General features: G+C 68.4%; 107 protein-coding genes, 1 tRNA gene and 1 pseudogene (1 of these 109 only partly in view). 60 read left to right on the top strand and 49 right to left on the bottom strand.

Translation table 11 applies throughout. The features are described from left to right. From ACH49X_RS30995 to ACH49X_RS30985, 3 genes are all read left to right on the top strand, one after another. A partial coding sequence (locus ACH49X_RS30995) for an amino acid adenylation domain-containing protein (RefSeq protein ID WP_357208125.1) occupies window positions 1–6837 on the top strand: 6837 nt, incomplete at its 5' end. A 180-nt stretch (window positions 6838–7017) separates the two neighbouring features. After that, window positions 7018–7587 (top strand): Uma2 family endonuclease, encoded by a 570-nt coding sequence (locus ACH49X_RS30990; RefSeq protein ID WP_195078324.1) that lies wholly within the window; start codon window positions 7018–7020, stop codon window positions 7585–7587. Between the two features lie 112 nt (window positions 7588–7699). After that, window positions 7700–8293: a Uma2 family endonuclease gene (locus ACH49X_RS30985; protein ID WP_195078325.1), complete on the top strand. Its 594-nt coding sequence runs from the start codon at window positions 7700–7702 to the stop codon at window positions 8291–8293. A gap of 76 nt (window positions 8294–8369) precedes the next feature. Here ACH49X_RS30985 and ACH49X_RS30980 read toward each other — a convergent pair whose 3' ends face one another. Both ACH49X_RS30980 and ACH49X_RS30975 read right to left on the bottom strand, forming a co-directional pair. Then, window positions 8370–8843 (bottom strand): DUF1772 domain-containing protein, encoded by a 474-nt coding sequence (locus ACH49X_RS30980; protein ID WP_357208123.1) that lies wholly within the window; start codon window positions 8841–8843, stop codon window positions 8370–8372. Beyond that, complete coding sequence (locus ACH49X_RS30975) at window positions 8840–9397, bottom strand: peroxiredoxin-like family protein (RefSeq protein WP_195078326.1); 558 nt, start codon at window positions 9395–9397, stop codon at window positions 8840–8842. The genes ACH49X_RS30980 and ACH49X_RS30975 overlap by 4 nt, the downstream gene beginning before the upstream one ends. A gap of 71 nt (window positions 9398–9468) precedes the next feature. Between ACH49X_RS30975 and ACH49X_RS30970 the strand changes: the two genes are divergently transcribed. Continuing rightward, window positions 9469–10080, top strand: a complete 612-nt coding sequence (locus tag ACH49X_RS30970) for a TetR/AcrR family transcriptional regulator C-terminal domain-containing protein (RefSeq protein ID WP_195078327.1) — start codon at window positions 9469–9471, stop codon at window positions 10078–10080. On the opposite strand, the gene ACH49X_RS30965 is transcribed toward ACH49X_RS30970, so the two are convergent. Continuing rightward, window positions 10077–11273: a GDSL-type esterase/lipase family protein gene (locus ACH49X_RS30965; protein WP_357208121.1), complete on the bottom strand. Its 1197-nt coding sequence runs from the start codon at window positions 11271–11273 to the stop codon at window positions 10077–10079. The two genes, ACH49X_RS30970 and ACH49X_RS30965, sit on opposite strands and share 4 nt — an antisense overlap. 65 nt (window positions 11274–11338) lie before the next feature. On the opposite strand from ACH49X_RS30965, the gene ACH49X_RS30960 reads away from it, so the two are divergent. Next, window positions 11339–11812, top strand: coding sequence for a MarR family winged helix-turn-helix transcriptional regulator (locus ACH49X_RS30960; RefSeq protein WP_195078329.1), 474 nt, complete (start codon window positions 11339–11341; stop codon window positions 11810–11812). 15 nt (window positions 11813–11827) lie between these two features. On the opposite strand, the gene ACH49X_RS30955 is transcribed toward ACH49X_RS30960, so the two are convergent. From ACH49X_RS30955 to ACH49X_RS30945, 3 genes are all read right to left on the bottom strand, one after another. Next, window positions 11828–12487, bottom strand: coding sequence for a GAP family protein (locus ACH49X_RS30955; protein WP_195078330.1), 660 nt, complete (start codon window positions 12485–12487; stop codon window positions 11828–11830). Window positions 12488–12695: 208 nt separating this feature from the next. Next, window positions 12696–13472 carry an NAD(P)H-binding protein gene (locus ACH49X_RS30950; RefSeq protein ID WP_357103963.1) on the bottom strand — a complete coding sequence of 259 codons (777 nt, stop codon included), beginning with the start codon at window positions 13470–13472 and terminating at the stop codon, window positions 12696–12698. A gap of 89 nt (window positions 13473–13561) precedes the next feature. Further along, window positions 13562–14125, bottom strand: a complete 564-nt coding sequence (locus ACH49X_RS30945) for an ABATE domain-containing protein (protein WP_357208120.1) — start codon at window positions 14123–14125, stop codon at window positions 13562–13564. Between the two features lie 30 nt (window positions 14126–14155). Here ACH49X_RS30945 and ACH49X_RS30940 point away from each other — a divergent pair, with 30 nt between their 5' ends. Beyond that, a complete protein-coding gene (locus ACH49X_RS30940) occupies window positions 14156–14557 on the top strand; it encodes a RidA family protein (protein ID WP_357208117.1) in 402 nt (133 codons plus the stop codon). Between the two features lie 6 nt (window positions 14558–14563). On the opposite strand, the gene ACH49X_RS30935 is transcribed toward ACH49X_RS30940, so the two are convergent. Next, a complete protein-coding gene (locus ACH49X_RS30935; protein ID WP_357208115.1) occupies window positions 14564–15514 on the bottom strand; it encodes a YafY family protein in 951 nt (316 codons plus the stop codon). A 62-nt stretch (window positions 15515–15576) separates the two neighbouring features. On the opposite strand from ACH49X_RS30935, the gene ACH49X_RS30930 reads away from it, so the two are divergent. Then, a complete protein-coding gene (locus ACH49X_RS30930; RefSeq protein ID WP_357208113.1) occupies window positions 15577–16728 on the top strand; it encodes an epoxide hydrolase family protein in 1152 nt (383 codons plus the stop codon). Window positions 16729–16840: 112 nt separating this feature from the next. Here the strand turns inward: ACH49X_RS30930 and ACH49X_RS30925 are convergent, their stop codons facing one another. The 4 genes from ACH49X_RS30925 to ACH49X_RS30910 form a co-directional block, all read right to left on the bottom strand. Further along, complete coding sequence (locus ACH49X_RS30925; RefSeq protein WP_357208111.1) at window positions 16841–18889, bottom strand: 5-oxoprolinase/urea amidolyase family protein; 2049 nt, start codon at window positions 18887–18889, stop codon at window positions 16841–16843. Then, a complete protein-coding gene (locus ACH49X_RS30920; RefSeq protein WP_195078337.1) occupies window positions 18886–19500 on the bottom strand; it encodes an urea amidolyase associated protein UAAP2 in 615 nt (204 codons plus the stop codon). Before ACH49X_RS30920 ends, ACH49X_RS30925 begins: the two co-directional genes overlap by 4 nt. After that, a complete protein-coding gene (locus ACH49X_RS30915; RefSeq protein WP_357103947.1) occupies window positions 19497–20249 on the bottom strand; it encodes a DUF1989 domain-containing protein in 753 nt (250 codons plus the stop codon). The genes ACH49X_RS30920 and ACH49X_RS30915 overlap by 4 nt, the downstream gene beginning before the upstream one ends. A 70-nt stretch (window positions 20250–20319) precedes the next feature. Further along, the gene (locus ACH49X_RS30910; RefSeq protein WP_357103944.1) at window positions 20320–21855 is read right to left on the bottom strand and encodes an amino acid permease; all 1536 of its coding nucleotides are present in this window, start codon (window positions 21853–21855) and stop codon (window positions 20320–20322) included. A 217-nt stretch (window positions 21856–22072) separates the two neighbouring features. On the opposite strand from ACH49X_RS30910, the gene ACH49X_RS30905 reads away from it, so the two are divergent. Continuing rightward, window positions 22073–22747 carry a TetR/AcrR family transcriptional regulator gene (locus ACH49X_RS30905; protein ID WP_323124145.1) on the top strand — a complete coding sequence of 225 codons (675 nt, stop codon included), beginning with the start codon at window positions 22073–22075 and terminating at the stop codon, window positions 22745–22747. 16 nt (window positions 22748–22763) lie between these two features. Here ACH49X_RS30905 and ACH49X_RS30900 read toward each other — a convergent pair whose 3' ends face one another. From ACH49X_RS30900 to ACH49X_RS30890, 3 genes are all read right to left on the bottom strand, one after another. Continuing rightward, on the bottom strand, window positions 22764–23846 hold the full coding sequence (locus ACH49X_RS30900) for a hypothetical protein (RefSeq protein ID WP_357208109.1): 1083 nt from the start codon (window positions 23844–23846) through the stop codon (window positions 22764–22766). A gap of 61 nt (window positions 23847–23907) precedes the next feature. Next, window positions 23908–24447: a hypothetical protein gene (locus tag ACH49X_RS30895; RefSeq protein WP_357208107.1), complete on the bottom strand. Its 540-nt coding sequence runs from the start codon at window positions 24445–24447 to the stop codon at window positions 23908–23910. 69 nt (window positions 24448–24516) lie between these two features. Then, complete coding sequence (locus ACH49X_RS30890; protein ID WP_357208105.1) at window positions 24517–24726, bottom strand: hypothetical protein; 210 nt, start codon at window positions 24724–24726, stop codon at window positions 24517–24519. A 735-nt stretch (window positions 24727–25461) separates the two neighbouring features. Between ACH49X_RS30890 and ACH49X_RS30885 the strand changes: the two genes are divergently transcribed. Both ACH49X_RS30885 and ACH49X_RS30880 read left to right on the top strand, forming a co-directional pair. After that, window positions 25462–26769, top strand: a complete 1308-nt coding sequence (locus ACH49X_RS30885) for a hypothetical protein (RefSeq protein WP_357208103.1) — start codon at window positions 25462–25464, stop codon at window positions 26767–26769. Then, the gene (locus ACH49X_RS30880) at window positions 26766–27338 is read left to right on the top strand and encodes a GNAT family N-acetyltransferase (RefSeq protein ID WP_357208100.1); all 573 of its coding nucleotides are present in this window, start codon (window positions 26766–26768) and stop codon (window positions 27336–27338) included. The genes ACH49X_RS30885 and ACH49X_RS30880 overlap by 4 nt, the downstream gene beginning before the upstream one ends. A 22-nt stretch (window positions 27339–27360) precedes the next feature. Here the strand turns inward: ACH49X_RS30880 and ACH49X_RS30875 are convergent, their stop codons facing one another. The 6 genes and pseudogenes from ACH49X_RS30875 to ACH49X_RS30850 form a co-directional block, all read right to left on the bottom strand. Next, window positions 27361–27891 (bottom strand): hypothetical protein, encoded by a 531-nt coding sequence (locus ACH49X_RS30875; RefSeq protein ID WP_357103925.1) that lies wholly within the window; start codon window positions 27889–27891, stop codon window positions 27361–27363. 93 nt (window positions 27892–27984) lie between these two features. Continuing rightward, window positions 27985–28784 (bottom strand): annotated as a pseudogene (locus ACH49X_RS30870) (family 1 encapsulin nanocompartment shell protein). Beyond that, window positions 28781–29839, bottom strand: coding sequence for a Dyp-type peroxidase (locus ACH49X_RS30865; RefSeq protein WP_357208098.1), 1059 nt, complete (start codon window positions 29837–29839; stop codon window positions 28781–28783). The pseudogene ACH49X_RS30870 and the gene ACH49X_RS30865 overlap by 4 nt, the downstream one beginning before the upstream one ends. Window positions 29840–29897: 58 nt before the next feature. Continuing rightward, a complete protein-coding gene (locus ACH49X_RS30860) occupies window positions 29898–30224 on the bottom strand; it encodes a cupin domain-containing protein (RefSeq protein ID WP_357103916.1) in 327 nt (108 codons plus the stop codon). 183 nt (window positions 30225–30407) lie between these two features. Then, a complete protein-coding gene (locus ACH49X_RS30855) occupies window positions 30408–30908 on the bottom strand; it encodes a dihydrofolate reductase (RefSeq protein ID WP_357208095.1) in 501 nt (166 codons plus the stop codon). Then, window positions 30905–31732 (bottom strand): thymidylate synthase, encoded by an 828-nt coding sequence (locus tag ACH49X_RS30850; RefSeq protein WP_357103910.1) that lies wholly within the window; start codon window positions 31730–31732, stop codon window positions 30905–30907. The genes ACH49X_RS30855 and ACH49X_RS30850 overlap by 4 nt, the downstream gene beginning before the upstream one ends. A gap of 98 nt (window positions 31733–31830) precedes the next feature. Here ACH49X_RS30850 and cobF point away from each other — a divergent pair, with 98 nt between their 5' ends. Together cobF and ACH49X_RS30840 are read left to right on the top strand one after the other, a co-directional pair. Beyond that, entirely contained in the window at window positions 31831–32574 is a 744-nt protein-coding gene (gene cobF / locus ACH49X_RS30845; protein WP_357208093.1) for a precorrin-6A synthase (deacetylating), read from the top strand. A gap of 61 nt (window positions 32575–32635) precedes the next feature. Further along, window positions 32636–33505 carry a DNA-formamidopyrimidine glycosylase family protein gene (locus tag ACH49X_RS30840; RefSeq protein ID WP_357208091.1) on the top strand — a complete coding sequence of 290 codons (870 nt, stop codon included), beginning with the start codon at window positions 32636–32638 and terminating at the stop codon, window positions 33503–33505. A 9-nt stretch (window positions 33506–33514) separates the two neighbouring features. Here ACH49X_RS30840 and ACH49X_RS30835 read toward each other — a convergent pair whose 3' ends face one another. The 4 genes from ACH49X_RS30835 to ACH49X_RS30820 all read right to left on the bottom strand — a co-directional run bounded on the left by ACH49X_RS30835 (window position 33515) and on the right by ACH49X_RS30820 (window position 38253). After that, complete coding sequence (locus tag ACH49X_RS30835; RefSeq protein WP_357103901.1) at window positions 33515–35023, bottom strand: carboxylesterase/lipase family protein; 1509 nt, start codon at window positions 35021–35023, stop codon at window positions 33515–33517. Window positions 35024–35036: 13 nt separating this feature from the next. Next, window positions 35037–36473 (bottom strand): NAD(P)/FAD-dependent oxidoreductase, encoded by a 1437-nt coding sequence (locus tag ACH49X_RS30830; RefSeq protein ID WP_357208089.1) that lies wholly within the window; start codon window positions 36471–36473, stop codon window positions 35037–35039. A gap of 8 nt (window positions 36474–36481) precedes the next feature. Continuing rightward, entirely contained in the window at window positions 36482–36727 is a 246-nt protein-coding gene (locus ACH49X_RS30825; protein WP_357103896.1) for a DUF2630 family protein, read from the bottom strand. 155 nt (window positions 36728–36882) lie between these two features. Further along, complete coding sequence (locus ACH49X_RS30820) at window positions 36883–38253, bottom strand: PLP-dependent aminotransferase family protein (protein ID WP_357208087.1); 1371 nt, start codon at window positions 38251–38253, stop codon at window positions 36883–36885. Between the two features lie 80 nt (window positions 38254–38333). On the opposite strand from ACH49X_RS30820, the gene ACH49X_RS30815 reads away from it, so the two are divergent. Continuing rightward, window positions 38334–39014 (top strand): pyridoxamine 5'-phosphate oxidase family protein, encoded by a 681-nt coding sequence (locus tag ACH49X_RS30815; RefSeq protein ID WP_357103890.1) that lies wholly within the window; start codon window positions 38334–38336, stop codon window positions 39012–39014. A 94-nt stretch (window positions 39015–39108) separates the two neighbouring features. On the opposite strand, the gene ACH49X_RS30810 is transcribed toward ACH49X_RS30815, so the two are convergent. The 3 genes from ACH49X_RS30810 to ACH49X_RS30800 all read right to left on the bottom strand — a co-directional run bounded on the left by ACH49X_RS30810 (window position 39109) and on the right by ACH49X_RS30800 (window position 42279). After that, window positions 39109–39873: an MspA family porin gene (locus ACH49X_RS30810; RefSeq protein ID WP_357103886.1), complete on the bottom strand. Its 765-nt coding sequence runs from the start codon at window positions 39871–39873 to the stop codon at window positions 39109–39111. A gap of 385 nt (window positions 39874–40258) precedes the next feature. Beyond that, on the bottom strand, window positions 40259–41500 hold the full coding sequence (locus ACH49X_RS30805; RefSeq protein ID WP_357208084.1) for a hypothetical protein: 1242 nt from the start codon (window positions 41498–41500) through the stop codon (window positions 40259–40261). Window positions 41501–41505: 5 nt separating this feature from the next. After that, window positions 41506–42279, bottom strand: a complete 774-nt coding sequence (locus ACH49X_RS30800) for a crotonase/enoyl-CoA hydratase family protein (protein ID WP_397071548.1) — start codon at window positions 42277–42279, stop codon at window positions 41506–41508. A 53-nt stretch (window positions 42280–42332) separates the two neighbouring features. On the opposite strand from ACH49X_RS30800, the gene ACH49X_RS30795 reads away from it, so the two are divergent. From ACH49X_RS30795 to ACH49X_RS30780, 4 genes are all read left to right on the top strand, one after another. Continuing rightward, window positions 42333–42977, top strand: a complete 645-nt coding sequence (locus ACH49X_RS30795) for a TetR/AcrR family transcriptional regulator (RefSeq protein ID WP_195078358.1) — start codon at window positions 42333–42335, stop codon at window positions 42975–42977. Next, entirely contained in the window at window positions 42964–44583 is a 1620-nt protein-coding gene (locus tag ACH49X_RS30790) for an acyl-CoA dehydrogenase family protein (protein WP_195078359.1), read from the top strand. The genes ACH49X_RS30795 and ACH49X_RS30790 overlap by 14 nt, the downstream gene beginning before the upstream one ends. A 260-nt stretch (window positions 44584–44843) precedes the next feature. Continuing rightward, a complete protein-coding gene (locus ACH49X_RS30785; RefSeq protein WP_323124148.1) occupies window positions 44844–45554 on the top strand; it encodes a nucleoside/nucleotide kinase family protein in 711 nt (236 codons plus the stop codon). 430 nt (window positions 45555–45984) lie between these two features. Next, on the top strand, window positions 45985–46524 hold the full coding sequence (locus ACH49X_RS30780) for a potassium channel family protein (RefSeq protein WP_195078360.1): 540 nt from the start codon (window positions 45985–45987) through the stop codon (window positions 46522–46524). 9 nt (window positions 46525–46533) lie between these two features. Here the strand turns inward: ACH49X_RS30780 and pgi are convergent, their stop codons facing one another. Beyond that, complete coding sequence (gene pgi / locus ACH49X_RS30775; RefSeq protein WP_357208081.1) at window positions 46534–48171, bottom strand: glucose-6-phosphate isomerase; 1638 nt, start codon at window positions 48169–48171, stop codon at window positions 46534–46536. A 103-nt stretch (window positions 48172–48274) separates the two neighbouring features. Here pgi and ACH49X_RS30770 point away from each other — a divergent pair, with 103 nt between their 5' ends. Continuing rightward, window positions 48275–49732, top strand: a complete 1458-nt coding sequence (locus ACH49X_RS30770) for an NAD-dependent succinate-semialdehyde dehydrogenase (RefSeq protein ID WP_195078362.1) — start codon at window positions 48275–48277, stop codon at window positions 49730–49732. A gap of 148 nt (window positions 49733–49880) precedes the next feature. On the opposite strand, the gene ACH49X_RS30765 is transcribed toward ACH49X_RS30770, so the two are convergent. Then, entirely contained in the window at window positions 49881–50510 is a 630-nt protein-coding gene (locus tag ACH49X_RS30765) for a hypothetical protein (RefSeq protein WP_357208078.1), read from the bottom strand. A gap of 60 nt (window positions 50511–50570) precedes the next feature. On the opposite strand from ACH49X_RS30765, the gene ACH49X_RS30760 reads away from it, so the two are divergent. Next, the gene (locus ACH49X_RS30760) at window positions 50571–51122 is read left to right on the top strand and encodes a hypothetical protein (RefSeq protein ID WP_195078364.1); all 552 of its coding nucleotides are present in this window, start codon (window positions 50571–50573) and stop codon (window positions 51120–51122) included. A gap of 108 nt (window positions 51123–51230) precedes the next feature. Here the strand turns inward: ACH49X_RS30760 and ACH49X_RS30755 are convergent, their stop codons facing one another. Continuing rightward, the gene (locus ACH49X_RS30755; RefSeq protein ID WP_062977356.1) at window positions 51231–51524 is read right to left on the bottom strand and encodes a chorismate mutase; all 294 of its coding nucleotides are present in this window, start codon (window positions 51522–51524) and stop codon (window positions 51231–51233) included. Window positions 51525–51909: 385 nt separating this feature from the next. Here ACH49X_RS30755 and pcrA point away from each other — a divergent pair, with 385 nt between their 5' ends. The 3 genes from pcrA to ACH49X_RS30740 all read left to right on the top strand — a co-directional run bounded on the left by pcrA (window position 51910) and on the right by ACH49X_RS30740 (window position 55640). After that, on the top strand, window positions 51910–54492 hold the full coding sequence (gene pcrA / locus ACH49X_RS30750; RefSeq protein ID WP_357208075.1) for a DNA helicase PcrA: 2583 nt from the start codon (window positions 51910–51912) through the stop codon (window positions 54490–54492). A 57-nt stretch (window positions 54493–54549) separates the two neighbouring features. Continuing rightward, on the top strand, window positions 54550–54975 hold the full coding sequence (locus tag ACH49X_RS30745; RefSeq protein WP_357208073.1) for a hypothetical protein: 426 nt from the start codon (window positions 54550–54552) through the stop codon (window positions 54973–54975). 356 nt (window positions 54976–55331) lie between these two features. Continuing rightward, on the top strand, window positions 55332–55640 hold the full coding sequence (locus ACH49X_RS30740) for a hypothetical protein (protein WP_357208071.1): 309 nt from the start codon (window positions 55332–55334) through the stop codon (window positions 55638–55640). 72 nt (window positions 55641–55712) lie between these two features. On the opposite strand, the gene ACH49X_RS30735 is transcribed toward ACH49X_RS30740, so the two are convergent. Beyond that, window positions 55713–56930 carry a M23 family metallopeptidase gene (locus tag ACH49X_RS30735; RefSeq protein ID WP_195078368.1) on the bottom strand — a complete coding sequence of 406 codons (1218 nt, stop codon included), beginning with the start codon at window positions 56928–56930 and terminating at the stop codon, window positions 55713–55715. Window positions 56931–56945: 15 nt separating this feature from the next. Between ACH49X_RS30735 and ACH49X_RS30730 the strand changes: the two genes are divergently transcribed. The 7 genes from ACH49X_RS30730 (at window position 56946) to purH (ending at window position 64933) form a co-directional block, all read left to right on the top strand. After that, on the top strand, window positions 56946–57074 hold the full coding sequence (locus ACH49X_RS30730) for a hypothetical protein (RefSeq protein ID WP_323124150.1): 129 nt from the start codon (window positions 56946–56948) through the stop codon (window positions 57072–57074). A gap of 392 nt (window positions 57075–57466) precedes the next feature. Beyond that, window positions 57467–58633 carry an ADP-forming succinate--CoA ligase subunit beta gene (sucC, locus tag ACH49X_RS30725; protein WP_195078369.1) on the top strand — a complete coding sequence of 389 codons (1167 nt, stop codon included), beginning with the start codon at window positions 57467–57469 and terminating at the stop codon, window positions 58631–58633. Between the two features lie 25 nt (window positions 58634–58658). Continuing rightward, window positions 58659–59573 carry a succinate--CoA ligase subunit alpha gene (sucD, locus tag ACH49X_RS30720; RefSeq protein WP_195078370.1) on the top strand — a complete coding sequence of 305 codons (915 nt, stop codon included), beginning with the start codon at window positions 58659–58661 and terminating at the stop codon, window positions 59571–59573. Between the two features lie 411 nt (window positions 59574–59984). Beyond that, on the top strand, window positions 59985–61067 hold the full coding sequence (locus tag ACH49X_RS30715) for a DUF5336 domain-containing protein (protein ID WP_357208070.1): 1083 nt from the start codon (window positions 59985–59987) through the stop codon (window positions 61065–61067). Window positions 61068–61159: 92 nt separating this feature from the next. After that, window positions 61160–62650: a DUF6350 family protein gene (locus ACH49X_RS30710; protein ID WP_357208067.1), complete on the top strand. Its 1491-nt coding sequence runs from the start codon at window positions 61160–61162 to the stop codon at window positions 62648–62650. 88 nt (window positions 62651–62738) lie between these two features. After that, window positions 62739–63365: a phosphoribosylglycinamide formyltransferase gene (purN, locus tag ACH49X_RS30705; RefSeq protein ID WP_397071538.1), complete on the top strand. Its 627-nt coding sequence runs from the start codon at window positions 62739–62741 to the stop codon at window positions 63363–63365. Next, entirely contained in the window at window positions 63362–64933 is a 1572-nt protein-coding gene (purH, locus tag ACH49X_RS30700; RefSeq protein WP_357208065.1) for a bifunctional phosphoribosylaminoimidazolecarboxamide formyltransferase/IMP cyclohydrolase, read from the top strand. The genes purN and purH overlap by 4 nt, the downstream gene beginning before the upstream one ends. A gap of 214 nt (window positions 64934–65147) precedes the next feature. On the opposite strand, the gene ACH49X_RS30695 is transcribed toward purH, so the two are convergent. After that, complete coding sequence (locus ACH49X_RS30695; protein WP_357208062.1) at window positions 65148–65609, bottom strand: hypothetical protein; 462 nt, start codon at window positions 65607–65609, stop codon at window positions 65148–65150. A gap of 213 nt (window positions 65610–65822) precedes the next feature. Between ACH49X_RS30695 and ACH49X_RS30690 the strand changes: the two genes are divergently transcribed. Next, window positions 65823–66404 (top strand): LysM peptidoglycan-binding domain-containing protein, encoded by a 582-nt coding sequence (locus ACH49X_RS30690; RefSeq protein WP_195078375.1) that lies wholly within the window; start codon window positions 65823–65825, stop codon window positions 66402–66404. Between the two features lie 87 nt (window positions 66405–66491). Here the strand turns inward: ACH49X_RS30690 and rpsR are convergent, their stop codons facing one another. Genes rpsR through rpmB form a run of 4 tightly spaced genes read right to left on the bottom strand, consistent with a single transcriptional unit; the run spans window position 66492 to window position 67505 of the window. Further along, the gene (rpsR, locus tag ACH49X_RS30685) at window positions 66492–66746 is read right to left on the bottom strand and encodes a 30S ribosomal protein S18 (protein WP_011211513.1); all 255 of its coding nucleotides are present in this window, start codon (window positions 66744–66746) and stop codon (window positions 66492–66494) included. A 34-nt stretch (window positions 66747–66780) separates the two neighbouring features. Further along, window positions 66781–67086, bottom strand: a complete 306-nt coding sequence (gene rpsN, locus ACH49X_RS30680) for a 30S ribosomal protein S14 (protein ID WP_195078376.1) — start codon at window positions 67084–67086, stop codon at window positions 66781–66783. Window position 67087: 1 nt separating this feature from the next. Then, window positions 67088–67258 carry a 50S ribosomal protein L33 gene (rpmG, locus tag ACH49X_RS30675; RefSeq protein WP_019049259.1) on the bottom strand — a complete coding sequence of 57 codons (171 nt, stop codon included), beginning with the start codon at window positions 67256–67258 and terminating at the stop codon, window positions 67088–67090. Window positions 67259–67268: 10 nt separating this feature from the next. Then, window positions 67269–67505, bottom strand: a complete 237-nt coding sequence (rpmB, locus tag ACH49X_RS30670) for a 50S ribosomal protein L28 (protein WP_063052922.1) — start codon at window positions 67503–67505, stop codon at window positions 67269–67271. A gap of 102 nt (window positions 67506–67607) precedes the next feature. Between rpmB and mrf the strand changes: the two genes are divergently transcribed. The 3 genes from mrf to rpmF are packed head-to-tail and all read left to right on the top strand — an operon-like array spanning window position 67608 to window position 69386. Further along, window positions 67608–68954: a ribosome hibernation factor-recruiting GTPase MRF gene (gene mrf, locus ACH49X_RS30665; protein WP_323124151.1), complete on the top strand. Its 1347-nt coding sequence runs from the start codon at window positions 67608–67610 to the stop codon at window positions 68952–68954. Next, complete coding sequence (locus ACH49X_RS30660; protein ID WP_195078377.1) at window positions 68951–69211, top strand: type B 50S ribosomal protein L31; 261 nt, start codon at window positions 68951–68953, stop codon at window positions 69209–69211. The genes mrf and ACH49X_RS30660 overlap by 4 nt, the downstream gene beginning before the upstream one ends. A 1-nt stretch (window position 69212) precedes the next feature. Next, entirely contained in the window at window positions 69213–69386 is a 174-nt protein-coding gene (gene rpmF / locus ACH49X_RS30655; RefSeq protein ID WP_067795428.1) for a 50S ribosomal protein L32, read from the top strand. Window positions 69387–69802: 416 nt separating this feature from the next. Here rpmF and ACH49X_RS30650 read toward each other — a convergent pair whose 3' ends face one another. From ACH49X_RS30650 to ACH49X_RS30625, 6 genes are all read right to left on the bottom strand, one after another. Next, window positions 69803–70900: a glycoside hydrolase domain-containing protein gene (locus ACH49X_RS30650; protein WP_357103851.1), complete on the bottom strand. Its 1098-nt coding sequence runs from the start codon at window positions 70898–70900 to the stop codon at window positions 69803–69805. Between the two features lie 101 nt (window positions 70901–71001). Then, the gene (locus tag ACH49X_RS30645) at window positions 71002–71811 is read right to left on the bottom strand and encodes an MHYT domain-containing protein (RefSeq protein WP_195078379.1); all 810 of its coding nucleotides are present in this window, start codon (window positions 71809–71811) and stop codon (window positions 71002–71004) included. Further along, window positions 71804–72361, bottom strand: a complete 558-nt coding sequence (locus tag ACH49X_RS30640; protein ID WP_039801302.1) for an ATP/GTP-binding protein — start codon at window positions 72359–72361, stop codon at window positions 71804–71806. Before ACH49X_RS30640 ends, ACH49X_RS30645 begins: the two co-directional genes overlap by 8 nt. A 100-nt stretch (window positions 72362–72461) precedes the next feature. After that, on the bottom strand, window positions 72462–72833 hold the full coding sequence (locus ACH49X_RS30635) for a DUF742 domain-containing protein (protein ID WP_040782732.1): 372 nt from the start codon (window positions 72831–72833) through the stop codon (window positions 72462–72464). Between the two features lie 7 nt (window positions 72834–72840). Further along, window positions 72841–73251 (bottom strand): roadblock/LC7 domain-containing protein, encoded by a 411-nt coding sequence (locus ACH49X_RS30630; protein ID WP_039801134.1) that lies wholly within the window; start codon window positions 73249–73251, stop codon window positions 72841–72843. Next, window positions 73248–76013: an ATP-binding protein gene (locus ACH49X_RS30625; protein ID WP_195078380.1), complete on the bottom strand. Its 2766-nt coding sequence runs from the start codon at window positions 76011–76013 to the stop codon at window positions 73248–73250. The genes ACH49X_RS30630 and ACH49X_RS30625 overlap by 4 nt, the downstream gene beginning before the upstream one ends. A gap of 356 nt (window positions 76014–76369) precedes the next feature. Between ACH49X_RS30625 and ACH49X_RS30620 the strand changes: the two genes are divergently transcribed. The 8 genes from ACH49X_RS30620 to ACH49X_RS30585 all read left to right on the top strand — a co-directional run bounded on the left by ACH49X_RS30620 (window position 76370) and on the right by ACH49X_RS30585 (window position 84570). Beyond that, complete coding sequence (locus tag ACH49X_RS30620) at window positions 76370–77056, top strand: response regulator transcription factor (protein ID WP_067795419.1); 687 nt, start codon at window positions 76370–76372, stop codon at window positions 77054–77056. A 10-nt stretch (window positions 77057–77066) separates the two neighbouring features. Beyond that, window positions 77067–78521 (top strand): HAMP domain-containing sensor histidine kinase, encoded by a 1455-nt coding sequence (locus ACH49X_RS30615; protein WP_195078381.1) that lies wholly within the window; start codon window positions 77067–77069, stop codon window positions 78519–78521. A gap of 247 nt (window positions 78522–78768) precedes the next feature. Then, window positions 78769–80136, top strand: coding sequence for a S1C family serine protease (locus tag ACH49X_RS30610; protein ID WP_195078382.1), 1368 nt, complete (start codon window positions 78769–78771; stop codon window positions 80134–80136). Between the two features lie 101 nt (window positions 80137–80237). Then, a complete protein-coding gene (locus tag ACH49X_RS30605; RefSeq protein WP_195044576.1) occupies window positions 80238–80732 on the top strand; it encodes a molybdenum cofactor biosynthesis protein B in 495 nt (164 codons plus the stop codon). A gap of 691 nt (window positions 80733–81423) precedes the next feature. Further along, the gene (locus tag ACH49X_RS30600) at window positions 81424–82098 is read left to right on the top strand and encodes an MspA family porin (RefSeq protein ID WP_195078383.1); all 675 of its coding nucleotides are present in this window, start codon (window positions 81424–81426) and stop codon (window positions 82096–82098) included. Window positions 82099–82164: 66 nt separating this feature from the next. Further along, window positions 82165–82836 (top strand): MspA family porin, encoded by a 672-nt coding sequence (locus ACH49X_RS30595; RefSeq protein ID WP_324722477.1) that lies wholly within the window; start codon window positions 82165–82167, stop codon window positions 82834–82836. A gap of 321 nt (window positions 82837–83157) precedes the next feature. Then, the gene (locus tag ACH49X_RS30590) at window positions 83158–83832 is read left to right on the top strand and encodes an MspA family porin (protein ID WP_357208059.1); all 675 of its coding nucleotides are present in this window, start codon (window positions 83158–83160) and stop codon (window positions 83830–83832) included. Between the two features lie 66 nt (window positions 83833–83898). Beyond that, on the top strand, window positions 83899–84570 hold the full coding sequence (locus ACH49X_RS30585) for an MspA family porin (RefSeq protein ID WP_324722477.1): 672 nt from the start codon (window positions 83899–83901) through the stop codon (window positions 84568–84570). Between the two features lie 75 nt (window positions 84571–84645). Here ACH49X_RS30585 and mscL read toward each other — a convergent pair whose 3' ends face one another. From mscL to ACH49X_RS30565, 4 genes are all read right to left on the bottom strand, one after another. Next, a complete protein-coding gene (mscL, locus tag ACH49X_RS30580; RefSeq protein WP_357103841.1) occupies window positions 84646–85050 on the bottom strand; it encodes a large conductance mechanosensitive channel protein MscL in 405 nt (134 codons plus the stop codon). A 117-nt stretch (window positions 85051–85167) separates the two neighbouring features. After that, window positions 85168–85833, bottom strand: coding sequence for an SAF domain-containing protein (locus ACH49X_RS30575; protein WP_357103838.1), 666 nt, complete (start codon window positions 85831–85833; stop codon window positions 85168–85170). An 87-nt stretch (window positions 85834–85920) separates the two neighbouring features. Then, window positions 85921–86223, bottom strand: coding sequence for an FmdB family zinc ribbon protein (locus ACH49X_RS30570; RefSeq protein ID WP_195082421.1), 303 nt, complete (start codon window positions 86221–86223; stop codon window positions 85921–85923). Between the two features lie 69 nt (window positions 86224–86292). Continuing rightward, complete coding sequence (locus tag ACH49X_RS30565) at window positions 86293–86901, bottom strand: 5-formyltetrahydrofolate cyclo-ligase (RefSeq protein WP_195082422.1); 609 nt, start codon at window positions 86899–86901, stop codon at window positions 86293–86295. Window positions 86902–86967: 66 nt separating this feature from the next. Here ACH49X_RS30565 and ACH49X_RS30560 point away from each other — a divergent pair, with 66 nt between their 5' ends. From ACH49X_RS30560 to ACH49X_RS30540, 5 genes are all read left to right on the top strand, one after another. After that, window positions 86968–87924, top strand: a complete 957-nt coding sequence (locus tag ACH49X_RS30560; RefSeq protein ID WP_195082423.1) for a UTP--glucose-1-phosphate uridylyltransferase — start codon at window positions 86968–86970, stop codon at window positions 87922–87924. A 150-nt stretch (window positions 87925–88074) separates the two neighbouring features. Continuing rightward, window positions 88075–89331, top strand: coding sequence for a gephyrin-like molybdotransferase Glp (gene glp / locus ACH49X_RS30555; protein WP_195082424.1), 1257 nt, complete (start codon window positions 88075–88077; stop codon window positions 89329–89331). A gap of 12 nt (window positions 89332–89343) precedes the next feature. Beyond that, window positions 89344–89994 (top strand): GNAT family N-acetyltransferase, encoded by a 651-nt coding sequence (locus tag ACH49X_RS30550; RefSeq protein WP_195082425.1) that lies wholly within the window; start codon window positions 89344–89346, stop codon window positions 89992–89994. A gap of 262 nt (window positions 89995–90256) precedes the next feature. Continuing rightward, window positions 90257–91399, top strand: a complete 1143-nt coding sequence (gene glpR, locus ACH49X_RS30545) for a gephyrin-like molybdotransferase receptor GlpR (protein WP_195082426.1) — start codon at window positions 90257–90259, stop codon at window positions 91397–91399. Between the two features lie 91 nt (window positions 91400–91490). Beyond that, a tRNA-Ala gene (locus ACH49X_RS30540) sits at window positions 91491–91563 on the top strand. 221 nt (window positions 91564–91784) lie between these two features. Here the strand turns inward: ACH49X_RS30540 and ACH49X_RS30535 are convergent. Further along, window positions 91785–92066, bottom strand: a complete 282-nt coding sequence (locus ACH49X_RS30535; protein ID WP_195082643.1) for an SRPBCC domain-containing protein — start codon at window positions 92064–92066, stop codon at window positions 91785–91787. 234 nt (window positions 92067–92300) lie between these two features. After that, a complete protein-coding gene (locus ACH49X_RS30530) occupies window positions 92301–92945 on the bottom strand; it encodes an HAD family phosphatase (RefSeq protein WP_323124152.1) in 645 nt (214 codons plus the stop codon). Between the two features lie 1179 nt (window positions 92946–94124). On the opposite strand from ACH49X_RS30530, the gene dcd reads away from it, so the two are divergent. The 11 genes from dcd (at window position 94125) to ACH49X_RS30475 (ending at window position 104099) form a co-directional block, all read left to right on the top strand. Next, the gene (gene dcd, locus ACH49X_RS30525) at window positions 94125–94673 is read left to right on the top strand and encodes a dCTP deaminase (RefSeq protein ID WP_357208052.1); all 549 of its coding nucleotides are present in this window, start codon (window positions 94125–94127) and stop codon (window positions 94671–94673) included. Between the two features lies 1 nt (window position 94674). Further along, the gene (locus ACH49X_RS30520) at window positions 94675–95304 is read left to right on the top strand and encodes a hypothetical protein (protein ID WP_357208049.1); all 630 of its coding nucleotides are present in this window, start codon (window positions 94675–94677) and stop codon (window positions 95302–95304) included. Between the two features lie 125 nt (window positions 95305–95429). Further along, window positions 95430–96404 (top strand): thymidylate synthase, encoded by a 975-nt coding sequence (locus ACH49X_RS30515; RefSeq protein WP_357208046.1) that lies wholly within the window; start codon window positions 95430–95432, stop codon window positions 96402–96404. Further along, window positions 96401–96907, top strand: a complete 507-nt coding sequence (locus ACH49X_RS30510; protein ID WP_357208043.1) for a cytidine deaminase — start codon at window positions 96401–96403, stop codon at window positions 96905–96907. Before ACH49X_RS30515 ends, ACH49X_RS30510 begins: the two co-directional genes overlap by 4 nt. Continuing rightward, window positions 96904–97833, top strand: a complete 930-nt coding sequence (locus ACH49X_RS30505) for a phosphotransferase (protein WP_357208040.1) — start codon at window positions 96904–96906, stop codon at window positions 97831–97833. Before ACH49X_RS30510 ends, ACH49X_RS30505 begins: the two co-directional genes overlap by 4 nt. A gap of 11 nt (window positions 97834–97844) precedes the next feature. Further along, a complete protein-coding gene (locus ACH49X_RS30500) occupies window positions 97845–98750 on the top strand; it encodes a class I SAM-dependent methyltransferase (protein WP_195082433.1) in 906 nt (301 codons plus the stop codon). A 1-nt stretch (window position 98751) separates the two neighbouring features. Continuing rightward, window positions 98752–99459 (top strand): HAD family hydrolase, encoded by a 708-nt coding sequence (locus ACH49X_RS30495; RefSeq protein WP_195082434.1) that lies wholly within the window; start codon window positions 98752–98754, stop codon window positions 99457–99459. A gap of 78 nt (window positions 99460–99537) precedes the next feature. Beyond that, window positions 99538–100125, top strand: coding sequence for a bifunctional 2-polyprenyl-6-hydroxyphenol methylase/3-demethylubiquinol 3-O-methyltransferase UbiG (locus tag ACH49X_RS30490; RefSeq protein WP_195082435.1), 588 nt, complete (start codon window positions 99538–99540; stop codon window positions 100123–100125). Further along, a complete protein-coding gene (locus tag ACH49X_RS30485) occupies window positions 100122–101570 on the top strand; it encodes a glycosyltransferase family 4 protein (RefSeq protein ID WP_195082436.1) in 1449 nt (482 codons plus the stop codon). The genes ACH49X_RS30490 and ACH49X_RS30485 overlap by 4 nt, the downstream gene beginning before the upstream one ends. Before the next feature lie 287 nt (window positions 101571–101857). Next, window positions 101858–102841 carry an acetyl-CoA carboxylase biotin carboxylase subunit family protein gene (locus ACH49X_RS30480; protein WP_195082437.1) on the top strand — a complete coding sequence of 328 codons (984 nt, stop codon included), beginning with the start codon at window positions 101858–101860 and terminating at the stop codon, window positions 102839–102841. Window positions 102842–103229: 388 nt separating this feature from the next. After that, window positions 103230–104099 (top strand): sugar phosphate nucleotidyltransferase, encoded by an 870-nt coding sequence (locus ACH49X_RS30475; protein ID WP_195082438.1) that lies wholly within the window; start codon window positions 103230–103232, stop codon window positions 104097–104099. A gap of 139 nt (window positions 104100–104238) precedes the next feature. Here the strand turns inward: ACH49X_RS30475 and ACH49X_RS30470 are convergent, their stop codons facing one another. Beyond that, window positions 104239–104757 carry a dCTP deaminase domain-containing protein gene (locus ACH49X_RS30470; RefSeq protein WP_195082439.1) on the bottom strand — a complete coding sequence of 173 codons (519 nt, stop codon included), beginning with the start codon at window positions 104755–104757 and terminating at the stop codon, window positions 104239–104241. Between the two features lie 439 nt (window positions 104758–105196). Between ACH49X_RS30470 and ACH49X_RS30465 the strand changes: the two genes are divergently transcribed. The 3 genes from ACH49X_RS30465 to ACH49X_RS30455 all read left to right on the top strand — a co-directional run. Further along, on the top strand, window positions 105197–105607 hold the full coding sequence (locus ACH49X_RS30465) for a hypothetical protein (RefSeq protein WP_195082440.1): 411 nt from the start codon (window positions 105197–105199) through the stop codon (window positions 105605–105607). Between the two features lie 81 nt (window positions 105608–105688). Next, the gene (locus tag ACH49X_RS30460) at window positions 105689–107701 is read left to right on the top strand and encodes a hypothetical protein (RefSeq protein ID WP_357208036.1); all 2013 of its coding nucleotides are present in this window, start codon (window positions 105689–105691) and stop codon (window positions 107699–107701) included. A 1117-nt stretch (window positions 107702–108818) separates the two neighbouring features. Further along, window positions 108819–109697, top strand: partial view of a phage tail tip lysozyme gene (locus ACH49X_RS30455; protein WP_195082442.1) — the 5' portion only. The gene runs 267 nt beyond the window's last position; the window shows 879 of its 1146 coding nt (coding positions 1–879); it begins with the start codon at window positions 108819–108821; the stop codon falls past the right edge of the window.

Raw genomic sequence — 109697 nt, 5'->3', positions numbered from 1 at the left:
GCCGGTGGCCGCCGCGAACTGGTCGCCGGTCCGCGTCCGGAGCACATCCCGCTGTCGCTGGCGCAGCAGCGCATGTGGTTCCTCAACCAGTTCGACACCGCATCGGCGGTGAACAACATCCCGGTGGCCGTGCGGCTCACGGGCGAGCTGGATGTCGCAGCGCTGCAAGCAGCGGTCGGCGACGTCATCGCCAGGCACGAGACCCTGCGCACCGTCTACCCCGAACAGGACGGCGCCGCGCACCAGGTCATCGTGCCCGTCGAGCGGGCCATGCCCGACCTGCGGCCGGAAGCGGTCGCGGCCGAGGACATCCGGCACCGGATCATCGAGGTGATCTCCGCCGGATTCGACGTGACCACCGAGGTCCCGTTGCGGGCCAAGCTGTTCCGCGTCGCCCCGACCGAATACGTGCTCGTGTTCGTCGCGCACCACATCAGCGCCGACGGCTGGTCGATGGGCCCGCTGACCCGCGACGTGATGCTGGCCTACGCGGCCCGTTCGGCCGGTGTGGAACCGGGCTGGGCGCCGCTGCCGGTGCAGTACGCCGACTTCAGCCTGTGGCAGCGCGACGTGCTCGGCTCCGAGGACGACCCGGAGAGCCTGATCTCCCAGCAGGCCGAGTACTGGCGCACCGCGCTGGCCGGGCTGCCCGACGAGCTGAACCTGCCCGCCGACCGGCCGCGTCCGACGACGCAGTCCTTCGCGGGCGGGCGCGTGGTGTTCCCGATCTCCGGCGAGCTGCACGGCAAGCTCACCGAGATCGCCAGACAGCAGAACGCGACGCTGTTCATGGTCGTGCACGCCGCGCTGGCGCTGTTCCTTGCGCGCATGTCCGGCACCGACGACATCGCCGTCGGCACCCCCATCGCGGGCCGCGGCGAGGCCGAACTCGACGACGTGATCGGCATGTTCGTCAACACCCTGGTGCTGCGCTCGCACGTCGAGGGCGACCTGACCTTCGACCAGTTCCTGGCCCGCACCAAGGACGCCGACCTGCAGGCGTTCGCGCACGCGGACCTGCCGTTCGAGCGGCTGGTGGAACTGCTCAACCCGGAGCGCTCCACCGCGCGGCACCCGCTGTTCCAGGTGGCGCTGTCGTTCGAGAACCTGCCCGAGAGCAGCTTCGAATTGCCGGGGCTGCACGTGGGCGCGGTCGACTTCGACGTGGACACCGCCAAGTTCGACCTGTCGCTGACCATCCGCGAAGCCGGGGAGAACCCCGACGACGCGGGCATGTACGCGGAGTTCTCCTTCGCGCGCGACCTGTTCGACGACGAGACGGTGCGGGTGTTCGCCGAGCGGTTCACCAGGCTGCTCACCGCGATCGCCACCGACCGCGAGACCCCGATCGGCGACCTGCCGTTGCTGGACGCGGCCGAATACCACCTGCTCACGCACGTGGCAGGCGAGGACGTCATGGCCACCGGCCTGCTGCCGGACCTGCTGCAGCACGGCGCGCGGCTGGACCCGGACCAGATCGCGGTGCGTTACCAGGGCCGGTCGATCACCTACCGCGAACTGGACGAGTACTCCTCGCGCCTGGCGCGGGTGCTCATCTCGCGCGGTGTCGGGCCGGAGCGCATCGTGGCGCTGTCGTTCCCGCGCTCCTACGAGATGGTCGCCGCGTTCTGGGCGGTGGCGAAGGCGGGCGGCGCGCACGTGCCGGTCGACCCGACCTACCCCGAAGACCGCATGCGGCACATGGTCAACGACTCCGGCGCGGTCATCGGCATCACCGCCAGCGAGTACGTCGACCGGTTGCCGCGCGACGTGGAGTGGCTGCGCATCGACGACCCGGCGCTCGGCGAGCTGATCGAGCGCGAGTCCGGCGAGCAGATCACCGATGCCGACCGCAACGCCGCGCTGGCGATGCGCCACCCGGCGTACGTCATCTACACCTCCGGCTCGACCGGTATGCCCAAGGGCGTCACCGTGACCCACGCGGGCATGGGCGGCCTGGTCGGCGTCGCGGCGGATCTGTACCAGCTGGAATCGCACCACCGGTTCCTGCACATCTGCTCGCCGAGCTTCGACCCGTCGGTGCTGGAATGGCTGTGCGCCGCCTACACCGGCGCGACGCTGGTGGTCGTGCCATCGACCATCATCGGCGGACCGGACCTGGCGGAGCTGCTGCGCACCGAGCGGGTCAGCCACACCATCATCACCCCCGCGGTGCTCGGCACGGTCGATCCGGAAGGCATGGAGGCGCTCGAAGTGGCCTCGGTCGGCGGTGACGTCACCACGCCGGAACTGCTGGCCAAGTGGTGGCCGGGCCGCAAGTACTTCAACGCCTACGGCCCGACCGAGACGACGATCATCTCGTCGTACGCCCAGCTCAGCCCGGGCAGGCACATCACCATCGGCCGTCCGGTGCGCGGCATGTCCGCGCTCGTGCTCGACAACCGGCTCAACCCGGTGCCGCCTGGCGTCGCGGGCGAGCTGTACCTGGCCGGTGGCGCGCTGGCGCGCGGCTACCACAACCGCCCCGACCTCACCGCGGAACGGTTCGTCGCCAACCCGTGGAGCGACGAGGGCGCGCGGATGTACCGCACCGGTGACGTGGTGCGCTGGTTCGCCGAACCGGGCGAGCGCGCGGGCAACGCCGCATTGCCTTCGGTGCCGTGGCAGCTCGACTACGTGGGCCGCTCGGACTTCCAGGTGAAGATCCGCGGCTTCCGTATCGAGCTCGGCGAGATCGACACCGTGCTGGCCGGCCACTCCGACGTCGAGTACGCGATCACCATCGGCCGCAAGACCGACGCGGGCGCGACGATCCTGGTGTCCTACGTGCTGGCCGCGCCGGGCCGGGAGATCGACACGGCGAGGCTGTCGGAGTACGCCTCGCGCACCCTGCCGCCGCACATGGTGCCGACGGCGATCGTGGTGATCGACGAGATCCCGCTGACCCCGGTCGGCAAGCTGGACCGCAAGGCGCTGCCCGAGCCCGAGCTGGCTCCGCGCGAGTTCCGCGCGCCGGCCAGCGAGGTCGAGGCCGTCATCGCCGAGGTGTTCGCCGAAGTGCTCGGCGTCGACCAGATCGGTCTGGACGACTCGTTCTTCGCGCTCGGCGGCGACTCCATCCTGTCGATCCAGCTGGTTTCGCGGGCCAAGGCGCGTGGCGTGCTGTTCACTCCGCGCGACGTGTTCGAGCGGCGCAGTGTGGCCGCGCTGGCCGAGGTCGCCGCGCTGGGCGCGGGCACGGAACAGACGCGGCTGGAGGAACTGCCCGGCGGCGGTGTCGGCGAGATCCCGCTGACCCCGATCATGCGCCAGATCCTCGCGAGCGGTTCGACCTACCAGCGGTTCTCGCAGACCATGGCGCTGCGGCTGCCCGAAGGCATCGACCGGGAGACCCTGGTCGCCACCATCGCGGCGGTGTTCGACCACCACGACGTGCTGCGGTCGCGCTTGCGCCGCACCGGCACGGACTGGACGTTCGAAGCGCTGCCGCACGGCGCGGTCGACGTCGACGCCCTGGTGCGGCGGGTCGACCTGGCCGCCGACACCGACGAAGCGGAGCTGGCACGGGTTGCCACCGAAGCGCTCGACGGTGCGCTGGGCAGGCTCGATCCGGCGGAAGCGTCGATGGCGCAGTTCGTTTGGTTCGCCTTCGAGGGCGAGCGGCGGGACGTGCTGCTGATCGTCGCGCACCACTTCGTGGTCGACGGCGTGTCCTGGCGCATCCTGATCCCGGATCTGGCGGTGGCCTGGTCGCAGCTGGTCGCCGGTCAGCCGGTGACGCTGCCCGCCAACGGCACCTCCATGCGGCGCTGGGCGCACAGCCTGGTCGAGGCGGCGAGCGCGCCGGACCGGGTCGCGGAACTGCCGTTCTGGCAGCAGGTCACGGCCACGCCGGATCCGCTGCTCGGCGCGCGTCCGTTCGATCCGGCGGTGGACACGTTCGCCACCGTCGAGCGGGTCGAGGTCACCGTGCCCGCCGAGGTCACCGACGCGGTGCTCACCGCGATCCCCGGCCTCTACCGCGGCGGTGTGAACGACGGCCTGCTCACGGCGCTGGCCATGACGGTCGCCCGCTGGCGCGGCGACGGCCCGGATGCCGCCTTGATCAAGCTCGAAGGCCACGGCCGGGAAGAGGACGTCGTGCCGGGCGCGGACCTCTCGCGCACGGTCGGCTGGTTCACCTCGGCCTACCCGGTCCGGCTCGATCTGGCCGGCGCCGACCTCGCCGACGCGTTCGCCGGTGGCGCCGCGCTGGGCGAGATCGTGAAGTCGATCAAGGAGCAGTTGCTCGCGGTGCCCGACAAGGGCCTGGGCTACGGCCTGCTGCGGCAGCTGAATCCGGAGACCGCGCCGACCCTCGGCTCGTCCGGGCAGATCAGCTTCAACTACCTGGGCCGGATGTCGGCCGGGGAGATCCCCGAACAGCTCGCCGAGATCGGCTGGGTGCCGGTGGCCGACCTCGGTCAGCTGGATGTCGACATGGACCTCGACATGCCCGCCAACGCGACGATCGACATCAACGCGATCGTCACCGACTCCGACGAGGGTCCGCGACTGGGCGCGTCGTTCGCCTTCCCGACCGGTCTGCTGACCCGGGAACGGGTCCAGGAGTTCGCCGACCTGTTCGTCGCCGCGCTCACCGCGCTGGCCACGCACGCGCGGCGGCCGGACGCGGGCGGTTTCACGCCGTCGGACATGCCGCTGGTGCGGGTGGGGCAGCAGGACATCGAGCAGTGGGAACAGGCCTACCCGGCGCTGTCGGAAGTGTGGCCGCTGTCGCCGCTGCAGTCGGGTCTGCTGTTCCACGCGATGATGACCCAGTCCACCGTGGACGTGTACACCATGCAGGCCGTGGTGGACCTGGGCGGCACGCTGGACGTGGCGCGGCTGCGGGCGGCGGCCCAGGGCATCGTCGACCGGTACCCGAACCTGCGCACCGCGTTCGTCACCGACGCCGACGGACAGGCCGTGCAGGTGGTGCTGGACCGGGTCGAGGCGCCGTGGCGCGAGGTGGATCTCACCGAGCTGCCCGCCGACGAGCGGACCGCCGAGCTGCGCAGGCAGGTCGCGGCCGATCAGGCGACGCACTTCGACATGGCCACCCCGCCGCTGATGCGGTTCACGCTGTTCCGCAGCGATGCCGCGCAATGGCACCTGGCCATCACCACCCACCACATCCTGCTGGACGGCTGGTCGATGCCGCTGCTCATGCGGGACCTGCTGGTGCTGTACGCGGTGCGCGGCGACCTGACCGCGCTGCCGCGGGTGACCCCCTACCGCAACTTCCTCGGCTGGCTGGCCGGGCGGGACCGGGACGCGTCGCTGCGCGCCTGGGCGGCGGCGCTGGAAGGGGTCAACGAACCCACCCAGCTCGCGCCGCAGCCGCGCGGAGCGGAGACCTACGAGATCGGCAAGGTCGTCACCGAACTCGACGCCGACCGCACGCGCCGGATCACCAAGCACGCCGCCGAACTCGGCGTCACGGTGAACACGCTGGTACAGGCCGCGTGGGGCATCCTGCTCGGACGGCTCACCGGCCGCGGCGACGTGGTGTTCGGCGCGACGGTGTCCGGCCGCCCGGCCGAGCTGCCCGGCGTCGAGTCGATGGTGGGTCTGTTCATCAACACGCTGCCGGTGCGGCTGCGCATCGATGACCGCCAGAGCATCGGCGAACTGCTGGCGCGGTTGCAGGGTGACCAGGCGGGCCTGCTCGAGCACCACTATGTGGGCCTCACCGACATCCAGCGGGTGGCGGGCACCGGGTCGCTGTTCGACACGCTGCTGGTGTTCGAGTCGTATCCGATGGACAAGGAGGCGATCTCGGCCGCCAGCTCGATCGACGGCATGTCGGTGACCGGTGTCGGCGTCAACGACGCCACGCACTACCCGATGACGCTGCTGGTGATGTCCGAGGCCACCATCGAGCTGACCCTGAAGTACCTGGGCAGCCGGTTCACCGCCGAAGAGGTCGAGACGCTCGCCGAGCGGCTGGTCCGGGTGCTCGACGCGCTGCTCGGCGATCCGGACGCCTTGGTCGGGGACATCGACATCCTCGACGAAGGCGAACGCGCCCGCCTGCTGGCCGAATCCGGCGTCACGGCGGCGGCTGCCACGCCGGAGCCGGTGGGCCGGGTCGGCGCGCGCACGGTGGCCAAGGTGCTCGGCGAGGTCGTCGAAGAGGACCCGGAAGCGCCCGCGCTGCTGGCCGGCGAGGACGAGGTCGCCTTCCACGCGCTGGACCGGCGTTCCTCGCAGCTGGCCCGGGTGCTCATCGACCGCGGCGCCGGACCGGGCGACGTGGTGGCCGTGACGCTGCCGCGTTCGGTGGACGCGGTGGTCGCGGCCTGGGCCGTGCAGAAGGCCGGTGCGGCATGCCTGTTCGCGGGCGATCTCACCGCCGAGGAGCTGACCGCGGCGGGCGCCGCGTTCGGCATCGGGTCGCCGGTGGCCGACAGCGACATTCGCTGGCTGGCGCTCGACGACGCCCAGGTGCGGGCCGACATCGACGCGGCGGCCGCGCACCCGGTGTCCTACGCCGACCGGGTCCGCCCGCTCGGCGAGGAACATCCCGCGTTCGTCGTCACCACGGCGAACGGGGTCGTCGCGATCACCCAGTCCGAGGCGCTGGACGAGGCCGAACGCGTGCGCGAGGAGCACGAGATCGACTACGAGTCGACCACGTACACCACGGCACTGTCCGGCCGCCCCGCGATCATGGAGTTCCTGACCTCCGCCACCGCCGGAGCCCTGTCCGTCCTGCCGACCGGCGACCTGGAAACCGACCTCACCGAGGGCGAGGTCACCCACTGGTTCGCGGGTCCGGGCGAAGCGACCGACGCGGCGGGCGAGGAGATCACGATCGTGACCGCGGAGTAGGTCCCGGTTGAAACCGACGAGCCCCACCCCACGCGGGAGGGGCTCGTCGGTTCACGTGGACAGATATGATCGACCGCCGACACTCGGCCTGATCAGCCTGGTCGATGTGGGTCAGGTCGGTCCGCCCGACCGGCGACTGCCGTGTCGCCGTCGTTCGACGAAGTCGGGAGGTTCGACACGATGCCGGTTCCACGTGGCGACAGGTGGACGGCCGCCGATCTCGATCACATGCCCGAGAACGGTCTTCGTTACGAGGTTCTGAACGGTCAGCTTGTCGTGAATGCCGTGCCTACGCCAAGGCATCAGTGGTTGATAAAATCGCTCGTCCGGGCTCTGGATGCGGTATCGCCGCCAAACCATATCGTGCTAACCGGCGTCGGGCTGCTGTCCGGCGACGACGAGCCGATACCGGACCTGGTGGTCGCGGTCGGCCCGATCGATCCGAACGGCAAGGGGATTCCCGCCGACCGGATAAAGCTCGCAGTCGAGGTGGTATCGAGATCTACGATGATGTCCGACAGGCTCGTCAAACCCATTCTTTATGCAGAGGCGGGCGTCAGAAACTATTGGCGCTTGGAGCCCGAACCGTTCCAAGGACAGCTACCGGGCGAGTCCTTCCCCGTTCTGTTCACGTACGAACTCGGTGCCGCCCGCAACTATGAGCTGACCCACAGGGTGTCCGCGGGCAACACGGTCACTCTGCGCAGTCCCTTCGACTTCACGTTCGACCCGGAGACGTTGCTGCCCTGACCTCGCTGTAGCGGAATCTCCGCAGTGTGGTGACGGGCGGTTCCTCTCGCCGCCGGGGGGCCATCAGCCGAGCCCGTGGTCCGGTCCGGCGCGAACTGCAATGATGTGCGCTATGAGCGGTCCCGACGACGCCCCGCGTGTGACGGCCGAGCAGTTCGCCGATGGGGCGACTGCCGGGCTCGGCGACATCGAGATCGTCGACGGGCGCGTAGTGCGACTGATGGCCCAAAGCCCCGTGCACAGCCGTGTGGTGCGGCGGCTGGCCGGAATGCTCGAGGCAGCTCGACGTGATGGCGGGCCGTGTATGGTCGTGGACTCCGATGTGGCCGCTCGATTCGCCGACGCGGAAGCCGCGGCGGCGGATCGGCGGTTGAACATCCGCTATCCCGATATCTGGATCCGGGACTGCGAGCCTTACGACGTCAACACCGTGCGTGACCATATCTTGCTGATAGTCGAGGTCACTTCCGTATCGACCATCGACGCCGATATCACCGACAAGCGAATCCAGTACGCTGCCGCCGGAATTCCTCGGTACCTGATCGTCCGGCTGGATCAGAAGGAAGAACGCATCGAGGAGATCGAGGAATACCGTCTGGACTGGTCCGGCCGCCGCTATCTCGCCCACACCGTCCACCGCCGCGTCCTGCTCCTCGACGACCCGGTCGAAGCGACCATCCCCTTCGACATCCTGGAACAGCCCTGACGCCCGGCCCGCGAGTGGCACATCATCGCGGCGAAGCGCGAGAAGCCCCTCCACCATGTGCCACTCGCGGAATGGTTCAGGGGTTGGTGGGGCGGAGGGTGGTGGTTACGAGGAGTGTGAAGGCCACCAGGGCGCAGGTGGTTCGGGCGATGTGGAAAGTTTCCCATCGGCCGAGGATTTCGGCGTAGTCGGCGGGCGGGCCGGTGACTGCCCAGACCTTGATCTTCTGGTTGATTGGGACGTTGCCGAGGCGGGTGATCAGGAAGGCCGCGACGGCGAGGGCGCTCGCGGTGCCTGCGAGCAGGCGTGCGCGGCCGGTGGAGCGGATGGCGAGTACCAGGGCGCTCAGGATGGTCAGGCCCATCAGTGACTGCATGACCACGCCGTTGACGCTCATCAGCGCGGTGTGGAAGGTGAAGCGCACATCCAAGGGGACTTTGCGGAACGCGTACAGGACATTGACCGCCCCGTAACCGAATGCCCCCGCGAGCAGCCCGGCCGGGATCACCGCGAATGCCCGCGCAGGCAAGGTTCTCTCGGCGATTCTCACGCGTGCCGCTCCGCCGGGACGAGCGCGAGCAGTTCGTCGACCGACCACTGGTCGTTGACGTGCGCGCCGTGCTTCGCCGCGAGCACCCGTCCGTCGGGGGAGATCAGGAAATCGGCGGGCAGCCCGAGACTGCCGCCCTCGGGTTTGGTGGGCGGGGCGGCTTGCTTGCGGCGCAGGGTCGCGTAGGCGTCGTGGGCGACACCGCGCAGGATGGCGGGCCAGCCGCGCGGGTCGAGCAGGGCGCGCGGCGAGGTCTCGACGCCGAACTCGCGGTAGAGCTTCCGGTCCGGATCGGCAATGAACTCCAGCGGCAGTTCAGCGGTGTACTTGCGCAGTTCCGCCGCGCTGGAATGGAAGACGATCACTTCGCGGACGCCCGCGGCGGCGATCTCCGCATGCCGCGTGACGATCGAACGCAGGTGCAGGTTGCACACCGGGCATCCGGCGAAACGACGGAATTGCAGGTGGATCAGGCGATCCGGGTCCGGCACCTGGACTTGTGCACCGGAGACGGTGACCAGTGTCCGGTCCGGAACAGCGGTCGGCAGCGACATCAGGGCTCCTTTCGTAGGTGTACTTTGTACGCCTACGACCAGTATGCGCGTAACGCGTACGCTGTCAATCCGTGCCCCGCCCGCGCTCGCTGACCACCGCCGATCTCGCCGCGGCGGCCCTCGCCGTGCTCGACCGCGAGGGGTCTTCGGCGCTGACCATGCGCGCGGTGGCCAAGGAGCTGGGTATGGCCACCATGGCCCTGTACCGCTACGTGCGCGATCGCGACGAACTCGAGGTGCTGGTGGCCGACCAAGTGTTCGCCGCGATCGACACCACGCTCCCGGACGGCCGCGACTGGCGAGAACGCGTGACGGTGCTGCTCGAGAACATCCGGGACGGGTTCTCGGCCCATCCGGCCGCCGTGCCTATCGTGTTGCGGCGCAGGCAGTCGGCGGTCGAGTCGTTGCGCGTGATGGAATCCATGCTCGCCGTGCTCACCGAGGGCGGCTTCACCGGGCCCGCCCGCGTCATCGCCCAGCGCACCCTGATCGCCTTCCTGATCGGCTACCTGCAGAACAAGCACTACGCGCCACTGCCGGGTCAGGGAACGATGGTGCTGGCCGAGCTGCCCCCGGAGAAATACCCGCATCTGGCCCAGACCGCGGGCCAGGCCAAGGGCATGTCGGCCGACGACGAATTCCGCGGGGGAGTCGAGATCGTGCTGCGCGGTCTGCAGCCTTAGCGTTCGGCCGCATCCCGGCCGAAAAGGGCTGTGAGGTCAACCGTCTCGGCCATGGCGCGAGCGCCCGCGTCGTTGAGGTGCATACCGTCGCCGCTGTCGAGATCGGGTCGGATGAAGTCCGGCCGCTGCGGGTCCTCGACCGCGCGGGCGACGTCGAACACCGAATCGAAAACGTCGGTGCCGCGCAGCCATTCGTTCACCCGGCGACGGGTCGGCAACGTCTCGGCAATCGGCAGGCCCTCGTAGACGCAGCCGCCGTAGGGACCGATGGTCGCGGCGTGGATGGGCAGCCCCGCCGCGTGCGCGCGCCGCGCGATGGCGGTGAAGCCCGCGATCAGTTCCTCGGCGGTCGCGGGCGGCTGTCCCGCCATCCCGCCCAGGATGAGGTCGTTGATGCCGAAGTTGATCAGCACGCTCGTCACGCCGGGCGCGGCGAGCACGTCATGCTCGAAACGCTCCAGTCCCGGCTCGCCGATCTCGTCGGTGAGCAGGCGATTTCCCGAGATGCCCTGGTTGACCACCCAGCCTCGGTCCAGTCGCGCGTTGAGGTAGTCCACCGACCTGTGGTTGGCGCCCACGGTGGTACCGAAACCTTCGAACCACGAATCGCCGAACGCGACGGCCACCGGCGTCCGCGCGGGCGCGAGCACGTCGACGCCCGTGACGTAGAACCGCGCGGGGATCTCGCCGGCGTCGCCGAAAGCGGTCGCGGTCGCGACGTTTCCGGCGGCGACGTAAGCGATTTCGCCGGGTTGGTGGGAGTAGGTCGCGAGCCCCGTCGGGCCGGGCAGGTAGAGGCTCAGCGTCAGATCCGCACCCGCGGGCGCGGCCAGATCCACCGGGTCGCTGAACACTTCGCCGCCGACCGGGATGATCACCTGCTCGGCCCCGTCGAACCGCAACGCGGTATCGGTCTCGGCGACGATCTCGCTGCCTGTTTTGCGGAGAGCGACCCTGGCAGCGCCGATCGTCAGCGGTGTCTTCCCGTAGCGATTGGTCAGCCCGACCCGCACTCGCGCGCCACCGCCCGCCAGATGCAGCACCTGGCGCACGGTCTGGTCGGTGAACGCGCGCGGCTCCGCGAGCTTGATCTGCTCGTCCGGGCGAATCACCGCGGAGCGGAATCCGGCGATCCAGGCGGTCGACGACATGGGAACCTCCAGTATTTGACGCGAGGAATATTGCTCACGCATATTTCTACGGTGACTTATTCCTCATGTCAACTATCCGCAGCGAAACTTTGCGCTAGGTTTGCCATATGGACGTGACGGAGCTGTTCGAAGATCCGCGCCTGACCACGATGGGTCTGCTGTTCGAGGCGCACGGCGGTGTGCTCGCCAAGCTGGAGCAGGTGTGGAAGGCGCACGGGCTGTCCGGACTGGATCTGAACGCCCTGATGCGGCTGAGTCGTTCGCCGGGGCGGCGGCTGCGCATGACGGAGCTCGCGGTGCAGACCGCGCTGTCCACCAGCGGGGTCACCCGGCTCGTCGATCGGCTGGCCCGCGCCGGCTTGGTGGAGCGGGAACTGGACCCGGGGGATCGGCGCAGCGCGTACGCGGTGCTCACCGAGGCAGGCGCGGCGCGGCTGGCGCAGGTGCTGCCGGACTACCTCGCCGCCGTCGACCGCTGGTTCGTCGGATTGCTCACGCCCGAACAGCTCGCGGCGTTGTCCGAGGCGCTGCGGATCGTGCGGGACACCGCGAACCCGGATGCCACGTTCCGGATGGATTGAGCTCGTCCACCTGCTTCACAGTCCGCTGATGCCTCTTCCGGTTACGACCGCGCCCATGATCGCGAGCACCAGGGCCATCACCACATGGTTGTTGGCTTGCAGCCAGCCTCGGGTCCACTCCAGGGGTTCGCGGAGCCGATCGGCGGCGAGGCTGTAACCGAGGACCACCGCTACCACGCTGGAGGCGGCGAGCACGGTGAACACGACGACCGCGACCGCCTGCTCGCCGACGCTGATTCCGGCCGAACCGATCACCACGCCCGCGGACAGGCACAGCAGCAGGTTCTTGGGATTCACCGCGGAAAGCGCCGCTCCCAGCACGGTGGCCTTCACGATGGTGAGCTGGTCGATGGCGCGCATCCAGCCCGGCACCGCGGTATCGGCCCGGGAACGCCACTGTGCGATGGCCAATCCGAGCAACAGCACCCCCAGCACGATCCGCACCCACGACCCCGCCGCCGAGGGCTGCCGGTCACCGGCCCCGCCCAACGGACCGGCCGGCAACACCACGATCGCGGTGGCCGCCGCGATCCCGGCCACCCAGCCGAGCGCGAACCCACGGGCGGCCGCGCCGGCGTGCGCCGCCAGGATCATCAGAATCGCGGCCAAGATCGGGATCGGGGAGATCGCCACCCCCACCGCCAAGGGAAGCAGATCACCGAGCGCAGCGCCCATCCCCCGGAGAGTAGAGCAGAAGCCCAGCTCAGCGCCGGTGTATCCGGTGGGGCCCCGTGTCGTTGTCGCATCGTGACCCTCCGTTCCCCTCGACCAGCGGGTTTCACCCGCGCGGGGTGATGCGCTGCGGGCGGCAGGCCGTGACCGGGTCAGGTCGCGGGCGAGCCCGTCCCGGAGGCAGTGATCGTCGTCTGAGCCGGACGCCGGGTCATCCGGCCGAGACCGCGCCCCGGCGCTCCGCCAGATAGTCGGCCCAGGTCAGCTTGCCGACATCAGCCCCGTCGGTCACCAGGTTCCCGCCCGCGCGGTAGACCCGGCCCGCCTTGCCGGGCACCCGGACGGTCAGCAGCGCGCGCCGCTTGCCCAGCAGCGACACGTAGTCGCGCACCAGCTCGCGCATGCCGATCACCTCGGGCCCGACCAGATCGGGGACCCGTCCGGCGGGCGCGCCTGCCGTCAGCTCCGCCAGCCGCGCCGCCACCTCGCGCACGTGCACCGGTTGCAGCCGCACTCCGCCGAGCACCGGGAGCACCGGCGATTTCAGCATCGAGTCCACCAGCTCGGGCACGAAATCGTGGAATTGCGCGGCGCGCAGCGTGGTGAAGGGAATGCCCGACTCGGCGACAGCCTGCTCGGCGGCGAACTTCGCGCGGAAGTAGGTCATCGGAAGCAGTTCGGCGGCGGTGACCGAGATGTACACGATGTGCCCGACGCCCGCGGCCGTGGCGGCGCGCAGCAGATTCGCGGTCGCCACGTCGTCGCCCTTCGCGTCGCCCGCCAGATGCAGGATGGTGCCGACGCCCGCCACCGCGGCGTCGATGCCGGTGCCGCCCAACAGGTCTCCCGTGACGAACTCGAGGCCATCCTTCGCCGGACGTTCGGTGCGGCTCAGCACGCGCACGTCGGCACCCGCGTCGCGCAGCAGCGGGAGCACCGCACGACCCAGGGTGCCCGTGCCGCCGGTGACCAGGATCTTCGCGGTCATGACTGTCTCCGATCTCGTCGGTGCCGATGGGGCGCTCTCATCGCTTCACCGAGACGACGACGCACGAGCGGGGAGTGTGACACCCGGGGTCACTCCCGCTCGCGGTAGCGGCGAACCTTGCTGAGGTTGCCGCAGCGGTCCATCGAGCACCAGCGGCGGCGGCCGGGACGCGAGGCGTCGACGAACAGCAGGCCGCAGTCGTCGGCGGCGCAGACGCGGATGCGGGCGGACAGCGGACCGGCGAACAGGTCGATGGCGTCCCTGGCCAGCGTGGACAAGGCGGCCGCCGTCGTCGGGCGCGCGTATCCCGCGGTGGCGTCGCCGCGCAGCTGCGGGATCAGCGGAGGCTGCGCGGCGACGGCGTTGATCGCCGCGATGTCATCCGGCCGCAGCGGTTCTCCGGCGGCGAGGCCGTACGCGGCGCTGGTGATCGCGGCCCTCAGGGCGCGCATCGTCGGCAGATCCGCTTCGTCGGCGTTCAGCTCGTCGAGTTCGAGGATGACCGCCAGGAAGCGGCGCAGGTCCTCGACGGTGTGCACGATCTCCCACACCGCGAGCTCGCCCTCGCCTCCGGTGTGCGCGAGGTCGAGGGCGGCGCGCCCGGTGCGGAAGCGGCGGCGCAGATCGGGTGGCAGGCTGGCGCGGGATTGCATGACACCAGTTTAACTGGTTACAGTGCTGGCATGACGATCACCACGCACATCAATCCCGCCTCCATGCACAGCAACCCGGCTTTCACCCAGGTAGTGCGGGTGTCGGCCGCGGCGGACACGATCTACGTCGGCGGGCAGAACGGGGTCGAGTCCTCCGGGCGTGTGGTCGGTCCCGGCGTCGCCGAGCAGGCGCGTCAAGCGCTCGCCAACTTGCAGACCTGCCTCGCCGCCGCGGGCGCTTCCCTCGAGCACGTGGTGAAGTGGACGATCCTGATCCGTGAGGGCGAGCCTTTGGGAGACGGATTCGCGGCGTTCGGCGAAGTGTGGGGCGGCCGCCCGAACCCGCCCGCCATCACGGTCGCGCAGGTGGCGGGCTTCGCCGTGCCCGGCGCTGTATGCGAGATCGAAGCCGTCGCCGCCGTACCGGTCTGAGCGAGGTCAGTCGAGGGCCGCGCCGAGGCGCGCGGCGAGTTCGCGCAGGTGCGTGCGAAGTTCTGGCGGTTCGTGCACCCGGAAGGGAAAACCGAAGCCCGCGACGTAGACGGCGAGTTCGTCCAGCGAATCGGAACCGGTGCGCAGCACACAGCTCTCGGCGTCCACCGCCTCGATCACCCCGACGGTCGGGGCGATGCGCTCGGCGGCAATCTCCGCGGCGACACCGAGGGTGATGCGGGCCGCGTAGCGGTACGGCGCGGTCGTGACGCCATGGGAGAGATACCCGGGCAGGTCCGCGTCGGGCGCTTCGCGCGGGGTGAAGCGGGGGCCGGTCGGTATGCGGGGCCGCAAGCGGTCGACGCGGTAGGTCCGCCAGTCCGCGCGGTCGACGTCCCAGCCGATCAGATACCACCGCCTGCCCGTGTGCGCGAGCCGATGCGGTTCGGTGACGCGCAGCGATATGACGCCGTCGTGCGCGCGGTAGTCGAAGCGCAGGCGGTGGTGGTCGCGGATGGCGGCCGCGACGGCGGTGAGGACGTCCGGGTCGACGGTCGGGCCGCCCGCTGGCACGGTGACCATGGCCGCCTGGAGCATGCCGACCCGGTGGCGCAGTCGCGCGGGCAGCACCTGCTCGAGCTTGCGCAGCGCGCGCAGCGAACTGTCCTCGATTCCCGCGATGGTGCCGCCCGCCGCGGTGCGCAGGCCGAGTGCCACCGCCACCGCCTCGTCGTCGTCCAACAGCAGCGGCGGCAGTTGTGCGCCCGCGCCGAGCCGGTAACCCGCAACGCCGGGCGTCGCGTCCACCGGATAACCCAGCGCGCGCAGCTTGTCGATATCCCGGCGGACGGTGCGCACATCCACGCCGAGCCGTTCGGCGAGCGCGGCGCCGGTCCAGTCACGCGGACTCTGAAGCAGCGACAGCAGGCGCAGCAGCCGCGCCGAGGTTTCCAGCATGGGAAAAGTGTGCCGGAAAGCTAGGGCCGAAACTGTCCTGACCGGGTCATACCGTCGAGGACATGACCAACGACATCACACCGTTCCGCATCGACATCCCGCAGCGGCAACTCGACGATCTGCGTTCCCGTCTGGACGCCACCCGCTGGCCCGCCCCGCTGCCCGGCGACGGCTGGGACACCGGCGTGCCGACCGCGTGGCTGCGCGAACTGGTCGACCACTGGCGCACCGGATACGACTGGCGCGCGGCCGAAGCGCAGCTGAACGCCTATACGCAGTACACCACCGAGATCGACGGGCAGAACATCCACTTCCTGCACGTGCGCTCACCCGAGAGCGGCGCGCTGCCGCTGCTGCTCACCCACGGTTGGCCCGGATCGGTGGCCGAATTCCTGGACGTCATCGGGCCTTTGAGCGACCCGATCGCACACGGTGGCGACCCGGCCGACGCGTTCCACCTGGTCATCCCGTCGCTGCCGGGTTTCGGGTTCTCCGGCCCGGTCGCCGAGGCGGGCTGGACCATCGAACGGATCGCGAAGGCATGGGCCGAACTCATGCGCAGGCTCGGTTATGAGCGATATGGGGTGCAGGGCGGCGACATCGGCGGGGCGGTGAGCCCTGAGGTCGGCCGGACGGCGCCGGACCAGGTCGTCGGCGTCCACGTCAACGGCGCGCCCGGTCTGCCGCCGTTGCCGCGCGCGGAGGCGGAGCTGGCGAGCCTGACCGAGTTGGAGCGCGATCGCGTGCGGCGGATGCAGGCGTTCATGCGGGAGGAATACGGCTACATCGCCGTGCAATCCACCCGTCCGCAGGCGCTGGCCTACGGACTGACCGACTCGCCGGTGGGACAACTGGCCTGGATCATGGACAAGTTCCGGGAGTGGACCCATCCCCGCACCGTCGAGCCGGACAAGATCCTCGGCCGGGACCGGCTGCTGACCAACGTGATGATCTACTGGCTCACCGGCACCGCGGGCTCGTCGGCTTATGTCGGCTACGCCCAGGACGCGCCGTGGGGCGAGCCGAAGCGCAACTCCGGCGTCCCGACCGCCGCCCTGGTCTTCGCCCACGACGTCGGCATCCGCCGCTACGCCGAGGAAGAGCACACCATCACGCGCTGGAACGACGTCGATCGCGGCGGCCACTTCGCCGCCATGGAGGAACCCGCGCTGCTCACCGCCGACATCCGCGAGTTCTTCCGCGACCTACGCTGAGCTCTTACGGTCTGCGCGCGCGCCGATCTCGCACGCGGTCGTGAGCTATGTGGATCTCACCCTGTGCGCTCGTGCGCAGAGGTCGGTTGCCGTCGTGACCTATGCGCACACCTCATCCCGCGAGTTCCCCAACCGAACGCCAGGAATTGCGTTCGGCGGTGAACGCTTCCGTCTGCTTCGCGCGGAACGCCTCTATGGATTCGGCGTTCTCGGCGAGGAACGCCCGATACTCCGCCAAGCGGAATTCGCCGTCCTCGGCACGCACCCGCGCGTTGCCCGCGGCGAAGTCGGCACGCAGGTCGAGCAGTTCCTCCGCTTCGACGGGATACCAGCGGATCCGGTCGAAATACCGCAACAGCCAGGGTGTTTCCGCTCCCGAGGCAGCCCGGTCCGCGCCAGGGGGAACCGGGGCCGCACCGGCTCGGTGGTTCCACACCTGCGTGGTGCGCCCGACGAACTGATAGCCGCCAGGCCCTTCCATGCCGTAGACGCACAGGTAGGCGCCGCCGATCCCGACCGCGTTCTCCGGCGTCCAGGTGCGGGCGGGGTTGTATTTCGTCGTGACCAGCCGGTGCCGCGGATCGGTGGGGGTGGCGACCGGCGCGCCGAGGTAGACGTCGCCGAGGCCGAGCACCAGATACTCGGCCCCGAACACGGTGTCGTAGACGTCCGCGACGGAATCCAGGCCGTTCATGCGCCGGATGAACTCGATGTTCCACGGGCACCATGGCGCGTCGGCGCGCACGCCGTGCATGTAGCGGGTGATCGCCTCGCGCGTGGACGGATCGTCCCAGGACAGCGGCAGATGGACGACCCGGCTCGGCACGGTCAGCTGGTCGGAGGCGGGCAACCGCGCCTCCGTCTCGGCGAGCAGATCGAGCAGCGCGGCCACGGACAGCACGTGCGGATCGACCCGGATCTGCAAGGAGCGGATGCCGGGGGTCAACTCGGTCACGCCGCGCACCCCGGCGGCGAGTAGGTGCTGATGCAGCGCGTGCACGCGGGCGCGCAGGCCGAGATCCAAGGTCATGGCGCCGTATTCGACGAGCACGCCGTCGTCGCCTGCGCGCCGATACGTCACGGCGGTCTCGTCATCGACGTCGCAACGCCGCAGCACCCCGTCGTCGCCGTCGCCGCCCGCCGAGAGCACCGTCGGCCACCCGGCCCGGCGCGCGGGCCCGAACTCCCGGATCGAGGCCGCGCGGTCGCCGCGGACCGGCACGAACCGCACCTTGTCGCCGGGCGAGAGCTGTCCGAGCTTCCAGCGGTCGGCCGCCACGACCGTGACCGGGCAGACGAAACCGCCGAGGCTCGGTCCGTCCGGGCCGAGCAGGATGGGCGTGTCGCCGGTGAAGTCCAGCGCGCCGACGGAATACGGGGTGTCGTGGATGTTGGACGGGTGCAATCCCGCTTCGCCGCCGTCGGTGCGTGCCCACTCCGGTTTCGGCCCGATCAGCCGGACGCCGGTGCGGTCGGAGTTGAAGTGCACTTCGTAGTCGGTGCCGACGACGGTCTCGAAGTCGGCGCGGGTGAAGAACTCGGGCGCGCCGTGCGGGCCTTCGGTGACCGCGAGTTCCCAGCGCCGGGTCAGCACGGGTTGCTCGTCCATCGGCACGGCGGTGGCGACCCGGCCGTGGTGCGCGCCCAACGCCAGGGATTCCCCCGCGCGCAACGCGCCGCCGGTGCCGCCGCCGAAGCGCCCGAGCGTGAATGTGGCGCTGCTGCCCAGGTATTCGGGGACGGCGATACCGCCCGCGATCAGCACGTAGCAGCGCATCCCCGGTCCGCGCACCGCGCCGACGTCCAGCACGCCGCCCGCGGGCACCGGCACCGTCCGCCACTGCGGCACGGCCGCACCGTCCACGGTCACCTGCGCCGGAGCGCCGGTGACGCAGACCCACCCCGGTGCGGTGAACCGCAGCGCGGGGCCGCCGAGGGTGCATTCCAGTCCGGCGGCGCCCTCGGCATTGCCGAGCGCGCGATTGCCGAGGCGGAAGGACAAATCGTCCATCGGACCCGACGGCGGGACGCCGATGTGCCAGTACCCGACCCTGCCGGGCCAGTCCTGCACGGTGGTGAGCATGCCGGGACGGACGACCTCGATCCGGCCGGGTCGCGTGGCCCGCTCCGTCCTGGCCGCCGGTAGCTCGACGACGGTCATCGCGACACCACCATGCGCACCGGGGTCGGGTCGAAGCCGTTGCACGGGTTGTTGATCTGTGGGCAGTTCGACACCAGCACCAGCGTGTCGATCTCGGCGCGCAGCGTGACCCGCTTGCCGGGCGCGGACAGTCCGTCCACGATGCCCAGCGTGCCGTCCGCCTCGACCGGAACGTTCATGAACCAGTTGATGTTCGACACCAGATCGCGTTTGCCCAGGCCCCAGCGCAAGGCCTCGGTGAGGAAGTTCTCCACGCAGGCGTGCTGGTGGCGGGTGTGGTGGCCGTAGCGCAGCGTGTTGGATTCCTGGGAGCAGGCGCCCGCGACGGTGTCGTGGTTGCCGACCTCGTCGGCCACCACCGTCATCAGGGCCGTGCCCGCGTCGGTCAGCAGCACGCTGCCGGTGGTGAGGAAGATGTTGCGCTGCGCGGTGATCGTGGCCTGCGCGCTGTAGCGGTCGGCGTGATCGGCCGCCGAGTACAGCAGGCAGTCCACCGCCTGATTGCCGTGCAGATCGATGATCTCCAGGTGTTCGCCCGCCCGGACCACCGCCGACCAAGGCGAGCGGGCCGGAACGGTCTCGTCGAGCACGACGGTGCGTGTCGTGGTCATGCGGTTGCCTCCAGGGTGAGCGCGGCGGTCCAGGCTTGTTCGGTGTTCTCCAGCGCCCGGAGGTATTCCGGGTCTTCGCTGCCGGGTACGGCGAGGTCTTCCGGCGCGGCCCACGCGACGAAGTCGAGGTCCGTCGCCGGCCGGTCGTCCAGCGGGTGCGCGGAGTTGGCGACCAGCACGGTGACCGGCAGGTGCACGAGCAGATCCACCGAAGAGCCGGGGGCGGCGCTGCCGGTGGCGACGAGCGCGCCGTCCCGCGCGACGCGCACGCCACGGAAGAACGAGACCGTCGGCCCGATGTCCCTGGGCTCCAAACCGTGTTTGGCGCCCGCGAGGCGCAGCGAGTGGCGGGCCTGGGCGGTCGGTCCGCAGAGCGTGTCGTGGTGGCCGGAGGTGTCGGCGAGCACGGTCGCCAGCACACGGCCCTGGTCCGACAGCAGCGGATGACCGCTGCCCAGGTACGCCTGCCACGGCACCTTGACCGTGTCGGCGACGTTGAGGCGCTCCCACGGCGCGTCGGTGCGCACCAGCAGCAGGTGCGCGCAGGCCCCGCCGTCCGGGTCGGACAGGCGGACGCGGGTGCCGCGTCCGAGCGCGATGTTCGCGTAACCGTCCGCCGGGATCCGCTGCGCGAAGGTGATCTTCGAGGCCGGTATCCCGGCGGGGAGCACGGGAGTCGCGATCGCCGCCGCCGCGGCCTGCGCCCGTGCGTGCGCTCGCGCGCCGGAGGTGTCCGCAGTGCTTGTCACGATGATTCCTTTCGGATGCTGCGTGTGTGGGTGTGCGGCGGCGCCGGGCGCGCCGCCGCATCGGAGGCGCTCAGGCCGGTTGCGGCGCGGGCTCGGCGGCGGCGACGCCGCGCGACCAGCCGACCACGAAGCGATGCACCAGAACACCGACGGCGAGCACCAGCAGCACGAACAGCGGTGCGGCCCAGAGCATCCACCAGCCGCCCCCGGCCGGGGTGTATACCTCGGCGCGCGGCCAGGCCAGGTTCACCACCATCGCGACGCCCCAGACCACGGCGAGCGCGTTGACCGGAATGCCGAACCGGCCCAGCCCGAACAGCCGCGCGTCGGTGCCCGCGTCCGGCAGGCCGGTGAACCGGCGGATCAGCAGCGGCACGGTCACCAACAGGTAGGCCAGATACAGGGTGACGATGCAGACGCTGGCCAGCGTCGCGAAGATCGCGGCGTTGCCGAGGTTCAGCACCAGCAGGCCGATGCCGAGCGCGCCGATCACGATCGCGGGCAGCGCCGGCGTGCCGTACCGCGGGTGCACTGCGGCGAGCCTGCGGGCGAACGGCAGTTTCCCGTCCCGCGCCATGGAGAACATCAGCCGCGAGCCCGCGGTCTGAATCGCCAGGGTGCACACGGTGATCGCCACCGCCACGCAGCCGAGCAGCACCTTGCCCGCCGGGCTGTCCAGCTTCGCGGTCAGGACGTAGGCCAGGCCGTCGGAGGCCAGCGCGCCGTCGGACAGGCTCGGCGCGGCCATCAGCGCGCCCAGCAGCATCAGCCCGCCGCCGAGCGCCGAGACCGACAGCGCGGTGAGAATGGTGCGCGGCGCGACCCGGCGCGGGTTCTTGGTCTCCTCGGAAAGCTCACCGGCGGAGTCGAATCCGACCATGACGTAAGCCGCCATCAATCCCGACACCAGGAACGCGGCCCAGTAGGGTCCCGGCGCGGCCTGGTCGGTCTCCAGTACCACGCCGGGCCCGCGCTCGGTGTGGGTGAAGAACAGCGCGATGATCGCCAGCACGCCGACGATCTCGACCGTGACGCCGATCGAGTTGATCCGCGCCATCAGGTCGATGCCGATGACATTGATCAGCGTGGTGACCACCAGCAGGATGCTGCCCAGCAGCACGGCGTTGGTCGCGCCGGACGACGAGGTCAGCGCGGTGTCGGTGCCGACGAGCTGGAAGCCGCTCCAGATCGACGGCAGCACCACTTGCAGGGCGATCGCCGCCGCTGCGGCCGTGACGATCTGCGCGATGATCATCATCCAGCCCGCGAACCAGCCGACGAGTTCGCCGCCGAGCCGCCGCGACCACTGGTAGATGCAGCCCGAGATCGGGTAGCGCGCGGCCAACTCGGCGAAGTTGAGCGCCACGAGGAACTGTCCGGCGAACACGATCGGCCAGGTCCAGAAGAAGGCGGCTCCGCCGAACGAATAACCGAAGCCGAAGAACTGGAAGATCGTGGTGAGGATGGAGACGAACGAGAAACCGGCCGCGAAGGAGGCGTAGCGGCCGAGCTTGCGGTGCAGGACGGGCTGGTAGCCGAACCGGGCGAGGTCGGCGCTGTCGCCGGTCAGGTCGGGCGGCGGGGTCGGGGCGAGCGTGGTGGCCATGGGCGGTCCTTCGGCGTGCCAATAACTATCAGGCGATAGTTTTGCCGCCGCGATCGCGCTTTCGGTGACCTGCGTGTATCGCTTTCGAGACCTTCGGTAACTTCTGTGTTGCGGGGATTTCTGTCAAATGACAGAAAACGCACCGCGCGCCGTCACGGAGCTGTGCGCACGACCACCGCGGCAGAGCTTCCCCGCGCCGACCTGCCAGAATGAACCCGTGGCAAACCTCGGGCCCGGACGGCCGCGTCTCGAACAGCGACGCAGGCGCGGATCGACGCCGCGCGCCGAGATCCTCGACGCCGCAGGTGAACTGTTCACCACCAACGGGTACGCCAACACCTCCACCCGTGCGATCGCCGACGCCGTCGGCATCCGCCAGGCCTCGCTGTACCACCACTTCGCGGCCAAGGACGACATCCTCGACGCGCTGCTCGCCGAAACCGTCGCCGCGCCGATCGAACTGGCGCACCGGCTGCGGGCGGCATCCGAGCCGCCGCCGGTCCGGCTGTACGCGCTGGCGCTGTTCGACGTGCGGCAACTGTGCGCGTCGCGCTGGAATCTCGGTGCGCTGTACCTGCTTCCAGAGCTGCGCACCGAGCGCTTCGCCGCCTTCCGCCTGCGCCGCGACGAGTTGCGCAGCCACTACGAGGCTTTGGCCGCCCAGGTGCTGGCCGAGGTAGGGGCGGTGAACGTGCCGGGCACCGAATCGCTGCCGTTCCGTCTGGTGGAGACGGTAATCAGCATTCGCTCCGACGAAGGGACCGCGCCCAGGTACGCGGAGCGGGCGATCCCTGGGGCGGTGCTGCGCACGCTCGGCTGGTCCGGTGATCTCGACCCGGTCCGGGCCGAAGCGGCCGTGCTGCTGGACCGCCTGGCATCGCCCACCCCATGACCAGGAACTCGTGCGACTACCGGTTGCGCTCGATTCCCCGGCTCCGATCCTGGCTGTGCCAATACCCCCGCACAGCTGACGGAGCATGACCCGGCGGCTCCCGCACCGCCGCCGACGGTGGTTCCGCTTGACCGAGCCCGAGAATCTTAACCACCTCCGGCGGCATTCCCTGCGCTTGCAGCCGCGCGAGATGTTCCGCGCGCTCCTGCTCCGCTGCCTCGCGCTCCTGCTCCGCTGCCGCGCGTTGCTTCTCCGCTGCCTCGCGTTCTGCCGCACAGGCCTCGGCCGCCTCTCTGGCCGCCCGTTCCTCGGTGTCGGCGGCCGATCGCTCCTGGTGCTGATCGGGCGCTGGGAATTCCCGCGCGACCCGCTCGGCGGCCTCAGGTGCAACCCGTGCGGGCTCGGTCTCCGGCGCTCGAGGTGCTTGCCTGGCTCGCTCGGCTTGCTCGTGGACTTGCCTGGCGTGTTCGGCTCGCTGCGGGGCTTCCACCCGCCCACGAGCGGCGCCTTCCCGGAACCGGAGCATATTCCGGAACTTCTCGGCCCGCTCGCGTGCCTTGTTCGCCAGCTCCGCTAATTTCGACCGGTGCTCGCGCTGTTGCGCCTTCTGCTGCCGCGCCTTCTCGCCGACACCGGGCAATTCGAGCTGCTGGCCTCGCTCCAACGCCAGACCGCGTGCCCAGATCTCGCGTGCATCGGCGCGCGAGATGACCTGGTGCGTGAACCGATCCCCGAAATCCCGGAGCAATCCTCTGATGAGTTCCTGGGCCTTACTCGAGATGAATTCGCCTTCGACGGATCGCAATGTGTGTTGATGCACCTCACGATTGGCGAGAAGGGCACGTATCACCTTGAGCTGAGTTTCGTCTTTGTCTCCCTCGATTCTGCCGGATTTCTCTTCGATGGAGCTGATTATTCCTCGATCGTCTTTGATCTTGTCGAATCGGGTTTTACCCACGCCTTCGACGCGGTATAACCGCGACTGCTGAACGTATCCGTTCTCGCGGTCGCTAAAGAAACGGCCGGTGCCGTTTTCGAATATTCTGCCGCGCTCATGATTCCTGACCTTGTCGCGGTCCCGGTCGTATCCGTCCGGCATAGCTGGACACACCCCCCGGTGTTCGTGGTGTCCTGGTGAGAAGGCGTGGAGAATCAAGCCTTCACGTGCGGTCGGTGGATTCCTCTTGCCGCTTCTCTTCGTGGTAGGAGGCGTATTCGCGCACTGCAGCGGCAATGTAGGAGAACATGCCGTCATGATCTTCGGGGTTGTAGCCGATCATGCTGTCTACCAGTCGCCACATCACGATTTCGTCTTCGTCGTAGGTGTCGCATTCCACTGCGGGATTCACGCGCGGGTAGAAGGAATAATCTCGGCCGAACCATTCGCAATCGAACCATCGTGCGCCCGCGAATCTGATGAAGCATTCACCGACGAAGCAGATGAAAGCGTCCACCATGTCGGCGTTCTCCGGAGCCATCGCGGTAGCCATGTCCGGGAACAACTCCGCGACGATGGGGTCCAGCCGCTTCACCTCCGCCGAGTCTTCCGGCCACGGTTCCGAAGGGATGCGGCTTATGCCTGCATGGTCCATGAACTTCTGCGCCTGCGCCTTCCGGCGGTCAGGGTCGACCCACTTGCCCCATTCGGTCTGTTCGACGGGTACGCCGAGATCGATGGTCAACTGCTCGTCATTCCCCACGCCCAGCTCCTTCTCGTCATGGCCCGAACAGGTCAGTGTCGCGCGTACACCGGTCGCCGGACAAGAACCTCATCGCTCCAAGTACAACTTCTCGTTCGGCAACCTGGGCCAGCCCTCGGCATTATCCGGGAGTATGTGCACCGCGTCGAGGTAGTGGCGTTTCCGGTGGTCTTCCATGAACGTCAACGCGGCGGTGAGGCAGGCCGTGAAGTCGAGCCGGACGCCGTGCAGGAAGACCGACAGATGTACATCCGGATCGTTCGGCAGCGGAGAAGTCATCGCGTTTTCTCCCGTCATCGCCTGCCTGGATCGGCACATGCCCGGATGGCCTGGACTACAACCATTCCGGACGGGCGGTATCTGTCCTGCGGTGTCTCTATCCAATGCCGGACAGCGCCGGACTCGGCTGTGGGCGACGGCAGTGCCACCGTGCCGCCCTCCCGGACAATCGACACGTCGAGCCGGAACATCTCCGCGAAAAGCTTTGTGTCGTCGGGAAGATCCGGCCGCACAATGTAGGTCCACCTGTTCGAGCGAGGATGCGCGACAATCGGGCCTATCGCATCCCTGCGGCGCTGCATGACTTGCCTGACGGCTCGCCCTAACGGAGCGGGCATGGTCAACGCTCCGACGTACGACGCGCGCATGATGATGCGCCCCAGCTCCGGCGGGTCGATGACAGCGGGCAAATCACACACGCGCCGGTAGAAGTGGCAGCGAGACCGGGGTGTGTCCCCGAAAGATATGTGTGCCATCGGTGTTAGACCTCTTGGTCAGCTTGCTCGGCCTTGGTGTGGGCCCGCCGCCGGGGAGCCGATCAAGGCATCGCATCGACCCGGCGACGGGGCTCTTCCAGCTTGTCCGTGCTGAGCATGTGATCCCAGGCACACAACTCGCCTCGAGGTCGTACGCTTCTCGTACGGACCGTTGGAGGGCACGGGCGAGGGGTGGGTATTGATCGTCAGCACATGGACACGAAAAGAAGTCCGAGCGCTGCGCGAGGTTGCTTTGCGCATGACACAAGAGGAGTTCGCCGAGAAGGTCGGATTTCAGACTGCGACTGTGCAGAAGTGGGAACAGAGGACCACAGCGGAGCGTCCGGTCAGAGGGCGGTCGGCCGAAGCGCTCGACACGATCTACAACGGCCTCGAACCGGCGCAGCGGGAGCGGTTCTGGCATCAGTTGGCAGGTGCACCACCGAAAACCGGAGGGCATCCTGTTCTTAGCGGGGCAGAAACCATCCATCCCGAACCGGCCAATGCTGGTGACGGTGCGGTCGGTATGCATGTGCGGGAAGTCGAGGACGATGTGAAGCGGCGTGAGTTCAACAAGCTAGCCGCGGTAGGCGCGGTCGCGGTGCTTGTCCCGGACAGCGCCGACCGAATCGGCATGAGTATCGGCATGAGTGATGCCGAACGGCTGTTGGTCGATGTCGATGCGCTCGGTCAGGAGGATCAGCGCACAGGCGGTGCACAACTGGTCGGTTTCGCCGTTGACAAGCTGGCGCACGCCCTGGACCGGCTTCAAACCGGTGTATTCGATTCCGCTACTGGCAGCGCCTTCACCAAGGCGACCGGAGAACTCGCCGTGCTCGCCGGGTGGTTGGCCTATGACGCGGACCGGCACCCTCTTGCGCGCCGGTGCTTTGCTGATGCCATGGCTCTCGGCACCGAGGCGAACGATGATGACCTCATTGCACACACTTGCCTGATTGCGGCGAATCAATCCAGCTCCCTTGCTCGCGCCAATCGAGGAGGAAGCCCCCACAAGGCACTGCAACTCGCTGATCGTGCCCGCACCTTGATGCGCGGTCGGCCACCAGGCCGGATACATGCTCTGATAGCTGTTCGTGAGGCGCAGGCGTGCGGAATACTCGGTGACAGAATTGCTTTCGGGCGGGCTATCGCGACCGCATGGCGAGAGTTGGATCAGGCCATGCAGTCCGAGCCGCTGGAAGAAGTTCCACAATGGCTGCGATTCGTGACCTACTCGGAGGTCGCCGACCACGAAGCACGCGGTTATGCAGACATCGGCGACCTGCGCCGATCTGTCGAAATGTACTCGGCTGCGGTCGAGCACCCCGCAGCCATGCGTAATGCCACAATCGTCCGCGCGTGGTCCGCCGCGACCAGGGCTCGTCTAGGAGATATCACTGGCGCGCTCGAGCACGGGTACCCGGCTTTGTCGGACTTGTCCGCCATTGCGTCGACACGCACACTACGCCGCCTCGCGCCGGTTCGGACAGCAGTCGATCGAGTGCCCGCCGGTGCGGAGTTCCGCGACTTGTACGACTCCCTGGCGCAGAAGGCGGTGACCGCATGATCGGCTTGCCGGATGGCCTGAAATTCGAGCACTACACCGCTGACGAAGCACGTGCGCGAAGAGAGATTGTCGAGGATGTCTACCGACGTTCATACGTCGATGCCATCGCCTCGGGAGACCCGTTCGACTCGCCCTCGGAATTCATGCGCCGATTCGATTCCTATACCGGTCGTCGTGACAGCGGATTCGAGTATGTGCTTGCCCGAGTCGACGGTGAACCTGCGGGGCAAATCTGGGGATGGCCGTTACCGCCGAACGCGCGATGGTGGACGGGGTTGCATCTCGACAGTGGTGACCTCGAGGAGTTCACTGCCGAAGACGGCACGCGCACATTCGGGCTCAGCGAGATCATGGTGTGTGCGGAATATGCCGGGCGGGGCATAGCGCGGGCAATGCATGACGAACTGCTTGGTGCCCGAACCGAACAGCGCGCGACACTGCTCGTCGAAGCGGACAACGAGCGCGCCTACCAGCGATATCGGCGTTGGGGCTGGGAAAGAGTCGGATGGCTACGCCCCTCTTGGCACGATGCCCCGCGTTTCGATGTGCTGATCCGCGAGTTGCGCTGAGCAGAAAGGCGAAGGATCCGGCTCAGTGCGTCGGCGGCGCGATCTGCCAGTGCTCCTGCAACGCGCCCGCGATCTGCGGCAGCACGGTCACCGGAATCCGCTTGTGCCGCAGGATCGCCCGGATTTCTGTGACCTGGTCGCGTTTACGCAGGTCGTAGGCGCCTGCGACCGGGCGGACCACCGGGGGGATGGACAGCAGCACCAGTTCGCCGTGTGGTTCGTCGCCGCCGGAGAGGTCCAGCGCCAGCGACCACCGGGCGCGCTCGTCCAGCGCGAAGCGCCCGGCTACCACCCGATCCCACGAGATCCGGGAGACCGTCCACGGCTTGCGCCGGTAGATGGCGTGATCGGTGAGCACGACGGCGTCGCGGGTGAACAGCGCGGCCAGCACAGCGATACCGACGACGGCTCCGGCCAGTAAACCGGTGAACACCCGGTTCACCCCGAACGCGGCGACGAACGAACCGCAGATCATGACCGTCGCCAGTATGCCGAGCACGCTGTAGAACACGGCACGCTGCGTCGGGACGACACCTGCCCGCACCGTCGTCATCTCACCTACCTGTTCATGGCGCATTTCCGGCCCACCGTACCGCCTGGAGCCCCGAGCGCACACACCCCGGCCGTTCCCAGTTCTGAACGGCGCTCACAGGGTGAGCGGGACCGCCGCCTCGGCGGTGTACACCAGGAACGTCAGGCTCTGCTGGAAGTACAGCTGCACCGAGTTGCTGTCATGTGACAGGTAACCGATGGACAGATCCTGGCCGATCCGCAGATCGAAGTCGCCGCCGCGGGTGGTGAGCACGATCGCGCCGTCGATGGCGGGCGCCCAAATGATCTCCCCTTCCGGGATCAGGCGCTCGATGTGCGTGCGGATCATGTGGCCGTGATCGGAGGTCTCGCTGACCGCCGTGTACAGATCGGCGCTGAGCAGCACCGAGTACGGTCCGTCCACACCGGCCAGCCGCAGGGCGCTCAACGCCTGCGCGATCGCCTCCGGCACCAGCCTGGTGTCACTCGGCAGGGTGATGGGGTCGTTGGACGAGCTGGCGCGGATGCCGGTGATGTGCGCGGCCGGATATCCCTCGAAGATCGCCCGGTCCTCGGCGAACGCGATTTCTTCGCGGCGTCCTTCACCGGGTCCAGGTCGGTGTCCTGTGCGCCGCGCTCCACGTCGTCGAGTTCCTCGCGGGAGAGCGTGAACGGCACGCGCAGCTCGACCAGCGGCGCGACCACCCGCTGCCGGGCGAACACCCCAGCGTCCGGCGAGTCGATCGCGGTGGTGTGTCCCGTGCCCACCGCGGAGTAGTCGACGCCGTGCGGGCCGGACAGGTCGACGACGCGCCTGCCCGCGATGTGCCGCTTGAACGTGCGCTTCGCCTCCTCCTCGATGGCGGCCCACGCCTCGGAGGTGATCGGCGCTAGTTCGCGATGGAGGTTGTTCATGACCTGATGCTCCTTTTCAACGAGCCGATACCGAGGGCGCCGACGCCCGCGGGCGCGGCGGTGCCGGGCAGATCTGCGCGACCGGCGCCGTCGGTGTCCATCGACACCGAGGATTCCGCCGCCTCCCACGGCGCCGGGGGCAGGTCGTCGAGGAAATCGACGGTGGGTGCGAAGAACGAGGTGCCGGTGTGGGCGACGGAGAAGTCCAGGATGCGGTCGTAAGCCGCCTCCTCGGTGCCGAGGAACATCCGGGTGAGCATGCGTTCGGTGACGCTGGGCGTGGCCGCGTAGGCGATGTAGTAGGTGCCGAACACGCCCTCGCGCACGCTGCCGAACGGCATGTTGCCGCGCAGGATCTGGCGTTCGGTGCCGTCCGGATCGATCAGCGTGTTGACCTCGACGTGTGAGTCGGCGGGCTTCACCTCGTCGGGGAGTTCGAAGTCGTCCAGTTTGGTGCGGCCGATAACGCGCTCCTGCTCTTCCACCGACAGCGCGCGCCAGTCCTCCAGCGGATGGGTGTACTTCTGCACGATCACATAGCTGCCGCCGGTGAATTCCGGGTCCTCGTCACCGACCAGCGCCGCCGCGAAAGCCGCGCGGCCCTCCGGGTTCTCCGTGCCGTCCACGAAACCGAGCAGGTCGCGCTGCTCGAAGTAGCGGAAGCCGACGGTCTCGTCCACGATCGTCCCCGCGCCAGCCAGCCGGTCGCCGATGGCCATCGCCAGCTCGAAGCAGGCGTCCTGCACCTCGGACTTGATGTGGAACAGCAGGTCGCCCGGCGTCGCGGGCGCGGTGTGGCGTGCGCCGACGTAACCGGGGAACGGATGCAGCTCAGCCGGTTTCGGCCCGGCGAACAGGCGATCCCATGCGTCGGAGCCGATCGACGTGACGCAGGTCAGGTTCGCGCCGGGCAGGCGGAAGCCCACCGAGCGGCGCAAGCCGGTGATATCGGCGAGCAAGTCGCGGACCGCCGCTTCGCCACCCTCGTCGATCGTGGCGACCAAGAAGATCGCGGACGGTGTGAGCGGTTCGAGGATCGGCTGCGGCTCACCCATGATCGACACCCTAATGCCCGGCCGCGGCGGCCGGGGTGCCGACCCGCATCGTGGCGGACTACATCGCCACCGTCAGCAGGAACGCCACGTCGTCGATCGCCTTGACGCTGTGGCGCGCCTTGGGCACCACGATCAGGTCGCCCTCGGAGCCTTTCCATTCGTTGGCGCCGCTGAGCAACACCAGGGTGCCGCTGAGCACCAGCAAGGTGGCCTCGCCCGTGTTGTCGTGTTCGGCCAGACTGTGCCCGGCCGTCAGGCCGACCACCGTTTGCCGCAGCGTGTGCGTGTGGCCGCCATAGATTGTCTGTGAACTGCGCCCGCTCGTGGCGAGGGTGGCCAGCTTCAGTTGCTGGCGCGCTACCGCAGTCAGCGATTTCTTTTCCATGGACCGCCTTTCGCAGAGCACCACAGCCGATGCCGGGCTGGTGGCAACGGCTCAGGCGTTCGACCGGACGCGGGTCCGGCCGCCCGCATATCGCGAGTATGCCCGAGTCCGCCGCGACGCGGGCCGGGTTTCACCGGCCCCGCCCGTGACGGCGGCGTTCGCGGGTCGGCACGGCGTGGCGCGCTAAGCGGGCCGCCGGGTGTAGTGCCGGATGCGGAAGCGCAGACCGGTGGTGGAGGTGCGCCACGGCTCCGGGTCGTCGGATCGCCACTCCGGTCCGATCGGCGGCGCGAAGGCGTCGCCCTCGACTTCGGTATCGATCTCGGTGACGCGCAACTCGGTCGCGAACTCGAGCGCGGCACGGTAGATCTCGCCGCCGCCGGCCACCCAGACCGCGTCCGGGGCGCATATGTCCAGCGCCTCCGGCACCGACGACGCCCGTTCGGCGCCTTCGGCCGACCAGTCCGGCTGCCTGGTCACCACGATGTTGCGCCGCCCGGCCAGCGGCCGGAATCGCGGCGGAAGCGAATCCCAGGTCCTGCGGCCCATCACGACGGGATGACCCCAGGTGACGTCCTTGAAGTGCGCCATGTCCTCCGGCAGCCGCCAAGGGATCTTGTTGCCGGATCCGATCACCCCGTCCAGGGTCTGCGCCCAGATCAGCCCGACCGTCCGCTCGCTCACACCGCCACCGGGGCCTTGATGGCCGGATGGTGCCGGTAGCCGTCCACCTCCACGTCCTCGTAGCGGTAGTCGAACAGCGTCGGCGCTGGATGCAGCCGCAGCGTGGGGAACGGGTAGGGGTCGCGGGCAAGCTGCTCGGCCACCTGCTCGAGGTGGTTGTCATAGATGTGGCAGTCCCCGCCGGTCCAGATGAAGTCGCCGGGGATCAGCTCGGTCTGCTGGGCCACCATGTGGGTCAGCAGGGCGTAGCTGGCGATGTTGAACGGCACGCCGAGGAACAGGTCGGCGCTGCGCTGGTAGAGCTGGCAGGACAGTTTCCCGTCGGCCACGTGGAACTGGAAGAACGCGTGGCACGGCGCCAGCGCCATCTTGTCCAAGTCGGCGACGTTCCACGCCGAGACGATGATGCGCCGGGAGTCGGGGTCGGTGCGCAGCGTGTGCAGCACCTGGGAGATCTGGTCGATGTGCGTGCCGTCCGGCGCGGGCCACGACCGCCACTGCACGCCGTAGACCGGGCCGAGTTCGCCGTCGGCATCGGCCCATTCGTCCCAGATGGAGACGCCGTGCTCGCGCAGCCAGCCGACGTTGGAATCGCCGCGCAGGAACCACAGCAACTCGTAGACGATCGACTTCAGGTGCACCTTCTTCGTGGTGACCAGCGGGAAGCCCGCCGCGAGGTCGTAGCGCAATTGGTGGCCGAAGATGCTGCGCGTGCCGGTGCCGGTGCGGTCGGCCTTCTTCGTGCCGGACGTCAGCACCAGCCGCAGCAAATCCTCGTACTGGGTGTCGGGAGCCGATGCCGGATCGAGCGCGTCGTGAGCCACGTCTGGCAACTCTAGTCTTCGTCCTCGCACTGTCCGCGAGCCGTTCGGGCGCGTCCCCGGCCCGGCCTGACGACGGCAGTCCTGGCAAGCTCGAGCCCATGCGCAAGCTCTACGTGATCGGCATCGGCGCCGGCGATCCCGACCAGGTCACCGTGCAGGCGGTCAAGGCGATGCGGCAGGTCGAGACGTTCTTCGTCATCGGCAAGGGGGAGGCCAAACGGGAACTGGCCGACGTGCGGACGGCGATCCTGGCCGAGCACATGGATCGGCCGTACCGGATCGTGCCGATCGCCGACCCGCCGCGGGACCGCACGCCCGCTGACTACCTGGACGTGGTCGATGACTGGCACGATCGCCGCTCGGCGCTGCTGGAATCGGCGTTCGCGGCGGCCGACGGCGTCGGCGGCATCCTGGTCTGGGGTGATCCCGCGCTCTACGACAGCACGCTGCGCATGATCGAGCGGGTGCTCGCTCGCGGCGCGGTGCGCTTCGAGTACGAGGTCGTTCCGGGCATTACCAGCGCGCAGGCCCTGGCCGCACGCCACCGCATCGTGCTGCACGGCATCGGTGAACCGGTGCGCATCACCACCGGCCGCCGCCTGCGCGAGGAGGGTATGGGCGCGGAGAACGCGCTGGTGATGTTGGACGGCGACTGCTCGTTCACCGCGATCGATGACCCGGACGTGCACATCTGGTGGGGCGCCTACCTCGGCATGCCGGACGAGACGTTGATCGAGGGGCCGCTGGCCGAGGTGGGGGAGCGGATCGTCCGGCGGCGCGCCGAGTTGCGCGAGCGGAAGGGGTGGATCATGGACATCTACCTGCTGCGCCGCGGGGCGTGATCCGCCCCGCCGCCGCGGGAGAACCGGCAGGTTGTCGGTAGGGCTGGGTAGTCTGAACCCCGTGCCTGAGCTACCGGAAGTGGAGGCGTTGGCTCAGTTCCTCCGGGAGCATGCGGTCGGCGCCGTGGTCGGCCGCGTCGACGTGGCCGCGTTGAGCGCGGTCAAGACGTTCGAGCCCCCGGTCACCGCCCTGTCCGGCCGAGACGTCACCGGCGCGGGGCGCTGGGGCAAATTCCTCGGCATGGAATGCGACGGGTTGTGGCTGGTCACGCACCTGTCGCGAGGCGGATGGCTGCGCTGGATCGATGACCCGAGCCCGATGCCGCCCAAACCGGGCGGCAAGAGCCCGCTGGCGTTGCGGGTGCACTTCTTCACCCCCGAAGGGGCGACGCCGGCGTTCGACCTCACCGAGGCGGGCACGAAGAAGCGGCTGGCGGCGTACGTGGTGACGGACCCCAAGGCGGTGCCGGGTATCGCGCGCCTCGGCCCCGACGCGCTGGAAGTGACCGAGGCGCAGTTCGCCGACATCCTGCACGGCACCTCGCAGCGGATCAAGACCGCGCTCGTGGACCAGTCGCTGCTGGCGGGTGTCGGCAACGCCTACTCCGACGAGATCCTGCACACCGCGCGGATCTCGCCGTTCGCGAACACCAAAACGCTTCCGGCCGACAAGGTGGCCGAGTTGTATACCGCGATGCGCACGGTGCTCACCGACGCGGTGGGACGTTCCGTCGGCCAGGACGCGGCCCGCCTCAAGGGCGAGAAGCGCTCCGGCATGCGGGTGCACGCCAGGACCGGGCAACCATGCCCGGTCTGCGGCGACACGGTCCGCGAGGTCTCCTACGCCGAGCGGTCCTTCCAGTACTGCCCCACCTGTCAGACCGGCGGCAAGATCCTCGCGGACCGGCGGATGTCGCGCTTGCTGAAGTAGCGGCCCCGCTCAGGTCAGCGTGGGGACCCGCACGCCCTGCCAGGCGAGTCGTTTCTCCCGGTCCGGGTCGTGTTCCACGCGCGTGGGGTAGTCGATGATCAGAGTCGACCTGCGCGCCTCCGTGTACGCGGGCCAGGACGGCAGCGGAGCGCCGGTGCGGGCGAAAGCCAGCCAGTTGTCCTGGAACTGATCGGTGACCGCCCGCAGGCCGCGCCTGCCGCCCGCGGCCGTGAAGGCCCGGCCGATCGGAGTGTCCGTCACGCCGAACACCGGGATGAGGTCGGTCGCGTGCGTGGCGCCGATCCCGGCCAGCTGCAAGGCGCGCGGGGCGAAGTCGTAGCGGTAGGCGTAGGTCGGCGCGTGCTTGCTGTGACCTTCCATGACCGTCACCGAAGGACGCCAGAAGGTGTAGTCGCCGCCCGCTCGCACCGCGGCCTTCGGCTGCGGATAGCCGGGATAGGCCGCCTTGATCCGAGACTCGGCCTCGGTGGAGTTGCCGAGCGCCTTGCGCAGCCGGTCCGCGGTGGTGGGCAGTTCGTCGGCGAACCTGGCGAACAGCGTGCCCTCGTCCCGGTTCGTGCCGATGATCAGCGGCACCCGGTGCGCCGAGCCGTCGGCGATCGCGTCGACCGGGGAGAACGGCAGGAACGCACCGTCGACGACCGGGCAGACCGGGAAGGCGCCCGGGTGTTCGCGCACCACCTGTGCGATGGTGCGATCGACCGCGCGGCGGATGTCGTTGGCCCCCGCGGTGCGCAGCGCGGTGTGCGCGGTGTCCGGTGTGGCGCCCAGCGCGGCCACACAGCGGCGCGCGAAACCGCGGGCCTCCTCCGCGGTGACCGCCCAGTCGGCGGGCGGGCTCTGGGCGATGGCTCGATGGAACAGGCCCTTGGCGGCCGGTGTGGCGAGCAGGCTCAGCACGGCGTGCGCGCCGGCCGATTCGCCGAAGATCGTCACGTTGTCGGGATCGCCGCCGAACGCCGCGATATTGGTGCGCACCCACTCCAACGCGGCGAGCTGGTCACGCAGGCCGAGGTTGGAGTGGAACGGTTCTTCGTCGGTGCCGAACTCACTGAAATCGACATAGCCGAACGCGCCGAGCCGGTAGTTCAGCGAGACCACCACCACGTCGCCGCGCAGCGCCAGTCGCGCCCCGGAGTACAGCCCGAGCGCGGATGTCCCGATGAGATAGCCGCCGCCGTGGATGAACACCAGCACCGGGCGCGGGCTCGACGCCGTCGTCGCGGGCGCGGTGACATTCAGTGTCAGCGCGTCCTCGCTGGTCGGCTGATAGGCGCGCGCCCCGATCCGCGCTCCGGAGCGGTGCTGCATCGCCGCGGAGGTGAAGTCTGTCGCGGCCCGCACACCTGACCAGGGTTGGACCGGCTGTGGAGCGCGAAAGCGCAGGTCCTCGATCGGAGGAGCCGCGTAGGGAATGGACCGCCAGCGCAAGACGCGGCGGCCACGGCGACCGCGGACGACTCCGTCGGCGGTCGCGATATCCGTTGTTGCCACCATTTTCAAATGGTAGCTATGCGCGCCGCGCCTCCAACAGGCGCAGCCAGAACTCGCTGACCGCGGGGAATGCTGGCACGGCGTGCCAGAGGGTGGACAGCGGTACCCGGCCGACCACCGCGATGGTCGCCGCGTGCAGTTGCTCGCCCACGTCCGGCCCCACGAAGGTGGCGCCGAGCAGCGTGTCGGTGTCGCGATCGATCACCAGCTTCGCGTGGCCCGCGTAGTCGTCCCTGGACAGCGCCGATCCGGCCACCTCGATATCGAGTTCGACGGTCTCGACCGCGTGCCCCGCGTCCCTGGCCGCGGCTTCGGTCAGGCCGACCGAGGCGACCTCGGGCGCGGTGAACACCACCTGCGGCACCTTGCCGTGATCGGAGCTCGCGACGAAACGCGGGTCGTCCAGCGGCTTTCCCTCGGCCCGCGCGGCGATCACGTCGCCGCACACCCGGCCCTGGTACTTGCCCATATGCGTGAGGGCGGCGCGGTGGTTGAGGTCGCCGACCACATACAGCCACTGGCCTTCGACATCGCGCGCGGTGAGATGGTCGTCGACCGCGACGTAACCGTCGGACAGCCCGACCGCGTCCAGTCCGAGCCCTTTCGCGGCGGGCGCGCGTCCGGCCGCGACCACGATCTCGTCGACCTCCAGCGCCGACTCGCCCTCGGGGCCGCGCAACCGGATCGTGACAGGCCCGCCGTGGATCCAGCCTTCGCCGGTGTCCTTCGCGGCCGGGCGTTCGACGGCGGTGGGCTCGGTGCCCATGCGCACTCGCACGCCCGCGTCGGTCAGCGCCGCCGCCACTCGCTCGCCCGCGAAGGGCTCGGCCGCGGCCAGCAGCGCCGAGCCGCGCACCAGCAGGGTGACCTCGGCGCCGAGGGCGGCCAGCCAGGTCGCGGCCTCACCGGCCACCACGCCGCCGCCGACCACGGCCACCCGGCGCGGGACCTCGTGCAGATTGGTCGCGTCGCGGGAAGTCCACGGCAGCGCGACGCGCAGGCCGGGCACGTCGGGCACGTTGGCGGTGGTGCCGGTGGCCAGCACCACGGCGTGCCGGGCCCGCAACTGCCGCCCGTCGACATCCACCGAACGGGGGCCGGTCAGTCGTCCGGCGCCGCGCACGATGTCGATGCGGTTGGCGCGCGCCCAGTCGGCCTGCGAGGAATCGTCATGGTCGTGCACGAAGGCGTCCCGGCGCCGCAGCACCGCCTCGACGTCGAGGCCGGTAGCCGAAACCCCCGGCATCGCCCGCGCGGCCGCGAGCACGTGGCCCGGCCGCAACAGCGCTTTGCTCGGGATGCAGGCCCAATAGGAACATTCGCCGCCGACGAGTTCACGCTCCACGATGGCGGCCGTGCGGTCGCTGCCCGCGACGGCGTAGGCGGCGGCGTTCTCCCCCGCCGGTCCGCCGCCGATCACGATGACGTCGTAGTCGGTCGGTGTGCTCGACATCGCCGCGCCTACTGCAGGTAACCCTCGACCTGCGAGACCGGATTGGCCTGGGCCGCGTCGGGGGACTGGCCCTGGTCGATCCGCGCACGGCGATGGCGGAGCAGGTCCCAGGCCTGATCCAGCATCACTTCCAGTTCCGCCAGGCGCTGGCGTTCGGTCTTCGGGTCCAGCTCGCCGTGGGTGGCCTGCGAGCGCAGCTGGTGCTCCTGGTCGACCAGATCCTTGATCCGCGCCAAGATGTCCTGTTCGCTCATGCTTCGTCCCTTCCGGCCAGAGCGGGCCCGTGCGTGGTCACACCGCGCTGCCGGCTCCGGGCCTGTTCGCTCATGCTTCGTTTCCGGCATGTGCGGGACCCCGCGTGGGCAACGCCGCGCTGCCGACTCCGGGCTGACCGCTCATGCCGACCATGCTACGGCCGGGCCAGGCACGCGGCGGCCCTCGGGACGGCCGCGGCGAGTTCCGGCCACGGCAGCGCGGTGTAGCCGAGCGCGACGCCGAAATGGTCCCGGCGGGATCCGAGGTGATACCTGGCCAATCCGTCGAGCGCGACGCCGTGCGCGGGGCCTTCGGCGACCACACGCCGCTCGTCCTCGGCCGACGCCACCGGCACGACGACGTGCGACCCGGCGTCGTCGCCGAGCACGTCGAGGCCGCGGCGGCGCAGTTCGGTCACCACCAGCGCACGGCGCGGTGGCAGCGCGCGGCGCAACCTGCGCAGGTGCCTGGCCAGATCACCGTGCGCGGCGAAGGCGACCAGCACGCGCTGACCCGCCGGGCTCGGACCGGTGCCGGTGCGCTCACGGTGGTCGAGCACCGCCGCGGCGATCTCCGGAGCGGCGAGCAGCCAGCCGACCCCGAGGCTGGGGGAGAGGATCTTGCTGGTCGTGCCCAAGTGGACGACGACGTCCGGAGCCATGGTGGCCAGCAGCGGCAGCGGCGCGGTGTCGTAGCGCAGTTCACCGTCGTAGTCGTCCTCGATGACGAAGATCCCGCAGCGGCGCGCGTGCTCCACCAGCTCCACCCGCCGCGCCGCCGGCATCCGCGCGCCGAGCGGAAACTGATGTGCTGGAGTGCAATACACCGCTTTGATGCGCGGCGGCAGCAAGTCGACGCGCAGACCGTTCGCGTCGACGGGGACCGGAACGACCTCGAGACCGGCCGCCGCGAACGCCCCCGCGGCGCGCTGGTAACCCGGGTCCTCCATGGCGACCGCATCGCCGGGCCGCAGCAGCGCGGCGGCCAATTCGCCTACGGCAGAGCTGGTTCCGGCCGTAGCGAGCAGCACGGTGTCGCTGCCCGCTCCGATCCCGCGGTGGCGCAGCAGGTGCTCGGTGACGGCCGTGCGGAACTCCGGTTCGCCCGCGCGGTCCTTGCGCACGAGGGGGGAGTGATCCGCCGCGGCCCGCCAGGCGCGGCGCCACGCGGCCGGATCGATGGCGTCGACGCACGGCGCGCCTGGGGCGAGGTCCAGCAGCTCTGACGTGGCGCCGGTGTCGTGCACGGCGTCCGGGCGGGTGGGCGCGGCGGCCGGCGCGGTCGTCAGGTAGGTGCCGGAGCCGCGTCTGCCGCGCAGCCAGCCCTCCGCGTGCAATTGGTCGTAGGCGGCGGCGACCACGGTGCGGCTCACGCCCAGCCGCCCTGCCAGCGCGCGGGTCGACGGCAGCCGGTCGCCGCCGCGCAGCGGCCCGCTGGTCGCCGCGTGACGCAGTTGGTCGGCGATCTGCACCGACAGCGGTTGCGCCAGGTCGCGATCGAGGTCGAGGGGTAGGTCCTCCAGCACGGCTGCTCCTGGAAATGGACTGCCGAGAATCACTCGGATTGGCACTTTGATAATGCCATTCGCGGCTCGATGCTGGGTGCATGACCGAAACAGCCAGCCAACGGGCGCCCCTCTCACCGACGCCGCGCAGCACGCCGACCCGGTTGACCGATCGCGCAAGGACCGATCGCGCCGACTTGGACGCGGTGCTCGACGCCGGGCTGATCTGCCACCTGGGCGTGCTGCTCGGCGGCGCGCCGGTCGTGCTGCCGACCGCATACGGCCGCGACGGCGACACGCTCTACCTGCACGGCTCCACCGGCGCGGGGAACCTGCGCGCGGCGCTCGCCGCCGACATCTCGGTGGCGGTGACGTTGGTGGACGGCGTGGTCTACGCGCGTTCGGCCATGCACTTCTCGATGAACTACCGCTCCGCGGTCGTGCTCGGCCGCGCGCGGGAGGTGACCGAGCACGACGAACGCCTGCACGGGCTGCGGGTGATCGTCGAACACGCCGCGCCCGGCGCGTGGTCGCGCGTGCGGTCTCCGAGCAAGAAGGAACTCGCCGCCACGAAGGTGCTCGCCCTCGATCTTCTCGAGGCGTCGGTGAAGGTCCGCGCAGGCGGGCCGAAGGACGACCCGTCGGACATCGACAACGGGGGTGTGTGGGCGGGGGTCCTTCCGCTGCGCCAGATCTGGGAAACCCCGATCGACTCCGCGGACCTCGACCCCGGCGTCTCGGTCCCCGCGGACGTTCTGGAGCGCGCGGTCCCCGCCCGGTGACGACTACGGCACACGGGGAAGTCCGGCGACAGGCGCGCTGTTCCGCACGGTCGCCGGAGGCTTCGCGCCCGTCCGAGCGGGCGTGGCGCGCCGGTCAGAACCAGAACGCTGCGCCGTAACCCGTCGTTTGCGCTGTGGTCTTTCTCGAATCGGCCCGTACGGTGACGAAAGGCATGGCCGAGGCCGGGGAAAGGCAGCCGCTGATATTCAACGGGGTATTGGTGTGTGCGAACGTGTAAGGGAATTCGGATTCCCCGTCGAGTTCCGCCGCGCCGATCACCGCCGCCGTGACCGAACCGGGGGCGAGATTCACCGCGAGTTCGCCGGCGACGCCCGCCTCGACGCCGATGCTGGGCTGGATGGCGACGGCGGCGCCGACGGAGATGCTCGGCGGCGCGATCAGTTGCAGGGAGGGCATCATCATCTGCTTGTCGGGCATATTCATCTCCAGGGAGGGCGCGTCGAAGGTGAGCGATCCCTCCAGTCCGAAGGAGGGCGCGATCCCGGCGTTGATTCCGACGCTGGGTGAGATGCCGATCGAGATGCCGTTGGAGATGTCGACCGCGCAGCCGACCAGATAACCGATGGCGATTTCTCCGCCGCGCAGCGCCGTGGGGCCGTCGAGCGTCACCGAGAAATCGCCGGACACTCTCGCCGCGTGTACGAACGGGACTCCCGGCGCGATGTCGCCCGCGGGCGCGACGTTGTTGGCGTTCGCCGACGCGACCAGATGCAGCCCTCCGGCATTGATCTCTCCTGGCGCGGCGCCGGCCACGGAATCAGAAACAGCGAAAGCGCCCGTAGCGGCCATGGCCACCGCGATGAGCGCGGCGAGAGTGCGCGAATGCTTTCGGTTCATCATGCTCCAGTCGAGTATCGATGGAATCGGAACTTCCTGCGCGAAACGGACTTGCACGGCGAATGGGGCAGGCACGGGCTTCATTCGGCGTACGCCGCAGACTTTATCGGCAGGTGTGGCCGACGCAGCTGATCACGCCACACGGCGAGTCGGCCGACGCGACTGATCGCGGTCGTCGTCGGCATTCGTCCTGATCACCGGTGCGGGGCGAGCGAAACTATCGGATTTTCATACCAGGTCACCGAATTTCCCGGCTGTTCGCCGAAATATTGCGCGTGTCGCGCGAACCCGCCGCGATCGGCTGCACGCCTGTGGGTATACCCGCGGCCCGGCGAGGTGAGCCCAGGGGGCGACCGGGGCGCATCGGCGTGCGCGTCCGCGGGACTCACCACGGATCGGCGTGCAGACCCACGGAACGTACCGCGCGCACCGCCAGCCGGCGCAACGCATCAGCGGACTCGATTCGCTTCGGGTCCAGGGAGACCAGGCTCAGCACGTAGTCGTCGCCGATGCGGCACAGGTAACCCGACAGACGGGTGCGGGGCAGTCGCGCGGTGGTGAGCCCGGGATGGATGGCGCGGGCGGCGACGCCGGTGCAGCGGTGCGGGCCGAGTTCGAGCAGCGAGGCGGGGAGCGTCCCGATGTTGGAGCACAGGATGTCTCGTTCGCCAGCGCCCTTGGACAGCGCGTAGGCCCAGCGGTCCGGGATCACCTGGAGCAGTTCTTCGGGCATGCCGCCCGGCGCGGACATGCGGTGCTCGTAGGCGGAGCGAGCCAGCGCCCGGATGGTCGCCGGGGTGTCGCAGCGGGTGATCGCGATGCGCGTCATGGCGAGATCGTTGTCGACGCGGGGTTCGTCGCGGGTGTCGACGGGCAGGCTGGCTTCGATCGTCTCGCCGCGGAACCCGCTGTCCCGCAGCACCGTCGCCACGAGGTGGATGAACAGGCTGTTGGCCGTCCCGCCGTCACGCGCCGCCACGCGGTCCCACTCGGCGGCCGGGCATTGCAGGATCGCGCTGCGCGTGGCGTCGCCCGCCGCGCGCGGCTGCTCGTCCCGGCTCGGCGCGGCGAGTCGCCGCGGTATCCCGTGCCGCAGCGCCGCCGCGGTGTCGCGCAGCACGATCGACCACTGGCGACGGGCGTCGGCCCAGTCCGATTCCCGGGCGGGGAACCGCGCCGGACGCACCCGTGCACCGCCGAGCGCGTCGTCCACCGCGAGCACCAGCGCGCGTCCGTCGGCCAGCGCATGCGAGCAGGTGAGGGAGACGATCGAACCGCCGTCGTCCAGGGCGGCGGTGGAAAGCCGCCAGCCCGGGCCGTATTCCGGATCGAGCCCGGCGCCCTGCGCGTCGGCCCAGTCGAGCAGCTCCGCCACCGGCAGGATGCCCTCGGCGCGGTCGATCGGATACGCGCGCACGTTCGGTCGCCAGGCTCGGCGCGCGCCGGGCACTCGGGGGCGAACGACTCTGCGACCCAACGGCCCCGACCGCAGTGCCTCGTGCACCCGCGTCAGCAGCGCTGGGTCCACCCGGTCGGCCGTCCGCCACAGGCCCTGCAACGCGATCGGCGTGCCGAGCCCACGGTGACTGCGCAGGAAGATCTCGTCGACGACGCTCAGCCGGCGCATGGGCCTCAGGCGCGAGTGCCGTGCCGGCCCGCGCCCGCGGCGAACCGCTGCGCGCCGTCCAGCGCGCCGTCGGCCAGTGCGGTCAGACCGTGACGGAATTCGTTGCGCAGCGCGGACTCTTCCGTCATCCCCTCCTGCTCGAGCAACGACATGCGATCCGAGCGCAGGCAGGTCTGCGGCAGCGCGGCCAGTTCCGCGGCCAGCGCCTCCGCGGCGCGGCGGCCTTCACCACTGGGCACCACGCGATTGACCAATCCGATCCGCAACGCCTCCTCCGCGTCGACCGCGCGTCCGGTGAGGATCAGGTCCATCGCGCGGCCCGTGCCGATGATCTGCGGAAGCCGCACGGTGCCGCCATCGATCAGCGGGACGCCCCAGCGGCGGCAGAAGACGCCGAAGGTGCTGTCCTGTTCGGCCACGCGCAGGTCGCACCACAGCGCGAGCTCGAGCCCTCCGGCCACCGCGAAGCCGGAGACCGCGGCGATCACCGGCTTGGACAGCCGCATCCTGGTCGGTCCCATCGGGCCGTCCCCGTCCTCGGCGGCGCGGTTGGAGCGCTCGGTGCCGAGTGCCTTCAGGTCGGCGCCCGCGCAGAACGTGCCGCCGTCGCCCCACAGCACCGCGACCGCGGCCTCGGGGTCGGCGTCGAACTCACGGAAGGCGTCGGCCAGCGCGGCGGCGGTCGGCCCGTCCACCGCGTTGCGTGCTTCGGGCCGGTGCAGGATCACGGTCGTCACGGGGCCGTTGCGTTCGATGAGTACCGTCACGCGCTCGAACATACGCCGTAAAAGCCCTCTTGTGTGAAGAAATGAATTCATGCTTCACTTCTTGGGTGGCCTACCGGAGAACACCCGCCGTGCAGGCCCGCCTGGACGCTCAGGCGGGGCTGATCGTGCAGGCCGCGACCAAGGTGCTCTCCCGCGGCGGCTACGCGGCGCTGTCCATGGCTGCGGTCGCGGCCGAGGCGGGCTTGGCTACCGGCACCGTCTACAAGAACTTCGACGGCAAAGCCGCCTTGGTGCGCGCGGTGTTCCGGAAAGTGGTCGCCCGCGAGGTCGCCGCCGTGGCCGCGGCGGGCGCGCGGGGAACGGCCGTCGAGCGGGTCACCGCGGCGGTGGAGACCTTCGCCGGCCGCGCTCTGAAGAACCCGAACCTGGCCTACGTGCTGCTCGCCGAGCCCGTCGACGCGGCCGTGGACAGCGAACGCCTGCGCTTCCGCCGCGCGTTCGCCGAAACGTTCGAATCGGCGGTGGCCGAAGGCATCGCGCGGGGCGAACTCCCACCGCAGGACCCGAGGATCAGCGCCGCCGCGCTGGTCGGGGCGATCGGCGAGGTGCTGGTCGGCCCGCTCGCCGACGCGCCGCACGGCGAAGCCGTCGTCCCCGAACTCACCGCTTTCGCGATCCGCGCGCTCGGCCTGCGCGACAACCCGGGTGACGCCCGGCAGGAATCAGGAGTGTCAGATGCAGACGCATGAAGTCTTCAACCAGGTGCCCGACATCGTGCCCTTCGACGTCTCGCGCAATCCGGCCCTGCTGGAGGGCCTGCACCGCGAAGGGGCGGGCTGGGCCGAAGCCGAAGTGCGGGAACTCGGCGCGCTCGCGGGCGGCGCGCAAGCGCAGGAGTGGGGCAGGCTGGCCAACGAATACCCGCCGGTGCTGCGCACCCACGACCGCTACGGCCACCGCATCGATGAGGTCGAGTTCCACCCGCACTGGCACGACCTGATGCGCGTCGCCGTCGAGCACGGCCTGCACGGCGCTCCGTGGCTGGAGGACCGGCCCGGCGCGCACGTGGCGCGCGCGGCGAAGTTCTACACCTGGGGCACCGCCGACGCGGGCCACATGTGCCCCATCTCGATGACCTACGCGGTGGTCCCCGCGCTGCGGCACAACCGGGAACTGGCGGCGAAATACGAACCGCTGCTGGGCTCGCGCGTCTACGAATTCGGGCTGCGCGAACCGTCCGCCAAGGCCGGGCTCATCGCGGGCATGTCGATGACCGAGAAGCAGGGCGGCTCGGACGTGCGCGCCAACACGACCACCGCGACGCCGCAGCCGGACGGCTCCTACCGGATCGTCGGCCACAAGTGGTTCACCTCCGCGCCGATGTCGGACATGTTCCTCACACTGGCCCAGGCGCCCGGCGGCCTGTCCTGTTTCCTGCTGCCCCGCGTGCTGCCCGACGGCGCCCGCAACCCCATCCGCATCCAGCGGCTGAAGGACAAGCTGGGCAACAAGTCCAACGCCTCCTCCGAGATCGAGTACGAGAACGCCACGGGCTGGCTGGTCGGCGCCGAGGGCGCGGGCGTCAAGACCATCATCGAGATGGTGAACATGACCAGGCTGGACTGCGTGATCGGCTCCGCGACCGGCATGCGGGCCGGCGCGGTGTACGCGGTGCACCACGCACGGCACCGGAAAGCCTTCGGCGCCGAGCTGATCGACCAGCCCGCCATGCGCAACGTGCTGGCCGATCTGGTGATCGAGTCCGACGCCGCGACCACCGTGATGATGCGGCTGGCCGGGGCCACCGATCGCGCGGGCCGCGATCCGGCCGAGGCGGCGCTGCGGCGCATCGCGCTCGCCGTGACGAAGTACTGGGTGTGCAAGCGCGCGCCCGCGCACGCGGCCGAGGCGCTGGAATGCTTCGGCGGCAACGGATACGCCGAGGAGTCCGGAATGCCGCGGCTGTACCGGGAAGCGCCGCTGATGTCCATCTGGGAGGGCTCGGGCAACGTCGCCGCGCTGGACGCGCTGCGCGCCATGGGGCGGCAGCCGGAGACGGTCGAGGCGTACTTCAACGAAGTGTCGCTCGCCAAGGGGGAGAACCCGCGCCTGGACGACGCGATCGCCCGGGTCGGCAAGGAACTGTCGGATCTCAACGACATCGAATACCGCGCACGGCGGGTCGTCGAGCTGATGGCGCTGGTGCTGCAAGGCGCGCAACTGGTCCGGCACGGACACCCCGCCGTCGCCGACGCGTTCTGCGCCACCCGGCTCGGCGACGACTGGGGCATCGCGTACGGCACCCTGCCCACCGGCGTCGACACCGGCGCGATCATCGAGCGTGCGTTCGTCTGAGTTCGAGCTACCGGGGACCGGTTCAGGTGCGGCGGTCCCCGGAGGCGAGACATCCAGGATAAAGAGACCCGGCGCCGCGCCCTCAGCGGGTGTCGAGCCAGGTGAACGTGTGGTGGAGCAGGGGGAACGTGCGCCGTAGACGCAGTGCTCCCCGGCGCCGTCGGCGCTGTGGACGGGGATCAGCATCACCAGCGCGACCCCGACCAGCTGCGACGACGATGGATCGCGGGCAGCCATGAGGCGGCGGTAGTGTGACGGCGGTGGCAGCGGAGTTCGTCGACAGACCGTTGAGCTGGCTGGTCCGGCGGGTGCTGGACCGGGCCGCGCGGGGGAGGTATCTGCTCGGCATCGCGGGGCCGCCCGGGGCGGGTAAATCCACGTTGTCGGTCGCGCTGCGGGACGCGATCAACCTCGCGGCGGGCGACGCGGTCGCCGAAATCGCACCCATGGACGGCTACCACCTGAGCAACGACGTCCTGCGGGCGACCGAAAGCCTCGCGCGCAAAGGCGAGCCGGACACCTTCGACGTCGACGGTTACGTCTCGGGGCTGCGCCGCCTGCGCGCTACCCCGGTGGGCGAGCCGGTGCCGTGGCCCACCTTCGACCGGTCCATCGATGCCCCGGTGCCCGGGGGAGTGGTGTTCGACCGGCAGTCCATCGTCCTCACCGAAGGCAACTATCTACTGCTCGACGACTTCGGCACGCGGCGGTGGTCGGTGGTCCGCCCGCTGCTGGACGAATGCTGGTATCTCGACGCCGCGCGCGAGGTGCTCGGGAAGCGCCTGCTGCACCGCCACATTCGCGGTGGCCGCACGCCCGCGCTGGCGCACGACAAAGTGCACAACAGCGACTTGCGCAACGCCGATCTCGTCGCTGCCACCAGGCAGCGCGCCGACCTCGTGCTGCGCTGGAATGCGGGAAGCCACACGGTGGCCGTCCCGCCCTCGGCCGCCGATCCGAGCAGCTCTTAGCGTGCGCACATCGTCCGAGCTGGTCGACGTCTCGTCGGCGGGCAGTCGACGCACCGCGTCGGTGCGAGCGAGCGATCCGGCACAACCGAATCCGGCGATCCGGGGTCTCGGCATGCGTTCAGCCGAAGACTCGGCGCGACAGGTTGCTGCCACTGGCCCAGCATCACAGCACTACGGGTCGCAGCGGCGACCCTGGTCCGCGCGGCGCGGTCACGTTCGGTTCCCATTCAGGTGAAGCCGTGCGTGCCCGCGCAGAGGTGCTCCGCCAATTCGGAGACCACTCAGTGCCGGTCCGTGAAGGTTCCCGACCGTGGCGCGATCCGGGCACCCGTTCGCGTGCCGGTCCCTGCCGCATCCGAGCGGGCGGGAACTTCGCATCGTCCGGCGCGTGTTGTGGCTCATGCGCTCTACCTGGCCCGATGATGGGAAAATGACGGAGAATCGCGCGGTCGGCAGGGCGTCGCGGGCACTGCACAACCTGTTCGCCGTGGTGTGCGCTCTGCTGTTCTACTACTTCCTGCCGCTGCAGGCCGTGCCGCTGGGCCGGTTGTCCGGCGTGCCGGCGTTGCTCGCGTTCGTCGTCGGCGTCGCGGGCCTGATCTGGCTGGCCCGGTGGCGGATCCGGCGGTACATCAGGGATCCGCGCGCGACCGTCGGGCGGATCAACGACGTGCTGCTCGTCGTCTGCGTCGTGGTGACGTTCTTCGCCCTCTACTACTACGTGCTCGAACTGCGCGCACCCGGCCAGTTCGAGGGTCTGCACACGCGGACCGACGCGCTCTACTACACGATGGTCACGCTGGGCACGGTCGGCTACGGTGACGTGCACGCGGTCGGAACCGCCGCCAAGGTGGCCACCATGGTGCAGGTCGCCTTCGACCTCGGCGTCATCGGCATCCTGATCGCGATATCGACCTCGCACATCATCCAGCAATTGGACCAGGCGCAGCGCGACCGTCCGACGGACTAGCGAACGAGATCAGCGGTTGGCGCGGTACCAGCGGATCAGCGAGTCGGTCGACGAGTCGTCTTGCGGTTCGGGCTCTTCCGCCGAGGTGAGCAGCGGCGCCAAAGCGAGCGCCTGCTGTTTGCCGAGCTCGACACCCCACTGGTCGAAACTGTCGATGCCCCAGATGGTGCCCTCCACGAACACCTGGTGCTCGTAGAGCGCGATCAGCTGACCGACCACCGACGGCGTGAGCCGCGGCGCGAGGATGGTGGTGGACGGACGGTTGCCCGGCATCACCTTGTGCGGCACGATCGCCGGATCGGTGCCCTCGGCGGCGATCTCCTGCGCGGTCTTGCCGAACGCGAGCACCTTGGTCTGCGCGAACAGGTTGCTCATCAGGATGTCGTGCATGCTGCCGGTGCCGTCGCTGGTCGCCAGATCGTCGGTGGGCTGCGCGAAGCCGATGAAGTCCGCCGGGATGAGGCGGGTGCCCTGATGCAGCAATTGGTAGAAGGCGTGCTGGCCGTTGGTGCCCGGTTCGCCCCAGAAGATCTCGCCGGTGGAGGTGGTGACCGGCGTGCCGTCGGCGCGGACCGACTTCCCGTTCGACTCCATCGTCAACTGCTGCAAGTAGGCGGGGAAGCGGGCCAGATCGTTCGAATACGGAAGCACCGCATGGGATTCCGCGCCGAAGAAGTTCGAGTACCAGACGCCGAGCAGGCCGAGCAGCACCGGGGCGTTCGCCTCCAGCGGCGCCTCGGCGAAGTGCCGGTCCACCGCGTGCATACCGGCGAGGAACTCCGCGAAGCGCTCCTTGCCGATGGTCGCCATCACCGAAAGGCCGATCGCCGACGCCACCGAGTAGCGTCCGCCGACCCAGTCCCAGAAACCGAACATGTTCTCGGTGTCGATCCCGAATTCCGCGACCCGCTCGGCATTGGTGGAGACCGCGACGAAGTGCTTGGCCACGGCGTCCTCGCCGAGCGCGGCGACCAGCCAGCGCCGGGCCGCGGTCGCGTTGGTGAGCGTCTCCAGGGTGGAGAAGGTCTTGGACGCGACGATGAACAGCGTGGTGGCCGGGTCCAGCCCGTCCAGCTTCGCGACCAGGTCGGCGGGATCGACGTTGGAGACGAATCGGGCGCCGATGCCGGCGTCCTCGTAGTGCCGCAGCGCTTGGTGCACCATGACCGGCCCCAGATCCGAGCCGCCGATGCCGATGTTCACCACCGTCGTGATGCGCTCGCCGGTCGCCCCCCGCCACGCGCCGGAGCGCAGCGCGTCGGTGAACTCGCCCATCCGCCGCAAGACCTCGTGCACCTCGGCGCCCGCGTCGATGCCGTCGATGATCATGGTCTCGCCTTCCGGCAGCCGCAGCGCGACGTGGCCGACCGCGCGGTCCTCCGAGGTGTTGATGTGCTCGCCGGGGAACATCGCGTCGCGCCGCTGCGGCACGCCCGCCTCGCGCGCCAATTCCACCAGCAAGTGCAGGGTTTCGCGGTTCACGCGGTGCTTGCTGTAGTCGATGTGCAGGTCCGCCACCTGGACGGTCAGCTCGCTGCCCCTGGCCGGGTCGTCGGCGAAGAACTCCCTCAGGTGTCGTCCAGCGACGGCGCCGTGGTGATCGTGCAGTTTCCGCCATGCCGCCGTCGCGGTGATGTCGCTGCTCACGTTCGCCGAGAGTACAAGCAGGCGCCGCCGCGCGCACGGCTGCGGGCGCGGAGAGTCGGCCGGACCGCCGGAACTGTTCCCCCATCGGGCATAGGCTGGCGTCATGGTGTCCGAACGTGAACTTCTCGAATCCGTACCGAAGCAGTTGTGGATCGGAGGGCGGGCCGTCGACGCCACCGGCGCGGGCACCTTCCCGGTGCACAACCCGGCGACCGGGGAGGTATTGGCGAACGTCGCGGACGCGACGCCGGAGGACGCGCTGCGCGCGCTCGACGCGGCCGTGGCGGTGCAGGACGAGTGGGCGGCCACGCCCGCGCGGGAGCGCGGGGAGATCCTGCGCGCGGTATTCGAGCAGATCACCGCCCGCGCGGAGGAGTTCGCCCTGCTGATGACCCTGGAAATGGGCAAGGCGCTGCCGGAGAGCCGCAACGAGGTGCGCTACGGCGCCGAGTTCTTCCGCTGGTTCAGCGAGGAGGCCGCCCGGGTGCACGGGCGCTATCTGCACGCCCCCTCCGGCACCGGCCGGATCATGGTGCACAAGCAGCCGGTCGGCCCGTGCCTGGCGATCACGCCGTGGAACTTCCCGCTCGCCATGGGCACGCGCAAGATCGGCCCCGCGCTGGCCGCGGGCTGCACGATGATCGTCAAGCCCGCCTCCGCGACGCCGCTGACCATGCTGCTGCTCGGCAAGCTGTGCAGCGAGGCAGGCCTGCCCGACGGCGTGCTGTCGGTGCTCACCTCCAGCCGCTCCGGCGCGGTGACGCAACCGCTGCTCGACGACTCCCGGCTGCGCAAACTCACCTTCACCGGTTCCACCGAGGTGGGCAAGAAGCTGGTGGAGAAATCCGCGAACCGGCTGCTGCGCACCTCGATGGAACTCGGCGGCAACGCGCCGTTCGTGGTGTTCGCCGACGCCGACGTCGACGCCGCGGTGCAGGGCGCGATGCTGGCGAAACTGCGCAACGGCGGCGAGGCGTGCACCGCCGCCAACCGCTTCCACGTGCACAACAGCGTGCTGGAGGAGTTCACCAGCAAACTGGTCGAGGCGATGTCGAGCAGCGTGCGGCTCGGGCCGGGCGCCGACCCGGACACCACGCTGGGCCCGCTGATCAACGAGGAGCAGCTGCGCACGGTCGGCGAGTTGGTCGACGACGCCGTCGAGAAGGGCGCGCAGGTGCTGATCGGCGGCAAGGCGCCCGACGGGCCCGGCTGGTTCTACCCGGCCACCGTGCTGCGCGACGTCCCGCCGCAAGCGCGGATCCTGCGCGAGGAGGTCTTCGGCCCGGTCGCGCCGATCGTCGGCTTCGACACCGAGGAAGAGGGGCTCGCCGCCGCCAACGACACGGAATTCGGGCTCGTCAGCTACGTCTACACGCGCGACCTCGAGCGCGCGCTACGGATCGCCGAGGGCCTGGAATCCGGCATGGTCGGCGTCAACCGCGGCGTCATCTCCGACCCCGCCGCCCCCTTCGGCGGCGTCAAGGAGTCCGGCTTCGGCCGGGAGGGCGGCACCGAGGGCATCGAGGAGTACCTGTCCACCAAGTACATCGCGCTTACGTGAGAGAGTGCCGCGGTACCGAACGCGATCGGTCGCGCACCTGAATCTGTCGGCGGCGATCGCCCACATCCCCATGCTTTCCGGGGGACGACTTCGTCGAGCTTCGACACTAGCCTCGACCTGGGGTCGGAGGAGGCGGCGAAGGGGCTGATCATGAGAAGGCGCGGGCGCCGGTGATGCCGGATTGAGCAACGGCATCGTCAGAGCCTTCTTGCGGGTCGTGGACGATCTGAAACGGCTGACCGAGAAGGGAGCCGAGGGCGTCGCGGACATGAAGACAGGCGCGGCCCGCGGTTCCCGGCACGTCATCGAGGCCCACACGCACGGCGACGCCGACGGTGACCTCGCGATCCGGCGTGCGGCAGGTGGCGATGCCGGTCCCAGGCGGGATTTGTGCCCCCCGCCGCCGGACCGAGCGTCGCTGAGCCGGGCCGGACAGCGACTCGAAGCCGACCTGAATCGACGTTTCGGCGAGAGAACACCGACCAACGAGGAATTGGGCGACTTCATAGCCAACCGTCGGCTGTCGCGGCTGGAGCAATACGCCCTCATCGACCGGAGAATCGAGGAAACGGCGGCTTCTCTCGGCCGGGACAGCGCCGAGGTACGCGAGCAGATGCGGCGTGAGCTGAAAGACGCGCTCGACGGGAAACCGCTCGCTATCCGCGTCCGCGACGACAAACTCCTGGCAATCCTCGAGGAAGGGCGGATCAGGGGCATTCGCAACCCCGCGGGCGTTCGCGCCCATGCCGAGGCCGAGTGGTTCGGCCCGCACGTCCACGACAACCCGCCCGTCTACGGCTACGTCGCCGTGGACGGAGTGCGACCGTCCCAAGACGGCATGATCGATGCGTTGTCGGAGCTGAACTACGGCGACAATCAGATCTACCTGAAGCCGGAGGCCCGGTCACGAACGACCATCACGTTCGGTGACTCGCTGGTGGAGAGGGAACTGGCGATACCCTCCCCCGTGGACAACCCTTCGGAATACTCCTATGGCGCCGGAGTGAACGGTATGGCTCCCATCGGCCGCGACTATCTCGGAGCGGACTTTCGCGCCGGCCATTTCTTCGAAGCCCAAATGTTCGATCTCACGACCGCGGACATAGATTTCATCGGGTTGCATCAGCCGCCCGGTGCGGCGTTGCGACAGGCGCTGGACGAATCGGGAATAGATTGGCGTGTTCTGACCAATCGCACGATCGCGGCCGAGGGCACCCCCGCGGAACGAGCGGCCGCGATCGAACGGACGAGTCAGGACCTCGAGTATCTTCGCCACGTTCATCCCGCCATTCGCTCGCATGCGGAACCTATCGAAGCCGAGCTGAGGGCCGACCTGCGTGTCCTGAACGATTCCACCGCAGGGCAGGCAACGGCCGCGGAACCCGGATAGCGTCGGTGGGCCGGCATGGGCGGACATGAAGCGACCGCCCCGGGGTGCAAGACACCCGGGGCGGCCTGTTCGGAAGCGACGGTCTCACGAGCGCCGCGTGCTATCGGTTCAGTGGCCGAGGCGACCGCGGCCGAGGCGAAGCAGCAGCATGGCGAGGGTGTGGCCCTCCTGGCCGAGTTCGCTGAAGCGCTCCAGCACCTTCATCTCGCGGCTGTGCACCAGGCGCGGCCCGCCCGACGCCATGCGCGTCCGGCCGATGATCCGGGAAATCTCCGTCCGGCGCTTGATCGCGGCCAGGATCTCCGCGTCGAGACGGTCGATCTCCTTGCGGAGCTTGTCGATCTCGGCCTCGGTCTGCGGCAGCGCGGATTCGGACCCGGTCGTCGTGGCAGGGGTGCTCATCATTCATCTCCTCGTGTCAGAACTTCGATCGGCGCGTGCCGACGGCTCGTTACCGATCAGTTCTTTCACCGTGAAACAGACCTGGTGGGGCCTTGTATTGTCCCCCCAAGTAGGTGTGCTCAGGTACAGGCTCCGCGATCCCGGCGTTCGGCTGGCCGCCGAATCGGATGTCTTGCGAAAGCGCTGAGCATGTCGCCAGTGTGCCACGGGCTGGGGGGTATGCAAAACGGGTACGTTTGGCAATCGCGCGAGAATCGCTGGTCGTTTCACGCACCCTTCCCACCAGGGGGAGTTCACTCGCCGTTCAGTCGGCCGGGGCCGAACCGATACCGATGTCACCCGGGGCTTCATCTCTGTCGGTGGCCGCCGGTAGCGTGGATGGACGATGGACATCACGGTGGCTCCCAAGACGCAGGCCGGTCGGGTCGTGCACCCGGATCCGACATCGAAACCGCAGCTCGCCGGCGGTAAGGCAGCGGAGGCGGCGCAGCCTGCCGCCATTCCGGAGGCGCCGCCGACGGATGCCGAGCGCGAGCGGCAGCGTGTCGAGCGGGAACAGCGGCGCGCCGAGGAGGCCGAGCGCCTGCTCGACGGCCTGAATCCGCAGCAGCGCGCGGCGGTGGTGCACACCGGTTCCCCACTGCTCATCGTGGCGGGCGCGGGCTCGGGCAAGACGGCCGTGCTCACCCGTCGCATCGCCTACCTGCTGGCCGCCCGCGGCGTCACGCCGGGCCAGGTGCTGGCCATCACGTTCACCAACAAAGCCGCCGCGGAGATGCGGGAGCGGGTGACCGGGCTGGTCGGCCCCCGGGCGAACGCCATGTGGGTCTCCACCTTCCACTCCAGTTGCGTCCGCATCCTGCGCACCCAGGCGGCGCTGCTGCCCGGCCTGAACTCCAATTTCTCCATCTACGACGCGGACGATTCCCGCCGCCTGCTCACCATGATCAGCCGCGACCTGGACATCGACGCCAAGAAGTACTCGGCGCGGCTGCTGGCGACGGCGATCTCGAATCTGAAGAACGAACTCATCGACCCGGCCCGGGCCACCGCCGACGCGGAATCGGACGACACGGAGCTGCCCGGCCTGGTGGCGCGGGTCTACACCGAGTATCAACGCAGGCTGCGCTCGGCGAACGCGCTGGACTTCGACGATCTGATCGGCGAGACGGTGGCGCTGCTGCAGAACCACCCGCAGGTCGCCGAGTACTACCGCCGCCGGTTCCGGCACGTGCTGGTGGACGAGTACCAGGACACCAACCACGCGCAATACGTGCTGGTCCGCGAGCTGGTCGGCCACCACGTGGAAGACGCGGCGCAGGACCGGGTGCCGCCGAGCGAACTGTGCGTGGTGGGCGACGCAGATCAGTCCATCTACGCCTTCCGCGGCGCGACGATCCGCAATATCGAGGAGTTCGAGCGCGACTTCCCCGACGCGGAAACCATTCTGCTGGAGCAGAACTACCGCTCCACCCAGCACATCCTCTCCGCCGCCAACGCGGTGATCTCGCGCAACGAGAACCGGCGCGACAAGAAGCTGTGGACCGATTCCGGCGAGGGCGAGCTGATCACCGGCTACGTCGCCGACAACGAGCACGACGAGGCGTCGTTCGTCGCCCGCGAGATCGACCGGCTGGTCGACCAAGGCGATGCCAATTACGGCGATGTCGCGGTGTTCTACCGCACGAACAACAACTCCCGCGCGCTGGAAGAGATCTTCATCCGGATGGGCCTGCCTTACAAGGTGGTCGGCGGCGTCCGCTTCTACGAGCGCAAAGAGGTACGCGACGTGGTCGCCTACCTTCGCGTGCTGGAGAACCCCGACGACGCGGTGAGCATGCGCCGCATCCTGAACACCCCGCGCCGCGGCATCGGCGATCGGGCCGAAGCCTGCGTGGCGGTGCATGCCGAACAGCGCGGGATCGGTTTCGCCGCCGCCTTGCGCGACGCCGCAGAAGGCAAGGTGGCGCTGCTGAACACGCGCGCGCAGCGCGCCATCGCGGGCTTCCTCGAACTGCTCGACGACATCAGGGCCGCAGGCGAACAAGCGGAATCCGACTTTCCCGATGTGGGCAACGTCGTCGAGGCGGTGCTCGAGCGCACCGGCTATCGCGCCGAGCTGGAGGCTTCCGACGACCCGCAGGACGGCGCCCGGCTGGACAACCTCAACGAGTTGGTCAGTGTCGCACGGGAATTCAGCTCCGAGGCGCGTAACAACGCGGAGGCGGCCCGGCAGGAGGGGCTGTTGCCCGAGGTGGGCGAAGGCGAGCCGGATCCGGGTTCGCTCGCCGCGTTCCTGGAGCGCGTCTCGCTGGTGGCCGACACCGACCAGATTCCGGACGAGGGCTCCGGCGTGGTCACGATGATGACCCTGCACACCGCCAAGGGGCTGGAATTCCCGGTGGTGTTCGTGACCGGCTGGGAGGACGGGCAGTTCCCGCACATGCGGGCGCTCGGCGATCCGACCGAGCTGGCCGAGGAACGCCGCCTCGCCTACGTCGGCATCACCAGGGCCAGGCAGCGGCTGTATCTGACGCGCGCGGTGGTGCGTTCCGGATGGGGCCAGCCGGTGTCGAACCCCGAATCGCGCTTTTTGCATGAGATTCCGGGTCACCTCATCGACTGGCGCCGGCTCGAGCCCGCCGGTTCACCCGGAACGCGGGGTCTGCGACGGCGCGGCGACGACGACGGATTGGAACGGGACTGGACGCGCGGCGACGGATGGTCGGAGCCGCGGCCCGGCTTGCGTGATCGCGGACCGCGCAGGCCCGCTCCCGGCGGCGCGACCCGCAACAACACCAATCTGGTTCTCGCCGTGGGCGATCGGGTCAGCGACGACAAGTACGGTCTCGGCCGGGTGATCGCCGCCGAGGGCTTCGGGCCACTGGCCACCGTGACCATCGACTTCGGCACCGCGGGCAAGATCCGGTTGATCCCGCAGTACAGCCGCACGCTGGTCAAGCTGTGAGCCGCGCGGGCCTTTGGACCCTGCCCGCATCCGCCGCGCGCCGGTAGGGTCCGCGACGTGGATACGATCGCACAGCATCTCCTGTGGTTCCTGCCCATGCTCTGGCTCGGCATGGTGCTGGCCATCTCCTTCCTGGAAGCGCCCCTGAAGTTCCGCGCCCCCGGCGTCACACTGCCGCTGGGTCTCGGCATCGGCCGCTTGGTGTTCCGCGCGCTCAACACCGTCGAAGCAGTGCTCGCGGCACTGCTGGTACTCGCGGCCCTGATCGTCGCCCCCGGCACCGCGACCTGGGTGTGGCTCGGCATCGCCGCAGTAGTGCTGGCCGTCCAAATCGTGGCGGTTCGCCCGCCACTGTCCCGCCGGTCCGATCGCGTACTGGCCGGCGAGGATCTGCCGCGCTCCCACGCGCACTACTGGTACATCGGCTTGGAGGTCGTCAAGGTCGCCGCGCTGATCGGCCTCGCGATCGCGGCAGCGCCGTAGACGTGGCTGGTTCGCACCTGCGGCCGACGTGGTCGCACACGTCGATCACCACCGCGCGAGCCGCCAGCCGCGATGGGCGGACACTCCCGCCACCGACCCCTTCGGCCTCCTGAGCCACGGCTCCGGCTACGGCGTAGTCCCGCCCTCGCCGAAGCGGCCGTAACTCGGGACGGCGGCCGACTCGGACCGGATGTGGCGGCATTGCTCACGATCGCAGTCGCACGCTGCCACGCCGAAACCGGCGACCACAGTCGAGCACTGGCCGCTCTGCGCACCGCTGAACCCACATAACTCCTGACCTGACCAGCGAACAGCCCCGCTGGGTGTCGATGTGGTGCCCCAACAAGGGGACGGTTGTGGACCAGACCGCAAAGACGTTCCTCGCCCTAGGCGACCTCGCCAATGCCGCACGTTGTTACGAGCTGGCCACCACCATCTGGGATCGCGAGACGCACGCCCGTGTGTGGGCGCTCAGCGCTGCTGAAACCGGGCTGCTGCGCTGGAAACTCGGCAAGCACACCGACGCTGTCGACATGTGGCGCACCGCCGTACCCGCTCTGCACGCCGTGAAATCCGCGCGTGCCACCACTGCCTTGGGCGAAGTTCGTCGCACGGCCCCCGAACTGTTCAAGGACACCGGCCCTACCGGCATCCCTGCCATGTGAGGCCGTTCCGTCCGCCGTATCGCGATCGGCCGTCGCTGGATGCGGGTCAGCGATGTGCGGACGGCCGCCGTTTCAGTCGCGCTGCGGCCCGAGGCTGATGCCGCGGGTGGCGAGCCAGGGCAGCGGATCGACCTTGTCGGTGCCGTTCAGCCAGACCTCGAAGTGGCAGTGCGGGCCGGTGGAGAACCCGCGGTTGCCGATGGTGGCGATCTGGTCACCGGCGAGCACCCGCTGGCCCGCCGACACCGTGGCGGTGTCGATGTGGCCGTAGATGGTGATGGTGCCGTCGTCGTGCAGCAGGCGGACCCACATGCCGAAGCCCGACGCGGGACCGGCCTCGATCACGGTGCCGTCGGCGACGGCGTAGATCGGGGTGCCGATCGGGCCCGCGATATCGATGCCGAGGTGCTGCACGCCCCAGCGGGCGCCGAAGCCGGACGTGAAAGTGCCTGCGGCGAACCTGCTGAAGAGCGGCCGCAGCTTCGACGCCTCCTGGGCGGCGAGGTCTTCGGCGTACTTCTGGCCCTTCTGCAGAATGTCGTTGAACTGATCGAGGTTGGCCGGCGCGGAAACGCTCAGCACCTGGGGGGAGTCCGGCGAGGCCGTCGGATCGGCCACGTTCATCGACTGGGCGGCGATCTCGTGGATCTGCCCCGCGGCTTCGTAGTCGACCGCCTGCGACGGCTGCTCGGGCGAGGCGAACGCGGCCTGCCCGGCCGCTACCACGGCGCCGGCGGCGACGGCCGCCACCGCGGCGCGCCCCTTCAGCGCGGCGGGCGGCGCTGCCACCCGATGCGCGCCACCGCGCTTGTTCGCCGCGCGGCGCGCCGGGATGACGGTCGGGAGAGCGGGTGCGCTCGGCTCTTCGGGCTCGGGCTCGGTGGTCTCGGTCGCCCAGGACTCCTCGGGAGCCCAGCAGCCGGTGTCGGACACCCAGGACCGCTCGTCGGGCGCCCAGGTCTCCTCTTCGGCCCACGCCTCGCCGGAGTTCCAGGCGGCGCCATCGGACCAGGCCTCTTGCTGCGTCCAATTCTGTTGCGCCCACGCGTTGTTCGTGGCCCAGGAGTTGTCCGCGGCCGCGTTCGCGTAGGCCGATTGGTCGTAGCCACCGTCGTGGACGGGCTGCTCGGCCTCGAAGCCGTATCCGGCATCGGCGGGCTGGAAGTCGTACTCGCCCTGCGGAGCCTCGTAGGAGGCGTAGCTCGCCGGGGCGAACGGCTCGTCATCAGGGCGGTAACGATGTCCCGTCCGCGAGCGATCGGTGAGAGCGAAAGTGGAGCTGTGGTTCATCGGCGGTGCCACATCGTGAAGCTGGTGGAACTCGAATGCCGCCTGACCAGCGGCGTCGATCGGTCGAATGCGGAGCGGCTCTCCGTCTGCGGAGCGCTGTGCTGCGTCAAACTTGCCGTCCTCCTAGTCGTGACCGTGTTGTGACATCGACCGCAATGACGGTAACGAAACGATTGAGCCGCGACAAGCGATGCGCAGGGTTCGTAACAAACATGTGAGATTCATCACTCTTCTTCCTCGGAATATCTCACTGCGGTATGGGCATCCCGGAGAGGTCGATCAACGACGATTTGTAGTAGACGGCGCCGTCGCCCTCGGGCGCCCGCTCTACCTGGCGCGCCGCCAGCAACCTACTCGCCAGTAGCGTTGGCCAGCGGTTTTGCCGCTCCGGACGTTGCTCCGTGACCTGCGCCACTTAGGATGAACGTGGCCGATTGGCCCTCCATGTGACTGGTTAGAGTCCGACCCGACCCGCTTCCGACGTCGGGCCGCCAACAAAGACGTTGTCATCACAACGCAGACGAGACGGTGAGTACATGGATCTCTTCGAATATCAGGCGAAGGAGCTCTTCGTTAAGCACGGAGTGCCTTCGTCCGAGGGCCGCGTCACGGACACGGCCGAGGACGCCCGCGCCATCGCGGCGGAAATCGGCAAGCCGGTGATGATCAAGGCCCAGGTGAAGGCCGGTGGCCGCGGCAAGGCCGGTGGCGTCAAGTACGCCGCGACCCCGGACGACGCGCTCACGCACGCGCAGAACATCATCGGCCTGGACATCAAGGGCCACATCACCAAGAAGATCCTGGTGGCCGAGGCCAAGGACATCGCGGAGGAGTACTACATCTCCTTCCTGCTGGACCGGGCCAACCGGACCTACCTGGCCATGTGCTCGGTCGAGGGCGGCATGGAGATCGAAGAGGTCGCCGCCACCAAGCCGGAGCGGCTTGCGAAGGTTCCCGTCGACGCGGTCAAGGGCGTCGACCTGGCGTTCGCGCGTTCGATCGCCGAGCAGGGCCACCTGCCCGCCGACGTGCTGGACGCCGCGGCCGTGACCATCCAGAAGCTGTGGGAGGTCTTCGTCGCCGAGGACGCCACCCTGGTCGAGGTCAACCCACTGGTGCGCACCCCGCAGGACGAGATCCTCGCGCTGGACGGCAAGGTCACCCTGGACGAGAACGCCGGATTCCGCCACCCGGAGCACGAGGCGTTCGCCGACAAGGACGCGACCGACCCGCTCGAGCTGAAGGCCAAGGAGAACGACCTCAACTACGTCAAGCTCGACGGCGAGGTCGGCATCATCGGCAACGGCGCGGGCCTGGTCATGTCCACCCTGGACGTCGTCGCCTACGCGGGCGAGGGCCACGGCGGCGTGAAGCCGGCCAACTTCCTGGACATCGGCGGCGGCGCCTCGGCCGAGGTGATGGCGGCGGGTCTGGACGTCATCCTGAACGACAACCAGGTCAAGAGCGTGTTCGTCAACGTGTTCGGCGGCATCACCGCGTGTGACGCGGTCGCCAACGGCATCGTGAAGGCGCTGGAGATCCTGGGCGACGAGGCCAACAAGCCGCTGGTCGTCCGCCTGGACGGCAACCGCGTCGAGGAGGGTCGCAAGATCCTGGCCGACGCCAACCACCCGCTGGTGACGCTGGCGCAGACAATGGACGAAGGCGCCGACAAGGCCGCCGAACTGGCAGCCGCCCGATAACGACGGCCGAGTAAGGACGAAAAGAATGTCTATCTTCCTGAACAAGGACTCCAAGGTCATCGTCCAGGGCATCACCGGCGGCGAGGGCACCAAGCACACCGCGCTGATGCTGAAGGCGGGCACCCAGATCGTGGGCGGTGTGAACGCGCGCAAGGCGGGCACCACCGTCGCGCACACCGACAAGGACGGCAACGCGGTCGAGCTGCCGGTCTTCGGCACCGTCGCCGAGGCCATCAAGGAGACCGGCGCAGACGTGTCCATCGCGTTCGTGCCGCCGAAGTTCGCCAAGGACGCCATCATCGAGGCCATCGACGCGGAGATCCCGCTGCTGGTGGTCATCACCGAGGGCATCCCGGTGCAGGACACCGCCTACGCGTGGGCCTACAACGTGGAGAAGGGCAACAAGACCCGGATCATCGGCCCGAACTGCCCCGGCATCATCACCCCCGGCGAGTCGCTGGTCGGCATCACCCCCGCCAACATCACCGGCAAGGGCCCGATCGGCCTGGTCTCCAAGTCGGGCACGCTGACCTACCAGATGATGTACGAGCTGCGCGACTTCGGCTTCTCGACCTCCATCGGCATCGGCGGCGACCCGGTCATCGGCACCACCCACATCGACGCCATCGAGGCGTTCGAGAAGGACCCGGAGACCCAGCTGATCGTGATGATCGGCGAGATCGGCGGCGACGCCGAGGAGCGCGCCGCGGCCTACATCAAGGCCAACGTCACCAAGCCGGTCGTCGGCTACGTGGCGGGCTTCACCGCCCCCGAGGGCAAGACGATGGGCCACGCGGGCGCCATCGTGTCCGGCTCGTCGGGCACCGCCCAGGCGAAGAAGGACGCGCTGGAGGCCGCGGGCGTGAAGGTCGGCAAGACGCCGTCCGAGACCGCCGCGCTGGCCCGCGAGATCCTGGAGAAGGCCAGCATCAGCGCCTGATCTCCCACCGTGCACGAAGGCCGCCTCCGAGTTCGGGGGGCGGCCTTCGTCATGTGTGGCGGTGGGCTCAGGCTTGGGCAGAAGCCGAGCGTCCTGACCGGCCACTCGTGGTTCTCCTCGTCAGCCATCACGACGCAGCCGGGCGGATGGTTCATCGGATCGTCACCCGGAATTCCCCGCCGTTGAGAATCCGTGTGGTGTGAAAAGCGCCATCGCGGGCAACAGTTTCAATGAGCGGTAGGTGGTCTCGCTAGGAACTCCGCGCCGGACACCGGCCGCGACCTGCCGGAACGCGGGCGAACCCGTCTCTTCCGGCCGTCGCGGCGGGATGACCCGAGCGAGGGAGTGCAGTAGCGTCAGAAGTAATCCAGCCGTGAAGACCATGTACGACTCGATTTAGGAGACGACGACATGTCCTACCCGACCGGGGGCTCCGGGTACACCACACCCTCGCCCTCAGCGCCATCCAGCCAGAGCCCGGCCGCGGGTGGTGCCACTTCAGGTTCGAGCGCTACCGGTTCCGATGCCAAAGGTCTGCCGTTCTTCCTGGTGGTCGGCGTAGCGGCGCTCGGCGTGATCAACTTCCTGCTCGGCTTCCTGCCATTCCTCGGCAGCAAGCCGATCGATTTCGGCGGCACCAGGGTCAGCGGTGCGGAGACGCGCAACGCCTTCGAGGTGGCGTCCGGCTCGCCGCTGCTGGGCCTGCTGCTGCTCGGCGGCCTGCTCGCCGCGCTGTCGCTGCTGCCCAAGCAGAACTGGACCGGCGCGGCCGCGGCGGTTTCGACCGCTGGCTTCGTCGCGCTGCTGTTCCAGTCGTTCAACTTCGGTGCGGGCAGCGAGCTGAAGGCGGGTGCGTACGTCCTGCTGGTGCTGTCGTTCGTGCAGGCGGCGGTGGCGATCGCCGCGACGCTGTTCGAGGTGGGCATCATCAAGGCGCCCGCACCGCGTCCGGCCGCCGCGCCGGGCGGGTTCGGCCAGGGCGGCTACGGCCAGCAGGCGTCGTTCGGGCAAGGGCAGCCGTCCTACGGGCAGCCGGGCCAGCAGCCCGGCTACGGCGCGAGTTCCTACGGGCAGGGCGGGTACGGCACGCAGTCCGCGCCGCCGCAATTCCCCTCCCAGCAAGGGCAGCCGTCGCCTTACGGGCAGAGCCAGCCGGGCTACGGACAGAGCCAGGCGGGCCAGGCGTACGGACAGCCGCAGTCGCCCTACGGGCAGAGCCAGCCGACCACGGCCTACGGCGCGCAGCAGCAGCCGGGTTCGCCCTATGGCGCGCAGCCGCGTCCGGACGAGAGCGTGACCCAGCACTTCGGGGGCCAGCAGCAGTCCGGCCAGCAGTCGCCCTACGGTTCGCCCAGCTACGGCCAGCAGCAGGGCCAGCAGGCCCAGCAGGGCCAGCAGAGCCAGCAGAGCGGTCCGTTCGGCGGCGAGCAGAGCGGCGACCCGTCCTCGGACGCCACTCAGGCGTTCCGCCCCTCGGACGACAAGAACAAGTAGCGAACTCGGCGGACTCCTCCCCGGTGCGGCGATCGCGTGCCAGCGGCGCGCCTGACCCGTTCGCGCCGGGGAGGATGCCACGCTGAAATGTCATGAGCTCCTCCAGAAACTCCTCGGCCCGCCGGATCGGCGGGCCGCGCTCGTCGCAGCCGCACCCCGACGCGGACGAAGCCGGGTTTCTGTCCCTCACCCCGGAGCGCTCCAGAGTCCTCATCGCCGTCGCGGGCCGCCCGTCCGCGTTCGGGCTGACCACCCTGGTCGTCCTCGTGCTCGCCACGCTGCTGGCGGCGGGCAGCGATCTGGACGGCGCGTCCGGCGCGATCGCCGCCTCCTGGCTGGGCGTGCACCAGGTTTCGCTGGTGATCGGCAAGACCTCGCTCGGATTGCTCCCGCTGTTGCCCACCGGACTGCTGGTGTGGCTGGCCGCGCGGGAATGCGCGCGCGCCGTGGAACCCGAATGCACCCGCGCGGATCTCGGGTGGATCGTCGGGGCCGCGGTGGGCGGTCCGCTGCTGGTCACGTCCGTCTGCCTCGCGGTCACCGAGGATGCTTCCGGCGTCTTCGCGCTGCAACCGCCCAACACCCTCGCCGCGTTCGCGTGGGTGGCCGCGTTGTATCTGCTGGCCGCCGCGATCGGCATCGCCGTCCGGCTGCGGCGCGAGCTGTTCGTGGTGCTGCGCTTGCCCGATTGGGCGGTCTCCGGCCTCTACGGCGCGGGCCGGTCCGTGCTGCGCCTGCTGAGTTGCGCGACCGCGGTGGTGGTGGTGTCCTTCCTCGCGCACGTGTCGCGGCTCGGCGATATGTATCAATCGGCGGGCAATGCCGGGGGCGTCCTCGGCCTGACGCTGCTCTCGGTGGCCTATCTGCCGAACCTGGTGATCCACACTGTCGGTGTGCTGGTCGGTTCCAGCGCGCAGATCGGCGTCGCCTCCTTCGGGGTGTTCGCCGTCGTGGGCGGCCCGATCCCGGCCTTTCCGTTGCTCGCCGCGGTGCCGACCGGTCCGGCTGCGGGATGGTGGCCGGTGTTGCTGCTGATCCCCGCTGCGGTCGGCGTGCTCGGCGGGCTGGACATCGCGCGCACCTCCACCGACCGGATCGGCGCACCGTGGGCCACGCTCGTCTCCGCCGCGCTCGCCGCGCTCGCGCTGACCGTGGCGGGCGCGGTCGCTGGCGGCGAACTCGGCGAGGTGGGCAGGGTCGGCCTGCGACTGCCGATCTTCGCGCTGGTCACGTTCGCCTGGCTCGCGATTCCCGGCTACGCGGGCCTGGTGTTCGCCCGCTGGTTCCTGGTGCCGGTCGGCGTTCCACCGGCCGACTACACCGATCCCTACGACGACTACCGCGACGAGGACGATTACGACGACTACTACGCGGCGGACGACGGCGACTATTACGAGGACGACGACTACTACGACGACTACGACCGGCCCGAGCTGGAAGGCCCGCTGGACGCCGAGCTCGTCGACGAGCCGCCCGCGATCGAGACCGGCGTCCGCCGCCACGAGCACGGCGCGGGCGACATCGTCGACGCCGAGGTGGTCGAGGCGGACCTGCCGGACAGTGACCGGGTGGACGGTCGTTAGGCTCTAACCCGGCGGTGCCGCATCCGTCCGCCATCCGACCGATCAGGGGAGTAGAGCGCTGACGTCCCAGCCTGCCTCGTGGAAGCCCGTGACGACGCCGGCCACCCTTGTCGTCCTGGCGTCGGGCACCGGTTCGCTGCTGCACGCCCTGCTGGAGGCCACGGCCGAGCCCGGCTATCCGGCGCAGGTCGTCGCGGTCGGCGTCGACCGGCTCTGCGCGGCGACCGCCCACGCAGACGCCGCGGGCGTGCCGCATTTCCGGGTGGCGCTGAAAGACTTTCCCGACCGCGCCGCGTGGGACGCCGAACTCACCGACGCGGTCGCCGCGCACCAGCCGGATCTGGTGGTGTCGGCGGGCTTCATGAAGTTGCTCGGCCCCGCGTTCCTGGACCGGTTCGGCGGCCGGATCATCAACACCCACCCCGCCCTGCTGCCCGCGTTCCCCGGCGCGCACGGCGTGCGCGACGCGCTCGCCTACGGAGCGCGGGTCACCGGCTGCACCGTGCACCTGGTCGACGAGGGCGTGGACACCGGGCCGATCCTGGCGCAGGAGGCGGTGCCGGTGCTGCCGGGTGACGACGAGGCCACCCTGCACGAGCGCATCAAGATTGTCGAGCGACGGTTGCTGGCGGAGGTCGTCGCCGCCGTCGCGACGCGAGGCATTGTCTCCGACGGACGAAAGGCAGTTATCCCAGATGAGCGAGTTCTCCGGTGAGTGAACGCAAGCCGATCAGCAGGGCGCTGGTGAGCGTCTACGACAAGACGGGTCTCGTGGAGCTCGCGACCGGTCTGCACGCGGCGGGCATCGAGCTGGTCTCGACCGGGTCCACCGCGGGCAGGATCGCGGACGCGGGTATCCCGGTGACCAAGGTCGAGGACCTGACCGGGTTCCCGGAGACCCTCGACGGCCGGGTCAAGACGCTGCACCCGCGGGTGCACGCGGGCATCCTGGCCGACTCGCGAAAGCAGGAGCACGTCGACCAGCTGGTCGAGCTCGGCGTCGAGGCGTTCCAGCTGGTGGTGGTGAACCTGTACCCGTTCACCCAGACCGTGGCGAGCGGGGCGACCCCCGACGAGTGCGTGGAGCAGATCGATATCGGCGGGCCGTCCATGGTGCGCGCCGCGGCGAAGAACCACCCGTCGGTGGCGGTGGTCGTGGACAGCGGCGACTACGACGACGTGCTCGCCGCGGTCAAGTCCGGCGGCTTCACCTTGGCCGAGCGAACGGCACTGGCGGCCAAGGCTTTCCAGCACACCGCGAGTTATGACGTGGCGGTCGCGAGCTGGATGACCGACGTGCTGAGCGCGGGCGACACGGCCGAGGACGCGGCGACCCGGTTCCCCGAGTGGCTCGGCGGCACTTGGGAGCGGTCGGCGGTGTTGCGCTACGGCGAGAACCCGCATCAGTCCGCCGCCCTGTACGTCAACGGCGACGGCAAGCTCGGGCTGGCGCAGGCGCGGCAGTTGCACGGCAAGGAGATGTCGTACAACAACTACGTCGACGCCGACGCGGCCTGGCGCGCCGCCTACGATCACGAGGCCCCGGCCGTGGCGATCATCAAGCACGCCAACCCGTGCGGCATCGCGCTGGGCGCCGACATCGCCGAGGCGCACCGCAAGGCGCACGCCTGCGATCCGGTGAGCGCGTACGGCGGGGTGATCGCGGCGAACCGCGAGGTCACCGTGGAGCTGGCCGAGCAGGTCGCCGAGATCTTCACCGAGGTGATCGTCGCGCCGTCCTACGCCGACGGCGCGGTGGAGGTGTTGCAGCGCAAGAAGAACGTGCGCATCCTCGTCGCCGAGCCGCCGGCGCGCGCTGGCGCGGAACTGCGCCCGATCAGCGGCGGCGTCCTGCTGCAACAGCGCGACGTGCTGGACGCGCCGGGCGACGACCCGGCCCACTGGACGCTGGCCGCGAGCGAGGCCGCCGACGCGGAGACGCTCGCCGACCTGGCGTTCGCCTGGCGCGCTTGCCGGGCGGTGAAGTCCAACGCCATCCTGCTCGCGCACGACGGCGCTTCGGTCGGCGTCGGCATGGGCCAGGTCAATCGCGTGGACGCGGTCGGCCTCGCGGTCCAGCGGGCGGGGGATCGGGCCAAGGGGTCGGTGGCGGCCTCCGATGCCTACTTCCCGTTCCCGGACGGTCCGCAGACCCTGATCCAGGCCGGTGTCCGCGCCATCGTGCAGCCCGGCGGCTCGGTGCGCGACCGGGAGACCATCGACGTCGCCCGCGAGGCGGGTGTGACCCTCTATCTCACCGGGGCTCGCCACTTCGCCCACTGAGGACGGCAGTTCGCCGAACGCCGCGCCGGATCGAGGATTCGGCGCGGCGTTCTTCGTTCGCTTTCCAACGGTGTCGCGCGGTCCGGCAAGGTTCGGGCGGCTGGCAACCGTGCCGAGGTGAGGCCGTGTTCTTCGTGCCGACGCCCATCGCAAGTCGACAGCTATCCGGTTGCGGACGGGGGAGTATGGGCAGGCCCGCCGTGCGCGCGGCGTCCTAGACCGCGCTGAGCACGGTGCGGTTGCCGAGCGGTTCCTTCAGCGGCAGCTCGAGGGTGCCGAACACCGCGATCATCGCGCACATCCGGCCGACCGCCTCGGCGCGGCTGCCGGAGCGCAGTTCCACCGTGACCGTCGACGCGGTCTCGGTGACCGTGGCGTCCACGCCGTAGCACTCCGGCGACCCGGTTTCGAAGTTCACGGCTATCTTGTTGTCTCCCAGTCGAGTCCACGATCGGAAGGGGATCGGGTGCGCGCCGACGATGGTCGGGTCCGCGGTGAATTCGTTGCCCTGGTTCCCGCGTGGGTCCTCGGTCGGCGTGCTGGGCGCCGCGGACGTGGCGGCGCTCGTGCTCGGCGTCTTCGTTCCGTCGTCCGAGCCGCCGCAGCCCGCGGCGGCGAGACAGGCGAGCACTACGGCGACAACTGTGGCGGCGCGTCCGGCCTGGATCCGATCCATACCGATCACCCTAGTCTCGGCGGCGGTTCACGGAGTTCGCCGCGGGTGGATGGTGCACTGGGACGAACCCCACAGTGAACGTTCCGCGAACCGTGCGCGTAATAGCTCCCAAAACCGTTCGAGCCCAGTAAGTTCTGCGGGGACGCGCGCCGAAACCGTTGCGGCGCTCGTCATGTCGGATGCTCTACCAGCTTTTTCCGGAAAGGAACCAACGTGGTCGACACGCTGCGCGTAGGCGAAGAACTCGGACGGGGTCAGTCCCTCCAGGGCGGGGCTTACACCCTCACCCTGCAGGAGGACGGCAATCTGGTGCTGTCCGAGCCGGGCGGGAATGTGGTGTGGGCCACCCAGACGCACGACCAGGGCGTGGAGCGGGCCGTGCTGCAGGACGACGGCAACTTCGTCCTCTACAAGAGCGACGGCGCCGCGTGGGCGACCGAGACCAACGGTCAGGCCGCCGACCGCCTGGTCGTGCAGGCGGACCGCAACGTCGTGCTGTACGGCAACGACGGCAGCGCGCTGTGGGCCTCCGGCACCAACACCGACACTCCGCTGCCGGCCCCGGAGCCGGAACCGGTGCAGGAGGAGCAGCCCGCGGCTCCGGCCGCCGAGGAGGTCCCGCCTCCGCCGCCCGCGCCCGAGCCGCGCACCTACACCGTCGAGCCGGGCGACACCCTGTGGGCCATCGCCGAGCGCTTCTACGGCGACGGCAACCGCTACCAGGAGATCGCCGATGCCAGCGGCATCCCGAACCCGGACGCGATCAACCCCGGCCAGGTGCTGACCATCCCGTGACCCGGCCGGTTCGGTAGCGACGACGACAAAGACCCCCGGTGCTCGCGCATCGGGGGTCTTTCCGGTTCGCTCGTGCGCGGGGCGCGCCTAGCGGCTGGTGAACGGCAGCAGCGCCATCTCACGGGCGTTCTTCACCGCGACGGCGACCTGACGCTGCTGCTGCGGGGTGAGCCCGGTGACCCGACGGCTGCGGATCTTGCCGCGATCGGAGATGAACGTACGCAGCAGGTTCACGTCTTTGTAGTCGACCGTCTCGATGCCGGCCGCGATGAGCGGGTTCTTCTTCGGACGGCGGGCCTGCTCTGCGCGAACCTTCTTCGACGGTGCTCGCTTGACTGCCATATGACGAGTTCCTTCTCACGAGATCAGTGGTTGTCTACCAGCTCGATTTGTGCACACCGGGCAACTCGCCCCGGTGGGCCATCTCGCGCACACGCACACGGGAAAGTCCGAACTTCCGGAGATGACCGCGCGGTCGTCCGTCGGCGGCGTCCCGATTGCGCAATCGTACCGGACTGGCGTCGCGGGGCTGCCGCCGCAGTTCGGCCTGGGCGGCCGCCCGCTCGTCCTCCGGCGTGCCCGGCTTGCGGATGATCTCCTTCAGTTCGGCGCGGCGCGCCGCGTAGCGCGCCACGATCGCCCTGCGCTGCTGATCGCGCTCGATCTTCGACTTCTTGGCCATCTCAGCGCTCCTCGCGGAAGTCGACGTGCTTGCGGACCACCGGGTCGTACTTGCGCAGCACGAGGCGGTCGGGGTCGTTGCGGCGGTTCTTGCGGGTCACGTAGGTGTACCCGGTACCGGCTGTGGACTTCAGCTTGACGATCGGGCGGATGTCGGTCGATTTCGACGCCATGGGTCGCTCCTCAGATCTTGTCGCCGCGGGCGCGCAGGCGCGCCACCACGGCCTCGATGCCGTCCCGGTCGATGGTCTTGATGCCTTTGGCGGAGACGGTCAGCGTGATGCGCCGGCCTTCGCTGGGCAGGTAGTAGGTCTTGCGCTGGACGTTCGGGTTCCAGCGGCGGCTGGTCCGCTTGTGCGAGTGCGACACGGACTTGCCGAATCCGGGCTTGCGCCCGGTGACCTGGCAGTGGGCCGACATCCGGACTCCCTCCAGTAGATGACAATCATTTTCGACAACAACTGCTCGACAATGTACCGTTGCCGTACAGCAAATGAAAATCGTTACTGAAAGGGGTTTCCGGTGGCGGCGGCAGATTCCACCCTGGTCCCACCCGGCTCCGACCGCAGAACGCCCGTGGTGGTGCTCGCCGGTTTCGCCGGACTCGCCGCGGCGGGCGTGGATCGCGCGGCCGCGATGCTGGGCATGGCCGCGGGCACCGTCGTGGTCCGCCATGATCTGACCCAACTGCGGGAGGGCATCGTGCATCGCACGGTGCGCACCGCGACGCGCGAGACTTCGGCCGTGCTCGAACTCGCGCACGGCTGTGTCTCCTGCACCTTGCGCATGGATCTGCTGCCGCTGCTGTGCACCCTGGCCCGGCGCGAATCCGTGGATCGCATCGTGCTCGCGCTGGACCCGGCCTTCGAGGCCGAAGCGGTGTGCCAAGCCATCGAGCACGTAGTGGTCACCGGGGTGCACGGTCGCGTCGACGGCCCCGCCGGGCGCGACGTGCGCGTGGATGCCGTGCTGACCTGTCTGGACGCGGCGGTCTGGCTCGCCGACGCGACCGGGGACGAGACGCTCGCCGAACGCGGCCTCGCCGCCGCGGAGGACGACCGCACGGTGGCTCAGGTCGCCGTCGGGCAGGTCGATTTCGCCGATGCCGTCATCGTCCTCGGTGCCGCGGCCGCGGCACCGTTCGCCGACGCCGCGGTCGAGCGGGGCAAGCTCGCCGCGATCCTGGCCAGGCTGGTTCCCGGCGCGCCGGTCGCCTGGGTGGACGAGCCGAACTCCGTCACACCAGCCCTGGTCGAGTCCCTGCTCGCGCGCGTGCCCGCCGATTCGCGCCGCGGCCGGGTCTTCGACGCGCACGCACCGCTTCTACGCGGCCGACCGCCGCTGACCAGTGACTATGGCGTGGAACTCGTGGAATTCGCGGCGGCCCGGCCGTTTCACCCCGCCCGGCTGCACGAGGCGCTCGACGTGTTGTTCGACGGCGTGGTGACCGCCCGCGGACGGTTGTGGCTGGCCACCCAGCCCGACGAGGTGGTGTGGCTGGAATCCGCCGGCGGTGGCCTGCGCGTAGGCGGTGCCGGGCGCTGGCTGGCCGCGATGCCGGAAGCGGAACTGGCCGAGGCGGACCCGGAGCGCCGGGCGATGGCCGCGCTGCGCTGGGACGAGCGCTTCGGCGACCGCGACGTCTCGCTGTCGATCCTGGTGCACGACGCCGATCCGGCGCAGATCCGCGAAGCGCTGCACTGGGCGCTGGTGGAGGACGACGAACTGCGCCTGGTCGAGCGCGCACCCGAGCGCGTCGCCCGATGGGAGGACCCGTTCGGCGAGTGGCACGCCGACCCGTGCGTGAGCGACGAGGAGTCCGGGCAGCCCGCGCAGGACCTGAAAACCCCGAAAGGAGAGGCGAAATGAAGAAAGGTATCCATCCGGACTACCACCCGGTGGTCTTCGAGGACGCGGGCACCGGCAAGCGGTTTCTCACCCGGTCCACGGCGACCAGCGCGCGCACCGTGGAGTGGACCGACGGCAACACCTACCCGCTGCTGACGGTGGACGTCACCGCCGACTCGCACCCGTTCTGGACCGGCGCGCACCGCGTGCTGGATGCTCAGGGACGGGTGGAGAAGTTCGAACGCAAGTACGGCAAGCGCGTGCGGAAGGAGGCCTGAGATGGCGGTGCCGAAGCGGAAGATGTCGCGGTCGAACACGCGCAGCCGCCGGTCGAATTGGAAGGCCGCGCCGGTGGATCTGGTGCCGGTCACCATCGGCGGCGTTGTGCACCGGGTGCCGCGCAGGTTGGTCGCTGCCGTGCGGCGCGGCTTGATCGACGTCGAGAAACTCTGAGCGGTACGCCCGCGAGCCGGCCTCCCGGCCCGGCGCCGACGCCGCGACCGGTGATTGCTCGACCGATGCCACTGACGCCCGGAACCCGTGAGGTGCTGGTCGACCGTCCGGAAACGGCCACTTCGGCGCCTTCTGGAAAAAAATTTCCGGGCCATCGGGAAGTATGTAGCTAATCTCTAGCTATCAATGTGTCCGGCATCACGTCGCACTATTGCGCCAGGGGCGATTGCGACCGAATAGCCACCGGCGGGATCCCGGACCGTCGGTTGGTTTTCGGTCACAGAAAAGTTCGCCGAAAATGGTGCGCTCGCAGCCCGATACCGGTACCCTCGTCGTCGAGGGCGGGTTCTCTTGGTTCCCAAGAGAACCCGCTCATCGCCAATTTTGGGGGCAGTCAGCCGGTTTCACTTTCCCGGTCACTCGCGTTCACCGAACGGCGCGCGTTCGTCGATCGCGCCGGTGTGGGCTCGGTTTTTCGAGGTCAACGCCGCCGGTTCGGCGTCGTCGTCCGCCGCGCGCCGGGTGCCGTCGTGGCCGGGCAGGCCGGGGAAGTCCGGCAGCAACGCCTCCAGGCGAGCCAGCTGTTCACCGACCAGCGCCGCCGGGCCCTCGATCAGCGACAGCGGCCACGGCCAGTGGCGTCCGTTCCAGCGCTCCACCTGCTCGGTCAGCTCGGCCGTCGTCGCTTCCAGTTCGCTGATCTCGGTACGCAATTCGCCTACTTGCGTTCGCAATTCAGCGGCTTCGTGCTCCAATGTCGCGATGCGCGCCAGCGCCGCGGCCAATCCGTCCACCAGCGTACGATTCCGGCCGTCCGCGTCCGCGCCCAGTTGCGGCCAGCCGGACAAGTCGGGTCCGCGCAGCTGGATCTGGATGTCGCGCAGCACTGCCTCTTGTTCCGGCGTCACGTCCGGCTCCTCCTGTTCCACGAAATCCCACTGGCCGAAATCGATCGTCTCGGCCTCGTTCACGTCACAGCGCACGCCGCCGACCGTCACTTGGCGCCGCGTCTGATGAATGGCACGCCTGGTCTCCACGTTCGTGCCGGACCATGCGTCGGTCTGCCAGGCCCAGGTCGCGTACCCGGCGTCCAGCGCGCGGCTGACCGCCCAGTACCCGCCGTAGATGCCGACGTTCGCGCGGCCGAGCACGGTCGCCGCGCCGTCCAGATAAGCGTTGATGCGCAACTGGTCCTGTTGCGTCGCGTCGAAATCCGCGGAGAAATAGATCGGACGGTCCACCCGGCCGCCGCAGCGCAGCACTTGCGCGAGAGCCGCACGCGCGTCGACGATGCCGGCGCCGTAACCGTCCAGCATTCGCGCGGCCGTGGTCTCCCAGTTCGAGACGATCGAGATTCCGTGCGCACGCAGATCGTTCGCCTCGGCCGGGGTGAGCAGCTTGCCGGGCAGACTCGGGCCGCCGTCGGACAGATACCGTACAACGAAGTCGTACCCCGCCGCCCGAATCGCCGCGCCCCCCGGGCGTCCCGCGGCGTAATCGAGACCGAAACGCATGGCCTCCACTGTAAGTGGGCCGGGCGGGTGCGACCGTGGCATCGCCGAATCCCGCTCGCCCACGGGGATCGGCCAGCGGGAAACCGTCGATCAGTCGCGGGTCAGCGGGCTGGCTCCAGCTTCGGCCTGCGCGGCTTCGGCGGCGCGGCCAGTTCGCGGCGATCCGGGGCGATCAGCACCGCGGAGATCGGCACGGTCAGCGCGAGCAAGCCGATGACGAACATCGGGAACACGAAGTCGAACAGCTCCACGCCGCCGGGCACCTTCGCCGACCGGTTGACGTCGAAATGCAGGGCGGCCACCGCCGTGTAGTACGTGGCGGCCACGCCGACACCGAACAGCAGCACCGTCGCGGCGCGAGCCAGCGGGAAGCGCATGGTCTGGAACAGCCACAGCACCGCCGTCGCGGTGATCACGCCGATCACGGCGGAGACGGAGGCCAGCCAGGCCGTCACGCCGACCGAGCCCTGGATCTCCAGCGAGCCGATGCCGAGGTAGTGCGTGAGTCCGATGCCGAGGCCGAGCACCAGTCCGCCGGGCAGCAGCAGTGCGAGCCGGGGCGTGCGTCCGACGATCAGCAGCGCCGCGAAGACCGCCACGATGGCGACCACCAGGGCGGCGACCAGCCTGCCCGGGTCGTAACGCATCGCGCTGCCGGGAACTTTCAGGCCGAGCATGGCTACCGAGGTGGCCAGCCACACACCGACGCCGCCCAGCGATATCGCCGCCGAGACCAGCCACACCAGCCGGAACTGAACCGAGCGCGCGCCGTGCACGATGCACGCGAGGCCGACCACCGCGCCGAGGACCGAGATGCCCAGCGACAGCGCGATCAGCCAATAGCCGAGCGCGAACTGGTCGACGGACGTCGCGGCGGCACTCTCCGCGGCCAGCACCGCGACCTCACGCATGGCGGGCGGTTCCTTCCAGTTCGCTGGCCTTCAGCTGAGCGATCGCGTACTCGGTCACCGCGGCGAGCGCCTGGCGCACCTCGATCGCGTTGCGCGCGTCGATGTCGACGATCGGCACGCCCTCGCGCACCGACAGCGCCTCGCGCAGTTCCGCGATCGGGAAGCGCGGCGCGTCCGGGAACCGGTTGACCGCGATCAGGAACGGCAGCTTGCGCGCCTCGAAGAAGTCGACCGCGGCGAAGCTGTCTTCCAGCCGCCGGGTGTCGATCAGCACCACGGCGCCGATCGCGCCACGGATCAGGTCGTCCCACATGAACCAGAACCGCCGCTGGCCCGGTGTGCCGAACAGATAGAGCACCAGGTTGCCGGGCAGGATGATCCGGCCGAAATCCATGGCGACCGTGGTGGTCTCCTTCTCCGGCGTCTCGGCGAGATCGTCGATGCCGTCGGAGTAGCGGGTCACCATCGCCTCGGTGCGCAGCGGAACGATCTCCGAGACCGCGCCGACGAACGTGGTCTTGCCCGCGCCGAAGCCACCGGCGACGACGATCTTCGTCGAGGCGACCCGATTCTCGAAGCCGTCCTGGCCGGGGGCGTTGCCCGGTGCGAGATTTCCACTTGGCCCGGGATGTCCACTGGGCCCCGAATTCCTATAGGGCGCGGAGTCCACGCAATGTCCTCTCCATCAGGGAACGGCGCTCGTCATAGCTCGCCTCTTCGGTCAGGGTCGAATGCACGCGCATGGTGCCGTCGACGACCAGGTCGCCGATCACCACGCGGACCATGCCCAGCGGCCGGTCCAGATGCGCCGCGATCTCCGCGACCGACAGCCGATGCGTGCCGAGTCGCAGTATCTCGGTGCGGATGTCGCCGGTCGGCCAGTCGAGATGTGCAGTGTACGACAACGTTTCGATGACCGCCTCCAACGGCAGGTCGATCGCGGGTTCGGTGCGCCCCGAGGTCAGGGCGTAAGGCCGGACGCGCGTGGTCGGGCGTGGTCCGGGGCCGTATGGGTTGGACATCTCACGCTCAGACAGCGGTACGCGCGGTCGCGGTGACCACCGAGCCCACCCGATCGACCAGCAGGGCCATCTCGTAGCCGATACGGCCGATGTCGTGGGACTTGTTCGCCAGCACGGCCAGATGCGAGCCGTTGCCGACGCTCATCACAAGCAGGTAGCCGCGCTGCATCTCCACGATCGACTGCATCACCTTGCCGCCGTCGAACAGCGACGCCGCGCCCATGGACAGACTCGCGAGTCCGGCCGTGACGGCGGAGAGCTGTTCGGCGCGATCGCTGGGCAGGTGCGGACTGGTGGCCTGCAACAGGCCGTCCGCGGAGACCAGCACCGCATGGGACACGCCGGGTACATCTCGGGTGAAGCGGGCGACCAGCCAGTTCAGATTCTCGTCCGTGGTGCTGTTGTTCGCGTTGGTCATGCAAGCCCTCCGTCGTTGTACTGCGCATTGGCCCGCCCGCTGCGGACCCCACTGAGATGCCTGGTCAGATTGTTGCGGATTTCTTCCGGATCGCGCGTGCCCGCGTCCTCCGCGGGGGCCAGGCCGCCGGGCACCAGCTGGGCGCCCGGCCTGCGGATCGGCAGCCCGCCGACGGTGCGCGCGGTGGTGGTCGGATGGCTGGCGTCCTCGGCGGCCAGCCAGCCCGCGTCACCAGGCGAGGACCACGAGCTGTCCGGCGATGGCGAGGTCGAGGGCTCGACCAGCCATTCCGAGACCATGCGTTGGTAGATGGGGGTCGGGGACGCGCCCGCGACCGGCTGCAGCCGGGACGAGGTCACCGTCGCGGGTTCCGGTGCCGGCTGCTGCGGTGGCTCGGCGGGTGCGGCCGGCTTCCGGATCGGAAGGCCGGATCGAGCGGTGGTCTGCGGCGCGGGCGGCTGGGCCGGCACGGCGGGCGTCGGCCCGGTGGTCGGCTCGTCGTCCTTGACCTCGGTCCACAGATCGGTGCGCGCGGGCTGCTGCTCCCGCTCGACGGGCTGCTCACCCGCGCCGGGCGGCACCGCGGCGAACGGCCCGGAGGGAGTGCGCTCGTCGGCGCGCGGAGCCAGCACCGGCCATGGCTGGGTGGCCGGCTGGTCCGCCGGGCTGACCGCGCGGCCGACCGGTGTGGAGACCGTGGGCTGGTCGGGGGTGTCGGCGACCCGGATGGCCGGACGGCGCTGCGGCAGGCCCGAACTGGTCACGCCGAAGCGCGCGGTGTCGCGCTGCGGCAGGCTCGGCACCGGAACCAGGTTGCGCGGCTGCCCACCGGTGGGCGGGGTGGCGAGCGAGGGCAGCGGATGCTCGGCTGTGATGTCCAGCGGCTTGCCCGCCGGGTCGGTGGCGTCCATCGGCGGCGCCACCAGCGCGCCGGGCAGGTGGACGCTGGCGGTGATGCCGGGCTGCTGCGCCATCGTGGACGTGCGGCGCAGGCTGACCGTGATGGTGTGGCGCTTGGCCAGGCGGCCGACGACGAACAGGCCCATGCGGCGCGCGGTCTCGACCGTGACCTCACCACCGGAGGCGAGCCGGTCGTTGGTGGTCTGGAGGTCTTCCAGGGACATGCCGAGGCCGCGATCGGTGATCTCGATCAGGTAGCCGCCGTCCACCGCGCGCGACACCATCACGGTGACCGGCGTGGTCGGCGGGGAGTAACGCAGCGCGTTGTCGATCAACTCGGCGAGCAGGTGCTCGATGTCGACGGCGGGCTCGCCCGCGACGATGCCGTCGGGCACCGCGCCGATCTCGACGCGCTGGTAGTCCTCCACCTGGGAGACCGCGCTCCAGAGCATGTCCGACAGCGGCACCGGGTGCAGCTGGCCGCGGCGCAGCGCGGTGCCGGCCAGCACCAGCAGGTTGTCGCCGTTGCGGCGCATGCGGGTGGCCAGGTGGTCGAGACGGAACAGGCTCTGCAACCGGTCGGTGTCGTCCTCGTCGTGCTCGAGGTCCTCGATCAGCGCCAACTGCTGCTCGACCAGCGATTGGCTGCGCCGCGACAGGGTCTCGAACATGTTGCCGATCTGCAGGCGCAGACGGGCCTGGTCGGCGGCGAGGTTGAGCGCCTGCTCGTGGATCTCGTCCACGGCGCGGGCCAGCTGGCCGATCTCGTCGGTGGTGTGCACCGCGACCGGGGTGATCTCGGGGGTGGTGCCGCCCGCACGCACCACGGCGAGTTCGTCGGGCAGTTTGATGTGCGCCACTTCCAGCGCGTCGCGCCGCAGGCGGCGGACCGGGACGACCAGGGTGCGCGCGACCGAGAGCGCCAGCGCCAGGCCCGCGAGCAGCATGCCGATGACGATCGTCGTCTCGCGCAGCGCACCGGCCTGCGCTTCGGTGGTGCGGTCGGCCAGCGCGCCGTCGATGGTGTCGATCAACTGCGCGGTGGTCTTCTCGTAGGTGTCCGAGCTGATCAGCAGCGAGTCGATGACGGCGGGATTGGTCGCCGGGTCGGCGGCGTTCTGGCTGAAGGTGCCCAGGCGGGTCTGCACCGCGTCCAGCAGCGGACGCATATTGCCCGCGTAGTCCGGCAGGATCTGCGCGTACTGGTAGATCATGGTGATCTCGGCGCCCGCGGCGACCAGCACGCGGGGCCGCACGCTCGGGTTGCGGCCCGCGTCCGGCGAGCCGATCAGCATGCGCTGCTGGGTGAGCACCCGCCGCGCGGTCTGCACCGACGCCAGCTGCAGGAAGTACCGCTGGATGACCAGGTCGTCCACCGAGGGCGACAGCGCGAGCGCGTTGCCGATGCGGACCATGATCTCGTCGGACTGCTCGCCGACCATGGCGGGCGAGCCGTTGCGCAGGCTGTTGCGCATCGTGGTGCCGGTGGCGATGGCCGAGGCGAGCTCGGAGGTGACCCGGCCGCTGACCTTGGTGGTCTGCAGCGCCGCTTCCAGTTCGGCCAGGGCCTGGTCGAACTTCGTCAGCGCCGCGTCGGTCTGCGGGTCCGCGGTGTTGCCCCAGGTGGCGGTCGCGGTGACGCCCAGTTGCTCGGTGGCCGTGCCGAACTTGACGATCGGGCGGATGATGATGGCCTGTTCGGTCGCCGCGTCCAACTGCGCCATGGTGCGCAGTTCGTTGTTGATTCGGAGCACGGCGAAGACGGTCGCCAACAGCACCGGAAGCACCAGCACGACGCCAACCTTGCGGGTGACCGACCAGTTCGACAGGCTGAATTGCCAGGACCGCGGTGCAGCTTCCATCCGCTTCCGTCGCCTCCGCTTCACCAGTGACCTCGGGCGCGCGTGGCTGTTCGGTATTGATTCAACCCGCAAAGAACCAACTAGAGGTCTTCTTTTTACCGCACGGAACATACCGTGCAGAGTGGTCATCGGCAATCCGGGGGAGTCGGCGCGCAAATTACCGAATATGGCTATAGAGAACATGATTCGCGGTGGAATGCGTAAGGGACGCGTCAACTTCCCGTCGGCGCCATGGAAGGCCCTGGTCATGCCCCGTTGACAGGGGCGACGCGCCGGGGAGTGTCGCCGCTGCTCACCACGGCGTGTCGGGAGCGCCCTCTCAGTTACCTCTCAGTCGCTGCGGTCAAACTGGTGGCATGCGCATTCTGGTGGTCGATGACGATCGGGCGGTCCGGGAATCGCTGCGCCGGTCGCTCACCTTCAACGGCTACTCCGTCGATCTCGCGGTGGACGGCGTGGACGCGCTGGAGAAGGCAACCGTCCAGCGACCCGACGCCCTCGTCCTGGACGTGATGATGCCCCGGCTCGACGGGCTCGAGGTCTGCCGCCGTCTCCGGAGCACGGGCGACGATTTGCCGATTCTCGTTCTCACCGCGCGGGATTCGGTATCGGAGCGGGTCGCCGGGCTCGACGCCGGGGCGGACGACTATTTGCCGAAGCCATTCGCGCTGGAGGAACTGCTGGCAAGGCTGCGCGCGCTGCTGCGGCGCACGGCCGCGGGGCCGGGGGACGCCTCGGAGGCGATGAAGTTCGCCGACCTGTCGCTGGATCCGGTGACCCGCGAGGTATCCCGGGGCGCCAGGCCGATCAGTCTCACCCGCACCGAGTTCTCACTGCTGGAAATGCTGATGGCGAACCCGCGCCGCGTGCTCACCCGCAGCCGCATTCTCGAGGAGGTCTGGGGCTACGATTTCCCGACCTCGGGAAACGCGCTCGAGGTCTACATCGGTTATCTGCGCCGCAAAACCGAGGCCGAGGGCGAGCCGCGGCTGATCCACACGGTGCGCGGCGTGGGCTATGTGCTGCGTGAAACGCCGCCGTAGGTCCGCGGTCATGGCACGAACACCCCCCAAACGCCCCGCCGTCGCCGCGCTCGGCCAGCGCCCGCCCGAGCCCGTGGACATGCGGCCGCCGATGCCGCTGACCCGCTCGGTCTCGCTGCGGTGGCGGGTGACGCTGCTGGCCGCCTCCGTGGTGGCCATCGCGGTCGCGGTCACATCGATCGCGGCCTACGCGCTGGTGGCGCGCGCGTTGTACGCCGACGTGGACGCCCAGTTGCGCAGCCGGTCCACGGCCGTGATCGCCAGCAATCCCTACGGGTTCAACAACCTCAACCTGATGGTCGCCGCGGCCTTCTACGACGACACCGGCATCGCGCTGATCTACCCCGATCTGCGGCGCTGGCTGCCGCCGCAGTCCACCGATCCGCCGGTGGGTCCGCAGGAGCTGTCCGTGGCGCGCGGGGAGCGCAGTTCGTCGCTGCGCACCGACGGCGATCAGCGCGTGCTGGCCGTGTACACCAATTCCGGTGCCACACTGGTCATCTCGCAGCGGCTGGATCGCACCAGGGAGGTGCTCGACCGGCTGGCCTGGCTGTTGTTCGTCGTCGGCGGCTGCGGGGTCGTGCTGGCCGCAGCGGCGGGCACGGCGGTCGGGCGCACCGGTCTGCGGCCCATCGCGCGGCTGACGGCGGCCACCGAGCGGATCGCCCGCACCGACGACCTGACCCCGATCCCGGTCACCGGAGACGACGAACTGGCAAGGCTCACAGAGAGTTTCAACACGATGCTGCGCGCGCTCGCGGAGTCGCGCGACCGGCAGCGCAGGCTCGTCGCCGATGCCGGGCACGAGCTGCGCACACCGCTGACGTCGTTGCGGACCAACATGGAGCTGCTCATCGCGTCGAGCCGTCCCGGCGCTCCGCGCATCCCGGACGAGGACATGGCCGGACTGCGCGCCGACGTGATGGCGCAGATCGAGGAGTTGTCCACGCTGGTGGGCGACCTGGTCGACCTCGCGCGGGAGGACGCGCCGGAGACGGTCTACGAACGCGTGGACCTGGGCGAGGTCGTCGAACGCGCGCTGGAGCGGGCCCGCCGCCGTCGCACCGGCATCGAGTTCGTCGCCGACCTGCGCCCGTGGTTCGTCTACGGGCACGAGGCGGGTTTGGAGCGCGCGGTGCTGAACGTGCTGGACAACGCGGCCAAGTGGAGTCCGGCGGGCGCGCAGGTGCGCATCCTGATGCGCGAGAGCGGCCCCGGGTTGCTGGAGCTGTCCATCGACGACGCCGGCCCAGGAATTCCGGCGGCGGAGCGGGAGCTGGTGTTCGAACGTTTCTATCGGGTCATGTCGTCGCGGTCGATGCCGGGCTCCGGTCTCGGCCTGGCGATCGTCAAACAGGTGGTGACGAAACACGGCGGCACCATCGCCATCGATACCTCGCCGCGCGGGGGCGCCGTCGTTCGCATCGTGTTGCCCGGCGAGCCGGGCGCGCCCGTGCCGGATTGACGCAATAGCGGGCGGCGGAACTCCATTTCCGGCACAATCTCGAGTTTCGTGCGGAAATTCGCCGTCGGTGGGGTATTTCGGACAATGCTCCGATTGGTTTGCGGCAGGATTTGAGACATCAAGTTGCCGGTGGTTCTTTTCGTGCACCGGTTCCTTGGCAGCTCTCGGAAAACTGAAAGCACGGTCTCAGTCCGCTCTCAGTCCCCGCGGCCAACCTGGACGAGACGTGAGCAGAAACGAGGAGTCCATGACCGAGGATTCGAAGGATCGCCGGGAGCCGGACGCGCCGGGCACGGGCGCGTTCGGGCCGGGGCAGGCGCATGCCCCCGGTTACGGTCCGCAGGAAGCGCAGCACCACACCGCGCAGTTCCCGCCGCAGCACCATCCGGCCGCGCCGTTCCCCGGGTATCCCGCGTCCTTCGGTCCGCCGAACGACGCCACGCAGGCGCACGGCCCCGGCTACGGCGCGCCCGCACCGGCCCGGCGTCCGTTCCGCGCGGGCCTCGCCGTCGGCGCGGTCGCGCTCGCGCTGGTCAGCGGCGGCGTCGGCGGTGCGGTCGGTGCGCTGGTCACGCACGGCGACGACGGCCGCACCCCGGTGACCAACGCGCTGGACGCTCCGAAGCCGAACGTGAGCAACGCGGTGAACGCTCCGGCCGGTTCCACCCAGGCGGTCGCGCAGAAGGTGCTGCCCAGCGTCGTGATGATCAAGGTGGCCAGCAGCAAGGCCGAGGGCGAGGGCTCCGGGGTGGTCCTGTCCTCCGACGGCCTGATCCTGACCAACAACCACGTGGCCGCGGGCGGCGGGCCGAGCGCCAGGATGGAGGTCGTGTTCTCCGACGGCAGCAGCGCGCCCGCCACGCTGGTCGGCGCCGATCCGGTCTCCGACCTGGCCGTCATCAAGGTTTCCGGCAAGTCCGGCCTCACTCCCATCGAGCTGGGCAGCTCGGGCGATCTGCAGGTCGGGCAGCCGGTCGTCGCGATCGGCTCGCCACTGGGCCTGGCGGGCACGGTCACCACGGGCATCGTTTCGGCGCTGAACCGGCCCGTCGTCACCACCGGCGACGGGAGCGAGGCCGCCGCGGTCAGCCCGGTGATCGACGCGATCCAGACCGATGCCGCGATCAACCCGGGCAACTCCGGTGGGGCGCTGGTGGACGGCAGCGGCAAGCTGATCGGCATCAACACCGCCATCGCCACGCTCGGCCCCACCGAGATGGCGGGCGGACAGACCGGATCGATCGGACTCGGCTTCGCGATCCCCGTCGATCAGGCGCGCCGGGTGGCCGACGAGCTGATCAAGACCGGTAAGGCCACCTACGCGCAGGTCGGGATCACGGTGTCGCGGCAGCAGGACCCGGCACAGCAGGTCTCGGGCGCCAAGGTCCGCGACGTCACGCCGGACGGCCCCGCCGCGCGCGCGGGCATCCCGCCGGGGGCGGTGGTGACGAAGCTCGACGACCGCCCGATCGATTCCGGGAACGCGCTCGTCGCCGCGGTCCGCTCGCACCAGCCGGGAGACAAGGTGAAAGTCACCTACACCGATGATCAGGGCAACAATGCCAAGACCGTCGAGGTGACCCTCTCCGGCGCGCCCGCGGACGGCGGCCGGTGATGCGCGCGGCGCCCGGCGGACGTGGTCCGATGATCGATGTCGACGCCGACGTTCTCGGCGCGGCTGCCGAGCTGCTGGACGTAGGCGCTACGGTGAGCACCATGGAAATCGATGCTCCTGTGGCGGGGCGTGCCCTGGTGGTGGTCGTGGACGATCGGACTGCGCATGGAGGTGTTGACTCGCTCGGCCCGCTGGTCACCGAGCTGCTCACCGAAGCGGGTTTCCTGGTGGACGCGTCGGTGTCCGTGCAGGCCGACGAGGTGGAGATCCGCAACGCGCTCAATACGGCGGTGATCGGCGGCGTCGATCTGGTGATCTCCGTCGGCGGCACGGGCATGTCCCCGCGCGACGTGACGCCGGAGGCCACCTCGCAGGTGCTCGACCGCGAGCTGCCCGGGATCAGCGAGGCCCTTCGTTCCTCCGGCCGGGTGGCGGGCTCGCTGGACGCCGGGCTCTCCCGCGGTGTGGCCGGCGTGTCCGGCAGCACGTTGGTGGTCAACCTGCCCGGCACCCGTTCCGCCATTCGCGACGGCATGGCGACGCTCGGCCCGCTCGCCAGCCGAGTGATCGGCGAACTCTCCGGATTGGTCGAGTAATCATCGCGACGCCCGCTGAAGACCCTCGCCCGGCCGCTCGCCGGGCGAGGGATGCCGCGCGCTTGGCGAAGGTTTTCGGCGACGCGCTGCCCGACACCACCGCCGACGAGCGCGACGACCGTGACGACGCCGGGTCCGCTGACGACTGGCTGCGCGCTCAGGTTCCCCCGCATCACGGCTGAGTCCGTTATCTACGTAGTAGCTACGTAATCATTACTCCTGGCTTCGTAACCCGCCAGTGATCACTTTCCGCCGGAAGTAATCCGAACTGGATCAGTACGGGCACGGCCCGTATCCGTCCCTGGCCCTGTTGTGCCGTCATCCCGCCGCCCCGGCTCGGCGCGGCTGTAGCGATCCAGTATTTATGCACGTCAAGCCATATTCGGATGTGCGCAACTGTGACGGGGCTCACCTTGAACTTTACGAAACTTTTCGTTGCGGGCGTCGTTATAGAACGTTTAATCTCCCATCGAGCCACCCACCATGGGACCCGCAGCTCGTGGGTACCGGCACGCACGAAGCCCGCTCGGCGGAACCCGGCTCGGTTCCGTTGCCAGCTATGTCCGTTGCGCCGAAATAACAACCGGTTACACATCGGCAACAAAGGGGCGACACACTGAGCTGGGCCTGAGAGGACCACTGTCCAGCCTCGATGGTCGAGGTTGACTGTTTGAACCTGATGAGGGGAAGTATGAGCGAGAACCGCACCAAAGGTCTGCGCCGCGGTGCCCGCGTCGCGGGCGTCGGCGCTGCCGCGGCTGTTGCCATGGGCCTGCTTTCGACCGGTGCCGCCAATGCCGATACCTTCGTGCCGTTGCCGGACGGCCAGAAGGTAGGGCCCGGCGTGACGATCACCCGGAACGGAGAGCGGGCCTTGATTTCGCCGTCGCTGGCCGCCAACGGCGCAGGTCGTGTGGTCTGGGTGTCGGGCAACGCGGTTGCCGATGTCACCGAGACGCCCGAAGGCACTGTCGGCCCCAACAACGGCCCCTCCGGGAACCCCGGAACCAACAACTCCTCGACGCACGGCGCGTCGCAGTTGAGCACCGGTTACATCGTCGGTTGCCAGGTGAGCATCGCCGATGACGCGATTTCCGCGGGTGTGTCGGGCAGTGTCAATCTCAGCGGCGCGAGCGCCGGTGGTTCGATCGGTATCAACCTGGGCCCCGGTGAGGTCAAGTTCGTTCAGATCGATTACAAGGACATTCTGAAGCCGGGTGTGTACGCGGTGGAGTATCAGGATGCCGAGATTCAGATCCAGGGTTGCGCGGGTTACGCGCAGGCGCGTTCGTACACGGTCGTCGAGATCATCGGTGATCACTACTCGAAGACCAGCCTCTACGGCATGCCGTTCAGCATCGGCTGACGCCGGTCGGATCCGTCAAATCTCTTTTCGCTGAAGCGAACTCGATTCTTTAGGGGAATTACCGTCATGTTCGATCGTAAAATGCCGGCGCGCGCGGCAGGGCTGTGCGCGTCCGCGGCCATCGCGGTAGGTCTGCTCTCGACGGGTGCGGCGAACGCCGACACCTTCGTCCCGCTGCCGGGCGGGGAGTTGACCAAGACGCTGTCCGACGGCACCGTCGTCACCATTCGTCTGGTCGGTGAGTCGGCGACCATCAACCCGTCCATGGGTGCTACGCCGTTGCACCGCAACGCCTGGGTCTCCGGAAGCGCGCAGGTCGAGCTCTCCGGTGCGGCGGGCGGCAAGATTTTCCCGGGTTACACCGTGGGTTGCCAGGTGAACATCGCCGGTGGCGGTGCGACCGGTGGTGTGGATGGCAATGTCGACTGGAGCGATGGTCAGAACGTCACCGGTGGCGTCGGTGCCAACTCCGGCGGCAACCTCTCGCTCGGCCCCGGCCAGGCGAAGTCGTTCTATGTGCTGGATCTCGAGCAGGCTGATGACTACGGCAACGAGGCGCACAAGACTCGTAATGCGTTCAAGGGCACCAGTGGTTCGGTGACGTGGGCCGATGAGACCATCGGTCTGAACGGTTGCGCGGGCTATGCCCAGGCGCGGGCGTTCGTGAGTGTCGAGGTGGAAACCGACAATGTCATCACCTGGGTGACGTTGTGGGGGCAGCCGTTCAGCCTCGGCTGAATGAACGGCGGGTGAAAAGCCCGTAGCCACTGATGAAATGGACCCCTGCATCGCGGTGGGTCCATTTCGTCATGAATTCATTTGTGCCGCAAGGCCGCGTGATCCTAGTCGGATACATTACTTCCCGAGACGAATTGCCCGAATTTCCGGAAAAGTCTGGTTGATACCGAATAGCATTGTTTCGTCCGAGATCGCTCGATGACGCGATGGTCGGCGGAACGTCTGGTGGACAACCCATTCCACCGCGTACCGCCGGCTTTGGAGGGACACGTCCCGCCTCGACACCCTGGGGCGGGCGGATGCAACCTGATGAGGAAAAACATGAGCAAGTACCGCATCAACGGTCTGTCTCGAGGCGTCCGCGTCGCGGGCGCCGCCGCTGCGGCGGCCGTAGCCACCGGTCTGTTGTCGACCGGCGCTGCCAATGCCGATGTCTTCGTGCCGTTGCCGGACGGTCACAGGGCAGGACCCGGCGTGAACATCTCCCGCACGGGGGAGCGCGCCCTGATCTCCCCATCCCTTGCCGCGAACGGTGCCGGCCGTGTCGTGTGGGTCTCGGGGAACGCCATCGCCGATGTAGCCGTCACCCCCGAGGGAACGGTCGGGCCGAACAACGGTCCTTCCGGGAACCCGGGAACGAATAACTCGTCCACCCACGGTGCGTCGCAGTTGAGCACGGGTTACATCGTCGGTTGCCAGGTGAGCATCGCCGATGACGCGATTTCCGCGGGTGTGTCGGGCAGTGTGAACCTCGAGGGCGCCAGTGCCGGTGGTTCGATCGGTATCAACCTGGGCCCCGGTGAGGTCAAGTTCGTTCAGATCGATTACAAGGACATTCTGAAGCCGGGTGTGTACGCGGTGGAGTATCAGGATGCCGAGATTCAGATCCAGGGTTGCGCGGGTTACGCGCAGGCGCGTTCGTACACGGTCGTCGAGATCATCGGTGATCACTACTCGAAGACCAGCCTCTACGGCATGCCGTTCAGCATCGGCTGACGCCGGTCGGATCCGTCAAATCTCTTTTCGCTGAAGCGAACTCGATTCTTTAGGGGAATTACCGTCATGTTCGATCGTAAAATGCCGGCGCGCGCGGCAGGGCTGTGCGCGTCCGCGGCCATCGCGGTAGGTCTGCTCTCGACGGGTGCGGCGAACGCCGACACCTTCGTCCCGCTGCCGGGCGGGGAGTTGACCAAGACGCTGTCCGACGGCACCGTCGTCACCATTCGTCTGGTCGGTGAGTCGGCGACCATCAACCCGTCCATGGGTGCTACGCCGTTGCACCGCAACGCCTGGGTCTCCGGAAGCGCGCAGGTCGAGCTCTCCGGTGCGGCGGGCGGCAAGATTTTCCCGGGTTACACCGTGGGTTGCCAGGTGAACATCGCCGGTGGCGGTGCGACCGGTGGTGTGGATGGCAATGTCGACTGGAGCGATGGTCAGAACGTCACCGGTGGCGTCGGTGCCAACTCCGGCGGCAACCTCTCGCTCGGCCCCGGCCAGGCGAAGTCGTTCTATGTGCTGGATCTCGAGCAGGCTGATGACTACGGCAACGAGGCGCACAAGACTCGTAATGCGTTCAAGGGCACCAGTGGTTCGGTGACGTGGGCCGATGAGACCATCGGTCTGAACGGTTGCGCGGGCTATGCCCAGGCGCGGGCGTTCGTGAGTGTCGAGGTGGAAACCGACAATGTCATCACCTGGGTGACGTTGTGGGGGCAGCCGTTCAGCCTCGGCTGAGCGCCGGATCCACACACGATCACGCGAACGGGCTCGTCACCGACGGGCCCGTTTTCGCTTGCGGCACGGTCGGAATCAGAATTCGTGCCTGCCGCCCGAGCTGGTCTGGCCGTCGGCGAGCAGGTCGCGGATCTGGATCAGCACCTCCGAATCGGTGAGCGTGGTGTCGTCGGGCCGGAAGCGCTTCTTCATGCGGGCGGCGGGCAGCACGAGCACGAAGAACAGCACCGTGGCGATGAGCAGGAAATTGATCACGGCCGTGATGATGGGACCGACCTGCACGAAGGTCGCCGGTTTGTCGGCGACCAACCGGAACCCGAGGCCGATGTCGCCCGGCCCGCCGATGACGGCGAGCAGCGGATTGATGATGCCGTTGGAGATCGCGGTGATGATCGCGACGAACGCGGTACCGATGACCACGGCGACGGCCAGGTCGATCACGTTCCCGCGGAACAGAAAGTCTCTGAACTCTTTGAGCATGGCCGGTGTCTCCTCTGTTTCGTGGAGCTGGGCAGTCGTGCTCGGCGGTACCCGCGCGCCGGTAGGCCCGATGCTAACGAGCCACCGGCGAATATCCGCCGAAGCAGGATCGGCGGGTCAGTGGAAGACGACGGTGAGCGCGGTACGCAGCGACGCGCCCGCCACGGCGGTGGCGTGCTCGGCGTCGATCGCGACCAGGACCACCCGTTCCGCGGCTGCGCGGCCGGTTCCACCGCCGGAGACGAGGACGACGGCGGCGTCGGTGGCGAGGGTACGGGCCGGCCGGGCGCCGGCGCCGCCCGCGTCTTCGGCGCCTATCACGTCGACGCGATCGCCCGCGCGCAGGATGTCGGCGACCGCGGTATCGGCGAGGCGGACCGGCACGATCCGCGCCTCGCGGGCGCCGGCCGCCGCCGCGGCCAGGCGCGGCCCGACGACGCGCAGGTCGGTGAACATCTCGCCGCGGCGCATCGCGCCGGCCAGCGTCGCGCCGACGATCACGGCGGGGTCGGTGACGGCGCCCGCGGGTAGCGTGCCCGCTTCGCGCGGGGCGGCGCGCAGGTCACCCGATTCGAGGAGTCTTCCTGGCGCGAGGTCGCGTGCCGCGACGAGCACCGTCGTGCGTTCGGTGCCGGGATCGCCACGAAGGAAGAGGAACGCCGCGAGTGCGGTGAGAGCTGCGGCGAGCAGTCGTCGGAGGAGGACGGCGTCGGCCCAGGGCGGGCGCTGCCACCCGGCGGGATTCCAGCCGCCACGGCCGAGATCGGCGAGTGCGCGAGTCATGGCGGCAGCCTATGGCCGGGCTCGCGCCGGCCCGGCCGGGATCACGGCGGGTTGTGGATAGGTGACCGGCTGTGGAGAACCGGGGAATCAGCTGGCTACGGCCGTGCTGGTGGACGCGGTCGACCCGCTCGACGAGCCGGAGTCGGACGCGGAGGACGAAGACGAACTCGAGCCGCTGTCGGACTTGGCGGGCTCGCTGGCGGTGGAGGAGCCACCGCGGCTGTCGGTGCGGTAGAAACCGCTGCCCTTGAACACGATGCCGACCGAGTTGAACAGCTTGCGCAGCTTCCCCGAGCACTCCGAGCACACGGTCAGCGCTTCGTCGGTGAACGACTGAACGATGTCGAAGCGGTTGTCACACTGGGTGCACGCATACGAGTAAGTAGGCACAGGATCCTCCGCGGTGTTCGTCGATCTGGCACTCTACAGCCGACAGTGCCAACACCGCCAATCGGTGTTTCATTCCCCAGGGTAATCGCCGCCCAGTCGGCGCAGTCCGCCGCGCGGCGTCAGCGCCCAACCCATGCGCAGGTCGTGCGTCTCCTCCGGCAGCCGGTCGACCAGTTCATCGTCGCGGACCACCGCCACCAAGCGCGCGTCCGGCCGCGCGGCGGGCAGCGTGCGGTCGTAGTAGCCGGCGCCGCGGCCGAGCCGTACACCGCGCAGATCCACCGCGAGAGCCGGGACGAGAATCAGGTCGGCGCGGGTGATCGCCTCCGGGGGCAGCGCCGCGCCGGTGGGTTCCAGCAATCCGTAGCGGGCCCGGCGCATGGCGCCGGCGCCGGTGTACTCGGCCCAGCTCAGCGGTCCCGGCGGCCCCGTGACCGGAACCAGCACCCGCGCCCCACCGCCGCGCAGCGCGTCCAGCATCGCGGTGGAGCCCGGTTCGCCCGCCACCGGCACATACGCGCAGACCCACCCGCGGACTCCCATCGTGCCGACCGTCGTGGCCAGGGCGAACGCTTCCTTTTCCCGCTCCGTGGCAGGCATCACAGCCCGGCGGGCGAGTAGTTCCGTGCGCCATGCATGTTTATCGCGCTCGCCGGGCATGTTCACAGTGATCACCATAGGCTCACCCCGGGACCGGGTCGGCGACGCCGATCCGGCGGCGTGATGGATGGATAGGGTATGCGTATGACAGCAAAGGCCGGACAGCCCGGTGACGCCGCGGAGGTGTCGTGCTTCCGCACGGCCGTGGTGCCCGCGGCCGGGCTCGGAACACGGTTCCTGCCCGCGACCAAGACGGTGCCCAAGGAACTTCTTCCTGTGGTGGACACACCCGGCATCGAGTTGGTCGCCGCCGAGGCGGCCGGCTCCGGCGCCGAGCGGCTGGTGATCGTCACCTCACCCGGCAAGGACGGCGTGGTCGCGCACTTCGTCGAGGACTTGGTGCTGGAGAGCACGCTGGAGGAGCGCGGCAAGTTCAAGCTGCTGGAGAAGGTGCGCAAGGCGCCGGGACTGCTCGATGTCAGCTCCGTGGTGCAGGAGGAGCCACTCGGGCTCGGGCACGCCGTGGCCCAGGCCGAGCAGGCCCTCGACGACGACGAGGACGTCATCGCCGTCCTGCTGCCCGACGACCTCGTGCTGCCCCGCGGTGTGCTCGACGTGATGTGCCGGGTGCGCCGCAAGCGCGGCGGAACGGTGCTGTGCGCCATCGACGTCCCCAAGGACGAGGTCAGCGCCTACGGCGTGTTCGACGTCGCGCCGGTGCCCGACGCGGTGAATCCGAATGTCCTGCGCGTCAAGGGGATGGTGGAGAAGCCCGCGCTCGCCGACGCGCCGTCGACGTTCGCCGCCGCGGGCCGGTACCTGCTCGATCGCGCGATCTTCGACGCGCTGCGCCGCATCGAGCCCGGCGCGGGCGGCGAATTGCAACTCACCGACGCCATCGCACTGCTGATCGCCGAAGGACATCCGGTTCATGTGGTGGTGCACCGTGGGTCGCGCCACGATTTGGGCAACCCGGGCGGTTATCTTCGTGCTGCGGTCGATTTCGCACTGGAACGAGAGGAATACGGCCCCGCTCTGCGGGAGTGGCTGCAGCATCGGCTGAGCCCGGACTGGGATCCGCAGCTGACGACCGGCGATTGACGGACCCGGCCGGGGTTTCGCCGAGAGTGGACCGTCGGGTACGAATGATGGTTCACCGCGGTGCGCGCGCGAATGCGCTTGCGCCGCGGCGGGATCGCGCGCCCGTGCGGGCGAGCCGGATGGAGTGCGGAGAGGATCAGGAAGGGCTGGATGCGCTCGGTTGAGGATCAGCAGATCAAGGTGACCGCCGCGGCGGTCGCGCCCCGGCCGGTCCGGGTCGCGATCTCCGAGGCCCAGGGCCTGCTGTGCGCCGAGGATGTCGTGACCGAACGGCCGCTGCCCGGCTTCGACCAGGCCGCCATCGACGGCTACGCCGTGCGCAGCGTGGACGTGGCCTCCGCCGGGGCCGACATCAGGGACGAACAAGGCGAACTCGTCGACCTGACCCTTCCTGTGGTCGGCGAGGTGGTCGCCGGTTCCCGGCAGCCGATTCGCTTGCAACCCCGCCAGACCGTCCGGGTGGACACCGGCGCGCCGATGCCGACGCTCGCCGACGCGGTGCTCCCCCTGGACTTCACCGACGGCGGGCGAGCCAGGATCAAGGTGTACGAGCCGGTGCGCTCCGGCGACTACGTGCGGCGGATCGGTGACGATGTGCAGCCGGGCGATGTGGCGGTGCGCGCGGGGACCATCATCGGCCCCGCGCAGGTCGGCCTGCTCGCCGCGGTCGGTCAGGACAAAGTGCTGGTGCACCCGCGTCCGCGACTGTCGGTGCTGTCCGTGGGCGGCGAGCTGATCGATATCGACCGCACGCCGGGCCCAGGCCAGGTCTACGACGTGAACTCCTACGCGCTCGCCGCGGCCGCGCGGGACGCGGGCGCGGACGTCAACCGCGTTGGCATCGTCAGTTCCGATCCGCGCCTGCTGCGCGACGTGGTCGAGGGACAGTTGGTGCGCTCCGAGGTGGTCGTCATCGCGGGCGCGGTGGGCGGCTGGGCCTCCGAGCAGGTCCGGGAGGCGCTGGAAGGGCTCGGCGAACTCGAGATCACCCGCGTCGCCATGCATCCCGGCTCGGTGCAGGGTTTCGGGCGGCTCGGCCGCGACGAGGTGCCGACGTTCCTGCTGCCGTCCAACCCGGTGGGCGCGCTGGTGGTGTTCGAAGTGATGGTGCGGCCCTTGATCCGGATCGCCTTGGGGCGCAGGCATCCCATGCGCCGGATCATCAGCGCGCGGACCATCACGCCGATCAGTTCCATGGAGGGGCGCAAGGGCTACCTGCGCGCGCAGCTCATGCGTGACGAAGCCACCGGGGAGTATCTCGTGCAGCCGCTCGGCAACGGCAATTCGTCCTCGCACCTGCTCGCCACGCTCGCCGAGGCCAACAGCCTGATCGTGATCGACCCCGACGACACCGACATTCGCACCGGTGACGAAGTCCAGGTCGCCTTCCTCGCACAGCGCGGCTGAGACGTGGAAGCCATGAACGTCTTCCGGGCGACGCAGCATCCGGGATGGCCCGCGCGACTGGGTCCGGTCCGGGTCGCCGCCGGACAGGTGACCTTGCGTCCGGTGCGGTTGCGCGACGCGGCGGCCTGGAGCCGGATCCGGTTGCGGGACAGAGCGCATCTCGAGCCGTGGGAGCCGACCGGCCGTGGGTCGTGGGAAGCGCGCAACCACGCCTCCAACTGGCCCTCGCTGTGGTCGAGCCTGAAGGCCGAGGCCAGGCGCGGTGCGATGATCCCGTTGGTGATCGAAGTCGACGGCACGTTCAGCGGGCAGCTGACCGTGGGCAATATCGTGCGCGGCGCACTGCGTTCGGCCTGGATCGGGTATTGGGTGGCCAAGGATCTCAGCGGGCAAGGCGTCGCGACGGCGGCCTTGGCGCTCGGCCTCGACCACTGCTTCGGGCCGGTGGGCCTGCATCGGGTGGAAGCGACCGTCCGGCCCGAGAATCTGGCCAGTCAAGCGGTATTGCGCAATGTCGGTTTCCGGGAGGAGGGGCTGCTGCGGCGCTACCTCGACGTGGACGGCGCCTGGCGGGATCACCTGCTGGTCGGCATCACCGTCGAGGAAGTGGCCGGAACGGCCCTGGACCGGCTGGTGCGAGAGGGGCGCGTCACCCTGCTGTAGAACCGGCCACCGGAGCGCGGTGACATTGGTGGGAATGTGACAGGTGTGGCGGATGTGCACGGCGCGCCTGCCGGAACTTGGTGCTACCCGGAATTAGCCTACGGACGTCGATGGTGCGTCTTGCGCCATCGGCAGTGAGCCTGCGAGGGGATCGGCGTCCGCGCCGTCGCGTCGGACGGGGGCCGACCGAGCGCGGGGCGTGTGACGCGCCGCTGGCGGGCCGAGCCGGAGGAAACCCAGGCGGGACGGAGGTGCTGACGCGATGCCGAATTCGATCCTGTGGATCGGTTTGGTCGTGCTCTGGGTATTCGTCCTGTTCCCGATCCTCGCCGACCGTCACCCCAGAATCCGCCGCACCACCGACGCCGCGCTGGCCACCAGAGTCCTGCACCGCGGCGGAGGCAAGCGACGTCTCAAGAAGGGCCCGGCTGCCGGGCACGAAACCGATCCGAACTGGCGGCCCCGTGGGCGACCCGATGGACGCCGCGTACCGAGAGAGTATTCCCACAGCGATGATGCGGAGGACCGGATGACAACACCGGCCGACGAGCCCGCCACCGAGACCGACGAGGACAGCACACCCGCGGCCGACGACGCCGTGGCGTCCGACATCGCTGACGCCGGAACGGACGACCTCGAGGACAGCGAATTCACCTCCGCCGCACCGGAGGACGAAGCCGACGACGAGACGCGCCACGACGTGCCGGACGACGAGACGGGCCACGACGTGCCGGACGCCGACGAAGGCGCCGAAGTCGCTGCGAAGATCGACGCGGAGACCGATGATGACCGCGTGGGCGCACACCACCCCGAGCCGGTCGCGGCCAGAATCCCGCCTGCGCGCTCCACCGCGCCCGCCCTCGTGGACTACGACGAGTACGACGACTACGACGACGCGGGCCACGACGAGCAGGATTTCGTCCCCAGCCGCCGTGGCCGCGGCGGTTACGACCCCGAGGCCGACGCCATTGCCCGCGCGGCCCGCTACACCTTCCGGCAGCGTGCCGTGCTCGGCCTGCTGCTCACCGCCATCCTCTTCGGCGCCGTCGCGCTTGTGCTCACCCCCCTGTTGTGGTGGGGTTGCGGGCTCGCCGTCACGGTGCTGGTGACCTATCTGGCCTACCTGCGCAAGCAGGTGCGGATGGAGGAGGAGATCCGCCGCAGGCGCGCCGCCCGCCTCAACCGCGGCCACCAGGCCGAAGCCGACCCGCGTGCGCGCCGGGGCCGCGCCCCCCGCGGCGCGATGGACCGCGACACCGCGCGCGCGATCCGCCGCCGCTCCACCTTGGTCGACCCCGACGACGAAGACCCCATGTTCGCCCACCTCGACCCCTTCGACCCCGCGACCGCCCGCGCCCTGCGCACCCGCGCCGGCCGCGACATGCGCCGCGCGGCCGGCGCATGACCCGCCCGCATCTTCGCAGGTCAGGGTACCGATTCGGAGACTAGGGGGATGGCCTGATACAGTGTCACAGCGCGGTTCCCCGGAGCCGCACGGGGCTATAGCGCAGTTGGTAGCGCGTCTCGTTCGCATCGAGAAGGTCAGGGGTTCGATTCCCCTTAGCTCCACAAAACGGCGAAGCCGCAGGTCAACGACCTGCGGCTTCGCTATTGCGTGACATTGCGCGAACACATCGCGGTGATTCAGCGCCGCTTGTTTCGAGCCAGGGCCTTCAAGGCCCGACACACTCGGGCAGTTGGGGTAACGCTCGCTCAGCCGTCTGCCCATTCTGGGGGACGGTCAGAGTGCGTCGGCACCATCTCCGCAGTCGACTCAGGTTTGGGGTGGATCACCTCCCGAGTCGCGGCAGGACGAGTTGTCTCCAACTGCGCTCCGTAGCGTTGCGCGCCATCTTCTGTCGACGATCTTCGATATCGAAACCTGTCTGCGTCAGCAGCAGTCGTGTGCCACCACCCTGCGGCTGCAGCGTCCAGTCGACAGTGCACCGGGCGCGATGCTCAGGCTGCGGGTACATCCAGCTGTACGTCAACTGCTTGCACGGCGGGGCCGCTAGCACCTCGCAAATGATCTCGTTGCGTCGGGGATTTTCTAGAAGTACGGCAACGCCCATATTCGGTGCGGCGTCGACCTGTGACTCGAAACGGGAGGAGGCGGGCCGAGTAGGCACCGGCCTGTAGTCCGGCCACGCTCATTCGATCGGTACTTCCGGCTCGCATTGACGATATCGGCGTTCCCGCGGAAACGCTCGGCTGGGATACCCCAGCCGAGCGCCCGGCCGAGTTCGTGTGCACTGTCGACCGGCAGCGGTGTCGCGCCCGGAAGCCCTTTGGCGACTGGTAGGGAACTACGCGGCGATGGTGGTGATGCGCAGGTGGGCCTCGATGTCGGTGGGTGAGCCGGTGTAGTGGAGAGTGCGCAGGCCGAGGGTTGCGGCGGCTCGGCAGTTGTCGGCGCGGTCGTCGATGAACAGGACGCGGGTGGGGTCGCTGGCTCCGGTGGCGGCGAGTGCGTTTCGGTAGGTGTCGGGGTGGGGTTTGTTCATGCCGAGGCGGGCGGAGTAGAGGGCGTCGGTCATCAGTGTGCGCCAGTCGGAGGCGTCGAGGGCATCGCTGACGGGGTGGGGGGCGTTGGACAGCAGCACCATCGGGAGAGCGGACCGGCGGGCATGGTGCAGCAGTGCGACGACGCGGTCGTCGGTCCGGGTCCACAGCGAGGTGTCGACGGCGCGCAACTGGGTGAGCAGTTCCGGGGCCGGGCGGTGGCCGAGCACGGCGGTCCAGAAATCCGCGTCGTCGAGTTCGCCGGAATCGTAGGGTTCGCGGGCGCTCCAGAACGCGTTCTGGAAGGGGCCGAGCTGGTCTGTGGGCCATCCGGCGAGTTCGGCGAGCCTGCTCCACATCGGAATGGTGGGCTGCAGGCCGATGACGCCGTTGTAGTCGAAGATGACCGCGTCGAGTTCCGCGGGCTGGTGAGGTAGGGCGATTGTCACCGGATCTCCAAGGCTTGATGGGCAGGACAGCCACGCCTGCGGCGAGCAGGGCGGGCGACATGGGGGCGGACGGCGGCGATAAGTCGCGCGCGTTCCGAATTCGGCGCGATGGTGCGTGTGGAAAAGCTCCATGCGCCATGGATTTCACCGTCGTGAACGAAATCGGCTGCGTGGGTGTGACGATTCCCGCCTGTTCCATGACGAAGCAGGCGCACAAATGTGGATCGAAGGAACGTTTCGCGTGTCGAAGACTGAAGGTGCGGCGCGACGCTGCGCGAACAAGCCGAAACCTACCAAGGGGTACGGCGCGTCACCACTCGGAACGGGCGTTGGTGATACGCTCCACAAAGTGCGGCTCCAAGGTCTCACCGGCGTCGTAGCCGAGATCGCCCGCCGAGGTCGGGCGGCGCGGACCGCCAGGCAGCCTCGCCGTATGACTCGGCACAGCTCGGCATTCGCCTGGCGCAGGAGAAGCACTGCTGCTCAAAGAGTTACGCTGGTCGGTCGTCCCGTTGATCCGGCGGAAACTGCTGTCGGGTGATCTACTTCTCGCGGTGTCGCGGGTAGTCCGCCGCCGGATCGGTCTGCCGAGAAGCGGTGAAGCCGCAGGGTGCCCGCCGCGGACTACACTGACCTCGCCGTCGTGGCGGGCGCATGTTTCATCAGCCGAGCAACAGAACGGCCGGGCGCTGTCACGTTGCCGCGCACTGTCCTGTCGTCGCCGACGCGGCCGTCCGGTCCGGACACACATAAATGCCCATGACATGCATCAATGCGTCCTTCCGCCTCGCATGTGATTGCCATCAGGCGTGCAGTCGGCCTAGGTTCGCCTTATCGGAAATTTGGATCGAGCGAGGGTATCTCGGTTCGCGGGAAGAGTACTGGGTGGCGGAAAGGTGATTGTCTAGCCTGCGGATTTATGAACGCCTAGTTCGGGGGCGGTATTCGGCGTGGTAGTCGCCTATTCGCGCGGATCGGAATAGTCCGACCGGGCGGAGCGTCACGGAGTGATCCCACTTCGACTTCGACGAAGACTTCTCCGGTGGAACCGGATTCGCGTGTAGTCGATGGGATGGGCAGGGATCGCTAGCCGATTTCGCAGTCATATCTGGCTTTCGGCATCCGGGGATCATATCGAGGACGAGATAGTCCAGTTCAAGAAAGGCTTTGGGGGGTCACATGATCCTGACTGGCAGTGAAATCGAGTCACAGGTGGCGCAGGGTCGGATCATCATCGACCCCTTCCAGCCCGAGCAACTGAACCCGAACAGTTACAACTTCCGTCTCGGAAACGTTCTGAAGGTCTACAGCGAGTCCGTGCTCGATGTACGCAAGCCGAATCCGGTGCAGACAGTGTATCTTCCGGAGGACGGTATGGTCCTACAGCCTGATCGCATCTACCTCGGCTCCACCGTGGAAGTGATGGGCAGTGACCACTATGTCCCCATCATCCGCGCTCGATCGGGTGTGGCGCGGCTCGGGCTTTTCATCCACATCACGGCCGACCTCATCGACATCGGATCCGTGAACCAATGGACGCTCCAACTGCACGCGGTTCAACCGCTGCGGATCTACCCGGGGATGCTGCTCGGTCAAGTCACCTTCTGGCGTACCGAGGGCCCCGTGACTCTTTACTCCGGCAAGTACCAAGGCAGTATGGGGCCGCAGGAATCCGCTATTCATCTGGACTTCGACAAGTCTCCCCGCGAAGCGATGGCGGGGCTTTGAAATGGCGAAGCAAGTGCGATTGGCACTGTTCGGAGCATCCGGCGCGGGCAAGTCGACGACGTGCCGACTGATCTTGGACGCCGTCCAGCGGCAGGGACGCACCGGTGCCGTAGTGAAACTGGCGGAGCCACTGTACGACCTGCAACGCCTCATCTACTCGTTGTGCGGCCAGCCGATCGCCGAACCGTACCGGCAGGACGGCATGCTGCTGAGTTCGCTGGCAGACAATTTCCGGCGAATCGATCCCGAATCGCTGACCCGTCTGTTCGCGGCACGTGTCGCCGACGCCGAGAACTCGAATGCCGAGGTCGTCATCTGTGACGACGTACGTCGGCCGGACTACGAGGCCCTGCGGAAGATGGGGTTCCGGTTCGTACGGATTTCCGCACCTGACGAACTGCGAATCCGCAGGCGGGCGGAGCGCGGTGATCTCGCACCGGTCTCCGATCAGCATGTCGCAGAGGTTCCCATATCCCTGGCGCCGGACTTCGAGGTGCTCAACGACTCCACCATCGAGCACCTCGCCAGACAGGTTCAGGCCCTGACCGACGTCGTCGCAGGCACTTGGCAATCGGGGCCGGTCGCCGAGTCTCCCACCAGGGCCGGTTCGATCGCGGGCGGCGCGCAGTGACCACAGCCGACCAGGTCCGCACCGGCTCGTCGCACGCCGGCCTCGGCCGCGGACCTTCCACGGATGCCTCCGGAGGCGGTGCTGGCGAACACGGAAGCAATTTGCCCACCACCGTCGGCCAGGCCGTGACCGACGCGCTGGCACGTCTGCTGGAAGGCGGTCAGCTGGTCCAGACATCGGGCGGCAAAGCATGGCGAGAGTTGCTGGGGTTCAGTACGGGAATGAGCCGGCCGCGCTGCCGAATCTTCATACCGGCCACGGGAAGTTTCGACCTCATCGGTGCGGTCAGCAGGTTTGTCTGGATGATGCGCGGTGACGAGGCCACTTCGACCATCGCCTACTACGTGCCTCCGGCCGCGAACTATTCGCCCGACGGGTTGACGCTGCCCGGCTCGAATTATGGGCACCGGTTGCGCCGGAGCCTGCCCGGCGTCGACCAGATAGACGGCGTCATCGCGAGATTGCGGGAATCGCCGCAGACGCGTCAGGCGGGCACGGTGATCTGGAACCCGATGGATGCCGTCCGCGAGGCGATCGACGTTCCGTGTGCGATGGGCACCTTGTATCACGCGCGTGTCGACGGCCTGATCGCGACGACGATGATGCGATCGAACAAGCCGCTGACCCTCATGCCGTTCAACTTCTTCGAATTCTCGATGCTGGGGGAAATGATCGCGGCCGAGACCGGAACTCCGTTCGACTCGTATCGACATTGGATCGCGGCGATGCAACTGCCCGAGCCGGATGTCGCGAGAGCCGGAGCGCTTCTCGGCGGCGAATCCTACAGCGTCGAGATGCCGGTGATGCCGACCGATCCGGCGCCGCTGCAGCAGGTCCGGCAATTGTGCCTTGCGGAAGAGCAAGTACGGACCGCTTCGTCGTTGTCCGAAATGATGACGTGCCTGGCACGCGCGGAGGACCTCTTGCACCCGTACTGGATGGCGCTGCTCGGCGTGCTGTCCGTGCGTTGGCTCGACAGACACGGCGAACACCAGCACGCCCAGCGGGTACTGAGCGGGCTACCGAACCATTTCGGTGACCCGCTCACGGTCGCACGCGCTCGGAGGCTGTTGGCCGATGCGGGAAAGGCGGGACGATGATCCGCGAGGACGCGAGCGCGCTCGAGGAGGTCGCCCGCTCCCTGATCGCGCGGGCCGATCAGCTCATTCGGCGACACTATCTCGAAGAGCGCCACCAGATCGGCGCCGTGGTACTCGATCCGGACGGCCACTATCACGACGGAATCCATCTCGAAGCGATGATCGGCCGTGCTTCGACATGTGCAGAAGCATGCGCACTGGCGAATGCGATCATGGCGGGCGCCCGCGGTCTGTCGATGGTCGTGGCGGTCCGGCATCCGAAGCCGTCGGAACCGGAACAGGCACCGAAGATCGTGCCGCCGTGCGGCCTTTGTCGCGAACTCTTGCTCGACTACGCGCCGGACATCCTCGTTGTACTCCCTGATGCGCAAGCATTTCAGATCGTATCCCTCGGCGAAATGCTGCCGCACAAATACATCGGGACCAAGTGGAAGCACGAAGGTGCGACTACTGGGTTGCGGCGGTCCGACGCACGAGCTGTGCCCGCAGGGAGGGGCGCATGAGTGCGGAGGTCGGTGGCCGATGGTGGGAAGACGCGCTCACTCATGTGCGCCGGGTCTGCGGGTTGGCCGACCATGAGGTTCGCATGGCCGAGATCGGTCATTGCGCGAGCTTCGCGGTGCCCGATCGCGCATTGTTCGTTCGTATCGGCCGAGTGGGCAGCGAGGCCCAGGCCATCAATGCCGTTCGGTTCGCGAAGACGTGCTCGGATATCCCCGGAATCATCGAGCCGGCGGCAATGGCCTTCGAGCAGCCGTTATCGACCCCGAGCGGCCCGGTCACCTTCTGGCCGTTGTTGGATTCGGTCGGAGGCGACATCGATTACGCGTGGTTCGGCGCCACCCTACGCGGCATTCACGACCGGTACGACGCGCCGATAGTGAACGAGCACCGACAAACAAACCCGAACCTTGCGGCCGCGCGGTTGCAGCGATTGCGGCGGGCATCGTATGCCGGCGACGAAGTCGTCGCGCACTGCGCCGACATGATGGCGCGGATCCAAACACTGCGAGAGCGGCTCCTGCCTGGTCTGCGCACCGGGCTGATCCACGGTGACGCATACGCGGCCAACGTGGTCAACACGCCGCACTGCCCGTTCCTGGTCGACTATGACACTGCCGGGCGCGGACCGCTGTACTGGGATCTTGCCCCGATCGTGGTCTCGCATCGCCGCTTCGGCACTCCTGCGGCGGCTGTGGACGAGATGTTTGCCGCGTACGGCCGAGACCCTCGCAGCGATCCGGCGTTCTGGGACGTCGTGCGCGTTCGTGAGTGGGGTGCGATCACCTATCTCATCGACCTCGCGGCGGCCGACGAGAGCTACTACCGCGAGCTCGTGCGGCGACTACGGACCGGCGACGGAACCGGGGTCTGGCGAGGCCTCGACGAACTTCGCGCCGAGCGCACTCTGCCCGCAGGCATCAGATAAGGAGAAACCGCATGACCAGCTTCGGCGACCCGCACTTGGACAAACTAGCTGAAAAAGTTATCCCGACAACGCATTTCGAATTCGATCCCGCACTTCTTCGTGACTCCATCTTCAATACCGACCGGATGCTCGTCGTCAAACAGCGGATCTTCGAGCAGTACCGCGTCTCCGGTACGCCGCTGGCCGAGCACCTCCTGTCCTGCCTCCAGTTGACCGGCGACGAGGCACTACTGGATCTCGGCTGCGGTAACGGGGTGCAGTTGGAGATGGTCGGGCGACACCTGTTGAGCGGACGCATCGTTGGCTTGGATATCGCGCGGGGAGTGCTGGCCGCCGCCCATGCGCGCCTGTCACGGATCGGGTTGGATTGCGAGCTCATCGAATCCAGCGCAGACAACTTGACGATGTTCGCTACCGACAGTTTCGACCGCGTCATGGCCAACTATATGCTGCATTACGTGCCGGACCTCGGGCACTGCATCGCCGAGGTGCGTCGCATTCTGCGTCGCGGCGGCAGGTTCGTAGTGACCACGAACAGCACGCGTTCGATGGTCGAAATGTACGACTTGCACTTCGAGGCACTGCGTCGTATCGGCGCGCCGGAGTATTTGTTCAAGGCCAGCCCGAAAGGCCGGATATCCCTGGAGAACGGCGAAGACATGTTGTCGGCGCAGTTCGATCGGGTGGAGTTGCGCCGCCGACCGGACATTCTGGAATTCCGAACTGTCGATCCGTTCCTGGAATTCTATGCGATCGGCCACAACTATTGCTCGGCGGCGTCGCGACCGGATCCGATGCTGGACGAGGCCTTCTTCGCCCGGTTGCACGGCGAGATCCGATACCTGGCCGAGCGCACGATCAGGACCGAAGGACGGCTCACGATCACGAAACTCACCGGCAGTTTCGTCTGCGAGTGACATGCACACCACTTTTCCGTCCGCAGTGCTGTTCGACCTCTACGGCACGCTGATTCCTGCGCCGGATCCACGTCTGCGACTCCGACGGCGCCGGGAACTCGCTCATCGTCTCGATTGCGACGCGGAGGCCTTCGTGGACGCGTACGCGTCCACGAAGGAGACGCGGTTGGCAGGGAGATTCGGCTCGGTCCGCGAGGCGCTCGGCGCGATCGCGGAACTCGCCGGCGGCCGCCCAGCCGATACGGCCCTGTCCGAAGCCGAATGCGAGTTGCTGCGGTGGACGCGTTCGGATCTGTCGCTGGGGCCCGCGCACAGTCGATTCCTCGCCGGTCTGCGATCGTCGGGGATGCGGCTCGGCTTGGTCAGCGACTGCGAGGCCGAGGTCGCCACGGTGTTGTTCGACCTGCCGCTGGCCCGCTACTTCGACGCGGTGACGTTGTCCTGCACGACCGGTGTCCGTAAACCGGCGGCCACCCAGTACGAGCATTGTGCTGTCCAGTTGGGCGTCGAGGTGGCGCAATGCGTGTTCATCGGTGACGGAGGCAGCCGCGAACTATGGGGTGCCGAGCGTGCGGGAGCGACGCCGATCCACTTCTGCGACGACGGACTGAACCCGTCGATGGGCCGGGGGGAGTGGCCCGGCCTCTGGGCGGACTCGCTGGACGCCCTTTCGACGACGATCAAATTGTGTTCGATGGGAGCGCCATAAATGGGGAGAAAGACGAAAAGTTTGTGGGGACCCGCCCCCGCGCGGTATTACGCACTCCTACGCCGCGTCGCGCGGACGGTGCACGGCAGGCCGCCCACCGCCGCGATTCTAGGCTGCGCCGACGGCAAGTTCGTGCTGCCCGCCGCGCGGCGTGGATTCGACGTCGTCGCGGTCGATATCGATGAGGTCGCGCTCTACGGTGGCATGACGAAAGCGGCGGACGGCACGCCGATCGAGATGCCCGGACTGCAATGGCGGCTCGAGACCGAGCAGCTCGAACAGCGCGTGACCATTGTCCGCGGTGACCTCGCGTCGGTGCGGATCGCGCCCTGCGACTTCGTGTTCATCAGTGGGGCGCTGCAGTATTCTTACAACCTCAAGCACCGGCTTGTGGACACTATGTCGCACGTGCGATCCCTCGTTGCGCCGGGCGGTTTGGTCGCTATCGAGTACATGCTGCCGGTTACCGAGGCTCATTCGATGCTGGACACACATCCGAGCGCCGACCATTGGCCGTCGTTCTTTCCCACGCCCGAGTGGACCGTGCTCGCCAACCGGGTGGCCGATCCGGGGCCCGAACGCAGGCCAGGGGCGAGTGTCCTGGGCACACACCAATTTTTGCAGTGGGGCTACATCACGGCCCAGAAAGGGGGGTTCGTCGCATGAAGGTGGCGGCCGCAAGCATCTTCTTCCCGCGTGGAGGCTCCGCGCAGGTTCTGCGGTATCTGGCGCCGCGTCTGCGAGACCTCGGTGTGGATTACTCACTCACCGCCGGTTCGACCAGCGCGGTCGCGAACGGCGACGCCGTCGCGTTCTACGGGCAGCATGTCCGGCACGTCGTCGACTACGACGATGCTTTCGATGCGTACGTACGGGGCGTCGATCCCATGCTGGTCGCGCAGCCGGTTCACCCCTCCTACGAGGACAAGGATGGCGTCCCCGATCGCTCCTTCGGTCGTGTCTCACCGCAGGCGACCGCTCATCTGGAGGCCTGCTGGTCCGAGCGGTTTCGCGAATTCCATTTCGGCTCCGCCGATGTCGTGCATCTGAATCACCTCACTCCGATGCAGGGAGGGATGGCCCTCGCGTACCCCGACATACCCGTCGTCGCGACGATGCACGGCACCGAGATCAAGTTCTGGCTGAGCCTCCTGGCCGAAGCGGATGACAACCCGGCGGCCGGGCGTCTCGAGTACGCGAAGTTCTGGCGGGACGCGATGGCCGGCTACGCCAAGCTGTGCGAGCGAATCGTCGTCATCTCGAGTGTCGACAAGGCCACCATGACCGATCGCTTCGGCGTCGACAGTGCCAAGGTCCGCTACATTCCACACGGCGTCGATACCGTGCGCTTCAAGCCTGCCGAGTTCACTCCGGCCGACGATGCCGCGCTGTGGCAAGAACTTCTCGTCGACGACTGCCGCGCCGCGGAGGTGGGGGGCGAACCGGGTTCACTCTCCTACCGCCACGCCGACTTGGCACGACTGCATTTCTCTGACCGGAGCAAGAGCATCCGCCTGATGTGGTTGGGCCGCTTTCTTACACAGAAACGGCTCAACCAGCTGTTGCACGCGTTCGAGCGGCTGACGCGACAGCGGACGGAAGATGTCAGCCTCGTCGTCTGGGGCGGTTTCCCCGGCGAACACGAGGGCGTCCACCCGCTGGAGCTGGTACGGGAACTCCGAGTGGATGACCGTGTGTTCTTCGTGGGTTGGCGTGGACACGATGATCTCGCCAGGGCACTGCCCGCCGTGGACGCCTTGGTGGTCCCTGCCGTGAACGAGTCGTTCGGCCTGATGTACCTCGAGGCGATGGCTAGTGGCATCCCGGTACTCGCGACCGAGACCGGCGGCCCGCTCGATTTCGTCGTGCCCGCGGGGGACGATGCCAACGGATGGCTGGTGCCGCCTGACGACGACGATGCCCTCCTGGCAAGGTTGACCGAGATCGTCGCGAATCCGGTGGAACGGCGCAGGCGCGGCAGGAATGCGCTCGAACGCGCGGTGAACGACTTCGCCTGGAGTTCGGTAGCGCGGCGCTATCGAGAGCTGTTCGCCGAGGTGCGAGCTCCACAGGTCGCTCGGGTCCGGTCCACCGCTGGGAGCGACCGATGACCGACCGACCTCATGTCATCTCCGTAGGCTTCTCCCAGGCGCACCGGGCTTCGTACGACTTCGATCGGTACCGGATCAGCGTGCTCCTGCACGAGAAAGCGGTACCGGGTCTGCCGTCGGATCTGCTGTCGCAGTTCGCGGATCTCGCGATCATCGACGCGAGCGGTCCGAGCAGTGCCGATCTGGCCGGATACGACCGAGCCGCCGATCAGATCCTGGCTTCCTGCGAGGATCTGGTCGCACGGCACGGGGTCCCCGCCGGTGTTCTCGGGCTCTTCGAGAACTCGGTGATTCCCGCCGCCATGATCAGGGATCGGTGGCGCGTCCCCGGCGTGAACGCGGCGACCGCCCGCCGGTTCCGTGACAAGATCACCATGAAGGAGGCGCTGCGCGGCACGGGCATTCGACTGCCGCGTTTCTGGAAGGTCGGCCCGGAAACCCCGTCGGAACTCATCGATGACATCGTGGCCACTCTGCCGGGCAAGGTCGTGATGAAGCCGATCGACCAGGCCGCGAGCGTCGGGGTGCAAATCTTCGCCGATGGCGCGGAGTTCGCCCGGTATGTCCGTGCGGAGGGGCTGGCCGAGGATGTCGACGTGGAGGAGTTCATCGAAGGACAGATCTGCATGTTCGACGGTGTCGTCCGCGACGGCGTCATTCGCTTCTTCAGCGCTTCCAAATACCTCAACAGCGTCTTCGACTACCGAACTGCCAGCGCGCCGGTCGCGGTGGTGACGCTCGACGATCCGGACGTGATCGAGCGATCCATGAGCTTCACCCACCGGGTGTTGAGTGCTCTTGGCCTTCGCGACAGCTCGTTCCACCTGGAGGCGTTTGTCACCGACGACGACGAATTCGTCTTTCTCGAGGTGGCATGCAGGTTCGGCGGCGCCGGCATCAGCGCCCAACTGAAATCCGTATACGGCGTCGATATCGTGGATGAATCGATCCGTGCCTGCCTCGGCGAACCCTCGCAGCTGACGGGGCCGCCGACAATGCTCGATAAGGCGGGTGTCGGAGCATCCGGTTTCATCTGGTTGGCGCTGGCCGAGCAACGTCCCTGCGTGGTCAAGCGGATACGGGGATTGGATACGTGCCCGGACAGTGTGCTCAGCTCGGAGATTCCCAACATAGGTCAGATGCTGAACGGAAGCCTCGGAGTCTGGCCGTCATCCGGCAAGTTCATGCTCGCCGGACCGAGCACGTCCGCAGTGGAGGCCGACATGATCACGATTGCGGACTCCTACCGCCTCGACTTGGCTATCACTTAGCCGCTTCGGGCACGTCACTCGGTCGGTCGGCTGTCACTGGGTACAGGGAAGGCGCTTGCCGGGTTCACAGTGCTGGACTATCACCATGCTGGGTGTCATCGGTGGCGCGATATCGCCGTCGATGACACCGGCCGACCACGGCATGTAGTGCGACAACAAAACGTCAACGGCTCAAACACGTTGAGCGGAAACCTTTCTTGTGATTTGCCGTCCGATGCTGCTGGTGCAAGAGTGAAGCCGAGCATTGGACACGTCGAACCGACGAAACCGCCGGCCGCTTCCGCATCGAGTCGCCAAGCGCTAGCCTGAGACCGCTTACGCTGACCTGGTGTGAAAGTGATCCGCAACCTCAGCCGATAGGTTCATCCACCAAGGAGCACGCCGACTCATGACCGTTCGCAAGGCAGTCATCGCAGCCGCTGGATTGGGTACACGCATGTACCCGATCACGAAGACGATCGACAAGGCGATGTTGCCCCTTGGTCGTCGGCCGGCGATCGACTACATGATCCGCGAGTGCGCGCGGGCTGGTGTCGAGCAGATCGCCATCGTTGTCCGCGAGGGAAGCACTCAGATCCAGCACTACTACGGGTGCGACAGCGATCTCAGGGAGTTGCTTGCCTTGCGCGGCTGGGAAGACAAGGCGACGGCGCTCGACGAGACGGCGAGCGTGCCCGAGTTGGTTTTCCTCGAGCAGTCGCTGAAAGAAGGATACGGCACGGCCATTCCCGTGTTGCTGGCTCGCGAATTCGTCGGCGACGACAGCTTCTTCTACCTGTCCAGCGACGACCTCCTCGCCGACGAATCAGGTGCGTCGACCCTCGCTTCCCTCGCCGAGACTGCAGGCGATTCCTACGGGATCGTCGGCCAACCGGCGACGCCCGAGAATCTGGGCCGGTACGGTCTGCTTGCGACCGAAGAGATCGGTGGAGCGCTGTACCTGCGTGGCATAGCGGAGAAGGCGAAGGAGATTCCGGACGACGGACGACCGTTGCTGATCAATATCAGCCGCTACGTCTTTCCGGCGACGTTCTTCGCGACGCTGGCGTCGGTCGAAACGGACCCGGGTTCCGGCGAGATCTACCTCACCGACGGCCTTGCGGCGGTCTCGAGTGCGGATCCGGAAGCGGTTCGCGTGCAGCGTTCACACGGCGACTATTTCGACCTCGGCAGCGTGGACGGGCTTGTCGCCGCCGTCAACTACTTCTCGACAGCCGAGCGCGAGGCCGAGAATTCCTCGATGTTGAGCCCGGTGTAAGGCCTCGATCAGTCCGGGACGACCTCGACCACGTGCGGGCTGCACGTGGTCGGGTTCAGTAGCACCGTTCATCCCGGGACGACAGGGGCGGGTAGCTGCCGTCAGGGCGGCCCCGGAGCCTTCCCTCGCGCCGCGGTGGTCAGTTCAGCTGGCCGGGGCGGGGCAGGACCGCCTCGGAGTAGCTGCCGAAGTATCCCTCGTAGGTGGTCGTCCGGTCGCCCGTAGGCATCCAGAACGAAACCTGACCGACCGTCATACCGGCGTACAGACGGACAGGCTGGCACACGACGATCTCCAACGTCCACTGGTGGACAACGCCCAGGTTGCCGAGATCCGCCGATATCTGCAGGAACACTCCCAGCCGACCCATCGACGATCGGCCGATCAGCGAGGGGACGTACCTGTCGCTTCCGATGACCTCGACAGTCGTACCGAGGTAGACCCGTCCTGGTTGCAGCACCAATCCTTCATCCGGTATCGGATGCTCCGCGTATTCGGTCTTCCCGCGGGCGTCCACGACCTCGGACTCGAGGGTGCGTAGCGTTGCGCCGAGACGGTAGTTATAGCTGTTCGGATTCACCGCGGCTTCATCGAAGGGATTGATTACTATTTCCCCCTTGCGAACAGCTTCGATGATTTTCCGGCCCGTCAGCACCATGCGATTTTCCTCCCCGAATCGAAATCTTGCAGCACTCGGCGTCGACGAGTCTTCTGTCGCGAAACGGCGTCATTCAAAGTGTGTCCGTCGACAGCTGCCATCCGGCGGCACGGTCGGTGACAATGCTGCGCCAGAACGCGGTCGAGTATAGCTCTGTGCTCGGCAAAAGTGCCAGCGGTGTATTTCTACCGGCTATGCGGCACCGATCCGGCGTCCGGTCCGGACAAGATTATCCTGCCGGTGACATGCGCCTATGTATCCGTGGAGTCCGGGCGCCATTGCAGATCAATGATCGATCGACATAGTGTTCAGATGCGCGATATCGCCTCCAGGGGTACTCGCAAGCGAAACGATCAGAGGGGGAATCATCAACGCTGATATGCCAACGGGGGTTGTGCTCTGACTGGCAGGCGATGATGTCGCACCATCGAGCAGGTGCGTGAACCGACGTACACAGTTTTACGTCGATAACGCTCCGGGTAGCGATGTCGAAGCCTTGTGTCCGAATGAGGTCATGAATGCGATAGCGCCGTGGCCGAACATTGTGCGCGTGCGGTTCGAGCAGGCGGAATCAATCAACCGCCTGCGTCGTGAAGAAATCACACTCGTGCGCACGTCGCACTCCCCAGGTCTTCGCGAAAAGATCGCGGAGTTAAATGAAGAGGAGTATCACATGAAGACCGAGACGAAGCAGAAGGCCGCCGTTGCGCTGATCGCCGGCGCTGCCACCGTCATGATCGGCGGTCAGGTCGCGCAAGCGGCCACGCTGCACAGCGAGCGTTCTGCTTCCGACACTGCGGTGGTCGCCGTGTCGGATCAGGTGGTCCGCCCCGGCGTTGCTCTGTGGTGACAGCTGAACCGCTGGCCTAGGGACCCGGGCTTGGGGCAGGTGCGGCCTGCCCCAAGCCCGGACACAGAATAGGAGGGTTTCGTGTCTCGGGACCACGAAGCGTCGGCCGCTCCGATGAAAACGCGAGTCGTGATCTTCGGCGACACGCCCAGCGTCGTGCGCGAATTCTTGCACGATCATGCCGATATTTTCGATCCGATGGTCTTCGATTCGGTCGGTGACATAGCGAACCGACCCGCCGAAGTAGCTGGGGCAGTGATCGCCCCACCAGCGTACTTGGATTTCGATCGTCTCAGTGATGTCGTCTTCGCGTGCGCCGAAGCGGAGTCGGAGATCGGATTCATCGCGACCTGGATGGGTGAGACGACCACCCGTGCCCAGTTGTCGAAGTTGCTCCAGGACAGCCCGGTAGCTCATCCGATGAGGCCTGCTCTCATATCGAGCCAGTTCGGCTTTTCGCAGTTTCCGCTGCAATCGACAGATCGGGTGGAGGTGATCGAGTTCGGGTCCGCGGCCCTCCTCGAGGCTGTCGGCGCCGCTCGTGACATCGTCGCCGTCGTCAGTCATGCCAACGGTATGAACGCGCCACTCGGCGGCGCCGTCCTGTGTTCCACCCTGGATCAGGACTACCATTCGGAAGGCCCCGGGTCATTGCCGTGCGCTGACGGCGGACCTTGTGCCCGCGGGGTCAGGACTGAAAAGGCGCATGTACCGCCTACCCGAAGTCGGCCGGATATCTTTCATGCGGAAATTCTCCTCTGGCAGGTCTGTAACGGCAGCATGGCTTCGAATGGCATGTTCTCACCGAAGGTTTCGCTCGGCCAGCGTCTTCTAGCCTCTGATTCGTTGCGTAACCTGCTGACGACGTACGAGCCGCTCATCGGTGACGACAGGGTCGCTCTGCGTGGTGTCGGACTGTTGATGGCTGGAGAATCGCTCGGTCGGACAGCCGTGGAACTGAACAGGTTGTCCTTGCGTGAGTTCGGTGCGGCTCCATGGGTGCTCTACGGACTACCCGGACGTCGTATTCGTGCAGCTGCGGAGTCAGGGGCGCCTACGAACTCGAACGCGTGGGAGGTTCCCGCCGGGGAGATCAGATCGTTCGAGGTCGATCTGGACGGGAGGGATCTTCGATACTTCCGATTCGACTCGGATAATTGCGTGGGATCGGTGCACTCCAAAGGTGGCGTGGTCACCGTGTTCAACCATGGCACCGAGCCGATTCGGGAACCCGTACTGTTCTATGAGCCGCCTGACGTGCCACCGCAGGTCACGGAAGTGGTCGATTACTGGCAGAGCGCGCCGAGCCTCGGCTTCACCAGGATGATGCTCGACACGGTCGTGAAACATGTGGCGGGCACTGATCCCGGAGCGCTGGACGAACCGCTTGCCCTGTATCAATCCGTGGTCAACGAGATCGCCCGTATCACCGGGCTGCTGGAGAATTCGGGCGTTGATCGTGCGATTCCTCTGCCGGGCAGTCTGTCGCGACTGGCGGATATCGCGGCGGACGAGACAGCGCGGTGGCAAGCGATGAGTAAATCGATCGCGGAGGTGTTCTACAAGGCGATGGCGGCAGGACCTCGGAGGATGACCCATGTCGATGTCGGCGGGGTGCGGGTCCGAGAGTACTACAGGAATCGTGATAATCGTTGTCCCTATTGCGGGTCGGTGCTGAATTCTGCCCGCTGCACATATTGGCTGTCCGAAGTGACGCGAATCGACCGGACATGTCATCGCTGCGGGACGATCTACGACGTCGGTCATCCGGTAACTGCACTGTCCATCGCGGGGCCGGACAGCGTCGCCCGTGGAGCCTCCGTCCGCTATACAACAGAAGTCTCCATAGACAAAGAGAACCAGAGCACATTGTTTCTTGCCGGCATGGTGCATCTGGAATGGCAGCCCTGGGATACAGGGGCCGGGACCGAAGTGCGCTACCTCGCCGCGCAAAGTCATACTTCGGAGGCATCCTTGGTCAACGGGATGTTGCATATACCGGAGAACTTACCCCGCGGCAGGCACAGCCTGAGGGCGATTGTTGTTGTGAACGGATGTCCGTGGTTTGCGACAAGGCCGATAGACATCATATGAGTCAGCAGGAACATAGCTGTCGCCACCACTGCATCTTTCAGTCGTGCGGCCCGGAAGGGCGAGGGGCCGCCGAGCTGCTGTAGTAGCTGCATTGCGCCCGCTGTGACGGCCCTGCCTGACGCTCTGCCCGCCCATACCTACCGGGCAGTCCCCTCATACCCTGCTCCGGTAGTCGGCACCGCCGCTGCCTCCGACCGACGAATTCCCAGTCCCGGCGAGGCGGCGGCGGTCGCCGTGTCGGTATCCGAAGGTTTTCCCGCGCTTGGATTCACGCGCGCGGAGGTGCGGTTTCGGATTGTCCGGACCGGTCACCTCGTAACCCTTTCCGACCTGGTGAAATACAGAAAATCATCGGTTCGCCATTGTGATCGGCGGCGGTGCCGACTCATACTCGATAGCGGCCGAAAAGGTCTGATAATAAACGACAAGCAGACAGGAGATCTGTTATGTTTCTGGTGAATATTTTCCGCCCTGGCCCCGATCATAGCCTGTGCGACATCCTGGTTCCTCCTCCGTTCTACTGCCCGTCGCTGTAGCCGAGGATTTATCGGCGCCAACAGACACCGGCGTGGCTATCTGTCAGCCGTTCGTCCGACTCGATTCGCGGATCAACGCGGCGCCTTGCGTCTCTGAAATCGGCCGTTTCGTAGAACCGCCCGCGGGCGGTTCGAGGGCGAGTCGGTCGAACGGCGGACACCGGAACGCTGCCCGTTGTGACGATTCATGCCGAGTCTTGCCGAGGTGGCTGCCGCGTCGATTTGGGAGAGAGGGATGACCTCGCTGGGACCGATGTCGGAGTTCCTTGTGGGCCTCACGCGGTCGCATCCGGCCCCTTCTGCGACTCGATCAGCGCCGACTCGGACCAGTTGGTGACCCGCTTCGGCCGCTGGACCGCCCAAGGCTCGACGGCTGTGATGCCCGGACCCACGCCAGTAGGCGACCAGCATGGAATCCGCCCTCTTCCGCCGTCTCGGTCGACGGTGGTTCGCGGCGGTTTCCCAGTGCCGGGGATGATCAATACTTGAAGCGGGCAGCTGCGGACTGGGCCGCGCAGTGGCCTCACAGTCCTGTAGTGAGCAGAGGATGCGATGGCGGTACCTGAGATGCGGATTCCTCGATGACGGAGCGGTACGAAGTGCCCAAGATGCCGTATCCCGAGGGGGCGTCGGAGGGGCTGAAGCACTTCATCGAGTGGGGCAGGTCGGCGATCCAGTCGCTGGTGGAAGTACTCGGCTCGGGGGACACGACTATTCCCGACTACGCGAAGCAATTGGAAGGTGACGGCAAGGTCGTCGACATCGACGAGGAATCCGGCTCCGTGATGGTCAAGGACTACAAGGCCTTGGCGAATACGGTGGACGCCGCGAAAAAGAAGATACACATCAGCGATCGAGGCGTCGACACCTCCGCTTTCGCGACATCCAAGATCGTTTCCAACGCGTTCGGCGACATCAAGGACTATGTCGCTGAACTCAAAACGACGTTGGAGAACGCGCCCGAGCCGATCCGGCCCAAGGCGACGAAAGAGAATCCGCACCCTGCCCCGTACTTGTCGCCGGACGCCAACGCGTCTCTCATGTCGGCCGTGTCCAAGGCTGTCGACCAGACCCACGACGAGGTCGTGGACGCGCACGACAAGATCCAGCAGCAGGCCGAGAAGATCGGCGGCTCGGCTCCCACCTACAAGGGCAGCGGCGCTCCGACGAATACCGGCTACAGCGGCCCCAGCTACAACGGCTCCGGCTACAACGGCTCCGGCCCCGGCTCGGCCGACTACTCCAATTACGTCGGTTCCGCCGCGAATGCCGAGCCGATCAGCAGCGGGCAGAAGGCGAAGGCGGAGGAAATCTATCGCTACCTCCGGGACAAGTACGGCCTGACACACAACGAAGCGGTGGCGATCCTCGGCAATATGCAAATCGAATCCAGCTTCAACACCGGGGCCTACAATTCCGCGGAAGGCGCCATCGGCTTGATCCAGTGGGAAGGCGGCCGG

Source organism: Nocardia sp. NPDC019323, from assembly GCF_044389845.1.
Classification (GTDB): Bacteria; Actinomycetota; Actinomycetes; order Mycobacteriales; family Mycobacteriaceae; genus Nocardia; species Nocardia implantans.
Note: the sequence above shows the minus strand (reverse complement) of the source record. Positions and strands in the feature narration are given on the sequence as shown.

Coding starts and splice junctions, on each gene's coding strand:
- ACH49X_RS30990 (WP_195078324.1), top strand. CDS start 7,018: ATGCCGGTTCCACGTGGCGACAGGTGGACGGCCGCCGATCTCGATCAC.
- ACH49X_RS30985 (WP_195078325.1), top strand. CDS start 7,700: ATGAGCGGTCCCGACGACGCCCCGCGTGTGACGGCCGAGCAGTTCGCC.
- ACH49X_RS30975 (WP_195078326.1), bottom strand. CDS start 9,397: ATGTCGCTGCCGACCGCTGTTCCGGACCGGACACTGGTCACCGTCTCC.
- ACH49X_RS30965 (WP_357208121.1), bottom strand. CDS start 11,273: ATGCGTGAGCAATATTCCTCGCGTCAAATACTGGAGGTTCCCATGTCG.
- ACH49X_RS30960 (WP_195078329.1), top strand. CDS start 11,339: ATGGACGTGACGGAGCTGTTCGAAGATCCGCGCCTGACCACGATGGGT.
- ACH49X_RS30955 (WP_195078330.1), bottom strand. CDS start 12,487: ATGGGCGCTGCGCTCGGTGATCTGCTTCCCTTGGCGGTGGGGGTGGCG.
- ACH49X_RS30950 (WP_357103963.1), bottom strand. CDS start 13,472: ATGACCGCGAAGATCCTGGTCACCGGCGGCACGGGCACCCTGGGTCGT.
- ACH49X_RS30945 (WP_357208120.1), bottom strand. CDS start 14,125: ATGCAATCCCGCGCCAGCCTGCCACCCGATCTGCGCCGCCGCTTCCGC.
- ACH49X_RS30940 (WP_357208117.1), top strand. CDS start 14,156: ATGACGATCACCACGCACATCAATCCCGCCTCCATGCACAGCAACCCG.
- ACH49X_RS30935 (WP_357208115.1), bottom strand. CDS start 15,514: ATGCTGGAAACCTCGGCGCGGCTGCTGCGCCTGCTGTCGCTGCTTCAG.
- ACH49X_RS30930 (WP_357208113.1), top strand. CDS start 15,577: ATGACCAACGACATCACACCGTTCCGCATCGACATCCCGCAGCGGCAA.
- ACH49X_RS30925 (WP_357208111.1), bottom strand. CDS start 18,889: ATGACCGTCGTCGAGCTACCGGCGGCCAGGACGGAGCGGGCCACGCGA.
- ACH49X_RS30920 (WP_195078337.1), bottom strand. CDS start 19,500: ATGACCACGACACGCACCGTCGTGCTCGACGAGACCGTTCCGGCCCGC.
- ACH49X_RS30910 (WP_357103944.1), bottom strand. CDS start 21,855: ATGGCCACCACGCTCGCCCCGACCCCGCCGCCCGACCTGACCGGCGAC.
- ACH49X_RS30900 (WP_357208109.1), bottom strand. CDS start 23,846: ATGCCGGACGGATACGACCGGGACCGCGACAAGGTCAGGAATCATGAG.
- ACH49X_RS30890 (WP_357208105.1), bottom strand. CDS start 24,726: ATGACTTCTCCGCTGCCGAACGATCCGGATGTACATCTGTCGGTCTTC.
- ACH49X_RS30885 (WP_357208103.1), top strand. CDS start 25,462: ATGACACAAGAGGAGTTCGCCGAGAAGGTCGGATTTCAGACTGCGACT.
- ACH49X_RS30880 (WP_357208100.1), top strand. CDS start 26,766: ATGATCGGCTTGCCGGATGGCCTGAAATTCGAGCACTACACCGCTGAC.
- ACH49X_RS30875 (WP_357103925.1), bottom strand. CDS start 27,891: ATGACGACGGTGCGGGCAGGTGTCGTCCCGACGCAGCGTGCCGTGTTC.
- ACH49X_RS30865 (WP_357208098.1), bottom strand. CDS start 29,839: ATGGGTGAGCCGCAGCCGATCCTCGAACCGCTCACACCGTCCGCGATC.
- ACH49X_RS30860 (WP_357103916.1), bottom strand. CDS start 30,224: ATGGAAAAGAAATCGCTGACTGCGGTAGCGCGCCAGCAACTGAAGCTG.
- cobF (WP_357208093.1), top strand. CDS start 31,831: ATGCGCAAGCTCTACGTGATCGGCATCGGCGCCGGCGATCCCGACCAG.
- ACH49X_RS30835 (WP_357103901.1), bottom strand. CDS start 35,023: ATGGTGGCAACAACGGATATCGCGACCGCCGACGGAGTCGTCCGCGGT.
- ACH49X_RS30830 (WP_357208089.1), bottom strand. CDS start 36,473: ATGTCGAGCACACCGACCGACTACGACGTCATCGTGATCGGCGGCGGA.
- ACH49X_RS30825 (WP_357103896.1), bottom strand. CDS start 36,727: ATGAGCGAACAGGACATCTTGGCGCGGATCAAGGATCTGGTCGACCAG.
- ACH49X_RS30815 (WP_357103890.1), top strand. CDS start 38,334: ATGACCGAAACAGCCAGCCAACGGGCGCCCCTCTCACCGACGCCGCGC.
- ACH49X_RS30810 (WP_357103886.1), bottom strand. CDS start 39,873: ATGAACCGAAAGCATTCGCGCACTCTCGCCGCGCTCATCGCGGTGGCC.
- ACH49X_RS30805 (WP_357208084.1), bottom strand. CDS start 41,500: ATGCGCCGGCTGAGCGTCGTCGACGAGATCTTCCTGCGCAGTCACCGT.
- ACH49X_RS30800 (WP_397071548.1), bottom strand. CDS start 42,279: ATGTTCGAGCGCGTGACGGTACTCATCGAACGCAACGGCCCCGTGACG.
- ACH49X_RS30790 (WP_195078359.1), top strand. CDS start 42,964: ATGCAGACGCATGAAGTCTTCAACCAGGTGCCCGACATCGTGCCCTTC.
- ACH49X_RS30780 (WP_195078360.1), top strand. CDS start 45,985: ATGACGGAGAATCGCGCGGTCGGCAGGGCGTCGCGGGCACTGCACAAC.
- ACH49X_RS30770 (WP_195078362.1), top strand. CDS start 48,275: ATGGTGTCCGAACGTGAACTTCTCGAATCCGTACCGAAGCAGTTGTGG.
- ACH49X_RS30760 (WP_195078364.1), top strand. CDS start 50,571: ATGATCGATGCGTTGTCGGAGCTGAACTACGGCGACAATCAGATCTAC.
- ACH49X_RS30755 (WP_062977356.1), bottom strand. CDS start 51,524: ATGAGCACCCCTGCCACGACGACCGGGTCCGAATCCGCGCTGCCGCAG.
- pcrA (WP_357208075.1), top strand. CDS start 51,910: ATGGACATCACGGTGGCTCCCAAGACGCAGGCCGGTCGGGTCGTGCAC.
- ACH49X_RS30735 (WP_195078368.1), bottom strand. CDS start 56,930: ATGAACCACAGCTCCACTTTCGCTCTCACCGATCGCTCGCGGACGGGA.
- sucC (WP_195078369.1), top strand. CDS start 57,467: ATGGATCTCTTCGAATATCAGGCGAAGGAGCTCTTCGTTAAGCACGGA.
- sucD (WP_195078370.1), top strand. CDS start 58,659: ATGTCTATCTTCCTGAACAAGGACTCCAAGGTCATCGTCCAGGGCATC.
- ACH49X_RS30715 (WP_357208070.1), top strand. CDS start 59,985: ATGTCCTACCCGACCGGGGGCTCCGGGTACACCACACCCTCGCCCTCA.
- ACH49X_RS30710 (WP_357208067.1), top strand. CDS start 61,160: ATGAGCTCCTCCAGAAACTCCTCGGCCCGCCGGATCGGCGGGCCGCGC.
- ACH49X_RS30695 (WP_357208062.1), bottom strand. CDS start 65,609: ATGGATCGGATCCAGGCCGGACGCGCCGCCACAGTTGTCGCCGTAGTG.
- rpsR (WP_011211513.1), bottom strand. CDS start 66,746: ATGGCAGTCAAGCGAGCACCGTCGAAGAAGGTTCGCGCAGAGCAGGCC.
- rpsN (WP_195078376.1), bottom strand. CDS start 67,086: ATGGCCAAGAAGTCGAAGATCGAGCGCGATCAGCAGCGCAGGGCGATC.
- rpmG (WP_019049259.1), bottom strand. CDS start 67,258: ATGGCGTCGAAATCGACCGACATCCGCCCGATCGTCAAGCTGAAGTCC.
- rpmB (WP_063052922.1), bottom strand. CDS start 67,505: ATGTCGGCCCACTGCCAGGTCACCGGGCGCAAGCCCGGATTCGGCAAG.
- ACH49X_RS30660 (WP_195078377.1), top strand. CDS start 68,951: ATGAAGAAAGGTATCCATCCGGACTACCACCCGGTGGTCTTCGAGGAC.
- rpmF (WP_067795428.1), top strand. CDS start 69,213: ATGGCGGTGCCGAAGCGGAAGATGTCGCGGTCGAACACGCGCAGCCGC.
- ACH49X_RS30650 (WP_357103851.1), bottom strand. CDS start 70,900: ATGCGTTTCGGTCTCGATTACGCCGCGGGACGCCCGGGGGGCGCGGCG.
- ACH49X_RS30645 (WP_195078379.1), bottom strand. CDS start 71,811: ATGCGTGAGGTCGCGGTGCTGGCCGCGGAGAGTGCCGCCGCGACGTCC.
- ACH49X_RS30635 (WP_040782732.1), bottom strand. CDS start 72,833: ATGTCCAACCCATACGGCCCCGGACCACGCCCGACCACGCGCGTCCGG.
- ACH49X_RS30630 (WP_039801134.1), bottom strand. CDS start 73,251: ATGACCAACGCGAACAACAGCACCACGGACGAGAATCTGAACTGGCTG.
- ACH49X_RS30625 (WP_195078380.1), bottom strand. CDS start 76,013: ATGGAAGCTGCACCGCGGTCCTGGCAATTCAGCCTGTCGAACTGGTCG.
- ACH49X_RS30620 (WP_067795419.1), top strand. CDS start 76,370: ATGCGCATTCTGGTGGTCGATGACGATCGGGCGGTCCGGGAATCGCTG.
- ACH49X_RS30615 (WP_195078381.1), top strand. CDS start 77,067: ATGGCACGAACACCCCCCAAACGCCCCGCCGTCGCCGCGCTCGGCCAG.
- ACH49X_RS30610 (WP_195078382.1), top strand. CDS start 78,769: ATGACCGAGGATTCGAAGGATCGCCGGGAGCCGGACGCGCCGGGCACG.
- ACH49X_RS30605 (WP_195044576.1), top strand. CDS start 80,238: ATGGAAATCGATGCTCCTGTGGCGGGGCGTGCCCTGGTGGTGGTCGTG.
- ACH49X_RS30600 (WP_195078383.1), top strand. CDS start 81,424: ATGAGCGAGAACCGCACCAAAGGTCTGCGCCGCGGTGCCCGCGTCGCG.
- ACH49X_RS30595 (WP_324722477.1), top strand. CDS start 82,165: ATGTTCGATCGTAAAATGCCGGCGCGCGCGGCAGGGCTGTGCGCGTCC.
- ACH49X_RS30590 (WP_357208059.1), top strand. CDS start 83,158: ATGAGCAAGTACCGCATCAACGGTCTGTCTCGAGGCGTCCGCGTCGCG.
- ACH49X_RS30585 (WP_324722477.1), top strand. CDS start 83,899: ATGTTCGATCGTAAAATGCCGGCGCGCGCGGCAGGGCTGTGCGCGTCC.
- mscL (WP_357103841.1), bottom strand. CDS start 85,050: ATGCTCAAAGAGTTCAGAGACTTTCTGTTCCGCGGGAACGTGATCGAC.
- ACH49X_RS30575 (WP_357103838.1), bottom strand. CDS start 85,833: ATGACTCGCGCACTCGCCGATCTCGGCCGTGGCGGCTGGAATCCCGCC.
- ACH49X_RS30565 (WP_195082422.1), bottom strand. CDS start 86,901: ATGGTGATCACTGTGAACATGCCCGGCGAGCGCGATAAACATGCATGG.
- ACH49X_RS30560 (WP_195082423.1), top strand. CDS start 86,968: ATGACAGCAAAGGCCGGACAGCCCGGTGACGCCGCGGAGGTGTCGTGC.
- glp (WP_195082424.1), top strand. CDS start 88,075: ATGCGCTCGGTTGAGGATCAGCAGATCAAGGTGACCGCCGCGGCGGTC.
- ACH49X_RS30550 (WP_195082425.1), top strand. CDS start 89,344: ATGAACGTCTTCCGGGCGACGCAGCATCCGGGATGGCCCGCGCGACTG.
- glpR (WP_195082426.1), top strand. CDS start 90,257: ATGCCGAATTCGATCCTGTGGATCGGTTTGGTCGTGCTCTGGGTATTC.
- ACH49X_RS30535 (WP_195082643.1), bottom strand. CDS start 92,066: ATGGGCGTTGCCGTACTTCTAGAAAATCCCCGACGCAACGAGATCATT.
- dcd (WP_357208052.1), top strand. CDS start 94,125: ATGATCCTGACTGGCAGTGAAATCGAGTCACAGGTGGCGCAGGGTCGG.
- ACH49X_RS30520 (WP_357208049.1), top strand. CDS start 94,675: ATGGCGAAGCAAGTGCGATTGGCACTGTTCGGAGCATCCGGCGCGGGC.
- ACH49X_RS30510 (WP_357208043.1), top strand. CDS start 96,401: ATGATCCGCGAGGACGCGAGCGCGCTCGAGGAGGTCGCCCGCTCCCTG.
- ACH49X_RS30505 (WP_357208040.1), top strand. CDS start 96,904: ATGAGTGCGGAGGTCGGTGGCCGATGGTGGGAAGACGCGCTCACTCAT.
- ACH49X_RS30500 (WP_195082433.1), top strand. CDS start 97,845: ATGACCAGCTTCGGCGACCCGCACTTGGACAAACTAGCTGAAAAAGTT.
- ACH49X_RS30495 (WP_195082434.1), top strand. CDS start 98,752: ATGCACACCACTTTTCCGTCCGCAGTGCTGTTCGACCTCTACGGCACG.
- ACH49X_RS30485 (WP_195082436.1), top strand. CDS start 100,122: ATGAAGGTGGCGGCCGCAAGCATCTTCTTCCCGCGTGGAGGCTCCGCG.
- ACH49X_RS30475 (WP_195082438.1), top strand. CDS start 103,230: ATGACCGTTCGCAAGGCAGTCATCGCAGCCGCTGGATTGGGTACACGC.
- ACH49X_RS30470 (WP_195082439.1), bottom strand. CDS start 104,757: ATGGTGCTGACGGGCCGGAAAATCATCGAAGCTGTTCGCAAGGGGGAA.